This is a genomic window from Escherichia sp. E10V5 (genome assembly GCF_004212315.1).
Lineage (GTDB): Bacteria > Pseudomonadota > Gammaproteobacteria > Enterobacterales > Enterobacteriaceae > Escherichia.
Genome location: NZ_RHJM01000028.1, coordinates 1 through 114,587 on the forward strand (window position 1 = coordinate 1; position 114,587 = coordinate 114,587).

118 protein-coding genes, 2 tRNA genes and 4 pseudogenes (1 of these 124 running past the window's edge) are annotated in these 114,587 nt (G+C 48.7%); 33 read left to right on the forward strand and 91 right to left on the reverse strand.

Annotated features, from left to right (window positions below; all coding sequences use genetic code 11):
• Together D9738_RS18555 and D9738_RS18560 are read left to right on the forward strand one after the other, a co-directional pair.
• The coding region (locus tag D9738_RS18555; RefSeq protein ID WP_130260838.1) for a zinc ribbon domain-containing protein at window positions 1-288 on the forward strand (288 nt) is incomplete at its 5' end.
• Window positions 289-472: 184 nt separating this feature from the next.
• Window positions 473-1,042 (forward strand): flavin reductase family protein, encoded by a 570-nt coding sequence (locus D9738_RS18560; protein ID WP_130210861.1) that lies wholly within the window; start codon window positions 473-475, stop codon window positions 1,040-1,042.
• 3 nt (window positions 1,043-1,045) lie between these two features.
• Here the strand turns inward: D9738_RS18560 and pptA are convergent, their stop codons facing one another.
• Window positions 1,046-1,273, reverse strand: coding sequence for a tautomerase PptA (pptA, locus tag D9738_RS18565; RefSeq protein ID WP_130210863.1), 228 nt, complete (start codon window positions 1,271-1,273; stop codon window positions 1,046-1,048).
• 305 nt (window positions 1,274-1,578) lie between these two features.
• Here pptA and D9738_RS18570 point away from each other — a divergent pair, with 305 nt between their 5' ends.
• Both D9738_RS18570 and D9738_RS18575 read left to right on the forward strand, forming a co-directional pair.
• On the forward strand, window positions 1,579-3,555 hold the full coding sequence (locus tag D9738_RS18570; protein WP_130222654.1) for an alkyl sulfatase dimerization domain-containing protein: 1,977 nt from the start codon (window positions 1,579-1,581) through the stop codon (window positions 3,553-3,555).
• A 102-nt stretch (window positions 3,556-3,657) separates the two neighbouring features.
• On the forward strand, window positions 3,658-4,707 hold the full coding sequence (locus D9738_RS18575; protein WP_130260926.1) for a GGDEF domain-containing protein: 1,050 nt from the start codon (window positions 3,658-3,660) through the stop codon (window positions 4,705-4,707).
• A 7-nt stretch (window positions 4,708-4,714) separates the two neighbouring features.
• Here D9738_RS18575 and D9738_RS25225 read toward each other — a convergent pair.
• Window positions 4,715-4,838 (reverse strand): annotated as a pseudogene (locus D9738_RS25225) (glutathione S-transferase); the annotation flags it as partial.
• A gap of 214 nt (window positions 4,839-5,052) precedes the next feature.
• Between D9738_RS25225 and ansP the strand changes: the two are divergent.
• Window positions 5,053-6,552, forward strand: coding sequence for an L-asparagine permease (gene ansP / locus D9738_RS18585; RefSeq protein ID WP_130260839.1), 1,500 nt, complete (start codon window positions 5,053-5,055; stop codon window positions 6,550-6,552).
• Window positions 6,553-6,632: 80 nt separating this feature from the next.
• Here ansP and D9738_RS18590 read toward each other — a convergent pair whose 3' ends face one another.
• Window positions 6,633-7,694, reverse strand: a complete 1,062-nt coding sequence (locus tag D9738_RS18590) for a YncE family protein (protein WP_130260840.1) — start codon at window positions 7,692-7,694, stop codon at window positions 6,633-6,635.
• 240 nt (window positions 7,695-7,934) lie between these two features.
• On the opposite strand from D9738_RS18590, the gene pqqU reads away from it, so the two are divergent.
• Entirely contained in the window at window positions 7,935-10,037 is a 2,103-nt protein-coding gene (pqqU, locus tag D9738_RS18600; RefSeq protein ID WP_130260841.1) for a TonB-dependent receptor PqqU, read from the forward strand.
• A 142-nt stretch (window positions 10,038-10,179) separates the two neighbouring features.
• Here the strand turns inward: pqqU and mcbR are convergent, their stop codons facing one another.
• Together mcbR and curA are read right to left on the reverse strand one after the other, a co-directional pair.
• Complete coding sequence (mcbR, locus tag D9738_RS18605) at window positions 10,180-10,845, reverse strand: colanic acid/biofilm transcriptional regulator McbR (protein WP_130260842.1); 666 nt, start codon at window positions 10,843-10,845, stop codon at window positions 10,180-10,182.
• Window positions 10,846-11,043: 198 nt separating this feature from the next.
• Window positions 11,044-12,081 (reverse strand): NADPH-dependent curcumin/dihydrocurcumin reductase, encoded by a 1,038-nt coding sequence (gene curA, locus D9738_RS18610; protein WP_130260843.1) that lies wholly within the window; start codon window positions 12,079-12,081, stop codon window positions 11,044-11,046.
• Between the two features lie 180 nt (window positions 12,082-12,261).
• Between curA and mddA the strand changes: the two genes are divergently transcribed.
• Window positions 12,262-12,780: an L-methionine sulfoximine/L-methionine sulfone acetyltransferase gene (mddA, locus tag D9738_RS18615; protein WP_130210195.1), complete on the forward strand. Its 519-nt coding sequence runs from the start codon at window positions 12,262-12,264 to the stop codon at window positions 12,778-12,780.
• Window positions 12,777-13,226: a DMT family transporter gene (locus tag D9738_RS18620; RefSeq protein WP_001548534.1), complete on the forward strand. Its 450-nt coding sequence runs from the start codon at window positions 12,777-12,779 to the stop codon at window positions 13,224-13,226. The genes mddA and D9738_RS18620 overlap by 4 nt, the downstream gene beginning before the upstream one ends.
• Here D9738_RS18620 and ydcY read toward each other — a convergent pair whose 3' ends face one another.
• Both ydcY and D9738_RS18630 read right to left on the reverse strand, forming a co-directional pair.
• Window positions 13,227-13,460 (reverse strand): DUF2526 family protein YdcY, encoded by a 234-nt coding sequence (ydcY, locus tag D9738_RS18625; protein WP_113649882.1) that lies wholly within the window; start codon window positions 13,458-13,460, stop codon window positions 13,227-13,229.
• Window positions 13,461-13,545: 85 nt separating this feature from the next.
• Complete coding sequence (locus D9738_RS18630) at window positions 13,546-13,719, reverse strand: GhoT/OrtT family toxin (protein WP_130260844.1); 174 nt, start codon at window positions 13,717-13,719, stop codon at window positions 13,546-13,548.
• A 194-nt stretch (window positions 13,720-13,913) separates the two neighbouring features.
• On the opposite strand from D9738_RS18630, the gene yncL reads away from it, so the two are divergent.
• Window positions 13,914-14,009, forward strand: a complete 96-nt coding sequence (gene yncL / locus D9738_RS18635) for a stress response membrane protein YncL (RefSeq protein WP_074399477.1) — start codon at window positions 13,914-13,916, stop codon at window positions 14,007-14,009.
• Window positions 14,010-14,107: 98 nt separating this feature from the next.
• Here the strand turns inward: yncL and patD are convergent, their stop codons facing one another.
• The 8 genes from patD to D9738_RS18675 form a co-directional block, all read right to left on the reverse strand.
• On the reverse strand, window positions 14,108-15,532 hold the full coding sequence (patD, locus tag D9738_RS18640) for an aminobutyraldehyde dehydrogenase (protein ID WP_130260845.1): 1,425 nt from the start codon (window positions 15,530-15,532) through the stop codon (window positions 14,108-14,110).
• 21 nt (window positions 15,533-15,553) lie between these two features.
• Window positions 15,554-16,348 (reverse strand): ABC transporter permease, encoded by a 795-nt coding sequence (locus tag D9738_RS18645; protein WP_130260846.1) that lies wholly within the window; start codon window positions 16,346-16,348, stop codon window positions 15,554-15,556.
• A complete protein-coding gene (locus D9738_RS18650) occupies window positions 16,338-17,279 on the reverse strand; it encodes an ABC transporter permease (RefSeq protein WP_001251315.1) in 942 nt (313 codons plus the stop codon). The genes D9738_RS18645 and D9738_RS18650 overlap by 11 nt, the downstream gene beginning before the upstream one ends.
• On the reverse strand, window positions 17,280-18,293 hold the full coding sequence (locus D9738_RS18655; protein WP_130260847.1) for an ABC transporter ATP-binding protein: 1,014 nt from the start codon (window positions 18,291-18,293) through the stop codon (window positions 17,280-17,282).
• A gap of 17 nt (window positions 18,294-18,310) precedes the next feature.
• Window positions 18,311-19,456: a putative ABC transporter substrate-binding protein YdcS gene (gene ydcS / locus D9738_RS18660; RefSeq protein ID WP_130260848.1), complete on the reverse strand. Its 1,146-nt coding sequence runs from the start codon at window positions 19,454-19,456 to the stop codon at window positions 18,311-18,313.
• Window positions 19,457-19,697: 241 nt separating this feature from the next.
• Window positions 19,698-21,107, reverse strand: a complete 1,410-nt coding sequence (locus D9738_RS18665; protein ID WP_130260849.1) for a PLP-dependent aminotransferase family protein — start codon at window positions 21,105-21,107, stop codon at window positions 19,698-19,700.
• A gap of 79 nt (window positions 21,108-21,186) precedes the next feature.
• A complete protein-coding gene (gene hicB / locus D9738_RS18670) occupies window positions 21,187-21,603 on the reverse strand; it encodes a type II toxin-antitoxin system antitoxin HicB (RefSeq protein WP_130210249.1) in 417 nt (138 codons plus the stop codon).
• Window positions 21,604-21,646: 43 nt separating this feature from the next.
• Window positions 21,647-21,823: a type II toxin-antitoxin system HicA family toxin gene (locus D9738_RS18675; protein ID WP_130260850.1), complete on the reverse strand. Its 177-nt coding sequence runs from the start codon at window positions 21,821-21,823 to the stop codon at window positions 21,647-21,649.
• Window positions 21,824-22,044: 221 nt separating this feature from the next.
• On the opposite strand from D9738_RS18675, the gene D9738_RS18680 reads away from it, so the two are divergent.
• The gene (locus D9738_RS18680) at window positions 22,045-22,275 is read left to right on the forward strand and encodes a YncJ family protein (protein ID WP_130260851.1); all 231 of its coding nucleotides are present in this window, start codon (window positions 22,045-22,047) and stop codon (window positions 22,273-22,275) included.
• A 92-nt stretch (window positions 22,276-22,367) separates the two neighbouring features.
• Here D9738_RS18680 and rlhA read toward each other — a convergent pair whose 3' ends face one another.
• Window positions 22,368-24,329, reverse strand: a complete 1,962-nt coding sequence (gene rlhA, locus D9738_RS18685; RefSeq protein WP_130260927.1) for a 23S rRNA 5-hydroxycytidine C2501 synthase — start codon at window positions 24,327-24,329, stop codon at window positions 22,368-22,370.
• Between the two features lie 72 nt (window positions 24,330-24,401).
• The gene (locus D9738_RS18690; protein WP_130260852.1) at window positions 24,402-24,938 is read right to left on the reverse strand and encodes an XRE family transcriptional regulator; all 537 of its coding nucleotides are present in this window, start codon (window positions 24,936-24,938) and stop codon (window positions 24,402-24,404) included.
• A gap of 52 nt (window positions 24,939-24,990) precedes the next feature.
• Between D9738_RS18690 and ydcO the strand changes: the two genes are divergently transcribed.
• Window positions 24,991-26,202 (forward strand): BenE family transporter YdcO, encoded by a 1,212-nt coding sequence (gene ydcO, locus D9738_RS18695; protein ID WP_130260853.1) that lies wholly within the window; start codon window positions 24,991-24,993, stop codon window positions 26,200-26,202.
• 34 nt (window positions 26,203-26,236) lie between these two features.
• Here the strand turns inward: ydcO and D9738_RS18700 are convergent, their stop codons facing one another.
• The 3 genes from D9738_RS18700 to tehA form a co-directional block, all read right to left on the reverse strand.
• Complete coding sequence (locus D9738_RS18700) at window positions 26,237-26,905, reverse strand: DUF3313 domain-containing protein (RefSeq protein ID WP_130260854.1); 669 nt, start codon at window positions 26,903-26,905, stop codon at window positions 26,237-26,239.
• 296 nt (window positions 26,906-27,201) lie between these two features.
• Window positions 27,202-27,795 carry a tellurite resistance methyltransferase TehB gene (gene tehB / locus D9738_RS18705; protein ID WP_130260855.1) on the reverse strand — a complete coding sequence of 198 codons (594 nt, stop codon included), beginning with the start codon at window positions 27,793-27,795 and terminating at the stop codon, window positions 27,202-27,204.
• Window positions 27,792-28,784 carry a dicarboxylate transporter/tellurite-resistance protein TehA gene (gene tehA / locus D9738_RS18710; RefSeq protein WP_130210219.1) on the reverse strand — a complete coding sequence of 331 codons (993 nt, stop codon included), beginning with the start codon at window positions 28,782-28,784 and terminating at the stop codon, window positions 27,792-27,794. Before tehA ends, tehB begins: the two co-directional genes overlap by 4 nt.
• Before the next feature lie 123 nt (window positions 28,785-28,907).
• Here tehA and ydcK point away from each other — a divergent pair, with 123 nt between their 5' ends.
• Entirely contained in the window at window positions 28,908-29,888 is a 981-nt protein-coding gene (ydcK, locus tag D9738_RS18715) for a YdcK family protein (RefSeq protein WP_130260856.1), read from the forward strand.
• Here the strand turns inward: ydcK and rimL are convergent.
• The 4 genes from rimL to D9738_RS18735 form a co-directional block, all read right to left on the reverse strand.
• Window positions 29,880-30,419: a 50S ribosomal protein L7/L12-serine acetyltransferase gene (rimL, locus tag D9738_RS18720; RefSeq protein ID WP_130260857.1), complete on the reverse strand. Its 540-nt coding sequence runs from the start codon at window positions 30,417-30,419 to the stop codon at window positions 29,880-29,882. The genes ydcK and rimL overlap by 9 nt on opposite strands.
• 62 nt (window positions 30,420-30,481) lie before the next feature.
• A complete protein-coding gene (locus tag D9738_RS18725; RefSeq protein WP_001296778.1) occupies window positions 30,482-30,706 on the reverse strand; it encodes a YdcH family protein in 225 nt (74 codons plus the stop codon).
• Window positions 30,707-30,847: 141 nt separating this feature from the next.
• On the reverse strand, window positions 30,848-32,503 hold the full coding sequence (gene opgD, locus D9738_RS18730) for a glucan biosynthesis protein OpgD (protein WP_130210225.1): 1,656 nt from the start codon (window positions 32,501-32,503) through the stop codon (window positions 30,848-30,850).
• 224 nt (window positions 32,504-32,727) lie between these two features.
• Window positions 32,728-34,071, reverse strand: coding sequence for a VOC family protein (locus D9738_RS18735; RefSeq protein WP_130260858.1), 1,344 nt, complete (start codon window positions 34,069-34,071; stop codon window positions 32,728-32,730).
• Between the two features lie 216 nt (window positions 34,072-34,287).
• Between D9738_RS18735 and D9738_RS18740 the strand changes: the two genes are divergently transcribed.
• Complete coding sequence (locus D9738_RS18740) at window positions 34,288-35,211, forward strand: LysR substrate-binding domain-containing protein (protein WP_130210229.1); 924 nt, start codon at window positions 34,288-34,290, stop codon at window positions 35,209-35,211.
• 30 nt (window positions 35,212-35,241) lie between these two features.
• On the opposite strand, the gene D9738_RS18745 is transcribed toward D9738_RS18740, so the two are convergent.
• A complete protein-coding gene (locus D9738_RS18745) occupies window positions 35,242-36,882 on the reverse strand; it encodes a methyl-accepting chemotaxis protein (protein WP_130260859.1) in 1,641 nt (546 codons plus the stop codon).
• A 400-nt stretch (window positions 36,883-37,282) separates the two neighbouring features.
• Between D9738_RS18745 and hokB the strand changes: the two genes are divergently transcribed.
• The 3 genes from hokB (at window position 37,283) to D9738_RS18760 (ending at window position 38,426) form a co-directional block, all read left to right on the forward strand.
• Entirely contained in the window at window positions 37,283-37,432 is a 150-nt protein-coding gene (gene hokB / locus D9738_RS18750; RefSeq protein ID WP_130260860.1) for a type I toxin-antitoxin system toxin HokB, read from the forward strand.
• A 347-nt stretch (window positions 37,433-37,779) separates the two neighbouring features.
• Window positions 37,780-37,929, forward strand: a complete 150-nt coding sequence (locus D9738_RS18755) for a type I toxin-antitoxin system Hok family toxin (protein WP_064527420.1) — start codon at window positions 37,780-37,782, stop codon at window positions 37,927-37,929.
• 347 nt (window positions 37,930-38,276) lie between these two features.
• The gene (locus D9738_RS18760; RefSeq protein WP_130260861.1) at window positions 38,277-38,426 is read left to right on the forward strand and encodes a type I toxin-antitoxin system Hok family toxin; all 150 of its coding nucleotides are present in this window, start codon (window positions 38,277-38,279) and stop codon (window positions 38,424-38,426) included.
• 65 nt (window positions 38,427-38,491) lie between these two features.
• Here the strand turns inward: D9738_RS18760 and D9738_RS18765 are convergent, their stop codons facing one another.
• Window positions 38,492-38,665, reverse strand: coding sequence for a hypothetical protein (locus D9738_RS18765; protein ID WP_130210233.1), 174 nt, complete (start codon window positions 38,663-38,665; stop codon window positions 38,492-38,494).
• 272 nt (window positions 38,666-38,937) lie between these two features.
• Window positions 38,938-39,468: a cytochrome b561 gene (cybB, locus tag D9738_RS18770; RefSeq protein ID WP_130260862.1), complete on the reverse strand. Its 531-nt coding sequence runs from the start codon at window positions 39,466-39,468 to the stop codon at window positions 38,938-38,940.
• A gap of 188 nt (window positions 39,469-39,656) precedes the next feature.
• Between cybB and gap the strand changes: the two genes are divergently transcribed.
• Window positions 39,657-40,658 carry a type I glyceraldehyde-3-phosphate dehydrogenase gene (gap, locus tag D9738_RS18775; protein WP_130260863.1) on the forward strand — a complete coding sequence of 334 codons (1,002 nt, stop codon included), beginning with the start codon at window positions 39,657-39,659 and terminating at the stop codon, window positions 40,656-40,658.
• Window positions 40,659-40,698: 40 nt separating this feature from the next.
• On the opposite strand, the gene aldA is transcribed toward gap, so the two are convergent.
• The 3 genes from aldA to hrpA form a co-directional block, all read right to left on the reverse strand.
• The gene (aldA, locus tag D9738_RS18780; protein ID WP_130260864.1) at window positions 40,699-42,138 is read right to left on the reverse strand and encodes an aldehyde dehydrogenase; all 1,440 of its coding nucleotides are present in this window, start codon (window positions 42,136-42,138) and stop codon (window positions 40,699-40,701) included.
• 195 nt (window positions 42,139-42,333) lie between these two features.
• Window positions 42,334-43,134, reverse strand: coding sequence for a DUF218 domain-containing protein YdcF (gene ydcF, locus D9738_RS18785; protein WP_130210241.1), 801 nt, complete (start codon window positions 43,132-43,134; stop codon window positions 42,334-42,336).
• Between the two features lie 272 nt (window positions 43,135-43,406).
• Window positions 43,407-47,309, reverse strand: coding sequence for an ATP-dependent RNA helicase HrpA (hrpA, locus tag D9738_RS18790; protein WP_130260865.1), 3,903 nt, complete (start codon window positions 47,307-47,309; stop codon window positions 43,407-43,409).
• A gap of 200 nt (window positions 47,310-47,509) precedes the next feature.
• On the opposite strand from hrpA, the gene azoR reads away from it, so the two are divergent.
• Window positions 47,510-48,115, forward strand: coding sequence for an FMN-dependent NADH-azoreductase (gene azoR / locus D9738_RS18795; protein ID WP_000048948.1), 606 nt, complete (start codon window positions 47,510-47,512; stop codon window positions 48,113-48,115).
• 41 nt (window positions 48,116-48,156) lie between these two features.
• Here the strand turns inward: azoR and D9738_RS25230 are convergent.
• The 6 genes and pseudogenes from D9738_RS25230 to D9738_RS18820 all read right to left on the reverse strand — a co-directional run.
• A pseudogene (locus D9738_RS25230) lies at window positions 48,157-48,237 on the reverse strand (hypothetical protein); the annotation flags it as partial.
• A complete protein-coding gene (pdxI, locus tag D9738_RS18800) occupies window positions 48,238-49,098 on the reverse strand; it encodes a pyridoxine 4-dehydrogenase (protein WP_130260866.1) in 861 nt (286 codons plus the stop codon).
• Between the two features lie 220 nt (window positions 49,099-49,318).
• Window positions 49,319-55,504: an autotransporter domain-containing protein gene (locus tag D9738_RS18805; RefSeq protein ID WP_130260867.1), complete on the reverse strand. Its 6,186-nt coding sequence runs from the start codon at window positions 55,502-55,504 to the stop codon at window positions 49,319-49,321.
• A gap of 486 nt (window positions 55,505-55,990) precedes the next feature.
• Window positions 55,991-56,314 carry a YdbL family protein gene (locus D9738_RS18810; RefSeq protein WP_130260928.1) on the reverse strand — a complete coding sequence of 108 codons (324 nt, stop codon included), beginning with the start codon at window positions 56,312-56,314 and terminating at the stop codon, window positions 55,991-55,993.
• Between the two features lie 7 nt (window positions 56,315-56,321).
• The gene (locus tag D9738_RS18815) at window positions 56,322-56,507 is read right to left on the reverse strand and encodes a YnbE family lipoprotein (protein WP_000706310.1); all 186 of its coding nucleotides are present in this window, start codon (window positions 56,505-56,507) and stop codon (window positions 56,322-56,324) included.
• Window positions 56,504-59,143 carry a YdbH family protein gene (locus D9738_RS18820; protein WP_130260868.1) on the reverse strand — a complete coding sequence of 880 codons (2,640 nt, stop codon included), beginning with the start codon at window positions 59,141-59,143 and terminating at the stop codon, window positions 56,504-56,506. Before D9738_RS18820 ends, D9738_RS18815 begins: the two co-directional genes overlap by 4 nt.
• A gap of 207 nt (window positions 59,144-59,350) precedes the next feature.
• Here D9738_RS18820 and ldhA point away from each other — a divergent pair, with 207 nt between their 5' ends.
• Complete coding sequence (ldhA, locus tag D9738_RS18825; protein WP_064527367.1) at window positions 59,351-60,340, forward strand: D-lactate dehydrogenase; 990 nt, start codon at window positions 59,351-59,353, stop codon at window positions 60,338-60,340.
• A gap of 141 nt (window positions 60,341-60,481) precedes the next feature.
• The gene (hslJ, locus tag D9738_RS18830; RefSeq protein ID WP_130208751.1) at window positions 60,482-60,904 is read left to right on the forward strand and encodes a heat shock protein HslJ; all 423 of its coding nucleotides are present in this window, start codon (window positions 60,482-60,484) and stop codon (window positions 60,902-60,904) included.
• Here hslJ and D9738_RS18835 read toward each other — a convergent pair.
• The gene (locus D9738_RS18835; protein WP_130260869.1) at window positions 60,901-61,167 is read right to left on the reverse strand and encodes a DUF333 domain-containing protein; all 267 of its coding nucleotides are present in this window, start codon (window positions 61,165-61,167) and stop codon (window positions 60,901-60,903) included. The genes hslJ and D9738_RS18835 overlap by 4 nt on opposite strands.
• A gap of 272 nt (window positions 61,168-61,439) precedes the next feature.
• Between D9738_RS18835 and nifJ the strand changes: the two genes are divergently transcribed.
• From nifJ to D9738_RS18860, 4 genes are all read left to right on the forward strand, one after another.
• On the forward strand, window positions 61,440-64,964 hold the full coding sequence (gene nifJ / locus D9738_RS18845; RefSeq protein WP_130260871.1) for a pyruvate:ferredoxin (flavodoxin) oxidoreductase: 3,525 nt from the start codon (window positions 61,440-61,442) through the stop codon (window positions 64,962-64,964).
• A 365-nt stretch (window positions 64,965-65,329) separates the two neighbouring features.
• A complete protein-coding gene (gene ompC, locus D9738_RS18850; protein ID WP_130208757.1) occupies window positions 65,330-66,448 on the forward strand; it encodes a porin OmpC in 1,119 nt (372 codons plus the stop codon).
• Between the two features lie 139 nt (window positions 66,449-66,587).
• Window positions 66,588-67,022 (forward strand): universal stress protein UspF, encoded by a 435-nt coding sequence (gene uspF, locus D9738_RS18855; RefSeq protein ID WP_130260872.1) that lies wholly within the window; start codon window positions 66,588-66,590, stop codon window positions 67,020-67,022.
• Between the two features lie 653 nt (window positions 67,023-67,675).
• Window positions 67,676-68,425, forward strand: coding sequence for a Zygote formation protein zyg1 (locus tag D9738_RS18860; protein ID WP_130260873.1), 750 nt, complete (start codon window positions 67,676-67,678; stop codon window positions 68,423-68,425).
• Between the two features lie 263 nt (window positions 68,426-68,688).
• Here the strand turns inward: D9738_RS18860 and cdtC are convergent, their stop codons facing one another.
• From cdtC to D9738_RS18905, 9 genes are all read right to left on the reverse strand, one after another.
• A complete protein-coding gene (gene cdtC, locus D9738_RS18865) occupies window positions 68,689-69,261 on the reverse strand; it encodes a cytolethal distending toxin type IV subunit CdtC (protein WP_021564350.1) in 573 nt (190 codons plus the stop codon).
• Entirely contained in the window at window positions 69,258-70,079 is an 822-nt protein-coding gene (gene cdtB, locus D9738_RS18870) for a cytolethal distending toxin type I nuclease subunit CdtB (protein WP_130260874.1), read from the reverse strand. The genes cdtC and cdtB overlap by 4 nt, the downstream gene beginning before the upstream one ends.
• Entirely contained in the window at window positions 70,076-70,789 is a 714-nt protein-coding gene (gene cdtA / locus D9738_RS18875) for a cytolethal distending toxin type IV subunit CdtA (RefSeq protein ID WP_130260875.1), read from the reverse strand. Before cdtA ends, cdtB begins: the two co-directional genes overlap by 4 nt.
• Before the next feature lie 249 nt (window positions 70,790-71,038).
• Window positions 71,039-71,611 (reverse strand): DUF4376 domain-containing protein, encoded by a 573-nt coding sequence (locus D9738_RS18880; RefSeq protein WP_130260876.1) that lies wholly within the window; start codon window positions 71,609-71,611, stop codon window positions 71,039-71,041.
• A 14-nt stretch (window positions 71,612-71,625) separates the two neighbouring features.
• Window positions 71,626-74,184 (reverse strand): prophage tail fiber N-terminal domain-containing protein, encoded by a 2,559-nt coding sequence (locus D9738_RS18885; RefSeq protein ID WP_130260877.1) that lies wholly within the window; start codon window positions 74,182-74,184, stop codon window positions 71,626-71,628.
• 23 nt (window positions 74,185-74,207) lie between these two features.
• Entirely contained in the window at window positions 74,208-74,753 is a 546-nt protein-coding gene (locus D9738_RS18890) for a tail assembly chaperone (protein ID WP_000902892.1), read from the reverse strand.
• 2 nt (window positions 74,754-74,755) lie between these two features.
• Window positions 74,756-76,195, reverse strand: coding sequence for a phage tail protein (locus tag D9738_RS18895; protein ID WP_130260878.1), 1,440 nt, complete (start codon window positions 76,193-76,195; stop codon window positions 74,756-74,758).
• Window positions 76,192-76,818 carry a hypothetical protein gene (locus tag D9738_RS18900; RefSeq protein ID WP_001199729.1) on the reverse strand — a complete coding sequence of 209 codons (627 nt, stop codon included), beginning with the start codon at window positions 76,816-76,818 and terminating at the stop codon, window positions 76,192-76,194. The genes D9738_RS18895 and D9738_RS18900 overlap by 4 nt, the downstream gene beginning before the upstream one ends.
• The gene (locus D9738_RS18905; RefSeq protein WP_130260879.1) at window positions 76,802-78,028 is read right to left on the reverse strand and encodes a baseplate J/gp47 family protein; all 1,227 of its coding nucleotides are present in this window, start codon (window positions 78,026-78,028) and stop codon (window positions 76,802-76,804) included. The genes D9738_RS18900 and D9738_RS18905 overlap by 17 nt, the downstream gene beginning before the upstream one ends.
• A gap of 21 nt (window positions 78,029-78,049) precedes the next feature.
• Between D9738_RS18905 and D9738_RS18910 the strand changes: the two genes are divergently transcribed.
• Window positions 78,050-78,598 carry a hypothetical protein gene (locus D9738_RS18910; protein WP_130260880.1) on the forward strand — a complete coding sequence of 183 codons (549 nt, stop codon included), beginning with the start codon at window positions 78,050-78,052 and terminating at the stop codon, window positions 78,596-78,598.
• Between the two features lie 18 nt (window positions 78,599-78,616).
• Window positions 78,617-79,105, forward strand: coding sequence for an antA/AntB antirepressor family protein (locus D9738_RS18915; protein ID WP_130260881.1), 489 nt, complete (start codon window positions 78,617-78,619; stop codon window positions 79,103-79,105).
• On the opposite strand, the gene D9738_RS18920 is transcribed toward D9738_RS18915, so the two are convergent.
• The 45 genes and pseudogenes from D9738_RS18920 to D9738_RS19135 form a co-directional block, all read right to left on the reverse strand.
• The gene (locus D9738_RS18920) at window positions 79,081-79,428 is read right to left on the reverse strand and encodes a hypothetical protein (protein WP_001261328.1); all 348 of its coding nucleotides are present in this window, start codon (window positions 79,426-79,428) and stop codon (window positions 79,081-79,083) included. The two genes, D9738_RS18915 and D9738_RS18920, sit on opposite strands and share 25 nt — an antisense overlap.
• A 316-nt stretch (window positions 79,429-79,744) precedes the next feature.
• Complete coding sequence (locus tag D9738_RS18930) at window positions 79,745-80,458, reverse strand: phage baseplate protein (RefSeq protein WP_130260882.1); 714 nt, start codon at window positions 80,456-80,458, stop codon at window positions 79,745-79,747.
• Complete coding sequence (locus D9738_RS18935; protein WP_130260883.1) at window positions 80,458-81,465, reverse strand: hypothetical protein; 1,008 nt, start codon at window positions 81,463-81,465, stop codon at window positions 80,458-80,460. Before D9738_RS18935 ends, D9738_RS18930 begins: the two co-directional genes overlap by 1 nt.
• Complete coding sequence (locus D9738_RS18940; protein WP_000209262.1) at window positions 81,465-81,731, reverse strand: hypothetical protein; 267 nt, start codon at window positions 81,729-81,731, stop codon at window positions 81,465-81,467. The genes D9738_RS18935 and D9738_RS18940 overlap by 1 nt, the downstream gene beginning before the upstream one ends.
• On the reverse strand, window positions 81,728-82,396 hold the full coding sequence (locus D9738_RS18945) for a hypothetical protein (protein ID WP_130260884.1): 669 nt from the start codon (window positions 82,394-82,396) through the stop codon (window positions 81,728-81,730). Before D9738_RS18945 ends, D9738_RS18940 begins: the two co-directional genes overlap by 4 nt.
• Before the next feature lie 3 nt (window positions 82,397-82,399).
• The gene (locus tag D9738_RS18950; RefSeq protein ID WP_130260885.1) at window positions 82,400-84,388 is read right to left on the reverse strand and encodes a transglycosylase SLT domain-containing protein; all 1,989 of its coding nucleotides are present in this window, start codon (window positions 84,386-84,388) and stop codon (window positions 82,400-82,402) included.
• A gap of 64 nt (window positions 84,389-84,452) precedes the next feature.
• Entirely contained in the window at window positions 84,453-85,070 is a 618-nt protein-coding gene (locus D9738_RS18955) for a hypothetical protein (protein WP_130260886.1), read from the reverse strand.
• Window positions 85,067-85,498, reverse strand: coding sequence for a hypothetical protein (locus tag D9738_RS18960; protein ID WP_130260929.1), 432 nt, complete (start codon window positions 85,496-85,498; stop codon window positions 85,067-85,069). The genes D9738_RS18955 and D9738_RS18960 overlap by 4 nt, the downstream gene beginning before the upstream one ends.
• Before the next feature lie 23 nt (window positions 85,499-85,521).
• On the reverse strand, window positions 85,522-86,859 hold the full coding sequence (locus tag D9738_RS18965) for a hypothetical protein (RefSeq protein WP_130260887.1): 1,338 nt from the start codon (window positions 86,857-86,859) through the stop codon (window positions 85,522-85,524).
• Window positions 86,859-87,803, reverse strand: coding sequence for a hypothetical protein (locus tag D9738_RS18970; RefSeq protein WP_130260888.1), 945 nt, complete (start codon window positions 87,801-87,803; stop codon window positions 86,859-86,861). Before D9738_RS18970 ends, D9738_RS18965 begins: the two co-directional genes overlap by 1 nt.
• Window positions 87,790-88,230, reverse strand: coding sequence for a hypothetical protein (locus tag D9738_RS18975; RefSeq protein ID WP_000762307.1), 441 nt, complete (start codon window positions 88,228-88,230; stop codon window positions 87,790-87,792). Before D9738_RS18975 ends, D9738_RS18970 begins: the two co-directional genes overlap by 14 nt.
• A complete protein-coding gene (locus D9738_RS18980) occupies window positions 88,227-88,667 on the reverse strand; it encodes a hypothetical protein (RefSeq protein ID WP_000175376.1) in 441 nt (146 codons plus the stop codon). The genes D9738_RS18975 and D9738_RS18980 overlap by 4 nt, the downstream gene beginning before the upstream one ends.
• A complete protein-coding gene (locus tag D9738_RS18985; RefSeq protein ID WP_000780863.1) occupies window positions 88,667-89,137 on the reverse strand; it encodes a hypothetical protein in 471 nt (156 codons plus the stop codon). Before D9738_RS18985 ends, D9738_RS18980 begins: the two co-directional genes overlap by 1 nt.
• A 57-nt stretch (window positions 89,138-89,194) precedes the next feature.
• Complete coding sequence (locus tag D9738_RS18990; protein WP_001272372.1) at window positions 89,195-90,223, reverse strand: hypothetical protein; 1,029 nt, start codon at window positions 90,221-90,223, stop codon at window positions 89,195-89,197.
• Between the two features lie 14 nt (window positions 90,224-90,237).
• A complete protein-coding gene (locus tag D9738_RS18995) occupies window positions 90,238-90,855 on the reverse strand; it encodes a hypothetical protein (protein ID WP_130260889.1) in 618 nt (205 codons plus the stop codon).
• Entirely contained in the window at window positions 90,848-92,170 is a 1,323-nt protein-coding gene (locus D9738_RS19000) for a DUF2213 domain-containing protein (RefSeq protein ID WP_130260890.1), read from the reverse strand. Before D9738_RS19000 ends, D9738_RS18995 begins: the two co-directional genes overlap by 8 nt.
• Window positions 92,151-92,984, reverse strand: a complete 834-nt coding sequence (locus D9738_RS19005) for a hypothetical protein (protein ID WP_171021416.1) — start codon at window positions 92,982-92,984, stop codon at window positions 92,151-92,153. Before D9738_RS19005 ends, D9738_RS19000 begins: the two co-directional genes overlap by 20 nt.
• Window positions 92,929-94,365 carry a phage portal protein gene (locus D9738_RS19010; protein ID WP_130260891.1) on the reverse strand — a complete coding sequence of 479 codons (1,437 nt, stop codon included), beginning with the start codon at window positions 94,363-94,365 and terminating at the stop codon, window positions 92,929-92,931. Before D9738_RS19010 ends, D9738_RS19005 begins: the two co-directional genes overlap by 56 nt.
• 18 nt (window positions 94,366-94,383) lie before the next feature.
• Window positions 94,384-95,712 (reverse strand): terminase, encoded by a 1,329-nt coding sequence (locus D9738_RS19015; RefSeq protein ID WP_130260892.1) that lies wholly within the window; start codon window positions 95,710-95,712, stop codon window positions 94,384-94,386.
• Window positions 95,702-96,793 carry a terminase small subunit gene (locus D9738_RS19020; protein ID WP_130260893.1) on the reverse strand — a complete coding sequence of 364 codons (1,092 nt, stop codon included), beginning with the start codon at window positions 96,791-96,793 and terminating at the stop codon, window positions 95,702-95,704. The genes D9738_RS19015 and D9738_RS19020 overlap by 11 nt, the downstream gene beginning before the upstream one ends.
• A gap of 3 nt (window positions 96,794-96,796) precedes the next feature.
• Window positions 96,797-97,006, reverse strand: coding sequence for a hypothetical protein (locus D9738_RS19025; protein WP_130260931.1), 210 nt, complete (start codon window positions 97,004-97,006; stop codon window positions 96,797-96,799).
• Window positions 96,984-97,916 carry a hypothetical protein gene (locus tag D9738_RS19030; RefSeq protein ID WP_130260894.1) on the reverse strand — a complete coding sequence of 311 codons (933 nt, stop codon included), beginning with the start codon at window positions 97,914-97,916 and terminating at the stop codon, window positions 96,984-96,986. Before D9738_RS19030 ends, D9738_RS19025 begins: the two co-directional genes overlap by 23 nt.
• Window positions 97,909-98,700: a ParB/Srx family N-terminal domain-containing protein gene (locus D9738_RS25460; RefSeq protein ID WP_130260895.1), complete on the reverse strand. Its 792-nt coding sequence runs from the start codon at window positions 98,698-98,700 to the stop codon at window positions 97,909-97,911. The genes D9738_RS19030 and D9738_RS25460 overlap by 8 nt, the downstream gene beginning before the upstream one ends.
• Before the next feature lie 403 nt (window positions 98,701-99,103).
• Window positions 99,104-99,259 (reverse strand): hypothetical protein, encoded by a 156-nt coding sequence (locus tag D9738_RS24810; RefSeq protein WP_163450580.1) that lies wholly within the window; start codon window positions 99,257-99,259, stop codon window positions 99,104-99,106.
• Window positions 99,260-99,287: 28 nt separating this feature from the next.
• A complete protein-coding gene (locus tag D9738_RS19040) occupies window positions 99,288-99,401 on the reverse strand; it encodes a hypothetical protein (protein ID WP_001305859.1) in 114 nt (37 codons plus the stop codon).
• Between the two features lie 166 nt (window positions 99,402-99,567).
• Window positions 99,568-99,945 carry a M15 family metallopeptidase gene (locus D9738_RS19045; protein WP_130260896.1) on the reverse strand — a complete coding sequence of 126 codons (378 nt, stop codon included), beginning with the start codon at window positions 99,943-99,945 and terminating at the stop codon, window positions 99,568-99,570.
• Window positions 99,946-99,947: 2 nt separating this feature from the next.
• Window positions 99,948-100,223, reverse strand: a complete 276-nt coding sequence (locus D9738_RS19050; protein ID WP_130260897.1) for a phage holin family protein — start codon at window positions 100,221-100,223, stop codon at window positions 99,948-99,950.
• Window positions 100,213-100,605, reverse strand: coding sequence for a putative holin (locus D9738_RS19055; RefSeq protein ID WP_001372519.1), 393 nt, complete (start codon window positions 100,603-100,605; stop codon window positions 100,213-100,215). Before D9738_RS19055 ends, D9738_RS19050 begins: the two co-directional genes overlap by 11 nt.
• A 757-nt stretch (window positions 100,606-101,362) precedes the next feature.
• Window positions 101,363-101,437 (reverse strand) — tRNA-Gly (locus D9738_RS19060).
• A 3-nt stretch (window positions 101,438-101,440) separates the two neighbouring features.
• Window positions 101,441-101,516: transfer RNA gene (locus D9738_RS19065), tRNA-Thr, on the reverse strand.
• Window positions 101,517-101,880: 364 nt separating this feature from the next.
• Window positions 101,881-102,417, reverse strand: a complete 537-nt coding sequence (locus D9738_RS19070; RefSeq protein ID WP_021555308.1) for a DUF1133 family protein — start codon at window positions 102,415-102,417, stop codon at window positions 101,881-101,883.
• Complete coding sequence (locus D9738_RS19075; RefSeq protein ID WP_000228029.1) at window positions 102,414-102,704, reverse strand: DUF1364 domain-containing protein; 291 nt, start codon at window positions 102,702-102,704, stop codon at window positions 102,414-102,416. The genes D9738_RS19070 and D9738_RS19075 overlap by 4 nt, the downstream gene beginning before the upstream one ends.
• A complete protein-coding gene (locus D9738_RS19080; RefSeq protein WP_053893348.1) occupies window positions 102,704-103,303 on the reverse strand; it encodes a DUF1367 family protein in 600 nt (199 codons plus the stop codon). The genes D9738_RS19075 and D9738_RS19080 overlap by 1 nt, the downstream gene beginning before the upstream one ends.
• 155 nt (window positions 103,304-103,458) lie before the next feature.
• Window positions 103,459-103,536, reverse strand: a pseudogene (locus tag D9738_RS25240) (hypothetical protein); the annotation flags it as partial.
• Between the two features lie 273 nt (window positions 103,537-103,809).
• Window positions 103,810-103,965 carry a type I toxin-antitoxin system toxin HokD gene (gene hokD / locus D9738_RS19085; RefSeq protein ID WP_000813255.1) on the reverse strand — a complete coding sequence of 52 codons (156 nt, stop codon included), beginning with the start codon at window positions 103,963-103,965 and terminating at the stop codon, window positions 103,810-103,812.
• 519 nt (window positions 103,966-104,484) lie between these two features.
• Window positions 104,485-105,012 (reverse strand): DUF551 domain-containing protein, encoded by a 528-nt coding sequence (locus tag D9738_RS25245; protein WP_165383346.1) that lies wholly within the window; start codon window positions 105,010-105,012, stop codon window positions 104,485-104,487.
• A gap of 1 nt (window position 105,013) precedes the next feature.
• Window positions 105,014-105,232, reverse strand: coding sequence for a DUF4014 family protein (locus D9738_RS19095; RefSeq protein ID WP_130260898.1), 219 nt, complete (start codon window positions 105,230-105,232; stop codon window positions 105,014-105,016).
• Window positions 105,233-105,359: 127 nt separating this feature from the next.
• On the reverse strand, window positions 105,360-105,671 hold the full coding sequence (locus tag D9738_RS19100; protein ID WP_130260899.1) for a hypothetical protein: 312 nt from the start codon (window positions 105,669-105,671) through the stop codon (window positions 105,360-105,362).
• Window positions 105,658-105,966, reverse strand: a complete 309-nt coding sequence (locus D9738_RS19105; protein ID WP_240780600.1) for a hypothetical protein — start codon at window positions 105,964-105,966, stop codon at window positions 105,658-105,660. The genes D9738_RS19100 and D9738_RS19105 overlap by 14 nt, the downstream gene beginning before the upstream one ends.
• Window positions 105,932-106,708, reverse strand: a complete 777-nt coding sequence (locus D9738_RS19110; RefSeq protein WP_130260900.1) for a DUF1627 domain-containing protein — start codon at window positions 106,706-106,708, stop codon at window positions 105,932-105,934. The genes D9738_RS19105 and D9738_RS19110 overlap by 35 nt, the downstream gene beginning before the upstream one ends.
• Window positions 106,709-106,730: 22 nt before the next feature.
• Entirely contained in the window at window positions 106,731-107,477 is a 747-nt protein-coding gene (locus D9738_RS19115) for an ATP-binding protein (protein ID WP_130260901.1), read from the reverse strand.
• 6 nt (window positions 107,478-107,483) lie between these two features.
• A complete protein-coding gene (locus D9738_RS19120) occupies window positions 107,484-108,290 on the reverse strand; it encodes a YdaU family protein (protein WP_130260902.1) in 807 nt (268 codons plus the stop codon).
• A 299-nt stretch (window positions 108,291-108,589) separates the two neighbouring features.
• Window positions 108,590-109,003 (reverse strand): hypothetical protein, encoded by a 414-nt coding sequence (locus tag D9738_RS19125; protein WP_130260903.1) that lies wholly within the window; start codon window positions 109,001-109,003, stop codon window positions 108,590-108,592.
• A 19-nt stretch (window positions 109,004-109,022) separates the two neighbouring features.
• The gene (locus D9738_RS19130; RefSeq protein ID WP_105289050.1) at window positions 109,023-109,445 is read right to left on the reverse strand and encodes a toxin YdaT family protein; all 423 of its coding nucleotides are present in this window, start codon (window positions 109,443-109,445) and stop codon (window positions 109,023-109,025) included.
• A complete protein-coding gene (locus D9738_RS19135) occupies window positions 109,429-109,704 on the reverse strand; it encodes a YdaS family helix-turn-helix protein (protein ID WP_000171139.1) in 276 nt (91 codons plus the stop codon). The genes D9738_RS19130 and D9738_RS19135 overlap by 17 nt, the downstream gene beginning before the upstream one ends.
• A 104-nt stretch (window positions 109,705-109,808) precedes the next feature.
• Here D9738_RS19135 and D9738_RS19140 point away from each other — a divergent pair, with 104 nt between their 5' ends.
• From D9738_RS19140 to recE, 7 genes and pseudogenes are all read left to right on the forward strand, one after another.
• A complete protein-coding gene (locus D9738_RS19140; protein ID WP_001253184.1) occupies window positions 109,809-110,273 on the forward strand; it encodes a helix-turn-helix domain-containing protein in 465 nt (154 codons plus the stop codon).
• 236 nt (window positions 110,274-110,509) lie between these two features.
• Window positions 110,510-110,644: a hypothetical protein gene (locus tag D9738_RS25465; protein ID WP_000233807.1), complete on the forward strand. Its 135-nt coding sequence runs from the start codon at window positions 110,510-110,512 to the stop codon at window positions 110,642-110,644.
• 11 nt (window positions 110,645-110,655) lie between these two features.
• Window positions 110,656-110,808, forward strand: a complete 153-nt coding sequence (locus D9738_RS19150; protein WP_130260904.1) for a DUF1391 family protein — start codon at window positions 110,656-110,658, stop codon at window positions 110,806-110,808.
• Window positions 110,809-111,228: 420 nt separating this feature from the next.
• Window positions 111,229-111,450, forward strand: a complete 222-nt coding sequence (gene kilR / locus D9738_RS19155) for a killing protein KilR (RefSeq protein ID WP_000560220.1) — start codon at window positions 111,229-111,231, stop codon at window positions 111,448-111,450.
• Complete coding sequence (locus D9738_RS19160) at window positions 111,450-111,620, forward strand: YdaE family protein (RefSeq protein WP_130260905.1); 171 nt, start codon at window positions 111,450-111,452, stop codon at window positions 111,618-111,620. The genes kilR and D9738_RS19160 overlap by 1 nt, the downstream gene beginning before the upstream one ends.
• A 74-nt stretch (window positions 111,621-111,694) precedes the next feature.
• Window positions 111,695-111,969 (forward strand): annotated as a pseudogene (locus D9738_RS19165) (hypothetical protein).
• A 99-nt stretch (window positions 111,970-112,068) separates the two neighbouring features.
• On the forward strand, window positions 112,069-114,587 hold the 5' portion of the coding sequence (gene recE, locus D9738_RS19170; protein ID WP_130260906.1) for an exodeoxyribonuclease VIII. It continues 154 nt past the right edge of the window; 2,519 of the gene's 2,673 nt are visible here — the first part of the coding sequence; its start codon is at window positions 112,069-112,071; the stop codon falls past the right edge of the window.

Consider the following 114,587-nt stretch of genomic DNA (forward strand, 5'->3'; position numbering starts at 1 on the left):
CGCCGCCAGCTTGAGTACAAGCAGCTCTGGCGTGGCGGTCAGGTGCTTGCTGTTCCGCCAGCGTACACAAGCCAGCGTTGCGCGTGTTGTGGTCATGCAGCGAAAGAGAACCGCCTGTCACAAAGTAAATTCAGATGCCAGGTATGTGGATATACTGCGAACGCCGATGTAAACGGCGCTCGTAACATTTTAGCGGCGGGACACGCCGTTCTTGCCTGTGGAGGGATGGTGCAGTCAGGCCGCCCGTTGAAGCAGGAACCCACCGAAATGATTCAGGCGACAGCCTGAACGTAGCAGGGATCCTCGTCATTCAGGGCGTGGAGGATGTCAAAACCTGGAATAGACGCCGCACAGGCTATTTTGTGCGATCGCGGACATGCATCACGTTCGCAAATCGCCGATCCCGTTAATTTCGTTGCTTATTGCGTTACGAGCTACGCTTTTAAAACAACCTTCTTAGCGAGGCGATACCGTGAGCCGATTCATCCCCGTAGAATTACACCATGCCAGCCGTCTGTTAAATCATGGCCCTACTGTCCTGATCACCAGTTTAGATGAGCAATCCCAGCGGCGTAACATTATGGCGGCAGCCTGGTCAATGCCGGTGGAGTTTGAACCTCCACGCGTGGCGATTGTGGTAGATAAATCGACATGGACGAGGGAGTTGATTGAGCGTAACGGTAAATTTGGCATCGTTATCCCAGGCGTTGCAGCGACTAACTGGACGTGGGCAGTGGGAAGTGTATCTGGGCGTGAAGAAGATAAATTTAATTGCTATGGCATTCCGGTGGTGAAAGGTCCGGTGCTTGGTTTGCCACTTGTTGAAGAGAAATGTCTGGCGTGGATGGAGTGCCGATTGCTACCAGCGACTTCCGCGCAAGAGAAATACGACACGCTGTTTGGCGAAGTGGTATCAGCAGCGGCAGACGCACAGGTATTTGTCGAAGGCCGCTGGCAGTTTGATGATGATAAGCTCAATACGTTGCATCATTTAGGCGCTGGCACGTTTGTTACCAGCGGCAAGCGTGTTACGGCTGGTTAAGCATTACATGCTGTAACCAGGTTTCTTTATCAAGGCATCCATTTGGGGCGCAATTTCGGCGTCCCAGATAGCTTGCCATGATTCTGGTTGAATCTGCTGTAGCGCAATGCTTATCGAACTGTCTTTACTGTTCAGATGGCGAATAATAACGTCGGTAATATCTGCAGCAAGCGCTGCTTTTTGTTGTTCGTCCAGTTCACGCGGAAAACATTTAATGTCTATGTGCGGCATGATTGTGCTCCTTTTGAAAGATGTCAGTAAAATTAACACACGTTGTGAATGTCGTGTGTCCGGTAATGCGTTTTTACGGTAATAATGCCTACTTGAAATTGTACATATTTGTACTACACCCTTTTAAATAAAGCGCCAACGAAAACGTTAACTTGCAGAATATATTCTTCGCCAACATGCCATTAAGAAAACACCAAGTTCCCGGCTTGCCAATTTGTTAACGCCAATTATAGTTATTCTTGCCCTCACTAAAAATTTTCATCCGTAATTACCCTCAATAAAAATCCATTCTGGAGACACTTAAGATGCAGCTTAATCATATTGTTAAAAGTCTGCTAATAACGGGATTATTCACCACCAGTTCCTTACCTCTCCTCGCGGCGGAAGCCCCTAAAAACGCCACCGCAGCCACGCAGCAAGCAAACAATTTACTCTATAACCAGTTGCCGTTTTCCGATAACACTGACTTTACTGATGCCCATAAAGGTTTTATTGCCCCTATTCCTCAGGACGTGATTAAGGGCGAACAAGGAAATGTTATCTGGGATCCACAACAATACGCTTTTATCAAAGAAGGCGATAAAGCCCCTGATACGGTGAATCCAAGTTTATGGCGTCAGGCGCAACTGATAAATATCAGCGGATTATTTGAAGTGACTGAAGGTGTCTATCAGATTCGTAACCTCGATCTATCAAATATGACCATCATTGAAGGCAAAGAGGGTATTACCGTCGTTGATCCACTTGTTTCAGCAGAAACAGCCAAAGTTGGGATGGATCTCTATTACAAAAATCGCGGCCAGAAACCGGTAGTGGCGGTTATCTACACACACAGTCATGTCGATCACTACGGTGGTGTTCGCGGCGTAATTGATGAAGCTGACGTTAAATCAGGCAAAGTTAAAATCTATGCGCCAGCCGGATTTTTGGAGGAGGCCGTTTCCGAAAATATTATGGCTGGCAATGTGATGAGCCGACGAGCCAGTTATATGTATGGCAACTTATTGAAACCTGATGTTAAAGGCCAGGTCGGCGCGGGACTGGGAACAACCACTTCAGCAGGAACGGTCACGTTGATTGCTCCTACTAACTACATCACCAAAACCGGGCAAAAAGAAACTATTGACGGGTTGACCTATGATTTTCTGATGGCGCCAGGTTCCGAAGCGCCTTCTGAAATGCTGTGGTTTATTGAAGAAAAGAAACTGATCGAAACAGCAGAAGATGTCACGCACACCCTTCATAACACCTATTCGCTGCGCGGGGCTAAAATTCGCCAACCGCTGCCGTGGTCAAAATATATTAACGAAGCGCTCAATTTATGGGGTGATAAAGCCGAGATTATTCTCGCTCAACATCACTGGCCAACCTGGGGCAATGATAACGTGGTCAAACTGCTTAAAAGCCAGCGTGATTTGTATCGTTACATCAATGATCAAACTCTGCGTATGGCAAATCAGGGGATGACCCGTGATGAAATTGCCGCAAACTTTAAACTGCCCTCTTCACTGGCTAACACCTGGGCGAATCGCGGCTATTACGGTTCGGTGAGCCATGATGTGAAAGCAACTTATGTGCTTTATCTCGGCTGGTTTGATGGTAACCCCGCAACGCTTGATGAACTGCCGCCAGAAGAAGGCGCAAAGAAATTTGTCGAGTATATGGGCGGTGCTGATGCCATTTTACAAAAAGCCAAACAGGATTATGACCAGGGTAATTTCCGCTGGGTTGCTCAGGTTGTCAGTAAGGTGGTGTTTGCGGATCCAAACAACCAGGCAGCGAGAAATCTGGAAGCTGATGCGCTTGAGCAGTTAGGCTATCAGGCTGAATCTGGGCCGTGGCGTAATTTCTATCTCACTGGCGCACAGGAATTGCGTAACGGCGTACAAAAATTACCAACACCAAATACTGCCAGCCCTGACACCGTGCGTGCAATGACGCCAGAGATGTTCTTTGATTATCTTGCCGTCCATATTAATGGTGAGAAAGCGGCAGATGCCAAAGCCGTGTTGAATTTCGATTTTGGTGAAGATGGCGGCACCTATAAAGTGGAGCTTGAAAATGGTGTTCTCAATCATACCGCTGGTGTAGAAGCTTCGGATGCTGATGCCACTATCACTCTGTCTCGTGATGTATTGAACAAAATAGTACTGAAAGAAGAGACGCTGAAAGAAGCCACAGACAAAGGAGACGTTAAAATTACCGGCAATGCGGAAAAACTCAACGAACTGTTAGGTTATATGGATAATTTTGAATTTTGGTTCAATATAGTGACACCTTAAATTCAGTATAAATTGGGCAGGTTTCCTGCCCTTTTCTGGTTATAAGAAATGGTTCCTGATAAAAGAAAAAACGCTCATTATTCGTGGAAAAATCGCCAGGATATGGTTATTCGCGGAATGTCGATTAGCCTGCCGTGGTTTGCCTTGATTAACATCTGTTTTTCATCGATGATTTTGCTGCGTGGTATTTTGTTTAATGAGGACATGACTTCAGGGCTTAATGAGAAAAACCTTGTACATACTATTGATATATCATCTTTCGGCATTCTGCTGATTAGTGGCCTTTTATTGCTCATCTCTCGAAAAAAAGTGCTGTATATTCAGCAACTATTGGTCATTCTAAGCCTGTTATGGTCATGGTGTTGCTTTTATTTCATTGCACACTGGACGTTACCTTTTGCTTACCCTCTGTGTGTATTATTAATGCTTAGTGCCGTTGTTGCGCTGTATTTTCACACGCCATCATTACTCGCATTTATCACTCCATTATGGTTTAGCATCCCGTTAGCCAGTCTTGTTCTCAATCAGCATGTGAATGTTCATTTCGCTGTCATCTGGGGCCTTTTTTCACTGGCGCTATATGGTGGGCGACTTATTTTATTACGTTGGTTTGAAGAAGCATGGCAACAAAACAAGTACAACAACCAGTTAATTAATCGCCTTGATGCATTAGCACATCGTGATCCTTTAACTGGGATAGCAAACCGACGTGCAATGAACAGTATCTTACACGACGCGATAGATAACGGCGGGTCATTTGCTCTCATTATGTTGGATGTCGATTTTTTTAAACGCTACAACGACACCTACGGGCACCCTGCGGGCGATAAATGTTTGATACAAGTTGCCGACGCCCTGCAACGCGCAATTCGCCAGCCTGAAGATATAGTCGCTCGTTATGGTGGCGAAGAGTTTGCCATCCTACTTTTTAATGCAACATTGCCGGAAGCTGAGGCGGTAGCAGCCAGAGTGAAGCAAGAACTTAAACTGGCAGCTATCCCGCATCAGGCATCTGCTGTTAGTGCATTTGTTACGGTTAGTCAGGGGATTGCCTGTTCTGCTCCCGCAAAAACGGCTGAACAAATTGTTTCAGATGCCGACGCCGCGTTATACCGGGCGAAAGAAAATGGGCGAAATCGATGGGTGAAATAATTTCCCCCTGTAGTTTCGGCAAATGAGCAACTGCACTGATATTCAGCGCATTATCCTGAAACCATTCATGCCCCACGCCATGTCCTCATAATGCATAGACATCAGTCCACGAGGATTAGTAGCTAACCAAACACACACGATTTTGTGACCGGTTTTTCACCAGTTGTAGTAATTCCCACTGAAGATGCAAGGGCATGTTTTGCATCGTTACACGATAACGGGTAGGATTCTGCGCCGACAGTTATACCCATAAAGAATAATGGTGAATCTTGTCATCGCCAGGATGAATAAACATTGTTCATGGCAACTTATATGACTTTTTCATTAAAGCAATCAGGGAGAACAATGAGTAAACACGACACCGACACTTCAGATCAACACGCCGCGAAACGCCGCTGGCTTAATGCCCACGAAGAGGGGTATCACAAAGCGATGGGCAATCGCCAGGTGCAGATGATCGCCATCGGCGGCGCGATTGGCACCGGTTTGTTTTTAGGTGCAGGAGCCCGACTGCAAATGGCAGGTCCTGCGCTGGCACTGGTTTATTTAGTATGTGGCTTGTTTTCGTTTTTTATTCTGCGTGCATTGGGTGAGTTAGTATTACATCGCCCTTCCAGTGGCAGTTTTGTCTCTTATGCCCGAGAGTTTTTAGGAGAGAAAGCTGCTTACGTTGCTGGCTGGATGTACTTCATCAACTGGGCGATGACGGGGATTGTCGATATTACCGCCGTCGCTCTGTATATGCATTACTGGGGTGCGTTTGGCGGCGTGCCGCAGTGGGTCTTTGCGCTCGCTGCGCTGACCATCGTTGGCACCATGAATATGATCGGTGTGAAATGGTTTGCGGAGATGGAGTTCTGGTTTGCGCTTATTAAAGTGCTCGCCATTGTGACCTTTTTGGTCGTGGGTACAGTGTTCCTCGGTAGCGGTCAGCCGCTGGATGGCAACACCACTGGCTTTCATTTAATTACCGATAACGGCGGCTTCTTCCCCCACGGTTTGCTGCCTGCGCTGGTGTTGATTCAGGGCGTAGTGTTTGCTTTTGCCTCCATTGAAATGGTTGGTACAGCTGCCGGAGAATGTAAAGACCCGCAGACCATGGTGCCTAAAGCAATTAACAGTGTGATTTGGCGTATTGGCCTGTTTTACGTCGGCTCCGTGGTGTTGCTGGTTATGTTATTGCCGTGGAGCGCGTATCAGGCGGGGCAAAGTCCGTTCGTGACATTCTTCTCTAAACTGGGTGTGCCGTACATCGGAAGCATTATGAACATTGTAGTGCTGACCGCTGCCCTCTCCAGCCTGAACTCAGGTCTGTACTGCACCGGACGCATTCTGCGCTCGATGGCGATGGGCGGTTCCGCACCGAGTTTTATGGCGAAAATGAGCCGTCAGCATGTACCGTATGCCGGGATTCTGGCGACGTTGGTCGTTTATGTTGTTGGCGTATTCCTTAACTATCTGGTGCCGTCTCGCGTATTTGAGATTGTCCTGAACTTCGCGTCGCTGGGAATCATCGCCTCGTGGGCGTTTATCATCGTGTGCCAGATGCGCCTGCGTAAAGCGATTAAAGAAGGCAAAGCCGCGGATGTCAGTTTTAAACTGCCTGGCGCGCCCTTCACATCCTGGCTGACGCTACTGTTTTTGCTGTGCGTGCTGGTGCTGATGGCGTTCGATTACCCGAACGGGACTTATACCATCGCTGCGCTGCCGATTATCGGTATTTTGCTGGTTGTGGGTTGGTTTGGTGTGCGCAAACGCGTTGCCGAAATTCACAGCACTGCGCCAGTTGTCGAGGAAGATGAAGAAAAACAGGAAATTGTGTTTAAGCCTGAAACGACGAGTTAATTGCATAATTGCTCGGTTTAAAGCCGGATGCGGCGCTAGCGCCGCATCCGGCCTACGAAAGACAAACTCCCCTGTGTCGATTACAGCGCAATACGAATCACATCGTCCGGCTGGGTAGCTTCCTGCTGTTTAGTGGATTTTTGTTTAACACTGACATACAGCGTTTTGCCATCGGCAGACAGCGCCAGGCTATTCGGATGAGTCGGCGTATCGAACGTTTTCACCACCTTATAGCTTTTCGCATCAATCACACTAACTTTACCCGCCTGACGATGCGTCACGTAGGCTTCATTACGCGCTGGGTTAAACAGCACAGCCAGTGATTCCGGTGCCGCAACCTTCGCCAGAACATTGCCATTACGGGTATCGACCACTAACACTTCTGCCGCTTTTGAATCGGTGATAAATGCACGCTGATTGGCGGTATCAAGGCTTATGTTGATAAAGAAGTGCTCTTTGCCGTCATCCAGCAGCTTTTTACGGCTGAGGATTTTATTGTCGGCGGTGTCGATGGTAATCAATTCGCCGTCAGCGTTAGTGGTGTAAAGACGTTTGCCTTTACTATCCAGCGCTAAACCAGTGCTCATTTTACCGGTGTTCTGGATGGCGGTTTTCAGTTTGATATTCTCGCCATCAACGACCCAAATCACGCTCTCTTTGCCAATACCACTGATGTAAACCGTGTTCGTGGCATCGTCAGCTACCAGCTCACGCGGCTGCAACGGGCGCACCTCTTCCGTGCGCTTACGATCATCCAGCACCAGACGCCCTTTCACTTCGCCCGTTTTGGCATCTATCGCCGTGACCGCGCTGTTTACGGTGTTACCAAACCACAACGTCTGAGTCGTGTTATTGATGGTGGCACCAAACGGCTTGAGATCGTTATGGATCGCCTGAGTCACTTCCAGAGTGACCGGATCGAGACGATAAACCACGCCGCCTTTATCCAGTTTGCGGCTTTGCGAAGTAGCAAGCCACAGCGCGTTCTCCTGCTGGCTATAAGCCATTTCGTAGGCACCTTTACCTACCGCTTTACGCAGCATTTCTTCTGCGGCCTGCGTACTGAATGATGAAGCAACGAGCAATGAACCTAACAGTAATGAACCACGCAGGCGCGATGAAAACAGATGACGTAAATGCATGACGACTCCCTTTGATGAACCGATATTTTTGCTGCTTCACAATGCTTCGCTGAGCGTAATCATCGTTACACTCTTGTTATAAATGGGAATGGTAATCATTATTTTCTCAAATGTGGAGTATTTCTTGTCGTTACGACTACAATTTTCTCAATTACTTAACGTATTGTGCCGTTTCGTTTTCCATAAATTTACAATTTTATTACCATGACGGCGTATTCCCATTCTTAACCTGGCTTTTTCATGAAGATTTTTTCCGTCCGACAGACCATTTTGCCCGTACTGATTGCCCTTTCTCCTTCCGCTTTTGCAACCAATGAACAAACCATGATTGTCAGTGCCGCGCCACAAGTGATTTCCGAGCTGGATACGCCAGCAGCCGTTAGCGCGGTGGATGGCGAGGAGATGCGCCTGGCAACACCGCGCATCAATTTGTCTGAATCACTGACCAGCGTGCCCGGTTTGCAGGTACAAAACCGGCAGAACTATGCGCAAGATTTACAGCTGTCGATTCGCGGATTTGGCTCCCGTTCCACTTACGGAATTCGCGGTATTCGCCTGTATGTGGACGGTATTCCCGCTACCATGCCCGACGGACAAGGGCAAACATCCAACATCGATTTAAGCAGTGTGCAAAATGTGGAAGTGCTGCGTGGCCCCTTCTCTGCCCTGTATGGCAACGCGTCTGGCGGGGTGATGAATGTCACTACTCAAACCGGGCAACAGCCGCCAACCATTGAAGCCAGTAGTTACTATGGCAGTTTTGGCAGCTGGCGCTATGGGCTGAAAGCAACGGGCGCAACGGGCGACGGCACACAGCCGGGCGATGTCGATTACACCGTCTCAACCACACGCTTTACGACCCACGGCTATCGTGACCATAGTGGTGCACAGAAAAATTTAGCCAATGCCAAACTGGGCGTACGCATTGATGACGCCAGCAAATTAAGCCTGATTTTCAACAGAGTGGATATCAAAGCAGATGATCCAGGTGGATTAACCGAAGCAGAATGGAAGGCGAATCCGCAACAAGCGCCACGCGCTGAACAGTACGACACGCGAAAAACCATCAAGCAAACTCAGGCTGGGCTGCGCTATGAGCGTAGCCTGAGTTCGCGGGATGATATGAGTGTGATGATGTATGCCGGAGAGCGAGAAACGACCCAGTATCAGTCAATCCCAATGACACCGCAACTTAACCCGTCGCATGCGGGCGGCGTGATTACTCTGCAACGCCATTACCAGGGGATAGACAGCCGCTGGACACACCGTGGTGAACTGGGCGTTCCGGTCACGTTCACGACCGGCCTGAACTACGAAAACATGAGTGAAAACCGCAAAGGCTACAATAATTTTCGCCTGAATAGCGGCGTGCCGGAATACGGGCAAAAAGGTGAGTTGCGCCGCGACGAACGCAATCTGATGTGGAACGTCGATCCCTATTTACAGGCACAGTGGCAGCTGAGCGAAAAACTGTCGCTGGATGCTGGCGTGCGCTACAGCTCCGTATGGTTTGATTCCAACGATCATTACGTTACTCCGGGTAACGGCGATGATAGCGGTGATGCCAGTTATCACAAATGGCTACCAGCCGGATCGCTAAAATATGCAATGACCAATGCCTGGAATATATATCTGGCAGCCGGGCGTGGTTTTGAAACGCCGACGATTAATGAACTGTCTTATCGCGCTGATGGGCAAAGCGGTATGAACTTTGGTTTAAAACCTTCCACCAACGATACAATTGAGATCGGCAGTAAAACGCGTATTGGTGATGGGTTGCTTAGTCTCGCATTGTTCCAGACCGACACCGATGATGAAATTGTTGTCGATAGCAGTAGCGGTGGACGCACCACGTATAAAAATGCCGGTAAAACGCGTCGTCAGGGCGCTGAACTGGCATGGGATCAACGTTTCGCGGGAGATTTTCGCGTAAAAGCGTCCTGGACCTGGCTTGATGCCACCTATCGCAGCAATGTTTGCAGTGAACAGGATTGTAACGGTAACCGGATGCCAGGGATCGCCCGTAATATGGGTTTTGCGTCGATAGGTTATGTGCCGGAAGATGGCTGGTATGCAGGCACGGAAGCGCGTTACATGGGCGATATTATGGCAGATGATGAAAATACGGCCAAAGCGCCTTCTTATACTCTCGTCGGCTTATTCACCGGGTATAAATACAATTACCACAATCTAACTATGGATTTATTTGGTCGTGTCGAGAATTTATTCGATAAAGAATATGTCGGATCGGTGATTGTTAATGAATCAAATGGTCGATATTACGAACCAGCTCCCGGGCGTAATTATGGTGTCGGCGTGAATATCGCATGGCGATTTGAATAACTATACTCTAAATAATTCGAGTTGCAGCGGCCCCGTAAGGGGTGAGGCCCATGGATGGGCCGAATAACCCGCAGACGCAGCACATGCAACTTGAAGTATGACGAGTATACATTGATGCCCGATATTTGCCGGGCGTTTTAATTTAACAACTGTATTGCTGGCACAACATAGCAACGTTTTTTTGCATAATTTCAGCAAGACAATGTCTGCATCCCTCTTTGTCTTTTGCTTTTAACGCGGCGAATAGTACATGATAGCTTTTAATACGCTCACGTAATTCTGCTGGATTAATCGCTTCATAAAGATAATGTAAACCAGGTCCCATCCTGACCCATAATTGCTCAATCATTTCACACAGAATGGGCATTTTTGAACGATGATAAATCGCTAAGCGAAATAGTTTGTTTGCATTAATGAGTTGTTCCATATCGCCGTTTTCTTGCGCCTGCTGTAATTTCTCGAGCAATTCCTGAAGTTCCGCTATGTCTTGCGAGGAAATGTTTTCAACAGCCAGGGCAACTGCCATTAATTCCAGTTCGTAGCGGATCCGATTGATTTCGTCTAATTGACTTTGCCTTACTTCCGGTACTGTAAATGCTTGTGCAGGTGCGACAGAGAGCGCATTAACCGAAACCAGGCGTAATAGTGCTTCACGCACGGGTGTAATACTCATGCCTAATTGCTCCGCCAGATTTTTAGTGATCAAGCGTGCGCCAGGTTTCAGTGCGCCAATACTAAGCTGATGTTTCAGGTCGTTCTCAACCTGCATAGTCAAACTGATATGCGATATTTTTTCCGTTCCAGGCATGTTATTTCCTTCAGGTGTATTCGTTCCAACTCTGCCGGTATAGCAGAAGTCGTTTACCTGGTGTATGAAGCTGAATAATCATTATCCTCTCATCTTTATTGTTATTAGCTACAGAACAGTGATGTGATTAGTTAATTAAAGCTGGAAATAAGATTTTTGCCTGGATTTTTGTGGCGGCTTTACGCCGCCGCCGTATCTTTAGTCATCACCCGCGACACGAATAACAACTTTGCCGAAGTTTTTGCCGCTCAGCAGGCCGATAAACGTCTGCGGTGCGTTCTCCAAACCGTTGGTAATTTGTTCACGATAGTGAATTTTACCCTCTTTCACCCATTGTCCCATCTCCTGCTGGAACTCATGGATTCGGCGGCCATAATCCTGACTGATAATAAAGCCTTGCAGGCGAATACGTTTTTTCAGCACCGTGGCCATCAACAACGGTAAACGGTCTGGCCCCGATGGCAACTCCGTCGCATTATATCCGCTTACTAAGCCACAGACAGGAATACGCGCGGAGGTATTAAGCAACGGCAGCACGGCATCAAACACCTTCCCGCCAACGTTTTCATAATAGATATCAATCCCTTTCGGACACGCTTTCGCCAGCTGCCCGGCAAAATCATCCGCGTGGTGGTCAAGGCAAACATCGAAGCCCAGCACCTCGGTAGCATGGCGGCATTTTTCCGCGCCACCGGCCACTCCAACTACCCTACAACCTTTAAGTTTTCCGATTTGCCCCACCGTCGCACCCACTGGTCCTGTCGCTGCAGCAACCACCAACGTTTCGCCCTCTTTGGGCTGACCGATATCCAGTAGGCCCATATAAGCGGTAAAGCCGGGCATCCCCAGCACACCCAGTGACCACGAAGGATTTTGCGGATGATCGCCAAGTTTCACCAGTTCATCGCCACTGGATATGTCATAGTCCTGCCATCCACTGTAGCCAAGCACCCAGTCGCCAGGCTGGTAATCAGGATGATTCGACTCCACGACACGGCTCACCGTACCGCCGACCATCACCCCGCCAATATCAACGGGCGGTGAATAAGATGGCTCATCGCTCATTCGTCCACGCATATACGGGTCCAGTGACAAATAAACTGTGCGCAGTAACACCTGTCCTTCACCCGGTGTGGCGACATCATCTTCTTCAAGACGAAAATTCTCCGGAACCGGCGCGCCATGCGGACGCGAGGCCAGAACCCAACGGCGGTTACGCTGCTTTTGTTGCCCCATAATGCTCTCCTGTGCTTTTGGCATGAATCGATCAATGGTAGCAGGCACACGTGGTTATATTTGTCTGTATGCATCACATTCCTCCCACAACACGCAATAATTTCATTGTAGATTGCGTTGCTTCCGGCTGTTTTCGATAGTATTGATAACATCATCATCAATATTTAATCGAGGCCAGATATGTCCATCCGTTTTGCCTGCAAAGCCGATTGTGCTGCTATTGCGGAAATTTATAACCACGCCGTGTTGTATACGGCGGCTATCTGGAATGACCAAACTGTGGATGCAGATAACCGCATTGCCTGGTTTGAAGCGCGGACTTTAGCAGGTTATCCAGTGCTGGTGAGCGAGGAAAACGGCGTAGTGACTGGTTATGCCTCGTTTGGCGACTGGCGTAGTTTCGATGGTTTTCGCCATACCGTGGAACATTCGGTTTATGTCCATCCAGATCATCAGGGCAAAGGTCTTGGGCGTAAATTGTTAAGCCGATTGATCGATGAAGCGCGGGATTGCGGGAAGCATGTCATGGTCGCCGGGATCGAATCGCAAAATCTGGCCTCGCTGCATCTCCACCAGTCTCTGGGATTTGTCGTCACCGCACAAATGCCGCAGGTAGGCACTAAATTTGGTCGTTGGCTGGATCTGACATTTATGCAGTTGCAACTCGACGAGCGCACTGAACCGGACGCGATTGGATGAATCAGTCGCTCACCCTTGCCTTTTTGATTGCCGCCGGAATTGGCCTGGTGGTGCAAAACACGCTGATGGTGCGCATCACCCAGACCTCCTCTACCATTCTCATCGCCATGTTGCTGAACTCACTGGTGGGGATTGTGCTATTCGTCTCCATTTTATGGTTTAAACAAGGGATGGCAGGGTTTGGCGAACTGGTTTCCAGCGTGCGTTGGTGGACACTGATTCCTGGCTTGCTGGGATCATTTTTTGTCTTTGCCAGTATCAGCGGATATCAGAATGTGGGGGCAGCTACGACCATTGCAGTACTGGTCGCCAGTCAGTTGATTGGAGGGCTGGTGCTGGATATTTTGCGTAGCCATGGCGTGCCATTACGGGCGTTGATCGGCCCAATTTGTGGCGCAATTTTACTTGTGGTTGGCGCCTGGCTGGTGGCCAGACGCTCGTTTTAATCACAGGATAGTGCCGCCTTTGGTTAACTGTTCGTGGCGAGCTTCCATATCTTCTTTATGCTTACGCCCGTGATGAGCGATTGCTGTACGCAAACGCTGCTGCTGAGTGTAACGTTCTTCCCGGCTTAACTCTGCGTCATCGCTCAGGGCGATTAATAATTCGTTCATATGGGCAATGACGCTCTCATCAATCGCTGCATCCACGCGTGCGATGACCTCTTCCAGATGCGACATACTTTCTCCTTAGCCACTTGTGAAAATTATCGATTCTCCCAAATGATATAAGTCTGCGTTGTGCCGTCAAGCTAGTGCTCAAGATTTAAAACAGCGAAAACAGCAGCGCCACTGGAAAACTCATCGGCCAGGTCACCGCCACCAGGAAGGCGCTCAGAAAACGAATGTGCTTCTTCTCGTGGGAAAGAAACCAGGTAGTAACAAACGCGATAGCTGCCATAACAGCATAAAAAACAAGCAGGTATTGATAAAGAGACATGTACGGGCATCCAGCCGGAGGAATAAAACGCGCGCAAATATGCGTTATTTTTTGATGCACATCAAGTTTTTCAACCCGTTTGAGATATTTCCATAACCCGGGAGCTGCCCTTGTCCATCTTCAGAATGAGTATTATTGCAGATTTACTTAACCCGTACTATACACATAGGGGCTATGACAAAAGGTGGCAAAATATGAATGTTTCCAGTAGAACTGTAGTGCTTATAAATCTCTTTGCTGCTGTTGGATTGTTTGCTCTTATCTCTATGAGATTTGGTTGGTTTATTTGATGTAGCGATATTGCACGCAGTACACACTGTCAGAGAGATATCAACTCTCTGACAGTGCGTTAGATCTTCTCACACTCTCCCTGGCTACAATATTATCCTTAATGTTTAACCATTACGTGGCGGACAACGGTGTAATCCTCCAGCCCATAAAGTGACATATCCTTGCCATAACCTGAAAGTTTCTGACCACCGTGCGGCATTTCACTTACCAGCATGAAATGGGTATTGACCCATGTGCAGCCATATTGCAGACGAGCACTAACGCGATGCGCCCGCCCCACATCTTTCGTCCATACTGAAGAGGCTAAGCCATACTGGCTATCATTTGCCCAGTTCACTACCTGTTCTTCATTATCGAAGACAGTCACGCTCACCACTGGACCAAATACCTCTCTTTGAACGATAGCATCTTCTTGCAACGCGCCTGCCAGCAGCGTCGGCATATAGTAATAACCGTTACCTTTTCGTTTCTCCCCGCCGGTGATCACTTTAATGTGTCCCGTCGCTTTCGCCTCTTCCACTGCTTTGCTGACGCGGTCGAGATGAGCCTGGGAACTCAACGGCCCCAGTTCCGTTGATTCGTCATCCGGCGCGCCCGATTTCAAAGTTGCGACAGCGGCGCCGAGTTTTTCCACCAGCGCATCGTAAATGCCTTTTTGCGCATAGATTCGACAAGCTGCGGTGCAATCCTGTCCAGCGTTGTAATAACCAAACGTGCGGACACCTTCAACCACAGCTTCAATATCAGCATCATCAAAAACAATGACCGGCGCTTTGCCGCCTAACTCCATGTGGGTGCGCTTAATGGATGGCGCGGTATGGCTGATGATGTGCTCACCGGTGGCGATAGACCCCGTCAGCGAAACCATGCGCACTTTTTGATGCCCGGTCAGCGGATCGCCCACGGTCTGGCCCCGGCCAAACAGTACGTTGATCACGCCCGGCGGGAAGATATCTTTCGCCAGCTCTGCCAGTTTTAGTGCGGTCAGCGGCGTGATTTCTGATGGCTTCAGTACCACGCAGTTCCCCGCCGCCAGTGCCGGAGCCAGTTTCCATGCAGCCATCATCAATGGGTAATTCCAGGGGGCAATAGAAGCCACAACGCCCAGCGGATCGCGGCGGATCATCGAAGTATGTCCCTCGAGATATTCTCCTGCCGCCAGACCATTCAGGCAGCGAGCAGCTCCGGCGAAAAAGCGAAAAACATCGACAATCGCAGGAATTTCATCATTGAACGCACTATGCAGAGGCTTGCCACAGTTACGAGACTCCAGTTCGGCAAAAACCTGACCATTTTCTTCAATAACATCAGCCAGTTTCAGCAGGCATTCTGCGCGCACCTTCGGCGTGGTTTGCCCCCATTCGGCAAATGCCGCATCTGCCGCGCGAACAGCAGCATCAACTTGCTCTGCCGATGCCTCGGCAATCTCCAGTAAAACGTCCCCCGTTGCCGGATTATAGACAGGCTGTTTTTCCCCTTCGCCGCTAACCAGTTCTCCGTTAATCAGTAACTTATGTTGCATAGCATATTCCTGTATCAGTGGTTATTGACCATTGTCGCCTTCGCGGGTTAGCCACCAGGCCCCCAGGATCGGCAAGGTTGTTACCAACATAACCAGCAGTGCCACCACGTTGGTTACCGGTACATCACGTGGTCGTCCAAGCTGATTGAGCAACCACAACGGTAACGTCCGTTCATGGCCTGCCGTAAAGGTCGTAACGATGATTTCATCGAACGACAAGGCAAACGCCAGCATCCCTCCTGCCAGTAGCGCCGAACTGAGATTCGGCAACACCACATAACGAAAGGTTTGCCAGCCATTAGCCCCAAGATCCATTGACGCCTCAACCAGACTCCACGAGGTGCGGCGAAAACGGGCAATGACATTGTTAAACACCACCACTACGCAAAAAGTCGCATGCCCGACCACGATGGTGAAAAATCCCGGCTCCAGATTGATGGTTTTAAACGCGGTTAATAACGCCAGACCAGTGACAATGCCTGGCAGCGCAATGGGCAGCAGCAGTAACAGAGAAATGGCGTTTTTGCCGAAAAAGTCTCGTCGCCACAGCGCGGCAGCTGCCAGCGTCCCTAACACCAGCGCAATTAATGTTGCCAGCGCCGCCACTTTAAGTGACAGTGTCACGGCATCAAGAATATCACTACGCTGTGCTGCCACGCTAAACCAGCGCAGTGTCAGACCTTGCGGGGGGAAGCTAAATGCTGCTTCTTCAGTATTAAAAGCATAGGCAGCAATAATAAGGATGGGAAAATGTAGGAAAACCACGCCGCCCCAGGCCGCCAGTTTGAGGAAAAACGGTGCGCGTTCAGAGTGCATCGAACGCTCCCAGACGTTTCACGAACGCCAGATAGAGTGCGATAAGGACTATCGGCACCAGAGTAAAAGCCGCAGCCATCGGCATATTGCCAATCGCTCCCTGCTGGGAGTAGACCATATTGCCGATAAAATACCCTGGCGGGCCAACCAGCTGTGGGACGATAAAATCACCCAGTGTGAGCGAAAAGGTAAAGATAGAGCCAGCCGCGATGCCAGGGATCGCCAGCGGCAGCACCACATAACGAAAGGTTTGCCGTGGACGCGCGCCAAGATCAGCCGACGCCTGCAACAATGACGGCGGCAAACGCTCAAGCGCCGCCTGCACAGGCAGGATCATGAACGGCAACCAGATATAGAGAAACACCAGAAAGCGCCCTAGCCCAGAAGTTGACAGCGTATTACCGCCCACCGCTGGTAATGTAAGGAACGCTGTCAGCAGTGGTTCCAGCCCCAGATGTTGTAAAAACCACTGCGCCACACCGTCTTTAGCCAGCAATAAGGTCCAGGCATAGGCTTTAACAATGTAGCTTGCCCACATGGGCAACATCACCGCAATGTAAAAGAACGCTTTCATTTTGCCGCTGGTATAGCGCGCCATATACCACGCCATCGGAAAGGCCAGAATGGCACTGGCGATAGTGACTGCCACAGCCATTGTCAGTGTGCGGAGAATGATGTCGTAATTCGCCGGATTAAACAGCGCACGGATATTCGCCAGCGTCAGTTCCGGCGTTACCGACATGGTGAAATCGTCAAAGGTATAAAAGCCCTGCCATAACAACGTCAGCAGCGAGCCGAAATAGACAATACCAAACCACATTAGCGGGCCAAGCAGCAGCAAAAACAGCCCCAGCCCCGGATTACGCCAGAAGAAACCGGACACCTTACCCAGACCAGGACGTGAAGGTGATTGCAATACGTTCATCGCCATTCACCTCTCCTCAACCAGTGGCACCATCACATCACGCGCCCAGGAAACCATCACCTGTTGCCCAGCCGTGAGCGTGTTGGGTAAGTCTTCGCCCGTTACATTTGCCTGGCTAACCAGCAGTTTTTCACCGCTGTTAAGTTTCAGTTCAAAACGTGTGGCTGCCCCCTGATATTGCACCGCCTGAATCGTGCCATTGGCCTGCACTTCACCTGGTGTATTCAGGCGAATATGTTCCGGCCGCAGGGCAAAACTGCCCACCATGCCGCAAAGATTCTCGGCCATTAGCGGATCAAAAACGTTGGATGTCCCGACGAATCCCGCAACAAACGGCGTGCGCGGGCGCATATAGAGATCGCGCGGGGAATCGACCTGTTCAATGCGTCCATTATTGAAAACCGCCACACGATCGGACATCGATAACGCTTCGCCCTGATCGTGGGTAACGAAAATAAAAGTGATACCGAGCGACTGTTGCAGCTTTTTCAGCTCAAGCTGCATTTGTTCGCGCAATTTGAGATCCAGTGCGCCGAGCGGTTCATCCAGCAACAACACGCGCGGTTCGTTCACCAGTGCTCTGGCGATGGCGACTCGCTGGCGCTGACCACCAGAAAGCTGTGACGGTTTACGTTGCTGTACAAACCCCAACGCCACTTTCTCCAGCGCCTCTTGCGCCATTGCGTACCGCTGCTTTTTATCCACGCCTTTAACCATCAGCCCGTAGGCCACATTCTCGAGAATCGACATATGGGGAAACAGCGCGTAGTCCTGGAAGACGGTATTCACGTCCCGCTCCCACGGCGGTAGATTACTGGCCGGTTTGCCAAAGATAGCAATCGCCCCGCCGGAAAGCTGTTCGAAGCCAGCAATCAGGCGCAGGCAGGTGGTTTTGCCGGAACCGGACGGTCCCAGCATAGAGAAGAACTCACCATCTTTTATCGCAATACTGACGCCACCTACCGCGCGCACGTCGCCGTACAACCGCGAGACGTTATCAAACTCCACTGCGTACGTCATAAAACACCCCAGCGAAGTTAGCGACCGCCCATAATGGCAATGTAATCCTGCGTCCAGCGACTGTAGGGAACAAACTTGCCCCCTTCGGCTATAGGCGTTTTCCAGAAGGCGATTTTATCGAAATAGTTAAAGCCGTTGGTTTCACAGCCTTTATCGCCCAGCAACGGACTGGCTTTGCAGCCTTCCGGTACTACCGGCAGCGAACCAAACCAGGCCGCTACATCGCCCTGCACCTTCGGCGTTAATGACCAGTTCATCCATTTGTAGGCACAAACCGGATGTTTCGCTTCGCTATGTAACATAGTGGTGTCAGCCCAACCGGTAACGCCCTCTTTCGGGAAGACGGTGGCGATCGGTTGGCCTTCGGCTTTCAATGCGTTGGCCTGATACGGCCAGGCACTGGAAGCGACCACTCCCTCGTTTTTGAAATCGCTCATTTGCACGGTAGTGTCATGCCAGTAGCGATGGATCAAACTATGTTGATCGCGCAGCACTTTCAGTACCGCCTGATATTGTTGTTCGGTGAGTTGGTATGGATCGGAGATACCCAACTGCGGCTGAGTCGCTTTGACGAACAGCGCAGCATCTGCAATGTAGATAGGGCCGTCATAAGCCTGTACGCGGCCTTTATTACTCTGACCGTCCGGTAGATTCTGCTCAACAAAAACCACTTGCCAGCTATCTGGTGGTGTCGGGAAGGTTTTGGTGTTGTACATCAACAGGTTCGGACCCCATTGATATGGCGTGCCATAAACTTTTCCACCCACGTTAAACCAGTCGCCTTTAACCACGCGCGGATCGAGCGTTTTCCAGTTGGGAATCAACGCAGTATTAATCGGCTGCACGCGTTTACCCATAATCAAACGCAGCGAGGCATCGCCGGACGCCGTGACCAGATCGTAACCTCCTTTGGTCATCAGGCTGACCATTTCATCGGAAGTCGCTGCAGTTTTCACATTGACCGCGCAACCTGTTTCTTTTTCAAATTGCGTCACCCAGTCGTATTGTTTATCGGTTTGTCCGCGTTCGATGTATCCCGGCCAGGCGATAATATCCAGTCGTCCTTCCGGTTTATCCAAATTGGTAGGTTGTTCGGCGGCGTGGGCGGTCATTAATGTCATGGTAAGCGCACACAGGCTGCTGCGGGCAAATGTCTTGCTCATAAAGTCTTACTCCTGTCGTAATTAATTGTTCAGCCGCCGTGCCGTAAAAATATCTCCTTGTTTAACCATAGACGGCGGCTTGCAGGCGCACCCTCGCCCCCGAGAAAATTTAATCAGGATGTGAGCTAACGCGCATTATGCCGTTTGAGAAGCTATCTTCTGGAGTATAGACAAGGGGTTAGGAAATATAGCTTCTATTCGAAATTCATATTACCCAACCTGAGAGAAATTAAATGAGGATCTATTTCAGGTATTCTTTAATAAGGTGACCTAATTGTTTAACCGCCTGTTCTTCGCGCTCGCCCCACTGCCATGCAGTATTAAAACGGAAAAAACGTGACCAACTTTCGCCAGTAGAAAACATTTTACCCGGCGCAATGCTGATGTGATGCGCCAATGCCTGAACACTTAATTCGCCCGCATCTAACGGTTCGGGAAGCTCCAGCCAGAGAAAATAACCGCTGTCATTATGATGAATTTTGACTTCCGCAGGCAGATAACGCAGCAGCGCCTGCCAGGCACGTTGTTTACGTTCCGCAAGCTGGCGACGTAGACGACGAAGATGGGCATCGTAACGACGAGTAGAAAGGTAATCCACCAGTGCAAGCTGCATTGGCGAACTTGTGGAAAGCGTGCTCATCAACTGCAATCGCTGGATTTTGCGTGCATGTTTTCCGGCGGCGACCCAACCAATGCGAAAACCTGGCACCAGACATTTAGAAAATGATGAGCAAAGCAGTACACCATCGTGACGATCCCACGCTTTCGCGGGTAGCGGTTTTTCCCGACCAAAGTAAAGCTCACTGTAAACGTCATCTTCAATTAACATCACGTTGTACTGATTGAGCAACTCTACCAGCCGCGCTTTTTTCTGTGGCGTTAAGGTAAATCCGAGTGGATTCTGGCTATTAGTCATTAGCCAGCAGGCTTTGACCGGATACTCCTGTAACGCCAGTTCCAGCGCCTGAAGATCTATCCCGTCTTTAACGTCCGTCGCCACCGATAACGCTTTCAACCGTAGCCGCTCCAGCGCCTGCAACGCGCCGTAGAAACAAGGATTCTCGACAATCACCCAATCACCCGGTTCAGTGACCGCTTGCAAACTGAGGTTTAATGCCTCTAACGCCCCGGCGGTAATGACAATTTCATCAGGAGAAATAGTGATGCCTTGTAAGGCATAGCGACGAGCAATAGCCTGACGCAGTTCTGCATTCCCTGGCGGCAAGTTTTCAATCACGCTCATCGCCGTGGCGGTTTTACTCACCTGCGCCAGCGAGCGGTTCAGTTGCTGTAGCGGAAACAGGTGCGGATCGGGAAAGGCTGAAGCAAACGGTACTACCGATGGATCGCGACTGGCCTGCAACATGTCAAAAATATAGGTGTTAATATCGACCGTTTCATCACGCGTTACCGGAATAGCAGGTGCCTGCGGTGATTTCACCGTGCGCGGCGCAACGTAATAACCTGACTGCGGCCGCGCAATAATATACCCCTGACTTTCGAGCAACTGATAAGCATGACCGACAGTCATAAAGCTCATGCCAGAAAGCGCAACCTGTTCACGTAGAGAAGGCAGGCGATCGCCGGGTTGCCAGATGCCTGACGCAATTTGCTCACGTAATAGTTCTGCGAGCTGCTGGTATTTTTTCATTAATTGGATCGTTATTATCTGCAGGTGATCCGGCAGTCTATATCAGTTGTTAAAAATGACAACTTTACGTTAACTGTAATTAAACCATTACCAGCGATAACTCTTTGCCCAGGGCTTTAGCCGCAAGCTGGACGGCGTCGATTTTTGTCGCATGATGCAAATCAAACAAGCGAGTGATCTCCTGCCTGGGTTTACCAATCCGCCTCGCCAGCTCTTGCTGGGTGATATCTGACTGCAAAAAAGCATTTAACAGCAATACCTTAGAAGCGACACTTAAAGGCACCTCAACAAAGTGATCGTTGTTATTTAATGGCGAAGGCAACGGGATTAGCTCGTTATCTTCAAAATAAAAATCAAATGCGGTGAGTAAGGCATCTTTTGCTGCTTCCATCGCTTCAGCAACAGTTTCTCCCTGCGTTAACGCTTCAGGGATATCTACAAAAGAAACCACATAACCGCCTTCCGGCGCAGGTGTAAGAGTGACGGGATAACGCATAATTTTGACTGTCTCTCGCATGTCATTAACCTTCTGATGGCGATTAATTTAAACCGAGTTGTTTCAGGGTTGCTTTACGCAATGGTTCTTTGATCTCGTCACTGGGGTGACGCGGCATGACACTACGTCGCCCCTGAAACCTGAGTTTCAAATGGTTGCTGCCATTCGCCACATCTACGCCCTGAGATTCGAGCCAACGTCTGAACTCGCTTTGTTTCACATCGCCTCCCTGCCGCTGAGTATATCAACAAAGTAAACATTAATGTTTACCTCCTTTTTTAATTTGCTCGAAAATAGCACTAATTCGCCGCAACGGTGAAAAGCAGTGCCAAATCAGGAAGGCAGGTTCCAGAAATTCTTTGCGCTAATTTGCAAAACAGAAGAATAACTTAAAGAAACTATCGGCATCATAGCGGCAAAGTGTAATAAACGGGTGGCGGGATGTTTACGAAAGCGTTATCGGTAGTCTTATTAACGTGTGCGCTGTTCTCTGGTCAGCTGATGGCAGGACACAAAGGACATGAATTTTTGTGGGTGAAGAATGTGGATCATCAACTGCGTCATGAGGCGGACAGCGATGAATTGCGGGCTGTGGCGGAAGAGTCGGCGGAAGGTTTGCGCGAGCATTATTACTGGCAAAAATCACGCAAACCAGAAACGGGACAACCTTGAGTCGTTTGTTGCCGGATGCGGCATGAACGCCTTATCCGGCAACAATATCATGCAGCTTCAATGAGTTGTGAATACCCCTGAAAGCTTGCGTTTTATCCTTTCCGCTTCGGCAATGTTTTCAGCAGATCATCCGGGCTTACAGATGCGACAACGCTTCCCGGTAACGGCATTTTCAGAATATGATTTTTGATTTTACCGATGACGTGCATCTCACACGGGCGGCAATCAAACTTCAGCGTTAGTACTTCATCACCGTTAACCAGTTGCATCGGCGTTGCCTTCCAGCTTTTAATATTACCTTTCGCCTGTTTCGGACACAGATTGAAGGCAAAGCGCAGGCAGTGTTTGGTGATCATCACCGGGACTTCGCCCTTCTCTTCATGCGCTTCATACGCCGCATCAATCAGTTGTACGCCATAGCGATGATAGAACTCGCGTGCTTTATGGTTGTAGACGTTCGCGAGGAAACTCAAATGCGTTTGCGGATAAACCGGCGCAGGTTCAGCAACCGGTTTACGACTGCCGCGCTGGTAGCTGGCAAGACGTGCAGCATCCAGCATTTCGACGGCCTCACGGCGGAACTGATTTAACAGACTGTTTGGCACAAACAGCGCCCCCGGCAAATTAATTTGCACATCGCGGGCGTAATAGATGGTTTGCCCCAGTTTTGCCAGGCCATCTTTCAGGTTATTCAGCGCTTTTTCGGCGTTATTCGCTTCGTCGAACTGCCCATCCAGGGTATGAGTGATGCTAACGCCCTCTTCGCTGGTTAACGTCAGAATGAGTTGTTCTTGCCAGCCACCCAGTTCAATGTCTACCGCGATCCGACGCTCGCTGGAGGTTTTCGTCAGTGCCTGTTGCCAGTTATGGTCAAGGTTACGGTTAAGCGGATGATGTGGGCGAATTTTATGCAAATCTGCTGGCATTTCATTTGGCCAGACGCGGTAGTGATTTTCTCCGGTTTTCTCTACCGTATTGGCACGAAAGCCAACCACTTCACGTTTAATCATTACGTTCAGGCCATCGCCATTTGCCAGTGGCTCGGTGACGGCAACATCGAGATGATCTTTCGCCACTTTCAATACTTCACCCACCGGCAGGCCGATAAATTTCGGCGAATCGAACGCGCCAATGTCACCTTTACGCGCGTTAACAAAGTAGTCGGTGCTACCACGATGGAAGGTTTTTTCTGTCGAAGGCACAAAGAAATGTTCAGTACGACCTGATGAAGCACGAGCCAGATCGCCGCGCTCTTCAATAATGGCATCCAGCATCTGGCGATAATGGGCGGTGATATTCTTCACGTAGCTCATATCTTTGTAACGGCCTTCAATCTTGAAAGAACGCACGCCCGCATCGATCAACGCGCCCAGGTTGGCAGTCTGATTGTTATCTTTCATCGACAGCAGATGTTTTTCATAGGAAACCACCCGCCCCTGATCGTCTTTCAACGTGTATGGCAAACGGCACGCCTGGGAGCAATCACCACGGTTGGCGCTACGTCCCGTTTGTGCATGAGAAATGTAGCACTGACCGGAATATGCCACACACAATGCGCCATGAATAAAGAACTCAATAGTCGCGTCCGTGGCCTGATGAATCGCACGAATCTGCTCCAGGTTAAGTTCACGCGCCAGCACAATCTGGGTAAAGCCAACGTCAGAGAGGAACTTCGCTTTCTCTACAGTACGAATATCGCACTGCGTACTTGCGTGCAGTTCAATCGGCGGAATATCAAGTTCCAGAATCCCCATGTCCTGAACAATCAGCGCATCTACGCCTGTCTGGTAAAGATCGGTAATCAGTCGTTGCGCCGGTTCCAGTTCGTCGTCATGCAAAATGGTGTTAAGCGTGACGAAAATTTTTGCGCCATAACGGTGGGCAAATGGCACCAGTTCGGCGATATCTTTCAGACTATTACTGGCGTTATGACGGGCACCAAAACCAGGGCCGCCGATATAAACAGCATCGGCACCGTGCAAAATAGCTTCGCGGGCAATGGCGGCATCGCGTGCCGGGCTTAACAGTTCAAGACGATGAGAAGATACGGTCACTTTCTTATCCAGTAGCTGAAAAAAGGCGGTTATTTTAGCCACAAGCGCGACGTTACGAAATAGTTTTCCTGTTCAACTACGCGGGTAATGGATAATGGAATGAAAATGCACGGTTTGCTCGCCACGGTTGCAATAGGCATGGGCAACATCTGCGGCAAAGCGTTCACCTTCTCCACTTTTAAGGCTTCGCCACTCACCACCAACGCACAGGTCAAGCTGTCCATCAATGACGACAACATGCTCGATAACGCCCTTTTCGTGCGGCGTCGATTCGCTTATTGCACCGGGGGCCATCAGGATCGAGAAATGTTCAAAGCAGAGTTGCGGATCATAAGGAAATAAAGAAGTGATCACCATTGCCTGCTGTTGTGGATCATAAACGGATGGCGTAGCGGTCTGCGGCGGCGAAATAAACGTCGAAAACGGCACGTTCATCCCGGTAGCTATTTTCCATAATGTTGCGACCGTCGGGCTGGATTCATTACGTTCAATCTGCCCTAACATCGCTTTTGAAACGCCCGTCGCTTCAGCCAGCCGCGAAAGACTCCAGCCTCGCTGCTGACGAAGATGTTTAAGCGTAGTGGATAAAAAGCGAGCGAGATTTTCCATGCGACTCCTCCTGCAAAACGGGAGTTTATCACTTGTGCGTTATAACGGACAAATGCTACGGTGCCTGTACGCTATAACGCACGAGGTAACTATGCGTCTGTTTTCCATTCCTCCTCCCACACTGCTTGCAGGGTTTCTGGCAGTCCTGATTGGCTATGCCAGCTCTGCGGCAATAATCTGGCAAGCGGCGATCGTCGCTGGAGCCACCACAGAGCAAATTTCCGGCTGGATGACGGCGCTGGGACTGGCGATGGGCGTCAGTACTCTTGCCCTGACGTTGTGGTTTCGCGTGCCTGTTCTTACCGCATGGTCAACGCCCGGTGCTGCGTTGCTGGTTACTGGATTGCAGGGACTCACGCTTAACGAAGCCATTGGCGTGTTTATGGTCACCAACACATTAATTGTCTTATGTGGCGTAACAGGATTATTCGCCCGCTTGATGCGTATTATTCCGCACTCGCTGGCAGCGGCAATGCTGGCCGGAATTTTGTTACGCTTTGGTTTACAGGCGTTTGCCAGTCTGGATGGTCAGTTTATGTTATGCGGTAGTATGTTGCTGGCGTGGCTGGCGACAAAGGCTTTTGCGCCGCGTTATGCGGTAATTACGGCGATGATTGTTGGGATCGTGGTCGTTATCGCACAAGGTGACGTTGTCACAAAAGATATCGTTTTCAAACCAGTTCTCCCCGCTTATCTCGCCCCTGAATTTTCGTTTGCTCACAGTTTGAGCGTTGCACTCCCCCTTTTTCTGGTGACGATGGCATCGCAAAATGCGCCAGGGATTGCGGCGATGAAAGCCGCCGGGTATTCAGCTCCTGTTTCGCCATTGATTGTATTTACTGGATTACTGGCGCTTCTGTTTTCTCCTTTCGGCGTCTATTCCGTAGGTATTGCGGCTATCACTGCGGCTATTTGCCAGAGCCCGGAGGCGCACCCGGACAAAGATCAGCGTTGGCTGGCTGCCGCTGCGGCTGGCGTCTTTTATTTACTGGCGGGTCTGTTTGGCAGTGCCATTACCGGGATGATGGCTGCCCTGCCTGTAAGTTGGATCCAGATGCTGGCTGGTCTGGCGCTGTTAAGTACCATCGGAGGCAGTTTGTATCAGGCTTTGCATAATGAGCGTGAGCGCGATGCTGCTGTGGTGGCTTTTCTGGTAACGGCAAGTGGACTGACGCTGGTAGGTATTGGCTCGGCGTTTTGGGGATTAATTGCCGGTGGTGTCTGTTATGTAGTATTGAATTTGTTCGCTGACAGAAGCCGATAATCAGAAGCGCCATCTTGCGATGGCGCGACTGGCATTATTTTTTGTTAACGTCAAACATGGTCGCGTCGGTCGCCATGTCATCAATAACTTGCTTAATATTTTCGAAAGCCATTGGTGTGCTTTCGTTGTTCAGGTCCTTACCTTCGCCCTGACGAACCACCTTGATAACTGGTTTGTTGGTAGCCGCATCAATCAGCTCACCTTCAAAGTACAGGCGGGTATCCATGGTACGGTGACCCGTCGCCATTTGCGTCCCCGCTACCACTAATGCGACAGGAACAACTTCATAGAACTGTAACCCTTCTTTGCTGGTATCTACACCAGTAATAGCACCACGGAAAATCAGACTACGAGGCCCAGCGGTAGTAACCAGTGGTTTACGCTGTGAGATGGCTTCTTTCATTTCAGTATTGGTATAGCTCAAAATTCTATCCAGAACTTTTTGCCCTACCTGGGTAGAAGGTTTAGGCACCGGATAATAGGTGATTGGGTTCCAGACGATGCTGTCATATTTACTTTGATCAAAATTTGGATCAACCCAGCGTAATACCGGTTTGCCCGTTGCTGAAGTTGTTTCTTGAAGGTCGGAGTAATTGTTTAAAAAACCAGAATATTTATCTGGCTGGGTGATTTTAGAGGCACAACCTGACAGAGCCAACAAGCCGCATAAAGCCGCAACTTTCGCAATTGATGTGGTACGCATGAATAGTTTCCTGAGATGATTATATTACTTTTTAAGTTATAGCAAAAAGTACCGCTTCGTGTTGTGGCAAAAAAAGTGTTGGTGAAAATAAATTTTCCAGCCCCTTTTCTGACAATATAGTCAATGACGAAAAGGGGGCAGAGTCAATCATCAGTTGTTAAATTTCAGGCAGTTAAGCCGATAAAAAACTTCAACCACTGTGATATATTTCACATCACCTCGATAAAAAATATGCTTACCGCAAAAAACAGTTAAACATCTCACGTGGACATTTTCATGCGCCTTGCCCTGTTAGCTTATTTTTTACGTGCCAGCATCGTGGCGAAACGTAGTTTAATACGATTGCCGTTAGCGTCGGTGCGGTGGAGTTCACCCACGTCTTCATTGTATTTCAGCATCTCCCAGCCATCGTAATATTGACGTAACTCCCCTTTTTTAAAGGCAAAGGGGAACCCGACGGTACATGGAAAATCAGCTGTGTCCATTGCTGCCACAATCAAGTTATAACCACCGGGTTTGGTGCAACGCTGCATATTGGCAATCAATCCAGGAATGGTTTTCGCCTCCAGGAACATCAGCACCACGGTAGAAAGAATAAAATCGTATTGTCCATCAAACGTCAGGTTATTTAGATCAACAACCTGGGTGCGCAAATTTTCCAGTTTTTCAATGGATTTGATGCGTTCGACGTTGGCAATGCTCATGGCATTTTTATCCCATGCGTCGACATCATAACCATTGGCTGCCAGATAAAGGCTATTACGGCCATTACCACAGCCCAGATCCAGCGTTTTACCCGGCTTAACCACTTTCACCGCTTCCAGAACTTCAGAGTGTGTGCGGGTTAATTCATATTTATCAGTGAAGTAGTTTTCATCACGAATAATCATTCTTTGTCCTCAGCTTTCATTAAAACGGCGCGCTCGGTTCTGATTAACAATTTTCCCTGCATCAGAAGCGCGAAAGTACGGATGAGCAGTAATGCGATAATAAAATTGGTAAAAATAAATAGCGGCACAGCCAGGGTATGGAAAAAGCCATTGTCGTTACCGCTTCCTAAATGCAAACCGGTGGTTGCCAGTGCAGATACGCCGAACGAGAAACTCCAGAATGAGGCATTAAACGGCTGGGAGAGATACCACGGCATCAGGCGTAACATAAAAAGAAGTTGCAGTAGACCGTAACCGAAAAGCATTTTCGCCAGCGTATCGCCCTCGCCACCGTTGACGCTCAACCAGGCGCTACATGCCACCAGCGCCGGTGCAAGCTGAATACCCAACGATGTACGCAGTGCCGTGGGCAATTCTCCCGAGCTACGCAGACGCTGAAGGATCACCGGCTCAAGACTTAACCAGGAGAAAACGCCAGCCCCTAAAAATACCAGACCAGCATCGGTGTAGCCCAATGCTCCACAGGCCATTGCACTGATGAAGTTGTTGGCAACAGTCGGTAAATAAAGTCCGGGTGTCGTAGCTTCCTCAGGATGGGAACCGCGCCATAAACCGGCTGTTTGCCAGGCGGCATAAGCCAGTTGAATCACAACACCAATACTGAACAGGCCCACCGCCAGCGGACGAAACCAGGGGACAAAACCAATTGCCACCAGCATCGTTGTTGCCGGAAACAAACTCACAAAACTGCTCATCACTGGATGACGCACTTCCGCCAGCACGCTATGCGGAAAGCGTATGAGTCGGGTAATAAATGCGCTAGTCAGTAATCCCCAAATGATCATTGCCAGAATCACCAGCCCATCGCCCAACCAGTGACTGACCTGCCAAACCTGGCTGGCATAACGCCAGGCAAATCCCATCCCTATCGTCCCCAACACAATGCCAAAGTAACCTGCCGGTAAATTGAGCACTTTATCGCTCTGCATCTTCTTACTCATTTTGTTGAATTTATAAAGTATATTTGAAATACATTTTATGGAAATTTGCTAAACATAGCCAGAGTCACAGAATTTGCTACGGTTATAGTAGGTCACCTGCGGGAAAACGCTATGCGCAAATATCGTCTTAGTGAAGAACAACGAGCTTTTAGTTATCAGGAAGATAGCGATAAAAAGAGTGTTTTATTGCGGCAGATTATTGCCATCGCTGATTTTAATGACGTAATAGCCGGAACGCCTGGCGGCTGGATTGATAATGAAACCGTATTGGCCCAGGATGGAAATTGTTGGATCTATGACCAGAATGCCATCGCGTTTGCCGGAACGGTGATATCCGGTAATACACGCATCACCGGAAGCAGCGAGCTATGGGGCGATGTTTGCGCGAAGGATAACGTCTGGATCGATAATAGCAAAATCAGTCAGGGCGCTCTGATAAGTGACAACGTCACAATCCATGATTCATTAATATGCGGAAATTGCAGGATTTCTGGTCATGCCTGCATTGATCAGAACTCAATGGTAGTCGCTGCGCAAGGTTTAACGCCCGACCACCATCTTCTGTTGCAAATTTATGATCGCGCAAGAGTCAGCGCCTCGCGCATTGTTCATCAGGCGCAAATATATGGTGATGCCATTGTGAAATTTGCGTTCATTGAGCATCGCGCCGAAGTTTTTGATTTTGCAAGTATTGAAGGTAATGAAGAGAACAACGTCTGGCTGTGTGACTGCACGAAAGTCTACGGACATGCACGTGTGATCGCCGGAACAGAAGAAGATGCCATTCCCACGCTTCATTACAGTTCGCAGGTAGCGGAACATGCCTCGGTGGAAGGCAATTGTGTGTTAAAACATCATGTTCTGGTGGGTGGTCATGCACTCGTACGTGGTGGTCCGGTTTTACTCGACAATCACGTCACCATACAGGGGAACAGCCGCATTACAGGTGCGGTGATGATTGAAAACCATGTGGAGTTAACCGACCACGCCGTCGTTGCAGCCTTTGATGGCGACACGGTTCATGTCCGTGGTCCAAAAGTCATTAACGGCGAGGAACGCATTACGCGAACGCAGCTGCCAGGGTTATTGTGAATCGATAATACGCGCGTATAAGTTCACATCATCAAAGGCATCATTCAGGAACTCAGCCTGTTTAAGGCAACCTTCAAGGATAAAACCATTGCGCAAAGCTACCTGGTTGCTTTGCGGATTATCCACCCGACATTTGATCACGAAGCGTCTGAGTTCACCAGACTGAGCATAATGATGAATCAATGCCTGCAGCGCCTGAGAAATGATCCCCTGCCCCTGATGAGATTCGTCCAGCCAGTAGCCGATTTCCGCGGTTTTATTCAGTGGTTCAATACGATTAAACGAGATAACGCCGATAAGTTCATCTTCTTTGAAAATAATGAACATTTTGGCATATCCACGCTGATGCAACATCACATTACCCTGCACCGTTTTTCGCGTGTCCTCTTCACTTTGAACAAACTGCGGCCAGTTTAGCGACTGCTGTAACCAGGTTTTATTTTTACAGATTAACTGATAAAGAGGTGTGACATGACTTTCTGCAACAGCATGTAATTCAAGTGATTCGCTTACTTTTATCGTTTCAGTCATCTTATCTCCAGTCAATCCATGCAGTTGTTAAAAAAGCCGCCTGGCAGGCGGCTTAAGAAAGTTTACACCTCTTTGACGCTCTCCTGTTGCAGGATTTTGAGCATCTCATCTTTCAACTGGAGCTTCTGTTTTTTCATGCGGACCACTTCCGCATTGTATCCTCGACCGTCGGAACCTTCCTTTCTGGCAATTTCATGATCAAGTTTATTGTGTTTATCGAACAAGGACATAAAGCGAGGATTTTCGTTTTTCAGACGGGATATTAAATCTCGGTATTCTGGAAACATACGCACTCCCTGTTAGTGGCTGACAAAGTGTACATGAAATACACATCATCAGATTACTCAGATAGTTTGGGGAAAAATGCGAGCGGGATCGTGTTTTACCAGACGGCACCTTCCGTCAGAAGGTGCCGAAAAAAATGACGATCAATTCATCACGCGATCGTCAACGTATTTGCGCTTATCCGGAGCTGGTGGGAAATACTGATACAGCCATGTTTCACTGATGGCATCGCCCTGACAGCGGAGATACATCCGCATATCAACCGGATCAGTAGAGTCCGAAGTCGGATACCAGTCAAATTGAATACGGTAACCATCAATCGGTTCAATGTAGAGAATTTCGATTTGCTTCGCTTCACCGCTGGAGAGCGTAATAACAGGTTCAATCCCCTTAGGCGCAGCCGCTTTCAGGTCCCCACCAACAAAATCGACGGCAAAACGACGCGCCCATTTTTCTGGATAATGCTCACCCGGCGCCCAACCTTCCGGAAAACCTCCCATGCCGGTGCGCGTCGCCATAACACGTGCCAATGGACATTGAACAGGGGGATGTGCGCTCCAGTACAGACGATACTGGAATGCAAACTCGTCCCCTGCTTTTACTGCTTTTTCTGGCTGCCAGAAGCAGACAATGTTATCCAGCGTTTCACCCGTTGTTGGGATTTCCATCAGGCCGATGGTGCCTTTGCCCCATTTATTACGAGGCTCTACCCACAAACTTGGTCGTTTGTTGTACCAGCCCATGATGTCTTGATAATGGGAGAAATCACGATCCAGTTGCAATAAACCAAAGCCTTTCGGGTTATTGTCGGTGTAGGCATTGAACTGCAATTTCTGCGGATTATTTAGCGGACGGCAGATCCACTCACCATTGCCCCGCCACATGGAAAGACGGTCGGAATCATGGATTTGCGGATGAATAGTATCGCACATACGACGTTCATTAGTGCCGCAACTAAACATACTGGTCATCGGTGCAATACCCAATTGCTTGATCTCTTTACGCGCATACAGATGGTTTTCAACATCCATAATCACCTGACTCTTTTCACACTGGATGGTGAACTTGTAGGCACCGGTAATACTGGGGCTATCGAGTAAGGCATAAACGGTAAAGGTGGTTGCGCCTGGTTTTACGGTATCAAACCAGAAAGCGGTAAAATCGGGGAACTCTTCTTTGCTGTCGGTATAAGTATCAATCGCCAAACCACGGGCCGATAAACCGTATTGATACGTGTCATCAACGGCACGGAAATAGCTTGCACCGAGGAACGATACCACATCGCGGCGAGCCAGTTCCGGCGCTTTAAATACGCGGAAGCCTGCAAAGCCGAGATCGCTTTGCCCTTCCAGTTGTTTGGTATCTACGCCCGCATCATTGTATTTGAACAATTCTGGACGAAAGTGAATTTCACGTGCCAGATGCGTTGCAGGATCAACCGAGAACATGCGTACGCGGCGGCGGAAACCCATCCCCATATGAAAGAACTGGGCATCAAGCTGGCGGTTCTCGACGTTATGCCACAGTGATTGTTCGGCGTCGTATTGAATGCTGTTATAAGCCTGCGGGGTCATAGTCGCCAACGTGTTGGGTAACGGACGCGGCTCGCCACCCCACGGCTTTTGCGCTAAATCATGCGCCATCGACTGTAAAACCGAAAAGTCAAAACGCTGAGTTTGCCCATCGGCAATATCAGAATCTGCCGCGAACGCAGCCTGAGAAAAAAGAGAAGCAATACCGCTGGTACCGCACACGGCGGCCATAGCCATTGAACCTTTAATAAATCGTCTACGATCCATACCTGACAGTGAGTCCTTCTGGTGTTGTGAATGGTCCCGCGCTGGTCGTTTTCAGCGGCAAGAAAGTGCTTATTAATGACCGCTCACTCTAGACAATATTTATTAATAATCCAATTGTTGAGCATGGAGAATCTGCACAAATCGGCAATTTTTTTATGTCGATGGGAAGAGCCTGATTCATTTGTAAAATCAGGCAAATTTTTGCAAAGCAGGATGGCCCGATTTTAAAGCAATCCACAGCGGCGTTTACTGCGTTCTTCCGCTTCCTTGTATAACTGAAATTCATCAAAAACCTGGCAGCCTAGCGCCTGCTCGAATGCCTCACGACTGGCATTACCATGACTGTGCGTCTGCGTTTCGTTACCGAGATTGGACTGGAAGATCCCCGCCGCACTCACCGGCAAAAAATCCTCATAGGTAATAGGTTGTGCGACAACCCAGCCACGTTCAATCAAAGGTTGCGGATCATCCCCAGGATGTATCGCCTGACGATGCGCTTCACCCGATGGTGTCAGTCGATAACGGAACCATGCCAGCCCTTGCTGGCGCATCAAAAATTCGCTGTCCGGGAAAGCGCGAAAGGTTTCCTGCAAATGCAGTTGATGAGTGAGATTATCCTGTCCAGTTCCGGCATTACGCAGAAGTTCATCATACAGTCGCCGCCCTTTCGGCGTTAACGCCACTCCGCGCTGCTCTATCTCACCAAATCGCGCGGTATGCCTCCCCTGCTGTTGCCCCACAAACAGAACCGTTTCTTCCAGTGCCTTAAAGCTGGTTTGACGCAATAAAATAGGCACCTCGCGGCGCGGCGGCCCTTCGATGAGAATTTTTGGTTCGATACCGCATTCGGGCATCATCGACTGCACCCGATCAATGTCCAGCGTGCGTGGCGTCAGGTGATTGATATGGCAGCCTGGAAAACAGACTACATCAGCGATCAGCCGATGCTCGTTATGCAACGCGTGATAGGTTTCTTCATCTACCGTTGCTGACTGATGCCAACGAAATGTCTCCAGGGCTTCTCGCACAAACTCCCGCGCTTGCGCTTCGCTAAAACCGCCCTCCCGATCATATTCATCTAACAGTTGCCGACAACGTGGGGTAAAGATATCGCGCTGGCGTAAAATCTCCGCCGCCTTTTGGCGCAATGTTTTGTTTTCGATAAGCTCAAGGCGGAGCAATGAGGTAAAAACGCGGAAAGGATTACGCGCAAGCGAGGCATCATCGATGGGCCGAAATGCCGTAGAATGTACCGGCACGCCAGCCTGCGAGAGATCGTAATAACTCACCGGATACATTCCCATAATGGCGAATATCCGCCTTAATGTGGCAAGTTCCTGCGCGGTTCCTACACGTATCGCCCCATGACGTTCAACGTTAAGCCTCGCCAGTTCATCCGCATTACCCATTTTTTCATGCAGTTGGGGATTATTTTCCAGCACAGCCAGATTCACGTCAGCGACCAGTTCCAGCAACGTACCGTACTGTGGAACTTCTTGTTGATACATGGCTGACATTGCCTGCGAAAACTGTTCCCGAATCTCATCCGCTGTGATGCTGTTCGCCATAATGCCTACCCCCAGTGGTCAATTATCTCGAGTGTAGGTAACCGCATTCACTCTGGTGGGAAGAATTTACAAACTGTGATCTCGCCGCGAAATCATCAATATTATCGATTTCGATGTAACATAATTACTTTAAATGTTAATAATATTTTGCAATCAAGTTATCATAATCAAACAACATCACTTGTCAGCGGCACCGCTTCGTTTTTAACATCGCTTATGGAAAAAAATAGTCTGTTTAGTCAGCGCATCCGTTTGCGCCACCTTCATACATTCGTAGCTGTCGCACAACAAGGAACTTTAGGGCGCGCGGCTGAAACCCTTAATCTGAGTCAACCGGCACTCTCTAAGACATTGAATGAGCTGGAGCAATTGACGGGTGCTCGCCTGTTCGACCGGGGACGTCAAGGCGCGCAGCTCACCTTACCTGGCGAGCAATTTTTAACTCACGCAGTCAGAGTTCTTGACGCCATTAACACCGCTGGACAGTCACTTAATCGTAAAGAAGGCCTTAACAATGATGTCGTCAGAGTGGGCGCGCTACCTACCGCGGCACTAGGGATATTACCTTCGGTTATAGGTCAGTTTCATCAGCAACAAAAAGAAACCACACTGCAAGTTGCCACCATGAGTAACACGATGATCCTGGCGGGATTAAAAACAGGGGAAATCGATATTGGTGTTGGTCGGATGTCAGATCCTGAACTGATGACCGGACTTAATTACGAGCTGCTGTTTCTCGAATCACTTAAGTTAGTTGTTAGGCCTAATCACCCCCTGCTTCAGGAGAACGTAACGTTAAGTCGGGTACTGGAATGGCCTGTTGTCGTATCACCAGAAGGCACCGCGCCACGGCAGCATTCTGAGGCATTAGTAAAAAGCCAGGGATGTAAAATTCCTTCAGGCTGCATTGAAACGTTGTCTGCATCGCTTTCACGTCAGCTTACGGTTGAATACGACTACGTGTGGTTTGTTCCTTCTGGCGCGGTAAAAGACGACCTGCGTCATGCAACACTGGTGGCCCTGCCTGTTCCGGGGCATGGAGCAGGCGAACCTATTGGAATACTGACCCGCGTAGATGCAACACTCTCTTCCGGTTGTCAGTTGATGATTAACGCCATTCGAAAATCAATGCCGTTCTGAAAAGTAAGGGATCTTACGATCCCTTTTTTATCACACCGTTGCCAAACTCACTGAACTCCCAGTTCCTTGTTGATCCGCCTGAGCTGGTTGTTTCTTCAGACGGAACACATCCACGGCTTCAGTTAACCGCGCCGCCTGTTCTTCAAGAGATACCGCCGCAGCTGAAGCCTCTTCCACCAGAGAAGCGTTCTGTTGCGTCACTTTATCCATTTCAGAAATCGCCTGGCTAACTTGTGTGATACCTCTGCTTTGTTCATCTGAGGCGGCAGCTATTTCTTGCATGATATGTGTGACGCTCGCCACGGCATCAACAATAGCGCTCATGGTTTTCCCTGCCGTTGCCACCTCATCGGCCCCCTGGCCAATCAACCTGACGGACTCACTGATCAAGCCTTCAATCTCTTTCGCCGCCTGGGCGCTACGGCTTGCAAGTGTACGCACTTCGCTGGCGACAACGGCAAATCCCCGCCCTTGCTCACCGGCTCGTGCGGCTTCAACAGCGGCATTGAGCGCCAGGATATTGGTCTGGAAGGCAATACTGTTGATAACAGCCGTGATTTCAGAAATTTTCTTCGAGCTACTGGAGATATTACCCATTGTCCGCACTACACCGGAAACTGTTTGTCCGCCATCACCGGCTTTACTTGAGGCCTCTTGCGCCAGTTTGCTGGCATGATGTGCATTATCAGAATTTTGCTTCACTGTTGCGGTGAGTTGCTCCATGCTGGCGGCGGTTTGTTCAATTGCCGCCGCTTGTTCTTCGGTGCGTGAGGAAAGGTCAGCATTACCGGCAGAAATCTCACTGGTGCCACGATAGATCTCTTCAGCCCCCTGACGCACCGTTCCCACCGTCAGCGCCAGCGAATGCTGCATTTGCTGTAGATGGCGACTTAAGCGGCCAATTTCACTGCGGCCAGTGGGTTCGTCAACCAGAGTCAGATCGCCACTAGCAATTTTTTCAATCCGTTGGGCAGCATGTTGCAGTGGACGAATGACAATCCGGCGTAACACCATAAAGGTTATCAGCGTCATTACCAGCGCAAGTATAAATGCGCCAATCATAAACATCCCTCCCAGACGAGTACGCTGATGCGCCTGTTCCGCTAGCTGGTTAGCTCTGGCGCTACGTATCTCAATGGCTTTGCTTAACTGCTGGTTATAGGCATTATCAAGCGTTCTGATCTGCTCACTTTCATGATTGATAATGGCTTCAAACATGCCATTTTTGGCATATTTCAACATGGGTTGCAGGCCGGAAATATAAGCCAGGAAACGCTGATTTAATTCTCCGTCCAGCGCATCGTCAGCGGGAGTTTTCACCAGGCGAGTACGGTAAACGTTATAGCCTTGTTGCGATTGCTTTATTTGCAATTCCGCTTGCGCAATATTTCGCTTCATCTCTTCCATTTCAGCGATACGACTTGCTGCCCCGGCCTGAATCATATTGATCCGGGCTGAACGCAATAAATCAGAGCTGTTTGCTAAACCCGTGCGTATCTGGATCTCGTCGCTGACGTCGCGCTGATCGCGGTCTGCCTGCCAGAGAAAATACCCCGCCAGGGATGAACTCAAGGCAAACAGAAACAGGATGCCGCCAAGAATGCAGGCAAATAATGGAACCAGCCTGATGTGATGTAAAAAGCCTAAGCGGTGTGAGGATGTTGTATTCATGACCGTTGTCTCTCTTCCTGGTTTACTCCCGATAGAGAGTCATCGGCAATCGATGCTAATTGCTTACTGGCAAAAACCTGTTCATATCACATTTTTACAACAATTTTTGTGATGAGAGATTATTACCATCGGAATGAAGAGACTTACGAGTAGTTATACCTTGTAAGGCGTATTACGAAAAATTCTGGAAAATGCCACGCAATTTCGTGAAGTGATTATTTCGCTGGTAAGGGTAATTACATAGGATGTTTGCGGGCGCCTGAGACTTTCTGTTTTCAGGCTTACCGAAAATCAGAAAGACGAAGGCCCCGACCGATATTTCTATCAACCGAGGCCGACGAATGAAGCTAGCAATTCAGATGTTAGCCTCTTACCTGCCATCCGGCAAGGAGAAAAGGCTATGAAGCACAACCCCCTGGTGGTGTGTCTGCTCATTATCTGTATCACGATTCTGACATTCACACTCCTGACCCGACAAACGCTCTACGAACTGCGATTCCGGGACGGTGATAAGGAGGTAGCGGCTCTCATGGCCTGTCAGTCCAGGTAAGGGCCTGCGCGGGGAGCATTCCCCGCGCATCTGATTGACGAGTTCATTTTCTCATGGCGCCCCTTATTCATGCCTCAACTGGAAGCTCTCTCGCATTGAGTCTTGCAGCGAGTGTTCTCTGATAACGATTTACCGGAAGCCGCCACACAATTTCGTGAAGTGATTATTTCGATGGTAAGGATAATTGCATAGGATGTTTGCGGGCGCCTGAGACTTTCTGTTTTCAGGCTTACCGAAAACTAGAAAGACGAAGGCCCCGACCGATATTTCTATCAACCGAGGCCAACGAATGAACCCAACAATTCAGATGTTAGCCTCTTACCTGCCATCCGGCAAGGAGAAAGGCTATGAAGCGCAATCCCCTGGTGGTGTGTCTGCTCATTATCTGCATCACGATTCTGGCATTCACCCTCCTGACCCGACAAACGCTCTACGAACTGCGATTCCGGGACGGTGATAAGGAGGTGGCGGCTCTCATGGCCTGCCAGTCCAGGTAAGGGCCTGCGCGGGGAGCATTCCCCGCGCATCTGGTTGACGAGTTCATTTTCTCATGGCGCCCCTTATTCATACCTCAACTGGAAGCTCGCTCGCATTGAGTCTTGCAGCGAGTGTTCTCTGATAACGATTTACCGGAAGCCGTCACGCAATTTCGTGAAGTGATTATTTCGCTGGTAAGGGTAATTACATAGGATGTTTGCGGGCGCCTGAGACTTTCTGTTTTCAGGCTTACCGGGAATCAGAAAGACGAAGGCCCCGACCGATATTTCTATCAACCGAGGCCAACGAATGAACCTAGCAATTCAGATGTTAGCCTCTTACCTGCCATCCGGCAAGGAGAAAGGCTATGAAGCGCAACCCCCTGGTGGTGTGTCTGCTCATTATCTGTATCACGATTCTGGCATTCACACTCCTGACCCGACAAACGCTCTGCGAACTGCGATTCCGGGACGGTGATAAGGAGGTAGCGGCTCTCATGGCCTGTCAGTCCAGGTAAGGGCCTGCGCGGGGAGAATTCCCCGCGCATCTGGTTGACGAGTTCATTTTCTCATGGCGCCCCTTTTAGTTAGTGCATGTTTTTTTCGATGCGCTGATAGAACCATCATTACAGACAAATTTGCCGCCAGCTGTACAGTGAGAGATCCCCCCTTTCGCACCAGAACAGGGTTTGCGCCCGGCATCAACATAAAAAGACATCAGTAATCCCATCAGTAAAATAAAGAGCAACTTTTTCATACAACCTCCATGGCTTGCCGAATCTTATGTTCGGTATAAAAGTTATACGCTGTGCGGTCTTTATTTCACTTAGGGAGATCAAAGATTGGAGAAATTGAATTTCAATCTTAACAGTAGATATATTGATTAAATATCAACCCGTTGAACATATAAACTCGGATTATGGTTTTATTTGTCATACAAATAAATATAATAGGCGCTTCCGATGTAGGCCCGTATTCTTCGCCTGTACCACGGGTCTGGTTTAGTACAGGCGCTTTCTTCTAATACCCTCAGGAGCGCTTACGCGGCATCATGCGCAAAAGCGTGTTGTCTTTCCAGAAATAGTGGTGTGCCAGAGCAGCAGCCGCATGAAGCCCGATAACGTAATATCCCAGATTGGCCAACGTTTCATGCCACCACTTTAATCTATCCACCAGGTCAAAATTGGCCTCTGACGCGTAAGGCATCGTCAAACCAAACGCAAACCACGGATTACCCCGGTTATACATCATCACCAAACCAATCACTGGCAATACAATAAACAGGAGATAGATCACCAAATGTCCCAAATGAGCGAATCCCGTCATCATGGGCCTGGGTTTCGGTACAATGGGCGGCGTTGGGTATTTCAATCTGAGTAACAGACGAACCACCATCAGCACGAGAATTGAGATGCCACATGAAACGTGGATCATGTTGATCACCGGACGATCGCTACGCGGGAAAAATCCACGAAACTCCATCGCACAATAGGCTGCAATAACCAGCAAAAAGACCAGCCAGTGAATGCCAATTTGTAACCTTGAATATCTAATTCCCATAACATTTCCTGCTTTAACACAATTTGTCGTTAACATAACGAGCTTTTCTTAAAATTTCATTAAATATTGTTCACTCGTTTTCAGTACGTTACGTTTCATGGCAAAAAGGTAGATTGCCCATCCTGTCATCCTGGTCTAAGCCTGGAAAGGACTAATTTTTACCCACAAGTTCTTGACTGGAGAAAACCATGAGCAAAGTTGGCATTAACGGTTTTGGTCGTATCGGCCGGCTGGTATTACGTCGGCTACTTGAGATTAAAAGTAACATTGACGTTGTCGCCATTAATGATCTTACGTCTCCGAAAATTCTCGCCTACCTACTAAAGCACGATTCAAACTACGGTCGTTTCCCCTGGAGCGTCGATTTCACAGAGGATTCACTTATTGTTAATGGAAAAAGTATTGCGGTTTACGCCGAAAAAGACGCGAAAAATATCCCCTGGAAAGTAAAAGGTGCTGAAATTGTCATTGAATGTACCGGTTTTTATACTTCCGCAGAAAAATCCCAGGCGCATCTGGACGCTGGCGCGAAAAAGGTGTTGATTTCCGCACCGGCAGGAGAAATGAAAACCATCGTTTATAACGTCAATGATGGCACTCTGGATGGCAACGACACCATTATTTCTGTGGCGTCATGCACAACCAACTGTCTTGCGCCGATGGCCAAAGCATTGCATGACAGTTTTGGGATAGAAGTTGGCACAATGACAACGATCCATGCCTATACCGACACCCAGTCTCTGGTGGATGGTCCGCGTGGTAAAGATTTACGTGCATCGCGGGCAGCGGCGGAAAATATCATCCCCCACACTACCGGTGCGGCAAAAGCCATTGGTCTGGTGATCCCGGAACTTAGCGGCAAACTTAAAGGCCATGCGCAACGCGTGCCGGTGAAAACTGGTTCAGTGACCGAGCTGGTGTCTATCCTTGGGAAAAAAGTGACTGCTGAAGAGGTGAATAACGCACTTAAAAAAGCAACGACCAATAACGAGTCATTTGGTTATACCGACGAAGAGATTGTCTCTTCCGATATCATTGGCAGCCATTTTGGTTCGGTGTTTGATGCGACCCAAACGGAAATCACCGCAGTGGGCGATTTACAACTGGTGAAGACCGTCGCCTGGTACGATAACGAGTATGGTTTTGTCACTCAACTCATTCGTACTCTGGAAAAATTCGCCAAACTCTGACCAGCACTGGCGGAGGAAAAACCTCCGCCTCTTTCATATCTTACGACTGCAAATAGACCACCTGAGTCTGTAGATACTCATGCAAACCATGTTTGCCATCTGCGCCGCCAATACCCGACTTACGCCATCCAGCATGGAAACCTTGCATAGCTTCGAAGTTTTCTCGGTTGATGTAGGTTTCGCCAAACTTGAGTCCTTTGATGGCTTTCATCGCCACGTTAAGATTCTCGGTATATATCGATGACGTCAGGCCATAATCGCTGTCGTTGGCCATGGAGATAGCCTGTTCCAGCGTGTCAAAAGCGACTACCGGCAGCACTGGCCCAAAGGTTTCTTCGTGCATAATGGACATTTCCTGGCGGACATCCAAAAGCAACGTTGGCGGATAATAATAACCTTTCCCTTCTACAGCCTTACCACCCAACGCGATTCTCGCGCCCTCTTCTACTGCCCGCGCTACCTTTTGTTCCACCCTTTCCAGAGCCGCAGCGTTAATCAGCGGCCCCATCGCAATGTCGTTACGTTCGGCGGGGTTACCAAATTGAACCGCCTGCATTGCCTCGCCCAGTCGATTAACAAAGCGATCGTAAATACCTTTCTGCACATAGACACGTTCCGCACAGTTACACACCTGCCCGGTATTTATCACGCGTGAATCAACAATGGCTTTGACGGCCAATTCAAGATCGGCGTCATCCATCACGATAGCAGGGGCTTTGCCCCCCAGCTCCAGACACACTTTGGTGATATTTTTCGCCGCGGTCGCCATGATTTTTTCTCCGGCAGCGACGCTGCCTGTCATGCTGACCATAGCGACTTTTGGATTACCCGCCAACTCCTGACCTACCGTTTCACCGCGTCCTAACACAAGGTTAAACACGCCGCGTGGTAGGCCAATTTCGTCGACGATTTTAGCAAATGCGATCGCATTGTTTGGCGTAAATTCGCTCGGTTTGATGACGATGGTATTGCCTGTGAGAAGAGCTGGCGCCATTTTGCGAGCGATCAGGAAAAACGGGAAGTTCCACGGTAGGATACCGGTCGTTACGCCCAACGCACGTTTAAACAGCAGGATGTTTTCCCCAGGACGATCACTTTGAATAATCTCGCCCTCGTAGCGACGAGCCCATTCTGCCATGTAATCGATATAGTCAGCAGTAAAAGCGACTTCGACTTCGGCCAGCTGTTGAATTTTGCCACCTTCCTCGACGATCAATGAGCTAATTTCACTGGCCCGTTCGCGGATCCCCGCAGAGATTTTCCGTAACCAGTTCGCTCGTTCAATCGCGGGTAATGCTTCCCATTCTGGCTGCGCTCGCTCTGCCGCATCGATTGCTTTGCGAGCATCTTCAGCCTGGCCATCAGGAATGCGGGAAATCACTGCCTCTGTTGCGGGGTTAACCACATCAATCCATGCGTCGCCGCGCCAGGTGATAAACTGTCCATCGATATACATAGGATGTTGAACGGGTACAGACATGGGCTACTCCTGCGATTGATATGTTTATATTTTGTAACTCACGCGTTAATTAACATCAATCACAGTAGAGAAGGCATCGTGGATGTGCAATTTTGTGAAAGGCTTCATAAAAAGAGATACGACGGGAATAAAGAGAGGAAGAAAAAGATCAGATTATTACCCGTTTGCAATCATTTGTTCACAAACGGGCAATTATTAGCGCAGTGAGCGACTCTCCATTGCCTCAATAAGCACAGCGTCATACTGTAATAGCTGCCATGCCTGCATAACTTCTGACGGAAAATCGACGTGAACGATAAAATCGCGTCCGCGCGGTCCATAGCCATCGCTGTCATCGCGCAAGCGTGGCAGCTCGCCAGTAAGTAGAGACAAATATCGCTCAACTGGCCATAATCCTGTCAGCGGATTAGCAAACGTCACGCTGCCTGCATCATTTCCCAACTGTGGTACGAATCCCGGATAACTTAGCCAGCGAGGCGCATCAGGATTATCTCCGGTAATACGACGGAACGTCGCCATGGTTCGGCGTTGCATAGTGGGATCCTGGACGACAATCGTGGTATGGACTCGCTCTGCTAACTGATTCAATAATGCGATACTGAAACGGGCATTTTCTCCACAGTTAGTTGACTGGTCTTCAATCCAGATTTTTTCCTGCGGAATGTGCCAGAACTGATGAGCGATATCCGCCAGGATGGTAGCTTCTGCCCTGCCAGTGGTGCTGATAGTGTTGTAGTGCGGATGCTGTGCGATGGCGCTATACAAAAAAGTTGTCGAGTGACCTATACCTCCGCTAATCAGTAAAGGAATTTGCTGATCTCTTGCAATCTTACAAGCGGCATCGATAGTGGGAATGACAGCATTGCCTGCAAGTATCACGCAATCGGCCTGATACGGAGCTTCACCGGAGAAATCATCCTGCGCCAGCCATCGACCGATAACGTTTATAGCATCAATGGTTGACGCTGAAAGCGTCGGAAACGGGTTAATATTCATGGTCCCTCCTTATCGTTCCTTTAAGAATACTGCGTGAGATAATAATGAGAAGCGGAGCACTCTGAAAGGAGGAAGCCGTATTTCCTTAACCACCTCTCCGCAAGCCTGACATATCTTTTACGGAAAAGCTGTAGATAAACATTATTCATCTTGCAGCAGAGAATTGTATTTTTCTGAATTCCCCAATTTTTGCCTTTACCGTTTTTAGAATTAATAAAAAACCCGGCGCTAAATGCTTACCGGGTTTTAGATTTATCAGGCAAATAGCAGAGTTAACCGCTAATCTGCTCCATCGCCTGCAATATACGCTTATCCGAAATAGGATAAGGTGTACCGAGCTGTTGAGCGAAGTAACTAACGCGCAGCTCTTCTATCATCCAGCGGATCTCTTTCACGTCTTCATCCTCACGACGTGCAGGCGGCAGTTTGTTGATCCATTGCTGCCACGCCTGCTGGACGTTTTCGACTTTCAGCATCTGTGCACGGTCGCGATGTGGATCAATCGCCAGTTTTTCCAGTCGTTTTTCAATCGCCTGCAAATAACGCAGCGTGTCGCTCAGCCGTTTGAAGCCGTTACCAGTGACAAAACCGCGATACACCAGCCCGCCCATCTGCGCTTTGATATCCGACAGTCCCAGCGCCATCGTCATATCCACCCGACCTTTCAGGCGTTTGTTGATATTGAACACCGCAGTGAGGATTTGCTCGACCTGCTTCGCAATATCCACCACCGTGTCGTTCAGTTCAGCGCGGACTTTTTCATGCAGCGCAGCAAAGCCTTCTTCCGTCCAGACCGGTCCACCATTGGCGTCGATCAGTTGATCCACACCGCAGGAAATACAGTCGTCAATCAGCTCCAGCACTTTACCATACGGGTTAAAGTACAGCCCCAGCTTAGCTTTGTTTGGTAACTTCTCATGCAAATACTTGATCGGCGATGGAATATTTAGCAGCAGTAGACGGCGAAGACCGTTCCACATTGCCTGCTTTTGCTCCAGCGGGTTATCAAACAGTTTGATCGCCACACTGTCGCGCTCATCCACCAGCGCCGGCCACGCTTTCACTTTGTAGTTGCCACGCTTCTGTTCGTAGCTTTCCGGCAGTTGACCAAAACTCCAGATATGTAAGCCGCTCTGCTCGATACCGTCATCCGCCACCGCAGACAGCGTTTCCTGCACTTTGCCTTTCAGGGCATCTTTCAGATCTTGTAATGAGCGCCCTTCTTTTAGCTTCTTGTTTTTGTCATCCACCACGCGGAAGGTGATTTTCAGGTGATCGGGTACCTGATCCCAGTGCCAGTCTTCGCGGTCAACGGTGACGCCAGTCATCCGTCGCAGTTCGCGCTCAAGGCTGTCGAGCAACGGTAACTCCAGCGGTGTGACGCGGCCTAAAAACGCTTCGGCATAGTTTGGCGCGGGCACAAAATTACGGCGTACCGGTTTCGGCAACGATTTAATCAGAGCAATCACCAGTTCGCGGCGCAGACCGGGGATCTGCCACTCAAACCCACTCTCCTCAACCTGGTTAAGTAACGGCAGCGGAATATGTACGGTCACACCGTCAGCATCTGCGCCGGGCTCAAACTGATAGCTCAAACGCAGTTTGAGATTGCCCTGATGCCAGAAGTTCGGGTAATCCAGCTTGCTGATTTTTTCTGCCCCTTCTTTGATCAACATGCTCTTTTCAAAGTTGAGCAAATCAGGCGTTTCGCGGCTGACTTTTTTCCACCAGCTGTCGAAGTGGCGTGCAGAGATCACATCGTGGCTGATGCGCTGGTCGTAGAACTCAAACAACGTTTCGTCATCAACCAGAATATCGCGGCGACGTGATTTGTGTTCCAGCTCTTCCACTTCTGCCCGCAGTTTCAGGTTTTCACGGAAGAATGCGTGACGCGTCTGCCAGTCACCTTCCACCAGCGCGTGGCGAATAAAGAGTTCACGACATAACGCCGGATCGATCTGGCTGTAGTTGACCTTACGCGCGGCAACAATCGGCAAACCATAAACAGTGACTTTTTCCGTTGCCATCACCGCGCCCTGCGCCCGTTCCCAGTGCGGTTCGCTGTAGGTGCGTTTAATCAAATGCTGAGCAACGGGTTCCACCCATTCCGGATCGATGCGTGCCGCAATGCGCCCCCACAGGCGGCTGGTTTCTACCAGTTCCGCCACCATCACCCATTTCGGCGGCTTTTTGAATAAACCGGAACCGGGGAAGATGGAAAAACGCGCGTTACGTGCGCCGGTATATTCCTGTTTATCGGCATCTTTCATACCGATATGGGAAAGCAAACCAGTCAGCAACGCAATGTGAATTTCACGATACTCCGCCGGTTCGCTGTTCACCGGAATGCCGAGTTCTTTAACTACCTGGCGCAACTGGGTATAGATATCCTGCCATTCGCGCACGCGCAGATAGTTGAGATAATCGGTACGACACAGACGACGGAAGGCGTTTGAAGAAAGCGCCTTTTGCTGCTCGCCAAGATAATTCCACAGATTTACAAACGCGAGGAAATCGGATTCTTTGTCGTGGAAGCGACGATGTTTTTCGTCCGATGCCTGCTGTTTATCCATTGGTCGTTCGCGCGGATCCTGAATGGAGAGCGCAGACGTGATAATCATCGCCTCACGCACGCAGCCATGTTTCTGCGCTTCCAGCACCATACGTGCCAGACGTGGGTCGACAGGCAACTGCGAGAGCTGGCGACCGAGCGGCGTCAGTTTATAGGCGCTGGCCTGTTCATCCGTGGTGATCGCGCCCAGCTCTTCGAGCAGACGCACGCCATCCTGAATATTGCGTTTATCTGGCGCTTCGACAAACGGGAACGCGGCGATATCGCCCAGCCCCAGCGCGGTCATCTGCAAAATAACCGATGCCAGGTTAGTACGCAGAATCTCCGGATCGGTAAACTCCGGGCGCGAGAGGAAATCGTCTTCCGAATAGAGACGAATACAGATCCCTTCTGACACACGTCCGCAGCGGCCTTTACGCTGATTAGCTGAAGCCTGCGAAATTGGCTCAATCGGCAAACGCTGCACTTTAGTGCGATAGCTGTAACGGCTGATACGCGCCGTACCTGGATCGATAACGTACTTTATACCCGGTACGGTCAGCGAGGTTTCCGCGACGTTGGTCGCCAGCACAATGCGTCGCCCGCTGTGCGACTGGAACACGCGGTTCTGTTCGCTGTTCGAAAGCCGCGCATAAAGCGGCAAGATTTCGGTATGGCGTAAGTTCAGCTTGTTCAGCGCATCGGCGGTATCGCGAATTTCTCGCTCGCCGCTCATAAAGATCAGAATGTCGCCAGGGCTTTCCTGGCTCAGTTCATCTACGGCATCGAAAATAGCCTGCAACTGGTCGCGCTCGGTGTCATCGGCTTCTTCAACAATCGGGCGATAGCGCACTTCCACCGGATAGGTCCGACCGGAGACTTCAATAATCGGCGCATTATTAAAGTGGCGCGAAAAGCGTTCCGGGTCGATAGTCGCGGAAGTGATAATGATTTTTAGGTCAGGACGCCGCGGCAGCAACTCTTTCAAATAGCCGAGCAGAAAATCAATGTTCAGGCTACGTTCGTGCGCTTCGTCGATGATGATGGTGTCGTACTGCATCAACAGGCGATCTTGCTGGATTTCCGCCAGCAAGATACCGTCGGTCATCAGCTTGACCATCGTGTTATCACTTACGTGATCGCTGAAACGCACTTTGTAACCGATGCAACCGCCCGGCTCCGTTTTCAGCTCTTCCGCAATACGGTTCGCCACCGTTCTTGCCGCCAGGCGACGCGGCTGGGTATGGCCGATCAGCCCTTTAATCCCGCGCCCCAGCTCCATACAGATTTTCGGTAGCTGAGTCGTTTTACCAGAACCCGTTTCCCCGGCGACGATCACCACCTGGTGATCACGAATTGCTTCGAGAATGTCCTGTTTTTTCTGACTAACCGGCAAATTGTCCGGGTAAGTAATTTCCGGTCGTGCCGCTTCACGCAGCAAGACTTTCCCTGCCGCCTGGTCAATCTCTTTAGCCATCTCCTGGAAAATGGCCTGTTGTGCATCAGGATTTTTAACCTTCTTCACACCGTGCAGACGGCGAGAAAAACGCAGTCTGTCACGCAGCATCAGCGAATCCAGCCGTTGCTGTAAGGCGTTGAAGGTCAATTTTTGTTGTTCTGTCATAACGTTAGAGGGCAGCGTCGTGCCTGATTAATTTTCTTTTAAATGATAGATATAGAGTACCACATCGCAGCTTTTTATGTGTTGTTCAATAAATTCGAACATAGACTTCGATATATTGCGCTATCTCTGTGGCAGGATTGTGAATAAAGTGTCAACAAGCAACGGGGCATCGCCCATTCAAACATCTATAAGGAAACACCATGAGCAAGGTATTAGTTCTTAAATCCAGCATCCTGGCAGGGTACTCTCAGTCTAATCAGTTGTCCGATTATTTTGTTGAACAGTGGCGTGAAAAGCATTCCGCTGATGAAATCACTGTTCGTGACCTGGCTGCAAATCCGATTCCGGTCCTGGATGGTGAACTGGTTGGCGCTCTGCGTCCGAGCGATGCGCCGCTGACTCCGCGTCAGCAGGAGGCTTTAGCGCTTTCCGATGAGCTAATTGCCGAGCTGAAAGCCCACGACGTTATCGTTATTGCGGCACCGATGTACAACTTCAACATCTCGACTCAGTTGAAAAACTATTTTGACCTGGTTGCACGAGCAGGCGTTACTTTCCGCTATACCGAGAATGGTCCGGAAGGTCTGGTAACGGGTAAAAAAGCCATCGTTATTACCAGCCGCGGTGGGATCCACAAAGATGGACCAACGGACCTGGTGACGCCGTATCTGTCCACGTTCCTCGGCTTTATCGGCATTACCGATGTGAAATTTGTTTTCGCCGAAGGGATTGCCTACGGTCCGGAAATGGCAGCAAAAGCACAGTCTGACGCGAAAGCAGCCATTGACAGCATTGTTGCTGCATAACCGGATACGATCTTGATGTGGACTGTAGTTCAGTCCACATCTCAATCCGCTAACCTATTTTCCCACAATCTCAGCATCGCTTTGTGCTCTTCCTTCAGCACAATCTGCGAGCGTCTGACTCGTTATTCTCGCGAAATACTATCCAACGTAGACAACACTTCCTCAGAAAGATGCAATTTTTCAGCAGCCATATTCTCCCGTAAATGCGCGACGGAAGACGTCCCAGGGATAAGCAAAATATTCGGTGAACGCTGTAACAGCCATGCCAGCGCCACCTGCATCGGTGTCGCATTAAGGTTTGCTGCCACTTCCGAAAGCGTGGAGGATTGCAGCGGCGTGAAACCACCGAGCGGAAAGAACGGTACGTATGCAATGCCATCGCGGGCCAAAGCATCAATCATTGCGTCATCAGCACGGTGCGCGATGTTGTATTCGTTCTGTACACAGACGATTTCGGCAATCTTACGCGCCTCTGCAACCTGCGTCGGTGTGACGTTACTCAGACCAATATGTTTTACCAGCCCTTGTTGTTGCATCTCCGCCAGCACGGTCAGGCTGGCTTCAATCGATCCTTCCGCTGGGCCATGACCATCGCCAAACATAACGCGCAGGTTAACCACATCCAGTACGTCCAGGCCGAGATTACGTAGATTATCGTGCACCGCTTTTTGCAGCTCTGCCGGAGAAAAAGCGGGCAACCAGGAAGCATCCTCACCACGCCGCGCGCCAATTTTAGTGACAATTGTCAGGTCGTCAGAGTAAGGATAAAGCGCTTCACGGATAATCTGATTGGTGACATGCGGACCATAAAAATCACTGGTGTCAATGTGATTGACGCCCAATGCCAGTGCCTCACGCAGCACGGTTATAGCAACGTGGCGATCTTTCGGAGGGCCGAAAACGCCAGGCCCAGCCAGTTGCATTGCACCGTAACCAAGACGATTAACGGATTTTGTACCGAGAGTAAATGTGTTGCTGCTCATAACACCCTGCCCTGTAATAAAACGGAATACGAAAAATCAGTATAGAAATGAAAAACGAAAAAAAATGCGAAGACGTAAACAAGATTGCCGGATGTACTGCACATACCGGCGCAGGGAAAAGCAGCAAACCGTTGGCTGGATAAGACATGCCAGGCGTCGCATCTGGCAATAAAAAACCGCAACCTGAATCAGCGTTGCGGTTTTCTTCACGACCTAATCATTAGAACGTTTTCTTAAAGTTCAGCATTACGCCTTTATCGCTGATGCTGTCCTCTTTCCAGTGGTAAGCATCCAGATTCAGCGAACTTTCTTTACTGCTGTACTTCACGCCAACGCTTGCAAGATTGTTAATACCGCCGCCTTTCTGACCGTCATCAACATTAAAGTGCTGACTGCCTGCGCCGGCAAGGCTTGCAGTACGCTGGCTCTTCGCATAACTCAGGTTTGGCCCACCTTCCAGTGTCGCGTTCGCGCTCCAGCCGTCTTTGCCTGCGTAGTCCAGTTTCAACCCGACGATACTGTCTACTGCCGTTTCGCTGCCGCTGTTCATACTCAGGTTAAAGTCTCCGGCATTTCGCTCCTGATAGCCACCTTCCAGTGTGTGACGCAGTTTTACACCCGCATATGGTGTGAGCTTCAGCCCCTCGCTCGGCTCGAAGGTCTTCGCTCCTTCGCTACGGAACTCAAGGTACTGCTGTTTCACATCGGTATCTGCCGTTTTGCTCGTGTTGCTAAATGCAATTGAACGACTGCTGTCGAGGTTATGCACGTCATAACGCAATGCGTTATTCCAGCTCATGCCATTCTCGAAGGACATCTGATGTTTCAGGCCAAAGAACTGGCTGTAGCCGCCAGTCATCCCGTTATCACCCGCTTTCTGTGCACCATCGCCATCGAGACGAGCGATCCCGTACTCCAGACTCATCGTCTGGCTTTCACTCAGGTCAATGGTTTTACGCAATGCCAGCATGTCGTACTCGGTGTTGTTGCCCAACTCGGCACGCGGATCGCCTTTTGCGACTACATTGAACGCCAGACCGTTACCCACCTTCGGTGCCGCATCCGCCAGCATACTGAAGCGATTACTTAACACGCGCGCTTCACGGAACACTGTCGTGGCCTGGCTGCCGCTGATTTGCTTAAGTGCGCTATTCAATTCTGCCGTAGTACCAACGTTAAGGCTGGTGTACAGCTCGTTGTTGGTATAACTCGCATCCAGTGCTTTCGCGACGTCATTCACCGAAGCATCAGTTGCCACCTCGGTGTAGGCGTTTTTACTCATGGTGACGTCAACGTTGCCATTGACATCGGTGCTGCCTTTAGCGTTCCAGACAACTGAGGAGGAAGTAATATTCTCCACGCCGCTGATATTTTCACCTTTGAAAACATCATCAATCACTACGCTGGTATCAGCAGTACCGGCACTGAAGCCGGTATTGACCGTGACGTTGTCACTTATGACCAGATTATTGGCTCTCAACGTGCCGGAACTTCCGTCACTGTTGGTACCAATGGTGTAATTGGTGAGTTTTTGCTGGGTAACTGACTCAACAGGCGCAGCAGGTACATTGCCTTGTCCTGGTGTCGCAGAAGCATTCGGTACGGTGATATCAGTAGTACCATCATGATCATTTCTCGTCCCTGTTGTATTTGGTGCATAAATATCGCAACCAATATTACACAGCAGGTTGATAATACCGTTATTGACGATCGCTTTAGTGGAACCACCAAACGCCCATGAATTATCTGCGTAAAGATTAATAACGCCGTCTTTAGTGTTATTAATCGTCGTTGCAGAACCATTACCTTTAATGCCAATCAGGCCTTCACCGTTGCTTCCATCAGCTTTGCCCTGTTCAGTACCCACGTTAATCGTGCCACTGTTCACCAACTGGATTGTGTAACTGGTAGCTCCTCCACTAATGGCAACTGCACCATCACCCTGAATATTGATTGTTCCGGCATTTGCGAAATTATATCCACGGCCTAAATCAATCAATGGCGCAGTTGGATTAATACCATTAATAACGCCAGTTTCCGTATTCCAGATCCACTTACCATTACTATTTGAACCGGTATTAGCGGTTTTAATCGCGCTGTAACCATTAGTCGCGGTAATAGTACCGCGGTTAACCTGGGCAAGTGAATCACCAGTACGAGTCACATTAACGATAGCATTTTCCCCTACTGCAATAGCATTGCCGCTATTTGTGAGCGTCGAACCTGCTTCATTATAAAGCAAGAAACTACCGTTTATTAAAGAGCTACCTTCAGCAGTTACTGTCATATCACCAGTGTTAACAATATTTTGTTTATAACTAGTTCCATTAATAACACCGCTGAAAATACCTTCATTATAGAAGTTTATTCCACCATTCAACGTTAACATATCGGTTGTGATACTTCCCGAAGCACGGTTATAAATACTGGTACTAGAATTGATGGTGTCGGACTCCAGCACTCCTTTATTTTCCAATCCTTTTATGATATCCAACTTACCATTAACCGTCAGACTGGCATTTTCTTCATTGTACAACCAGTTTGATGCTTTTAAATCACCATTCAACGTTTCATTACCATTATTAACTAATGGCGCAGTAATGATAAATCCATCCTTAGTGGATGTCTTGGTAACTGATTCACCACTCTTGCTCAGCTCTCTTAATAGATCTTTGTTTTCTGTTGTAGCCCCCATATGTGGATCAGCTTCATCCATAGGAACACCAAACAGATTAATAGCACCATAATTAAGGATTGTACCTGTGCCATCGTTATAAAACGCCTGACCGGTATCAACATTAATATTAATAATACCTGTCTGGTCGTTGATAGCAGTACCATAGTTATAAACAGCCATCCCTACCAGGGTGTTTGCTGCCAGGTTTGCATCATAATGACTATTTTTCTCAAGATTAATCGTCCCCTGGTTTATGACGATATTGCTGGCACCATAAGCAGCCATCCCTGCACCGGCGTTATAGACGGTGATGACCCCGCCTTGCTGGTTGGTTGCAACTGCGTTTTCTTTTGGGCTACTACCTGTATCGGTACCCACAGCCATACCTACGCCAAAATCTCTGGCGTCACCGGAGCCAATGTTATTATTCAACGTAGTTGTGTCGTTTACATCAACCCACAACGAATCCAGACTGATTTTCCCCGCATTATCTGCAGTGGAATTATCAATGGCCAGCATACCGATCGTGCCGCGTCCATACAAATCAATAATTCCGTCTACAGTATTGACCACTGAGCCATTGATGAACGACTCCATCCCTGTAGTGCCAGATGCTCTATTATAGAACGCAGCAGGGGTTGTACTTCCAAGGTCAGAATAGATATTCATCACACTCTGTTGCTGCATTATTTTTGCGGTAATTGTCCCATTATTTGTTGCATTACCATCTTGTGTCGCAAAGAATCCAGCACCAGCAGTTTGTACTTGCCCATAAAAATATTGTTCCAATGTAATGGAACCATTGTTAATACCGGTAGAGTCAGCGTCTGATACTGTTGCAAATCCAATGTTTCTTAGTGTTATGCCACCATTATTTATTGCACTCGATCCCGAATTAACCCCAATAATTCTTGATTCAGGTATGTTGTAGTGGTCATAAGAAGTAATATCACCCATACTTAGCGTAGCACCTGCATCGACCTCAAGTATGGCTTTATTATTTAACTGAATGATACTTTCATAACCTAATGGAAAATCACCACTTATTGTTGAATCCCCTTTAAGATGAACAGTGGATTGTCCATCAACACTAATGACCTGAACATCGCCATATCCCTTGCGCTGCGCAGCTATAGCAGAACCATCGGTTAATTGATTAGCCTCACCTACCAGATGAATGCCACTATTTAAATTAATTGTATTGTCATCACCTGCCACTACCAAACCAGAGATATTCTCCTGACTACCATCATATTTTAAATATGACTGGGTAGTCGTTTCACTATCGGCAACAACTGTCAATTTACCATCGACATTTGTATTGTTATTATTGCCTTTAATACTAATGCCAGTAGAAGTATCGTAAAATTTTTCAGCACCATTATCCGCTAACTGATCTTTATCAACCTTGATGTTGCCAGTGATATCAACGTTATTACCATCACCATTAACATTAACCCCAGTGGCCGACTGCCCGGTTACATTCAGATCGGTCGTTGCCAATGTTAATTTGTTGTCGTCACCATTGAGCACAAGCCCCGTGGAGAAATCACCAATCTGCATATCGCCAGCCACTGAGACATCCCCATTATTAGTAGTGATGCTAAACCCGGTAGCTGAGTTCGTAACATCAACCTTGCCGGTATTCGAAAAGGTCGCGTTCTCACCTTCGATCTGAATACCGATCGAACCCTCATCTGTAACGGTTATGGTGCCCTTGTTATTCACCGTCGCACTGTCACCGGTGATATCCATTCCATGAGCCCCGCCACTTACATTCAGATCACCGTTCTGATTGACTGTCGCATTATTCCCAGCGATTTCTGTGCCGGTGGAGTCCTTGCCGTCAATGGTGGTTTTGCCGTTGTTGTTGGCGGTAGCATCGTCACCGTTAATCTGTGTGCCGGTGCCGCCGTTGGTGATAGTGCTGTCGCCTTCGTTATTGACAACCGCCTTGTCGCCGTCGATCTGAATACCGATGGACTCCGGATCGGTGACGGTCATGGTGCCGTTATTGTCCACCGTCGCGCTGTCGCCGGTGATATCAATCCCGTGACCACCGCCGCTGACGTCCAGATCGCCGTCCTGAATAACGGTGCCGTTATTGCCGTTGATTTCCGTGCCAGTGGCATCTTTGCCATCAATGGTGGTTTTGCCGCCGTTATTCGCCGTGGCGTCGTCACCGTTAATTTGCGTACCGGTGCCGCCATTGGTGATGGTGCTGTCGCCTTCGTTATTGACAACCGCCTGGTCGCCGTCAATCTGGATACCGATGGACTCCGGATCGGTGACGGTCATGTTACCCTTATTGTCCACCGTCGCGCTGTCGCCGGTGATATCAATCCCGTGACCGCCGCCGCTGACATCCAGATCGCCGTCCTGAATAACGGTGCCGTTATTGCCGTTGATTTCCGTGCCAGTGGCATCGTTGCCATCAACGGTGGTTTTGCCGCTGTTATTCGCCGTGGCGTCGTCACCGTTAATTTGTGTGCCGGTGCCGCCGTTGCTGATGGTGCTGTCACCTTCGTTATTAACAACCGCCTGGTCGCCGTCGATCTGAATGCCGATGGACTCAGGATCGGTGACGGTCATGGTGCCGTTATTGTCCACCGTCGCGCTGTCGCCGGTGATATCAATCCCGTGACCGCCGCCGCTGACATCCAGATCGCCGTCCTGAATAACGGTGCCGTTATTGCCGTTGATTTCCGTGCCAGTTGCATCGTTGCCATCAACGGTGGTTTTGCCGCTGTTATTCGCCGTGGCGTCGTCACCGTTAATTTGCGTACCGGTGCCGCCGTTGCTGATGGAGCTGTCGCCTTCGTTGTTAACAACCGCCTGGTCGCCGTCGATCTGAATGCCGATGGACTCCGGATCGGTGACGGTCATGGTGCCGTTAGTGTCCACCGTCGCGCTGTCGCCGGTGATATCAATCCCGTGACCGCCGCCGCTGACATCCAGATCGCCGTCCTGAATAACGGTGCCGTTATTGCCGTTGATTTCCGTGCCGGTAGAGTCTTTACCGTCAACGGTGGTTTTGCCGTTGTTATTTACTGTGGCATTATCACCCGTAATTATGAGTTCACCATTGTGATTATATTGCCACGTTATTGCGCCATCTGGGCTCCCCCCTTCAAGGGCTACGGTATTATTTGCTTCATCAATCTGCCAAAGATTAATCGTTGCCTTACGCCCATTGCTATCTTGCAGAGAAATAGTCCCGTCAGCATTTTCGCTGTAAGTAAAAACGGTATCGCGAATCGTTAACGTTTTTGCTGTTTTATCGAAGATAACGTCATTATTGAACGAAATGGGTTTGGGGGGCGTAGGGGGATCATCTTGACCATCGTCCGGGATTATATCATCTCCGCCAGGCGTTGGGGGCACTGGCGTATCGCCTGAATCATCATCGGGTGGTGTCGGCGGTACAGGGGCATTGTTGCGATGATGATGATTACCATCATCGTTTAGTTCGACGACCGCCAGTGCTGTGATTAACGCAAAGGCACCAGAGGCAACCCACGGCATAAGGTTTTGTTGTACTTGTGGAGAACATTCGGGAGGGATTTGTTTTAACGCTTCCGGAGTCAGCTTGTCAGGGTCTGCCGGACAAGTCACATTGGTATTTTTCTTTTCGCCTGTGGCCGTTTCTGTCTCTGTAATATCAGCCGCCCAACCCTGACCACTCAGAGCTAATGCAATACAGGCTGATAATAGGGTTTTCCTTTGCATAATAAATCCTTCTGACAAATATAAAGAATGCCAGGATTTATAAAAATTGTTGAAATCAACAACCTTTACAAATACCTGACCATGAAACATTCAAAAAACATATGCAAGGCATTCTATATTGCTATTTGAACATTATTCAATCTATTTTGTCAGTATCGACTAATTATAGTTTCAATGAATATTTAAATCATAAAAAGATAATTTTTATATATAATTAAAAACCATCTCAATGATGATAAAGATCTCGATATTAAATTCACAAAAAGAATATTATAAGCTTTCAATATTGATTGAGATGATTTATTTAATGGGAAGCAATTCACTATAGTTGCGAACGCATCTCCTTTAAGACATTCATCTTTTTCTCAGGAATGTCGGTGTAATCGATGTTCTCCTTTGCAGCGACACAGTGCACTATGCTCTTGTGAACTAATACCCTATTTTTCACCGACTACTACCAAATGGTGTTTGAACTACCGTTGTATGTTATTTCCGTATCCACATACCATTTATGCCCTGCACGTATTCACCTGGTTTTGCCTTTTCCACCAGCTTCGTCCCTGCCAGATTCGCCACTTCCTCCAATGGGATATTATGGCTTTCAGCGAGCTTCTGATAACTCTCTTTCCGTGCTTGGTTGATATTTGCTACCAGCTCGCGTGTTTCCGGATCAGTGCTTATAGCCGCAAGGTAGCCATTATGCCTTTCACCTACCCGCCCCTGACTTCTGGCTTCATTCAGGGTTAATGCCATCGCACTACTGCTCACCAGGCCAATAATCCATACCGCTATGAGTAATGTTCTTTTCATCATTACCTCAAAAAAGATCGCTACGGGTTTTGAGCAAATCTTCAACGTCTTTGTCCGCCTTGATAATGATCTCATGCTCAATTTTAACGTTCATATTAATGGTGATTGGCTCTTTCGGTGCAGCCACTTCAATGCGCGGCGTACAGCCAACCAACATAAAAGAGGACGCGAACGCGGCTATCACTATTTTCATTGTTTTTCCTCACACTCTTTTCCTGATGGGCAGCCAGTTTCCGGGAGTCGGGCATTCTGTTCCAGCCATGCCTGGAGATTATCGCCAAAGCGTAAACTGCGCCACAGCGTGAAAATATTCTCTTCATGGCTGTAATTGAGATTTACCGTACCGGTTTTACCATCGACGCGACTATTACCACTGATCGTCGCCTGCATGGTTAACACGCCGAGATTATCTAAATTAATTTTTGTCGATGAACGGCTAATTTCCATATAGCGCAACCAGTTGATGGCAGTTCCTGCGGTCATATTGTCTTTTGCCACTGCATCGGCGGTGTCTTTATCCAGGCGCAAAGTCATGGGACCTGCGTTTGCCAGCCAGCCATCTTTCACAATCCATTTTTCATTGTTAAGCCATAGCGGCAATGCACCACTAAATGCCCCTGACATCGCGAATTGCTTCGGATTGACGGCGCTAACCAGTTCACTGGAAGAGAGATTATTCAGTCGCAACAGCGCCGGATCGTGTTGCGGCATACGTAATTGTTTCATCAGCACGTTACCGCCCAAAACATCAACACTCACATCGGTCAGTAACAAGGGTTCATCTTCGGTCCACGGATAACGGCCCTGAAGATCGGCAGAGATATTTTTTGCCGTCACCAGGTTAACCACTTCAGCAATACGTAATGACACAGGCCGCCGCGTTCCCAGGTGCCACGCACCGTCGGCAAAACGAAATGGCAAAACAAAGTCGACACCGTTGACCTGGTTGTCTGGCATCCACGCGCTGCCACCTTTCAACACGCCATGCCCACCCGCACGGAAGCCCTGCTCAGGCGCAGCAGAAAATGCCACCTGGGCATACAACTCGCCATCGCGTAAGTTCATCTTCCAGTCTGGTGGCACCAGCTGCTGGAATACGGTCAGTGATTGTTTAGGCCACCAGGCGTTGCCGCGCAGGCGAATACCGTCCCAGCGACCATTCACCCGTACCGGACCAATCTCACCAGCATGTAAATCCCCTTTGAAGAGGAAATACGTCGGATCGCGCCCATCGACACTAAATTTTAACGTTGATGGCGGTAACACACTGCCGCCCGTGAAAAGTGTTTGTCCTGCATCCAGCGAAAGCGCGCCACTAAAAGACGGATTCTGGGCGTCGCGCACCCAGACAACGGGTTTATCAAGAATTAAGCGCGGTGTTTCCACGGTCATCGTGCCATATTGCAACTGATCGAACCCGGTTGAGAGATCGGTCAGCGTAATCGTGCTGTCCTGCCACTCACCTTTTCCTGCAACATCCCAGGTGGCGTGCATTGGGGTAAAACTGCCCTTGCCCCAGTAACGCCACTGCCAGCGGCCAGCGTCAGGAAGAAAATCATTCGCCAGTCCATCCATATGCAGCACAAAGTCGCCCAATTCATTTTCATGAGCCTGCAAAATAGCCTGCAAGCGCCCGTCAACGCCACGTTGAGTGACTTTTACCCCTGCTAAAGGCCAACGGATTTCATCGATGTCCAGCGAATCGATGACTCTCCCCTTTGAACGTAATAACGCTCCCGGTTCAAAGGCCAGCGTTGGGTCAGCCAGACTTCCGCTTAAGTAAGCAGGTAAGCGAGCATATAAAATGAGATCTGCCTGCTTCGCTTCACCGGTCAGTTGCAGCGGCATCTGACTGTTATCCATGCTTAATTTTCCTGGGCCGAAATTAAGCACCGCGTTACCCTTACCCGCTTGCCCCTGGGTCAGCACACTCAGTCGACCACTCACCAACGCGTTCTCAAGGCCTGCCTGCCAGTTGTCGACTTTGATACCCAGCCGCCCACTCAGGGGAAAACCTTCATACGGCCAGCTCCAGCGACCATCGCTAACGGTCAACTGTTGACGGGTAATTTCCCACGGCAAATCGAGCAACGGATCGCCGTTATCTCGAGCCATTACAATCAATTGCCCACTATTTTCCTGCCACTCCAGCTCGGCATCCACCAGTGACGGTTCCTGTGGCAGGTTCAACGTTGCTGTAGCATGACCACTTACCGGAAGCCCATCCGGCACAAGCGGCATGGTAAATTCTCCCACCAGTTTTACTGGCGGCTGATTTGCAAAGGCGGCAACATCCAGTTCACTGACCGTGAGTTGCTGCCCTTTAAGTTGGCCTTGAAATTTAACTTTTTCGCCCTGATAACGCAGTTGCTGGATATCGGAGGTCAACGATAGAGAGAGTTTTCCCTGCCATTCCTGCCAGGGTGAAAAAATCAGTTTATCAATATTGATCCAGGTGTTAGGCAGCATGGATTGCCACTGCGCAAGAGTTTTCGGTGCGGCTGGCGAGGGTTCTTCCTGTGGCAATTTCGCCAGGCAAGTGGAGTCAAGTTCTACTGTACCGACGTTCAATAACCAGCGACTGGGATGCGAAAGGCTGGCATCGGTGATATGTGCCAACTGGCAATCCGCCACCAAATAACGGAGATCGGGAATAATTAAACCTTTACGCGTAATGCGTGGGCTTTCATCCAATGCAATGCGTGTACCGAGCGGTAGCCAGATACCCGCCAGCGTGGGAACCCACAGCCCGAGCGTCATCAGCAGCGTCAACGGCACAAGAATAATCAGTAATAGCAGCGCGAGAACGGCTTTATATTTACCCAACATGGGTAGTTAATATCCTGATTTAGCGAAAAATTAAGCAGTCAATACAGGTATTGTGGCATGTTTAACCGTTCAGTTGAAGGTTGCGCCTACACTAAGCATAGATGTTCCTGGAATTTTCAATATCGCCATAACTTTCAATTAAATTTTAAATTTTGTAAAATATTTTTAGTAGCTTAAATGTGATTCAACATCACTGGAGAAAGTCTTATGAAACTCGCCGTATATAGCACAAAACAGTACGACAAAAAGTACCTGCAACAGGTGAACGAGTCCTTTGGCTTTGAGCTGGAATTTTTTGACTTTCTGCTGACGGAAAAAACGGCAAAAACCGCCAACGGTTGCGAAGCAGTATGTATTTTCGTAAACGACGACGGCAGCCGTCCGGTGCTGGAGGAGCTGAAAAAGCACGGCGTTAAGTATATCGCCCTGCGCTGTGCCGGTTTCAATAACGTCGACCTCGACGCGGCAAAAGAGCTGGGGTTCAAAGTGGTGCGTGTCCCAGCTTACGATCCGGAAGCCGTTGCTGAACATGCGATTGGTATGATGATGACGCTGAACCGTCGTATTCACCGCGCGTATCAGCGTACCCGTGACGCCAACTTCTCTCTGGAGGGGCTTACTGGTTTTACCATGTACGGTAAAACGGCGGGGGTGATTGGCACCGGTAAAATCGGTGTAGCAATGCTGCGTATACTGAAAGGTTTTGGTATGCGCCTGTTGGCATTCGATCCGTATCCAAGTGCAGCAGCACTGGAACTCGGCGTGGAATATGTCGATCTGCCGACCTTGTTCTCTGAATCAGACGTTATCTCCCTACACTGCCCGCTGACGCCGGAGAACTACCACCTGCTGAATGAGGCGGCGTTCGATCAGATGAAAAATGGCGTAATGATCATCAACACCAGCCGTGGTGCGCTGATTGATTCACAAGCCGCGATTGAAGCACTGAAAAACCAGAAAATTGGCTCGCTGGGAATGGACGTGTATGAGAATGAACGCGATCTGTTCTTTGAAGATAAATCCAACGATGTGATTCAGGATGATGTTTTCCGTCGTCTGTCAGCCTGCCATAACGTACTGTTCACCGGACACCAGGCGTTCCTGACGGCAGAAGCCCTGACCAGTATTTCCCAGACAACGCTGCAAAATTTGAGCAATCTGGAAAAAGGCGAACCCTGCCCGAACGAACTGGTTTAATTTTGCGGCTCCCCTGCAAGTCAGGGGAGCTTATTCAGATAATCCCCAAAGATCTTTCATCCACTATCCTTAAAATACGTTTGAAGGACGGATAAGGCGCGTCGCGTTGCATCCGGTATATACCTTAAGTTGAGAACCACAATGAAGAAAGTTGCCGCGCTAGTCGCGCTAAGCCTGCTGATGGCGGGATGTGTAAGTAATGACAAAATTGCTGTAACGCCAGAACAGTTACAGCATCACCGTTTCGTACTGGAAAGTGTAAATGGTCAACCTGTTGCCAGCGAGAAAAACCCGCCAGAAATCAGCTTTGGTGAAAAGATGATGATTTCTGGCAACATGTGCAACCGCTTTAGCGGCGAAGGTAAACTTTCGGACGGAGAACTAAAAGTTAAAGGACTGGCAATGACTCGTATGATGTGTGCCAATCCACAGCTTAACGAACTCGATAACACCATCCGCGAAATGCTGAAAGAAGGTGCGCAAGTGGATCTGACCGCGAATCAGTTAACGCTGGCGACCGCAAAACAGACATTAACGTATAAGCTGGCGGATTTAATGAATTAATAATTGCCACAACTTCCGGCGGCAAGCGACTGTTCGCTACAGCGTTTGCCGTTGGGCAATGCACACATCCCGATCGCTGTACCATCCAGTTGACGGGCAACGGAAAGCGAACCGCCAATCATCGCACAATTTGCCTCTCCGCTACTCGACATTGACGCTTTTAAACCTGGGGCCACATGTGCCGCGGTCGCCTGCTGAACAGGTTCACTACTACACGCCGACAACAATAAAACAGCAGCCCCTACGCACAACATTACTCGCATCTTTACTTCCTCAAATCTTTAAGTCCAACGACACCGCCGTAATAATAGGCAGCTCAGGCGGCTACGTCGAGAACTGTATTGTGAATTGCAACGTATTGTTACTATTTTGTGGCTATTTTTTTGTACCGGATTTGATCAAAACATTCATTACGCTGATACAGAGAACACAAAAGCGAAAATGCAGCAGAAAGCCATTTGCTAAAATTAAAAGATTACTACTGGGCGCGCAGCTTTTTCGTGCGCCCCTCATTTGCGCAATGTAAGGGTGTCGTATGATCACAATTGACGGAAATGGCGCGGTAGCTTCGGTGGCATTTCGCACCAGTGAAGTTATCGCCATTTACCCTATTACCCCGAGTTCCACGATGGCTGAACAGGCTGATGCCTGGGCCGGAAACGGCCTGAAGAACGTATGGGGAGATACACCTCGTGTGGTTGAAATGCAGTCAGAAGCTGGCGCTATCGCAACTGTGCATGGTGCTTTGCAAACAGGCGCTCTTTCGACATCATTTACATCGTCGCAGGGTTTACTGCTGATGATCCCGACGCTGTATAAACTGGCAGGTGAGCTGACGCCGTTTGTACTGCATGTGGCAGCGCGTACTGTGGCCACTCATGCGCTCTCTATTTTTGGCGATCATTCAGATGTGATGGCGGTGCGCCAGACTGGCTGCGCCATGTTGTGTGCAGCAAACGTGCAGGAAGCCCAAGACTTTGCTCTCATTTCACACATCGCAACGCTGAAAAGCCGCGTGCCATTTATTCATTTCTTTGATGGTTTCCGCACTTCCCACGAAATCAACAAAATTGTCCCACTGGCCGACGACACTATTCTTGAGCTAATGCCCCAGGCAGAAATTGATGCTCATCGCATTCGCGCACTTAACCCGGAACATCCGGTAATTCGCGGTACGTCGGCTAATCCGGACACTTACTTCCAGTCACGTGAGGCCACTAACCCGTGGTACAACGCGGTCTATGACCATGTTGAACAGGCGATGGCTGATTTCGCTGCCGCGACAGGTCGCCAGTATCAGCCGTTTGAGTATTATGGTCATCCGCAAGCGGAACGGGTAATTATCCTGATGGGGTCGGCCATTGGCACCTGTGAAGAAGTCGTGGACGAATTGCTGACCCGTGGCGAAAAAGTGGGCGTACTAAAAGTGCGACTTTACCGCCCTTTCTCCGCCAGACACTTACTGCAAGCATTGCCGAACTCTGTACGTACTGTGGCGGTGCTGGATCGCACCAAAGAGCCTGGTGCGCAGGCAGAACCCCTGTATCTGGATGTAATGACGGCGCTGGCTGAAGCCTTTAATAATGGCGAGCGCGAAACACTGCCACGCGTCATTGGCGGGCGCTATGGTCTTTCATCCAAAGAATTTGGCCCAGACTGTGTACTGGCGGTATTTGCCGAACTCAACGCAGCTAAACCGAAAGCTCGCTTTACCGTCGGTATTTATGACGATGTGACCAATTTGTCGCTACCATTGCCGGAAAATACTCTGCCGAACTCCGCAAAACTGGAAGCACTCTTTTACGGGCTGGGTAGCGACGGCAGCGTTTCCGCAACTAAAAACAATATCAAAATTATCGGTAACTCCACGCCGTGGTATGCCCAGGGCTATTTTGTTTACGACTCTAAAAAAGCGGGTGGCCTGACGGTTTCCCATCTGCGCGTAAGCGAGCAGCCCATCCGTTCCGCGTATTTGATTTCGCAAGCTGATTTTGTTGGCTGCCACCAGTTGCAGTTTATCGACAAATATCAAATGGCCGAGCGTTTAAAACCTGGTGGCATTTTCCTGCTTAACACACCGTACAGCGCCGATGAAGTGTGGTCGCGGCTGCCGCAAGAAGTTCAGGCTGTGTTGAATCAGAAAAAAGCGCGTTTCTATGTGATTAACGCGGCGAAAATTGCCCGCGAATGTGGGCTGGCAGCACGCATTAACACCGTCATGCAGATGGCTTTCTTCCACCTGACGCAAATTCTGCCTGGCGACAGCGCCCTGGCCGAACTTCAGGGCGCCATTGCCAAAAGTTACAGCAGCAAAGGCCAGGATCTGGTGGAACGCAACTGGCAAGCTCTGGCGCTGGCGCGCGAGTCCGTTGAAGAAGTACCACTGCAACCGGTAAATCCGCAAAGTGCCAACCGTCCACCAGTGGTATCTGATGCCGCACCTGATTTTGTCAAAACGGTTACCGCTGCGATGCTCGCCGGACTTGGCGACGCCCTCCCCGTTTCGGCGCTGCCGCCAGACGGCACCTGGCCGATGGGCACTACTCGCTGGGAAAAACGCAACATTGCCGAAGAGATCCCTATCTGGAAAGAGGAACTCTGTACTCAATGTAACCACTGCGTCGCGGCTTGCCCACACTCCGCCATTCGCGCGAAAGTCGTACCGCCCGAAGCGATGGAAAACGCTCCGACCAGCCTGCATTCACTGGATGTGAAATCTCGTGATATGCGCGGACAGAAATATGTGTTGCAGGTCGCACCGGAAGACTGCACCGGTTGTAACCTGTGCGTAGAAGTTTGCCCGGCGAAAGACCGACAAAATCCAGAGATCAAAGCCATCAATATGATGTCGCGTCTGGAACATGTGGAAGAAGAGAAAATCAATTACGACTTCTTCCTGAATTTACCAGAAATCGACCGCAGCAAACTGGAACGTATTGATATTCGTACTTCGCAGTTGATCACTCCGCTGTTTGAATATTCTGGCGCTTGCTCCGGTTGTGGTGAGACGCCGTATATCAAATTGCTCACTCAGCTCTATGGCGATCGGATGTTGATTGCCAACGCTACTGGCTGTTCTTCTATTTACGGCGGCAACCTGCCCTCCACGCCATATACCACTGATGCCAACGGTCGTGGACCGGCATGGGCGAACTCGCTATTTGAAGATAATGCCGAATTCGGCCTTGGTTTCCGCCTGACAGTCGATCAACACCGTGTCCGCGTGCTGCGTCTGCTGGATCAATTTGCTGATAAAATCCCTGCTGAGTTACTGACTGCGTTGAAATCAGACGCCACGCCAGACGTTCGTCGCGAACAAGTCGCTGCTCTGCGCCAGCAACTCAAAGATGTGGCTGAAGCGCATGAACTGCTGCGTGACGCAGATGCACTGGTGGAGAAATCAATCTGGCTGATTGGTGGTGACGGCTGGGCTTACGACATCGGCTTTGGCGGTCTGGATCATGTGTTGAGTCTGACGGAAAACGTCAACATCCTGGTGCTGGATACGCAATGCTATTCCAATACCGGCGGTCAGGCATCGAAAGCCACCCCGCTTGGCGCGGTAACTAAGTTTGGTGAACATGGCAAACGCAAAGCACGCAAAGATCTTGGTGTTAGCATAATGATGTACGGTCATGTTTATGTCGCGCAGATTTCTCTTGGCGCACAACTCAACCAGACGGTGAAAGCGATACAGGAAGCAGAAGCGTATCCGGGTCCATCGCTGATTATTGCTTACAGCCCATGTGAAGAGCACGGTTATGACCTGGCATTAAGTCACGACCAGATGCGTCAACTCACCGCAACTGGCTTCTGGCCGCTGTATCGCTTTGACCCGCGTCGAGCCGATGAAGGTAAACTGCCGCTGGCGCTGGATTCCCGCCCGCCTTCAGAAGCTCTGGAAGAAACGCTTCTTCATGAACAGCGTTTCCGCCGTCTGAACACGCAACAGCCGGAAGTGGCCGAACAGTTATGGAAAGATGCCGCCGCTGATTTGCAAAAACGTTATGACTTCCTGGCACAAATGGCCGGAAAGGCGGAAAAAAATAGCACCGAGTAACCTTTCTGGATAACTATTATCCAATTCAAAAAAAAGCCCGAACGAAAGTTCGGGCTTGTCTTTTTATTCGTTGGAAAAACATTAGTAATGCAATGGCCCAACCGAAAATAAAATCTGTGACAATAAAGGCATATAACCCGCGCAGAATAACCCATGCTTTATTAAATGTATAATTTTTATTTTGCATGATTCCCCAGAAACACATTCATCAAACCTATTACTATTTCCATAGAATTATTTGATTAAGGTTTTACTTAAGGCGTAACAAATGATATTTATCTGCTGACTGAACTTCTCCTTTAGGATGTTTTCATTCCCCAAACAGGGGAAATTAAGGCAAATAAAATAACTAAAGGATTTATTCAATGAAAAGCAAAGTACTGGCGCTCTTAATCCCTGCCCTGCTCGCCGCAGGTGCTGCACATGCAGCAGAAATTTATAATAAAGACGGCAATAAATTAGACCTGTACGGCAAAGTCGATGGCCTGCATTATTTTTCTGATAATGCGAATAGTGATGGCGATCAAACTTATGTACGTTTTGGTTTTAAAGGCGAAACTCAAATTACCGATCAACTGGTCGGTTATGGTCAGTGGGAATATAACGTTCAGGCTAATGGCTCTGAAAATGATAAAGGCGACTCCTGGACTCGTCTGGCATTTGCTGGTCTGAAATTTGGTGACTTCGGTTCATTTGACTATGGTCGTAATTATGGTGTGATGTACGACATCGAAGGCTGGACAGATATGCTGCCTGAATTCGGTGGCGATTCTTATACCAAAGCCGATAACTATATGACCGGTCGTGCAAACGGCGTCGCGACCTACCGTAACACCGATTTCTTCGGTCTGGTTGATGGCCTGAACTTTGCTGTGCAGTATCAGGGAGCGAACGAAAACCAGGTTAGTCATGAGCAAGAAGGTACGGCAAACGGCGGCAGTCGTAATATTAAGAATGCCAATGGCGACGGTTTCGGTATCTCCTCTACCTACGACTTAGGTATGGGGGTGAGCATTGGTGCTGCGTATACCAGTTCTGATCGTACCAACCAACAGGCTGAATTCTCTACTGCAAAAGGCGATAAGGCTGACGCATGGACGGCAGGGGCAAAATACGATGCTAACAATATCTACCTTGCAACCATGTACTCTGAAACCCGTAACATGACGCCTTACGGCAATTCAGCAAATACGATTGCCAACAAAACCCAGAACTTTGAAGTTACTGCCCAGTATCAGTTTGATTTTGGCCTGCGTCCGGCTGTCTCCTTCCTGATGTCTAAAGGCAACGATTTAGTCGGTACTGATGGCGATAAAGATCTGGTTAAATACGCCGACGTTGGCGCAACATATTATTTCAACAAAAACATGTCCACCTATGTTGATTATAAAATCAACCTACTTGATGATGATGACAGCTTCTACGCTGCGAACGGTATCTCTACCGATGATATCGTTGCTTTAGGTCTGGTATACCAGTTTTAATCTTGCCTGCCCGCCGTTTGGCGGGCATTTTCTTCATATTTCTCCTCCCTTGATCTAAATTAAAAATGTGAACTCCGTCATTACACAAAATGAGTCATCTGGCGTTACACTTTATGCGGATACTAAAACAGGAGGTTTTATGAACAGAACGATTCTTGTCCCTATCGATATTTCAGATTCAGAATTAACTCAACGTGTGATTAGCCACGTTGAGGCAGAGGCAAAGATTGATGATGCAGAGGTTCATTTCCTGACGGTAATACCTTCGCTACCCTACTATGCCTCTCTGGGATTAGCGTATTCCGCAGAGTTACCGGCAATGGATGACCTGAAAGCGGAAGCCAAATCGCAACTGGAAAAAGTCATTAAAAAATTCAAACTGCCGACTGACAGAGTGCATGTCCATGTTGAAGAAGGTTCGCCAAAAGACCGTATTCTGGAAATGGCGAAAAAAATCCCTGCTCACATGATAATCATTGCTTCTCATCGACCGGATATCACCACCTACCTGCTCGGCTCTAACGCCGCTGCCGTAGTACGTCACGCCGAGTGCTCAGTGCTGGTCGTGCGCTAACACTAACGCCCGCAGACCGCTGCGGGCTTTTTGATTCATTTCGCAAATGTGCTGACATTTTCCCCTCTAATCCGTACCATACACGCCACAGTTTTTATATCAGATTTCTTATGCTGGGCGTTCCGGCATGACGCATACTTTTCTGATGCCATATAACGAATTGAGTCGCTATTAAATGTCGCAAAATCAAGAAATTAGTAAGAAAGAACAATACAACCTGAACAAGTAAGGGCAAAAATCACAACTATCTGCCCCATAAGTATTTTATTTATTTTTCAATATGTTAAACATTATCGGCAACTACAATAAGCCACGATAATCCACTCTTTTTTTGCCCCATTTTTGCCCCTTTTGCGGCTTTTTGCCCCATTTTTGCCACCGAAAGAATCTAAAACTTCTCAACCAATGCCTGCAAAATGCACATATAAATACTTCTCAACTGAATCACTTCTAGTCAGAAGCCATTCAACACTCGCACTATCAACAGCTCACTGGTTGCATATATTGTTATCTTTTTTCTTATTTTTGTTACAAATAAAACTAATTGTCATTACCAAAATTTTGAGATCTATTTCACATTTTCATATTGCGTTTGATGTATTTTTATATTGACTGAAAGGTCATCTGTAATAGCTGATAATAAGGAGGTTGTTATGAACACCATAATCCTTAATGAGAAATGTCCGTCATCTCAATATATCCCCGTAACCCCTTATGCCACGGACCTAAAGCTGCTACGTGACTCAGAAGCCCCCGTCAGTTACAGACTTAATGAAACGGGAAATATATTCTATTCATCTACTGAAACAAACTTAAATGATGATGCCAGAAATCTGTTTGATAGTGTAACTGTTCTTTTTTCTGCAATGACAACTGCAATAGGACAAAAAGGGAAAGATTTATTTGATTACGATAGCTGGACAAAAATAATACGCGGCTCTGGTTTTTTTGCAGAAATACAGAAATTCACAAAGACCCTAGAGATTAAAAGTGGTTCTTTGAGTATTGATACACAAATTATTCAACAACTGATACCTGGCATCACAACAGGAAATTCGCTTGAAATAGCTAAAGGTGTGCTTGCTTCCATAAACGGTACGTTTAGTGCAGAAGACAGAAAAGAGACCGATAAAATTGGGCATGTTTTATTTTATTGCGAGGAGCTTTTCGGTGCACCAAATGTAACCGTTCGTTTATTCTTTGCCAGCAAAGATACACATAAGAACATTACTTCCTCTCCATGTCACAAATCAGCCATATCATCATTTGAGCAAGTACAAGAAGCAAATACATTTTTATTTGTGGATGCTGAGAGAATTGCAAAATATGCAAAAATGTTCGATGAAAAACCAGAAGAGTATACCAACTTAGTTAACAAACTGGCATCGCTAATAACATCTTAATTTCTACCGGGACGGCATCCGTCGTCCCAACAATTCCTTTTTAAATTCAAAATTATCAGCCTGTTGTAATCCCATTATTCTCACTGTACCCATTGACTGCTAATCGTCATCTCTCTGATTGAGCGTAAATCCTCTAGATTATTCAATTATTCTTCCTCTCATGCAAACGTTACTAAACCTTGTCATTACTACCTGACTATATAATAATAAACCGCGGCACGTTCCCGCATATAACGTGCTGCGGTTTTATTGAGAATTACAGATTAGATCGTCAATGGAGACATTATTGCCGGAGATAATGGTGGATTCAGCATCCAGAGTAATCCCGGCGACACCGTATCAAAAGGACGGCCCAGATCATTAACACATTTTGTTAACCTGAAATCTGTAACACTTTCTCCATTCCCCAAACATTGACCATTTCCAATCGACTTGATTTGCACAGCCCCAGTTTCACTGGTTATAAAAGTAAATAATGCATTGCGATTGCTTTCAGTGCACTGTTTAGCCACTGCTAATTGCCCATTTAGAATTGCAAGGCATTCATTACCATCAGGGTTTTTTATCTGAACATGCCCCCCCGGTGCCGATATCAAATCCAAATCATTAGTCTTTACTTCTGATATAACCCAATTATTTACATTGAAGTCACGACCTACAGGGTTTCTGAGTATCCCACCAGTAAGAACGTTTCTAATATTAACCAACACAGGTCTGGGTTCAGGATCTCCAGAAGCATTGTTGCCAGCAAACTGAGTGAGAAGCCCTCGTTGATTTACCACATCAGAAGAACACCCGGTCAATAATAAAACCAAAATCGTAATAATTATTCTCATCTTCTAGCTCCTCTTCCGGGAATGAAGCCAACCGGAAAGTGATCAGAGGCAATTTGCCCTCTTAACAACCCAAATAACAGCGAAGCCCTCAACAGGGGAAGCACAAAACTCACTGAGTTTCCAACTACAGCATAATCAAGCACTCCACCACTGGCCTGCGTTGGATCTGGTGGTGCAATAATATTCACGTGATTACGGATTCCCGGCTCAAGTGTTGAAAATAACATAGCAGGTGAACGGTTGAAATCTCCTGCGATCATCCAGTTAGCGGCCTGTCTTATAGGATCCGTTTGTCTGTTGAAAAATTCAAAAACACTGTTAACTATTGCTCCAGAATCCACACCCCGGTTTGCCAAAGCATGAGTCGAGAAAAAGACATCATTACCAATTCTTATTCCGATAATAGGTCGTGATACAACCGTTGGTGGAGGTAATACAATCACCTCATCAGCTCTCCTGTTTGAGACAATCGCAAGATTTACTCTGTTAGCGAATGCATCAACACGCGAGAAATATATAAATAGCTCTTGTGGGCGACTATTTGTTCCTGTATTCCAGATATACTCATTCATCGGAATACCTGGAGTATTAAATTCACGCTCAGTCAACATTGCAGAAGATGGTACTGAGCCAGCCTCCTGAACCATCAGGATATCAACAGCACCACTTCCCGTGACAAGTTGTCGAACATGTGTGTTCCATTTATTTTCCGTTGGTGCATTTGAGCCCTGTAAATTCCAGGTTGCAACTTTAAAATCGCTTAAATCTGCAAAAGAAATACCCGGCAAAATCATTAACAGGAATAATAATTTTCTCATACTCCCTCCATTCCATCAGGTTTATCATGAGGTGGAATTGGCAATGGCCTGAATGGTCTTAATTCTGGCTTAATCAGATTTGGTTTTGCCGCCCTAACAGGTGGACTTATTGCCCATAGCATTTCTTGCGTTTCTTCTTTTGCACCAGGGCATTTCTCAAGGGTGATTGTAAAAGCAAACGGTGACAGTATAGTTCTGCTTAAATAGTCTGCTCTTATACACGTCTGCAAGGCACTACTTCTTATAAGCACATTACCATTAGTAGAAGGTAGTAACTGAAACTCCTGAGATAATGAATTATCATCACAGGTATTATGTATCACCCCGTTTTTAAAGGCTTCCATGCAAGTTCCTTGGGCAACATTAATAAATTTCACTGTACCGGCATCTTTACCATCCACAACCTTCCAGTTCCTGTTCTCTCCAAAACTTACTGAATCAAACGGAGTATATCCCCAAAGCCAGTTACGTACAGGTCTGGCCCAAACTGTAAGCATCGCTCCCCCTGTGCTCATTATTGAAACTTCAGGAAAGTCAGTACTCTTGCTCCCAAGTATTGGAGATGTGTCGTTTGAGGCAACTGCAACACCTTGCCCTGGAATTCCGACTAATTCTACATTCTTTCCCGGTGGCGAAGGTGAATCCCCAATTCCATTCGAACAACCAGCTATAATAAAAGAACATAAAAATAGAATCATTTTTTTATTCACATTATTATCTCCTCTGCATTATCACTTTTTATAAACAAACCCAAAAAACAAATCAACAAAAAATTTACTTATGATGGCAATTAACAATAACAGGAAACATTAGAAACCGCGTTATTATAACCATGGTTAATATCTTGAAAATTACAAATGCGTTAAATCTGTTTCAATAGATAATTCCCAAATATCTTTTTAAGTAATCTAGAGTTAATCCTTCAGGTGTTAAATATAGACATCACAGTGAGCAGTTCATCACATAACATTAAACGCTCGTATTGAGGCCAAATCCTCCAGACTGCGCAACTCATCCTTCATCTCTCGCTGGCGTTGATAAATCTCGTCATTGCGATCGACCTGTGCTTGCGCCATTGCTGCCGCCAGTTCTTCCAGTTCAGGCATTGACAGTTTCACCTGTTGATTATCGGCATCACCCCACGCAAGGGCGGTTCGTGCCGTATCGGATTTCGCTGCCATTACTACCGGATAAAGGCGAGCAAGTGAATCGGGGCCAGCGTTCCAGGTACGACCGTTCCATTCGAACGTGAACGGCTGCGCTTCCTGTTCTGTTCGCCACGCCTCGATTTCCCGCTTTTTGGCATCCTTCGCCGCGGCGATAAGTTCGGGTGTAATAGTGAACGTGGCGATTTCACCCCATTTGCCGCTCTGTAACTCTTCCCAGATGCGCTGGCCTGTCGGGGCGCTATCGTCCTGCATGGCGGTATACGTGACGAATTCCGTTTCACCCTCAAATAACACCTCGCAGTCAACCGCGCCATTTTCAAGATAATGCGCGTTTCTGATGCCTTTTACCGCTCTGATTTTCATGTCTTATTTCCTCGTTACTCGATGCGCACAAACAGACAAATGCGACCTTCATCGCCATACGAATTACTGAATCCAGAAAGCGCCTGATAGCGACCGGGAAAGCTGAATGCCCCGGCACCTCCGGCAGAAACGCGTGGGGTGGAAACATATGAACCTGCATCATTAATTGAGCAGGTGATATTTACCGGGCCGAGTCGTGACCCCGGCACAATGTCCCCCTGACCAATTTTGATTGCCTTATCGCCTGCTGCTGTTCCCTGATAGACCGCGAGAAGAAGAGAGCCAACTGCCGGGTATTTGTAATATGAGCCTGAGCCCGCCATCCTGGACAACAGGTACGCCAGTGAATCTCCGTCGTAGACAACTACCCGCGATGACATGTTCCAGCTGTTATCGCTGTCGTTGTACCGGTACTGCATATAGTGAATACAGTGTTCACCCTGATAATACTGGTTGTAACACATCAGGGTTTTAAATTTGCGGACTGTGTCAGATTCACTGTTGGCGTACGGGGACCACATCACGTCAATAATGCCGTTAAATTGCGTGGTACCGGTAAGCAGTTGTGATGAATCTGTAATACTGACCGCATACCGCCCCGGCGTGACTTTCTTCAGCCATTCAACGAAATCAGACAGTCCCTCAAACGCCAGAGCGTCGGCACTGGCAAATGCCTGACCAAATCCATGTATACCGGACAGCGCCAGCCTGCCCGGTGTACGGTCGCGGATATCGCTCTGGGGTTCCATCGTCGCAGCCGCTTTCAGCTCAAGCTCCGTGCGCATGGCTTCAGGTGTGTCCAGTGCCAGTAATGCGCGGGCTTTTTCTGACAGCTGCGCCAGTAAAATCCGGCCCTCTTCACTGAAATAAGGCAGTGTGTTTTCTTCCGGTGTTATCTGGCTGACAGCCGTTAACATGTCATTAAGCGGCTGCTTACCTGCCAGTGCATTAGTGACCGTTGTCGCAAAGTTCGGGTCATTACCCAGCGCCGCTGCCAGCTCGTTCAGCGTGTCCAGGGCTTCTGGTGACGAGTCAACCAGTGCGGCGAGCAGTTTGCGGACAAATTCCGCATTGGCTATTTCATTACCTGCTGCATCATCTGGTGGTGTTGGCGTGGACGGCGTTCCGGTCAGCGCAGGGCTTTTCAGGGGCGCGCGTGCTTCAATCTGTGCAATGAGTGAAGCCACATCAACCTTCAGGTTTTCCCAGCCAGTCAGATACCCCTGACCGCCAACGTAGCGATTGCAATAAATCTGACCATTAACACCGTAATAAATTACTGTCTTATAGGCCCTGTCATCGGTTGAGCTTTTAGGTTGTGGCCAGATAATTTCAATAACGCCGTTTGTCTGAATGCCTGGTACCACCACATTTGTGTCCGCAAATACGGTATAACGACCGGGTTTTGCCGTTTTTACCCAGCGGAGAAAATCAGTCCCTGATTTAAATTCTGTTCTGTCACTGCTGGAGAATATTTTCCCGAACCCGAACGCGCCAGGAATCGCCAGACAGCCTTCGGCGCGGTCGTAGGTGTCGTTCTGGGGGGGCATTGTGGCAGCAACTGTCAGTCCAAGATTATCGCGGGACTCCTGCTGCGCATCCTCGCCTGCTGCAGCAATTTCTGACAAATGGTTGACCGTTTTCAGGGTACCCGACAGCGTGACATCAATGTCATTTTTTGCCTGTTCTGCTGCACGTGCATAGCCCGCGGCATCCTGTGCGCTCTGTCCGGCTGCGGCTGCATTTGCTCCTGTGCTTTTCACATCTTCCGCAGTGGCCTTTCTGTCCTCTGCAGTGGCAACTGCATCCTGTCTGGCATTCCCCGCAAAAAGCTCTGCGTCATCACGGGCCGTTTTGGTTGCTGTCACATCCTGCGCGGTCTGTTGTGCGCTTCCGGCTGCATTATCGGCGTGACTTTTCGCGTTCTGCTCGCTTTTGGCTGCCGCCTCTGCGCTGGCTTTTGCCTCGCCGGTCAGCGTTGCGGCTTCACCGAGTTTATCAACAGCCTTATCGACGATTTTGTCTGCGTCCTTAACGGCCTGCTCTGCGCGGGCCGCATCCTGAGAAGCAGATGATGCCAGTAACGCCACCTGCTTTTTGTCTTCGGCAACGGCCTCTGCATTCTGCTGTACGTTATCCGCCAGCGCCTGACAGTCATGCTTAATCTTCTGCGCATCAGTAACGTGCTGTTCTGCCAGCCGCTCGCTTTCCGCTGCCGCTTCCGCGCTCTGCTGCGCCTGCGCCACCATTTCCTCAAAGCGTTTCACAACATCCGGTTTTAAATCGTCTTCATCGAGGGCGGTCAGAAAGTCGTTCAGTGTGCCGGGCTTTGAGTCATCGTATACAGCAATATCGCCAACACAGTGCTCGTCGCACCAGTCCTGTTTCAGATATACGCAGTATTTTCCGGTCTGCGCTTCAAATGAATATTCACCGCCAGCGCCCGTTACCACGTCAGCAACTGTGCGCATCACCACTTCCGACGTATTTACACAGGATTTCAGAATAATGTGGCATCCGGACATGGGGATGCCTGCGCCATCAATCAGCGCACCTGATATCACTACAGACATAGTTTTTCTCGCGATTAATTAAATCAGGAAGAGGCTTCCGGAGAGACAGGCCATTCAATGGCTCTGTATGAGGTTTTATCGGTGATAGTGCTGAAATCCAGCGCCCGCAGCGATTTCGCGTATATCCGCCAGGCTTTCAGCTTTTCTTTATCTTCGTCGCTGATTAACCCCAGCAGCAGGTCTTTTTCCCATTCAGCAGTTAACCGACTTACATCCTTAAGCCTCTTCACTCGTTCATCTTCTGCCTTTTTACTGTAGTCAAATATGAATTTGTCATCCCGGTAAAACCAGTAACCTGAGGCATCAATTTGTCGGTTCGCTGTGTTATCGGTAATTTCAATCACGCTCCGGTTTCTGGGATTAATTGACGCAGCATCTTTTCCAACCCAGGTAACTTTCCCTGTATCCAGATATTCAACTTTTAATGTGTCAGGTGAAAAATTTTTCTGGATTTCATACCAGTTTTCACCGGATTCTGTATACAACCACTCGACGCCATACCTTTTGGTCAGTTCGTATTGTTCGGCTGTTTTCGGATTGCCCGACGTAATGTTTTTTAAATGCAACATAATTACATACTCGCGACGTTATACCAGGTTCCGTTAATCAGTTTCTGAAGCGGTCGGATAAACCACCCGTCGGCAGAGTTATCCCAGTCTCCGTAGCAGTAGCCACCCACACTGACATAACCAGAGGGAGCCAGGTTTGAGCCTGTACTGCCCATCTGTTGATAACCGCCAAGGCGCACGTCCTGCACACCTTCTGATTTGGTCTTATAACGGGCATCAAAATTGCTGTAATTACCCGGTATAACCTGACCTCCTCCGGCGGTGATATTTCCGCTGGAAACGTTTACCCCCCCGCTGACAGTCAGCCCGTTGCCCATCGTGACTGCGCCAGTGGCATTATTTATACAGAATGGCCTTAGTCCGTTATAGCTCCCCGTGCTGTCGCCAGCATTGGTCAACATAAAATATGTGTTCGACCCGTCGTTTCTGACAAAAAAACCGTAATTACCATAAGCAATACGAAAGCCGTTTGCTGATTTTGATACAACTTCACCATTGATGATGGCATTCACCAGAACATACAGCGCATCCCATTTGAGATTCATCAGGTCTTTGGTTGTGGTTCCAGACTTACTCCGCCACTTGAAATATTCGTTTCCATTATCCCCCGCTTCAAACCACAGATATGAATCGGTGTCTGAATCCGAATCATTTTTAAACCCAATCTTTGCCCAATCTGTATTTCGAATCCACGCAAGGATTGAGTCATTTTCAAACGTCAGCCCACCCGATAATGTATCACCAGATTTTTTTACATATCGCAGATCAAAATCTGAATAGATATTGCCGGGGTTTATCACACTGAAATAACTTTTCTCGCTATCAAGAAGACAAATTAAGGGAATGCCTTTAATGATATCGTTCGCTACCAGCTCGGACTGGTTCCCCTTATAAAGTGGGAACGTACCAAGAACCCTTCCGCCCAGTGTTAGTTGAAGCGTCGCAGCGTTGGTATTGTTCTGAACGGGGAAAACGATAATCGGGGTTCGTAGCGTCCAGTCCGAGCCTCCATTAACAAAAAACGTCGTGGGAAGTTCCAGCGTCAGTGCGTTTGCAGTACCACCAGCAACACCCGCAATATAATGACCGCTCTGAAGCTGCGCTATCTGTACGAAATAGTTTTCCGATCCACGCGTGGCAAAGTTAGCCACAACGTCATTAAGGGACCAACCTTTCGCGGTTGTTCCTTCCTGCCCACGAATGACTTTCAGCACATCACCGCTTACCGATACCAGGTGACAAATCTCAAACGCTGACTCTTTATTATCGGTAAGCGTAATTTTTGCATAGATGCGTTGCCCGTTTGATTTATTTTCAAAATCGGCAGAAAGCAATTTTGCAAATTTAGCCCCCGTACCAGGCATCACCGGAATATCAGTTTGAATTGTCGTAATATCACCAGCCAGTGCTGAAACAACGTTATTGCCGAATCCAAGAATCATTTTTGAATCACCGTTGTTGCATAGGAATAAATAAAAGGGAGTTTTACATATTTCTGGTCAATGGCATCTTTCAGAAAATAGCCTATACCATCGCCATACTCTGGTATCTGAATAGAAAAAACACTGTCCGATACAGTCACACTCACATCAAAAGTATGCTGTAACGGCGGGTCTATTCCGTTTTTTCCATGAATAAACCGCGCCACACGGCGCTTTAACCAGTCAATGCAGAAATGCGAACCGTCAGCCTTATAAAAATTCCACGTTAATATTCGTTTAAAATAATCATCAGGAACATACGATGCCTGCCCCGGAACGTAATTCCGCATTGCTGCATACGGGATCGTATTGTATTCAATGGTATCGTATGCGCCGCGTGCAATAGCCTCCTCGGAAACCTGTAGTAAAGGCCTTTCAACGCCATAAATACCAAGCGCAATCCAGTCCAGCAACTGTCCGGTTATTGACTCCGATGTCCAGCATGGCAACGCCAGTTTATTGAGTGAATCGAGATATTCCTGAGCGATTTCATTGTATGCATCAAAGAACGCAACAATATTCGGATCATCTCTGTACTGTACAAATGGATAAGCAGGAAGAATTTTCTCAGTCAGATATTGCATACTTGTTGACCTGAACCTGTGATGCCACCGTCGAAAAATAAGAATAGGTATCGCCATAAACCAGACTCGTATCTTTCGCAGGCGAGACAATATGGCCGTTAATACCAATACTCACACTAATTGTTGAGATCAACGTCGCATCAACCAGCAGCCTGACAGAACTGGTAAAAATATCCTGGATACGCAGAAGATTTATCGGGTGTCCGACTTCAATTGAATTGATGTAATCAGCAACGTTTTGCTGCACAGCCATAGCAATACCCGCCGGATCAACATAATCATCAGACACCGCGTTCCAGGTGATTAGCACCATGACATTTTGTGATGACGGGATAACGAAAGGCACCTGATAAACGTCCGGCGAAACGGTTATTGAAACCGTGCGTTTTTCCACTGCCGCACCGGACGGATTGCTAACATCGTTGGTCAGTTTCGAAATATCCGGTACAGATTTGTAAATCGCATAAGCCACATCATACGGATCACCGCCACCAACAACCGCAACCCATTTCCCCAGCGACGACTGCCGGAAAGAAATCAGGTTTTCGCGCACACCGCTTACTGATTTGAGCATCGCTTTAAAGCAATCCGGTGTTCCCTGCACACCAAACATGCCGGACTCCATGACTTCGGCGCGGTATGATGCCCACGTCTGCGCCTCCTGACCGGGCATACCTGCGGTAAGGTTCGTGCATTTTACAGGCTGATCTTTGGGTACCGATGTAATGACCTGCGTTACAGTTCCTTCCGGTACAGCCCATGAGCCTGACGTTGTGGCCACACAGTAGACTGGCTCAGTCTGCCCGCTTTCCGGTACCACCGTATCGCGGGAAACTGCATACTGGTAGTTGCCGTCACCGACAACAAATCCTTTAGGGATACCAAACCCCGGCAACGCCTCAAACACCACGTATACCGCCGTATTTGTACTTAATCCCTTCTGTGCTCCATAAATGTTTCCGAGTTGCATCAGTAACGGAATATTCGCGCCGTATGGGCTTACGGAGTTAATAAGATCAACCCGCGCCTGGTCTATTAATGCCAGCGCCCCGACAGCCGTGCTGGCAAGGTCTGTAATAAGTCCCGCCGGAAGGTTGGCTGTATATCCAGGTACTTTTTCAGCAACTCTGGTGATAAGATTTGCGAGTAAATCATTGGGTGGCGTAGGCTGCGCACCCGCACTGGTCATAGTAATTGGCATTTCTGACATAATTAATCTCAAGAGGATTTTATGAAATTTAACTCATTAGGGATTTTGATTAGCTCACTGCTATTTTCTGGTGTTTCTCATGCAATTGATGCCACAGAGAGAATGAATGACATTCAACAATTTGGTAAATGGTATTATGCTGAGTTTACCATGCCTACCACTATGGCTTATCGTATTGGTGTTGAATCCAAATTGCCGCAGGATAAATCAACTTTATTTATTGATATATCACCGTTAACTCAATGTGAGCCCGGTGATGTAACTGTCAATTATTTTATTGGATATAAACAAATGGATTTACCACCGTACCTTCCTGTAAGCTATAAAATCAGTGGACAACAAAAGCAGGACTCTATAACAACCCCATCTATCAATGAAAGTTACTTGTTCAGCCCTATTAGCTCATTAAAGATTAGTGATTTGTTAAAATCTAAAGGGAAAGGTAGTTTTTCTTTTTGGTACACTCCGCCAACTGAAAACAAAGAAAAACCACAAAAAATATTCTTCCCATTAGATGGCCTTCCGGAAGCATATAAGGCTGCAATCAATTCCTGTAAAGAAAACATGTAAAATCAGGCAGTGATATTTATGATGCACGCCTTTCTCGAAGTAGGTAAACGCTTTGCTACTTGGATCACCGAGCGAATCAGCGAGTATGAATTCGTAGAAAATCAGGACTTTTTGATTATTTCCCAAAATCGGGAAAAAATCGATAGAGGCATACCAGCTAAAGACTACCACCTCATCCTGGACACCGCCAAAGAACTGGCAATGGTCGAGCGCAACGAAAAAGGCTGCCAGATCCGCCGATACTTCATCGAGTGCGAGAAGAAGCTGCGCGAAGAAACCACCAGCACACAATCCCCTCTGAATGTTGACATCATCATGCGCGTCAGAAACGGCTCCGTTACCCACATTGAGCACCACAAATCAGGCTCAGTTATAACCACAGAATGGGTAATTCACTTACTACGCAAAAGTGGATGGATTGTCATGCCACGCGATGAACTTCTTAACACGCCACTGGCCCAACTGATGCCCGAAAGCTTGCCTCAAACCGGAACCTGCGTCCGGTAACTGGTTCCGTTAAAAAACACAACATCGATGTTATAGGTGGGGTTCTCTGCCCCATCTACCTTTGAAATTGCCAGCGATGCAAAATACCCGGCAAACTGTTGCTGAACCATGTTCACATAGTAGTCCGGGTAAATCTGCTGCACGATGCACTGCTGCGCAGGAATACCGTAATTCGCGTAAAACGGCGACTCCCCCAACCCCAGCTTTAACGTCTGAATGAGCGTCGTCAGCCAGCCATAGGAGAAATCACCGTTGGCGTCAGATTCTACTGCAACCCATTTTTTGTTGCCGTTCGCGTCGGTGACGCGGCCCCATGTTCTCATACGTCAACCTTTCAAGTAAATTAGGGTGCCGGTAACCAGAGCGGTGCAAATGATCCACGCTACTGGAGTCAGAATATGCCGAATACCCCGACATACTGCGATTATTCTCGCAGCCTTATCAGCCCCTTGTGGGGTTGTCTCAGCCTTAATCATCAAATCGTCTCCAAATTTATCTTTAGGTGCGCTAGAATTTGGTTGCATGAGTAATCTCCATGCCATTACAAATACTGTTCTGTTGATACAAAAAGCCCCGAACTGTTCCAGCAGCCGGGGCTTTCGCTTTATGAGATAGAATTTAAAGTGAAATGAACCGGAATTAACCCGGATTTGGTTGCTTCGACGTGATCGTGTTGCCGCCGCTTTGAACGCCAGCCACATCGTGGCTGTGGCCGCTGGCACTGACACCTTTTATCACCGCGTCATTTTGCACAGTAAGCGGGCCAATCAGCGAAGCGGTTGTATCCTTCATTTGTTCTTTGTCCTGTACGATTGGACCGTTGAGATGAATTTTCCCGTTCATGAAGATATCTTCGGCCTCGAGGTAAACAGCTTTCGACTTTAGCCTGATTTCTTCCGGTGCCACCGTTACCGAGCTACTGCCGTCCTCTGTTTTGAGGATCGCGCCATCCGGACCGTACAAAACGATTTTTTGCGGATCTTCGTCGGACCAGTCCTTGTTTGCCAGTGGCACGAAAAACAGTGGAGTGAGCGACATCGAGTAAGAGAGTGTCGCCATACCTGTTCCTAACCCGGACACACCACGCAGTGATACATCAGCGGCAATTGTTACTCCTCGATCGCCCGGCTGTATCGGGTAACGAATATACGGGAATGTGGCGACAGGGATTGTTATCTGCGGAAAGTTGATCCCCTCCGGCAGCATATCAAACTGAACTGTTACTATCTGCCCGCTGACATCGACAACATGGCAGGGCAATTCACGGCCTTTAAGCTCGGCTTGCTGGTTACCAGAACTGGTCATCATCTCCGACAGCGTTCGAATAAACGGTAATTTTTGAGCGTTTGACATTACACCCTCGCCCAGTTCTCAGCATATGCCTCGAATACCGTCACCCAGGCATCGCCATCGGCTGTCAGATACGAACCAATGTGTCTGACCGATTTCACAAGAAATTTCCCGGTGAACGTGGTCGAATTTTTTGCGATAACGCTGGGTGCCGTTGTATTAGCCATCACAATCGACGCTGCGCCAGAATATAGCCCCTCCGGGAGTTTAACCACATCACCACATCTGATATCGCCTCTCATAGGGCATTTGAAGCTGACGGTAAACGGCGCTATCCATGTCGGCTGCCCGACCAGTTCATGGGCATAAATTGTTTTTGGCTCACCCCACTTTGCCGATGCGTTATCGTAGATTCGTATTCTGTCGGAAAGAATGCTGATGGCGATTCCGCTATATCTTTCATCACGCATCATCGCAATAGAGGCGTTTTTTACGACCATAGCCAGAGAACCAATCTCCGTGTATTTGCCTGTCCACGGCTCTGGCAAAACCAGGTTGTCGCTGACTGTGCAATCAATCAATTTGTTGGGATATGTTTTTTGCAAAGCGCGGACTAAAACATCGCCCACCCTTTCGCCTGCTTCCCCCTGCCCCTCAATTGAAAAAGGTTTACCGTCATCGGTTTTGCGTATGCCTGGATTTATTACCAGGTTTAAAGTCTGGTTCGTGCCGATCCAGTTGGCATAGGCCAGATAAATTTCACCATAGATTACCTCCCCCTGTTGATCCTTATTTGCCAGTGGTAACCCCTGAACAAAGCCTGCTTTCATACGGACCAGACAACCCTGCAAGCTTACGCTTTGCTTCAGCATATCAATTGGTAATCCATAGATCGTCAGCATCGTGCCCGAACAGACTACATCCAAGCCGGTTACTTCAAAGTCAAATTCAACATGCAACCCACATCCTGGTGTTTCACTGGTATCAAAAGGTCCAATGGGTTTTCCATTGCTATCCACTGGCGGCTTGCCTGTTTTAGGATTAATAATTTCCAGTCGGTAATAACGCATTACGAAACCTCAAACTGATTCGTACTTTCGCGAAAAACAAGTTTCCCCGGTGAGCAAGGCAGCGCCAGATTGATGTCGTAACTGTCAGGTGACGCGATCAACGGCATGTACACAATCACGTCGCCAGAACTGTCTTTCAGTTCCAGGTAGTAACGATTTGCATACAGATTAAACGGAACGCGGGCGAATGTTTCATATTCTCCAATTCTGGCCGTGAACTGAAACGGGCCTCGCCCGTCAGGTTTAAAAGGAATCAACGTTGTCATAAGCCAATACCAAACTCCTGCACGACCTGGTTCTTAATACCTGACCACGATAGCGGCCCGTCTGACGGCATCCCTTTATCAAATTTATCCAGAACGCTCGCCAGCGTCTTTACTGTTTGTTCGACAGACGACAATGGTTGCTCAAACTCAATCTGCCAGGTGTGCTGAACCTGCTTGTTCTGCTCAGAGAAACCGGATGTATCGATAAACGACCGCATCAGGCAGCGCGTGTAGATAAACGAGGGAGTCAGAACGGTATAACAACCGCCATACTGGTTATGCATATCAAGCGCCATTTTCAGCGCCGTAAACGTCATCCCCTTAGTGGTGTAGCCACCGTCCTCCGTTGATGCCGGACGGATCATCTGCATGACTACCCGGTTAGGCTTCCTGACGGTCGCATTCGCTGCCGTTACCTGGTTATAGAAATTCAGGTTGCAAATATCCTGCTGGATCAGCGTTGTCCCGGCCATTGGCGTGAATGCCGCCATCGAGCGTGTATGAATCTCTCCATGCAGCAGACCGTTCGAGATACTTAGTCCTTCGGTCAGAACAGCAATCGGCATCACCCCGCCGGGAATTTTCGACGCTATGCCATCAACTAAAAGAATGGGCGAAACTTCAAACGCCAGTTTGAAAGCTTGTCCAAAGTAATTAAGTGACATCTTTTATCCCTGTATTTGTTGCGTTCCGGCGAGTTGTGCCAGTATGTCGGAACCCGGCGATTGTCGCACCTGAAGCTCAATTATTGCGCGGGCATTTTTGCCAGCACCCTGAAGGTTATCTCTGGCATTTCTTAGCTGATTCATAATACCAGGGTGTTGATCCAAAGCTCCCTGTATCTGAGGCAATAATTTAATTAAATATTTTACAGTCTCCATTCTCAAACTTAGATTTCCATCTCTATCAATACGACCTCCGTTATATGCCGTAAGCATTTTTGCCACATCGCCTTTATAACGCCGGTTCAGATCATTTAAAAAGCGGCCAGCCGCAAGAATGGATTTATTTGGGTCATAAACATCATCACCCACCAGACCATACTGTTTTGCGGTGCTATCCCAGAATTGCCACAACCCCTTAGCGAATCTACCTTTTTCATCTGGAGTTCCTCTTGCCAGAGGATTCCACGAAGATTCAACCTCCGCGATAGCTGACATCATATTTTTAGGAAGTCGATAAGTATTATTGGCTTGCTCTACAAAGTTCTGAATATTTCTCTTTAAATCATTAGGCATACGGTAATTTTTATATACATCATCCTGTTTATAAAACTCACCCGTATACTGATTTGTCATCGGGTTTGCTCCCGGCAACGCACCACCGAGATATTTATTCCCAAATGCCGCAAGAACTGGATCTGCCTGTTCAGCACCAACTCCGGTTCCGGGGAGATATTTATCTTCCCCACCGATCCATTTGATAGCTGACCATATTGCTTTTGCAATCCGGCTCACCGCCAGAGAAAAATCGTCAAGATCATTTTTAAATTGTTCACTATTCAGCCACTTGCCAAGTTTCTCCAACCCTTCGCCAGCCTCAGTGAGAATTTTTTTAAAATTTCCACCATTCAGAAAACCTTCAATATTGGATGTCAGCCCATCAGATGCACCTCTGATTAGTGGGTTATATCTGGCGAGAGCTGCATACCAGGAATTTGATATTCTGTTTCCATTTACCATCAGGTTACTCACCGTGTCCTGATAACCTGACTGCATAGCTGGCGTGAGGTAAGCGCCGAGTAACCTGGTATTTGCTGCAAATTTCTCATTCAGTTGGAGGATCTTGTCCAGATTCGCTTCCACCTGGTTAGTTGTCGCGACATCAACAAATCCAAGCCCTTGTCCGTTGAGAATCCCCTGAGTAAGTCCTGAACCTTTATATTGCTTAACGAGAGATGCAAGCGCGCTCATAAGTTTGGGCAGATTCTTTGCAGCACCATCTCGCGGATCAATTCCAAGACTGACCAAGCCAGCATAGTTTGGATCGTTCGGGTTTTTCTGTGCGTTCGCCAGATGCTGAACCAGTTCTTCTGTGCCAGAAAAATATGGCGAATAGGTGGCACGTGCAGCCTGCATTTGGGCGGTTTCCATCCCTAACCCCTGAGCAACGCTATACTGCGCCGCGACTTTGCTTGCCATATAGCCGTAGCCAAACGGCCCCACTACCCCTATTGCAGCTATTTTCGCCCCCCACGAAACCGTGGTTTTAAACAGGCTTTTTAACCGGGAATTAGTCGTTTTAAGCGTTGAATTGATCTGCTTGTAAGTTTTCAGCGTCTGTTTGGCGTTTTTCCCCAGCCCGCTGAGGTACTTATCAAACATCGTTTCGCCGCGACCTTTATAGTTGCTCACCAGCGAATCAGGTGTTTTCCCGCTGCCAACAAAGCGCCCTTTTTCATCCCTTAAACGTCCATCAGTGGACGCAGTCGGAACTGGCGCAGGTGAAGATGGTTTCCTGGGAGCCTGATTGGCTTCTCCGCCTGTAGTTGTCTGCCGGGCGCCACCTCCCTGACCTGTATTTGAAGGTATTTTAAGCGGTGTCCCGGCAGGACCAATCATCAGTCCGTTGCGATACTTTTCAAATATCGCCTCAAGCCGCCTGAGGTGTTCTTCATTAACATCCAGCGTCAGAACTGGCGTCTGGTTACCAGCCATCACAATACTCCTGCGGGATTTTTGAATTTGAGCAGCTCACGAAACTGAGCTGCTGTTTTTACATTCAAACCGGAATCTGCACAGATGTCTCTGAATCCGGTTCCGGCTGAGTAGTCGAGGATGTCGCTGATGACGTGTTCGCCGTCGCGCCAGAACTGGCGACAGGCTTCAATGTCGGCAATGAAGCAATCCATTCCGTAAGACTCAAGGATGAAGTGCGACTGTTCCACATTCCACTGACTGCCAGCATCATCTGCTCCGTCTGCTCCGGTGTGTTTATCGACGAGACGCATGTAAAAAAAACGAGTTCACCTGCCACATCATCAAATTCAACGATGCCGCGCTCCAGCGCCATATCAAGCGGGATCGTGTCGTAACCTTTCCCTTCGGCTGGGTAAACCAGATTCGCAAGGCGAATGATTTCATTCACGAGCGTATTGCGAACGCCCTTTTCGCCATCCCAGATATTCATATCTGAGGAGATCCGTTCCAGCATAAGACAGGCGATACGCGGCCCCGCAACGACGCCCAGGCCTTCTGAAAAAATGGCAGAAAAGGTTTTACTCAGGATGAAGAAGTGCTCTTTAAACACCTCTTTGCTGATCGGCGTGGCATGGATCCAGCCGTTACCCTTTTCTGTCCGGACAGGAATAATCAGATTCAGATTTCGGGAGATTTTCATACCAAATCCCACATTTCAGAGTTGATGTAATACGTACCGGTAATGGTGATAGCCACACCCGGCTCGCCCCCGGCGAAGGTCATATCCTGCACGTTGGTGATCGCCGTGTTATAGATATCGAAGTCACCGAACACCGTGCTGTCGCTATACACTTTTGCGTCGCCGATCGTGGCGTTCTTTTCCCATTGCGCCTTGAATTGTTTTCCCAGCGCCTGGCTACGCAGCAGATGAACACGCGCCTGTAAAATCATGTATGGCTGCGGCGACTGCACGGCTCCCGCCATAGCAGGTAAAAACTCCGTGATATTGCCCTGAAAGGACAATTCGACGCCTTCTTTTGCCAGAAATGAGGCGGACACATTCAGTTCGGAATGAGAGGTGAATTTAACGCTGGCGCGAACCCGGTTAAGGGTGCCAACGGGGATCATTGGATTAGGCACGGTTCAGTCCCTCACGAAAGCTGCATTGTCACATTGATGTTAAAAACGATTTCGACAAATCCACGCATCGGCGTATAGGTGGCCGACAGGCCTGCATAACGCCCGATACCGTAATCATTCGGATTGGTGTTGATATACTGGTGGAAAGGCACTGCATCGACGACAGGCTGGCCGTTGACCAGGCCGTAAGATACGCCCGTATTGAACACCGCCTGCGCGACCTGCTGCAGACGGTCGATCCCGTCCTGGTTGTAGTAAAGCGGGTTAATTGGGTTATTGCTGCCGTTGATCACCGTGTTGGCGAGCTGCATATCGACATTAATCTGCACCCAGTCCACGGAATACCAGTACGTCATATCGTTACCGTCACTGGTAACGCCTTTCACCAGAATCGTGTTGGAAATTCCACCCTCAGCCCCCGTGTCGACATAGTTAATATTCTGCTTCGTCATCGTGGCCAGAATGGAATTTTTGCCCTTGTGGGCGTTTACCGCCTGTAGATAGCGAAATGCCATCGGCGGCACCTTGTTGATTTCTGAAGGTGATGCGGAAACATAGTTCCACATTACGGCTGCTGCCGCGTTTGTCGCCGGGTACGTATCATCCGCCGTTGCAATAACCGACTTAATACCGGCATAAGGCGAAACGTAATTCGTGTCGTCCGGCGTTTTCGTCAGCACGAAGAAATACTGCATCGCTTCGTTGGCGGTGTGGAGTTTTGCCAGACTGATAAACCCTGCGTCACCATCCCACGACTGCGGCACCAGATACGCGTAAAAACGCAGGAGCGGATCTTCCATATAAGCTTTCAGTGCAGCGATTTCCTTACTGATTCCGCCTTTCTGTACTCCCAGTTCCAGCAGGTAAATCCCTACTGAATTTCCCTGGGCAAAAAACGTGTTTACTGCCGTCACCAGATTTTCACTGTCAGCAATAGAAAACTGCCCCAGCGTCACTGGAGAACCGGAAAGCTGAGAATCAGCAATCGTCCAGGTCAGTGTTTTTTCATCCGTGACAGTAGCAGTATATTCGCCATTCCACGCGTCGGGCGAACACCCGGAAACAACAATTTTCACCTCAGAACTGTTTTCGCGTCGGATGTTGCTCCCTTCCGGAAGCGTCATCGTAACGGTGACGTTTGCCGCAGATTTTCCTGCGGCAGCCGCCGACAACGCAGCAATCGGATTTTTAACCAGATCGTTAATATCCTGATTGCTGGTGAGTAATACAGGCTTCCCCGGCTCATGAGTCGTGGAACCAAACGAGAGAACCGCAGACATCTGCTGCAAATTCGAGGGGATAGCCCCGATGGTCTGGGACACATTCACCGTGACGATATTAAATCCCATTATTTAACCTCATATTTACAAATGACTTTTTCAATCAACTGCCGGGATATTTCCCGGGTGGTGCTCTGGTAGTAATTCACGTCAAAATCGACAATCTTTTTCTTCGCCAGAGCGTTGATTTCAACCTGTCCCGACTTTGCGTCCTGAACCACCGGAATATTGGTTACACCAAACTTTTCCTCCTCCAGCGCCCTGTTCACCACCGAGTCGACAAGATCCAGCGCCATTTTGTTGCTGAATCCGTAAAGCGTCAGGCGAACCGAATCCTGGACGAGATGAAACCGCTCACCACCGAAAATAACGGGAGCCACCTGCAAAGGAATACTGTTGCGAACATCCACCGCGATATACGGAGGACGAAGGTTCTGCGGTACCAGGTAAGACGGATACACGGTCGCGGCATCTTTCATTTGCAGCCAGATCGGGATGCTGTTGGAGATGATCTGCTCGTCGCTGATATCCTCCTCGCAGTCGATAATCTGAGAGCGCATGGTTGGTAAAATCGCCATACCGCGATAATGAAAAATACCCGACTGCTGATAACGGCTCTCCATTCGTGAAAAAGCGAACTGGACGCCGCCGTACTCACCGAGATAGATCGCATCGGGATTTTCTACATTAAAATCATCAACCTGCTGGACAGGCGTGAAAATAATGTTGTTCACATCCTTCGAGACAGACTCGTCCTGAATCGCAATAACCTGACGATGCAGGCTGCCTTTGATTTTCAGACGGGTTGGTGACTCAATATTCAGGCGACACAGTTCATCGCAACTGATGATTTCCGCATTAACCCAATAGACAAAGCCATCCAGCGGCAGAACCTGCCGGACATAGAGCCTGAACGTGATTTCCTGGTCTGACGAGATGGTTTCAACTGCGGATTTAAGAACGGATGAGAGCTGCGAACTGTGCTGTTCGGCTAATTCCTCAAGACTCGGCATTGTTATCTATCCACGCTATAAAGCTGCCCTTAAACAGGCCGCCGTCTATGAATGACGGACGCCGCTCACCGGTATATTTGTCCTTAAGCCTGGAGTTAACGCCCAGTAGCGCGGCCTGAGTTGGCACAGGGTTTCCGTTAATCGTCATCCCGGCCATTTCTTCAGTTTCAAGAAAAATATGGAAAATCTTCTCAGTCCCTTCCAGAAAATGCTCGCCTGGTAGCGGAGCCTTATGCTTAAGGTGATTGACCAACTGGTACGCCAGTTCAGTACCTGCCTCCTGGATAATCTCGTCCTTATGCATTTCCCAGAAGTGCGTAAAAATTTCGTAGCGCTCCTCGAGGTCACAGGCCACGTCGAACGTGGTTTTTCCCGGTTCGTCGCCGTAGTCATACGGCTGGTCAACAACACCAAAACAAAGTTTCATGGCGTGTACCCCCATACCGTGCCCATCTGCATCAGCACCGCAACAACCTGTCGCCCATACGGATCCTGTAACATCTGCAAATCCAGCAAAGACAGATTACTCAGCGCGTCGCTGATGGTGATCGAACCCGATGTTCCCTGGTCTGCTGCCGCGCTGACAAGCCCGGTAGCCAGTTTCCCAAGGTTGAGTTTTTTTCTCAGGTCGGCAAACCACGATCCGGGGGCGAAATTCAGGAGAAATGAGGCGGCAGCGTTATAAACCGTTCGCACATAGATGATGGGTAAACGCTCCAGCCCCTGATCGTGAGGGATTAGCTCCATCGCAGACTGAAAGCAACATTCCAGCGTCGGATCATCGTCAGCAATGGCGTGAACCGGTACTTTCATGTCGTCACGAACAAAGCGAATAAATCCCTCCAGTGACGGACGCAGGGTCATTATTTTTTAACCTTAATATTTCGCTTTGTGCTGGGCGGATTTTCCTGTTCGGTGTTGATCGCTTCCCCGGTGATTTCCATCTCAATACCGCCTGGTTGAGGTTTTTCGCCGCTCTGAATCACCGCCTGATCCACTGCGTTATTCAGCGATACGGCGCTGGCCGCGAGAATTTCCTCTGACATGGATTCCAGATTTTCCGTTTTCTGCTCCGCGCAATCCTCAATACGACCGACGCTCACAGGTTTATCGATGGAATAGCAGATACCGGAAAAATTCTTGTCCACCTTGTCACAACGCTGGAATCCGTAAGGCTCATGCTGTCGGATGATGTGGTCGATAATATCGGACTGATTTTCGATCATATGCTGACGTCCGGACGGAATTGTCACACCGAACGACTGCGTTTTTTCGGGGAGTTTGTAGTTGAACGTGTGCGGCTGACGTGAGCAGTTAGCGATGTAGAGCTTCATAAATTTTTCCCACAAAAAAGGGGAGCATTTAGCTCCCCGCGTTATCAGGTTGAACGTTTATGCGTATTTGGCAGACAACAGGGTGATCCCCTCCGGGCGGAAGTTCCAGCCCGGCGTCGCGCGCATGGTATACAACGTGGTCAGGCCGCCATCCGGCATAGGGGACGGGATTTCCGTCGGCGCTGCCATGTCGCAGAACATCACGTTGACGGCCTGCTGGTTCGGTACCAGCGTGGAGAAAATATTGGTGTTAATGGCGTGACGCGCTTCCGGCACCTCAATCGTCGGGTTCGTAACGATGATCAGGTCATTACCACCAGCGCCCTTACCGATCAGCGTGTCGTCCTGGCAGAAAATGATGTCATCGCCTGTTGCCTTATCGGCGACGTCTTTAACCACCGTTCCCACCGTTCCGGTACCACCACCAGGACGCTGGTAACTGGTCAGCTCAACAATTCCTGTCCACTCCAACGCCTTCATGAATCGCTGCGGACTCAGAATGACAGTCGTTAATGGCTGCCCCAGCAGCAACATGCGGGTTTTCTGGTCAGCAATCAGGCCAAGCATAAATTTAGCCATCTCGCCGGAATCCCAGGTGGTGTAAGAATCATTGCCTTTGCTGTCGTTGCCCAGATTCAGCGTCACTGCGTTCGGTGAGTTTGTGATCCCCTCGTTATTAGCTGCATTCACACCATACAGCAGCATATTACGCAGCATTTGAGCGTGTCCCTGGCGGTTAGCCAGGCGCAGGCCTTCAATCAGAGAATAGCCCCAGCGATCTGCTGCATCAGTATCGAGATAGCTGTATTGCGAGCGGGAAGAAATTCGGTAAGTCATCATCCCGTCATAGCCGCCAGAAATACTGGAAGACGGCAACTGGCCCGGCAGAGACTGGCTGACCTGCGCCTGCGAGGTCATACGCAAATATTTCTGATAGACCATCAAATCACTGGAACTGATTTTTACCGCTGGAGCACCGCCAGCCAGGACTTCAAACGCACCGGAAGCCATGCTCTGTTGCACGATCATTTCCGGCAGCACCATTGACGGCGACACAATAGTAGTCGCGGGAGTAAATGCGCTCATTAATTAATATCCCCTTAAATTAAAAACAGGCCGCACGGCTTACCGATTTCCCAGACAACGTTACCGCCGTCCTCTTTTTTCACCGTCAGGTTTCCGTCAACTGAAACCATCAACAACTTAATATCCACTTTCGGATTAGCTCCAGGTGATCCCGAATAAACATCAACCATGTTTTTCGCCAGATCCCACACAAAACCACTGGCAGCAACGGTGTTATTGCCATCAGCCAGCGCAACAACTTCTGCACTGACAGGGAGAGGAATGCGGGCACCTGAACCAACGCGGTAATAGTGAATAAAGCCACCCGCGAGATATAACGGCACCGGATTATCCGGCGTGGTAATGCCATGAAATGCCTGATTAAAGACAGTAAAGGCGTTACAGGCGTCCTTCGTGGCTTGTTTAATTACCGCGCCGTTAACGCTGTCTTTCGCGGGAGCAATGCACTCCATAACTCCAACGCCACCCCATACCGGTTCAGTGATTTTGCTGTCCAGTCGACCGGAGCAAAGTTGCAGACGAATTGCCGGATCATCCTGCGCATCCCCCTGCATCAGCCCACGGGATTCGACGTTAAAAAGGCCACCAAATGCTCCACGGTTTTTAAACGGATGAAAGTTAATATCAGCCATTGTTCAGGCTCCCTTGAGTGTTAATTTTTGCCAGACGACGCCCCGGAATTTTGAAAGCACTCAGCCAGACGTTCGGATCGCCCTGATATTCAGTAATGCGACGTCCGGCTTCATCGTTGCGGATACGTTTATGCAGTTGCCCCTGCGTACTCATCATTTCTTTTTCGATGGACTGACGGGCGGCACTGAAAATTGCGTCCTCAAGCACAGCCAGCGTTGCAGAATCCGCAATCGCGCGAATATTGACGTCCTTATGTGCCGGAGAGTGTTTCTGCATAGCGATTAGCGCACGCTTGCGGTAGTCCAGCGCATTTTCACCAGAAAACGGTGCTGGCGCGTTTTTACCGCAGGCACTGAATGCGGAGTCGGCTTTTGCCTGTGCTTCTGCCAGGGCAGAGTCATTGCGTTCTTTTTCTGCCTCCTCGTCAGCCTTACGCTGTTCTTCCGCTTCGGAATCAGCCTTTGCTTTCTCCTCAGCGTCTTTAGCTGCCGCCTCGTCAGCTTTGGCTTTTTCTTCCGCCTCCTTTGCCGCAGCTTCATCAGCTTTACGCTGTTTCTCTGCTGCTTCATCGGCTTTGGCCTTTTCTTCGGCCTCTTTTTTCGCCTGAGCTTCGGCGTCCGCCCGCGCTTTGTCCCGCTGTTCCAGTGAGTCCATGCGCGTAACGACACCATCGATTTTCTGATTAATGCCTTGCAGGGCATCGCTCACAACCCCCTGTAACAGGGCCTGGAGTTCTTCTTTTTCCATCTCGATTTCACCTGTGTTTGTCACTTCAACCCCTGCGGGGATCCGGTCTTTATCCCACACGCCCAGCGAGCCGTGGTCTTTCGTCACCAGGGCGATGTGATCAACAAGGAAAGGAACGCCTTCGATTAAAAAATTGGTGTCACCTTCCTGTACTTCCACATTTCCTGATGTGCCGTTGAACACCACCGACGGGCTTGTCGAAACATCCCCCTCAGCGATTTCTTCAACAATGCTCTGGAGGTAAACGCGGCACACCGCCCATACCTCATCACCCCGGATATACGGCAGCATGACGCTACCGACGATCCGCGATTTAAAATCCTCCTCCGTCAGAACTGCGTCGTCAGGATGGTTTGCGATAACCGGAAGGCCATTGCATCGCCTTAAAAACTCCTCGTTCAGATAGAGCTTTGGATCACGCCAGACGTGCTCTTTCAGTCCGGCGCGATAGGCAAGCCCGGTTCCGGTTATTCGCAAATTCACCAGCCACATGTTGGAGAATTTCACCGGAGACGGTACGGTTCCGTCCCTGATGCGTTCTGCCACTTCAAGCTCGGTTAAACTCACGTTTGCCCTTCTCCGTTAAAAATTCGTCGGGTAGATTCTGAGGGGCGTAGATCGGCAGTGCATCGCAACTGCAATAAACCTCCTCCCCGGCAGCAGTGATTTCGTCATAAAAACCATATACGGGCTTAATCAGTCCCTGCTCCAGCGCCCACGAATCGCGGAGGAGATAAATTTTCTCGTCGCGCTCTTTGTGGTCCTGCCGGTATTTGTAGCCCGGACGCCGCCAGTTCGAATGCCAGCGCAGAGCAATCGCACCACTCTGAACAGCCAGCAGATACTTAACGTTGCTTGCCAGCTTATGCCCCTGGTCAATTGCCACCCGGCGACTGATAAAATCCATATCCTTCACGGACTTCTGAAAACCGGACTTCACTTCCCGGCGATCAATTTCGCTCACCCCGTCAGGCGGAATGGACGTAACCCACCCCTGAAAACGCTGTATGGTTTTCTCGATGGCCTGTTCTCGGTTGAGTTTTATCAGGTTGGCACTGGCGAAAATTCGCCTGTCGAGTTCCTTGCGAAACTCAGGTTTCAGTTTTTCAACAGTGATTTTTTTAGGGCCGTCAGGAGGCTGATCCCGTAATGCCCCGCCGTCGATGACAAGACGGCTGTAGATAGCGGTGAGGTGTTTTCTGGCTACGGTATCATCAGGGGTTTCTCGCTGAGCGGCTACACGGAGTTTCCGGCACCATTCGAGCAATGATTTTTCGCTATCCCACCCGTGATTTACGTAGTAGTTAACGGCATCCGTCAGAACCTCATACAGCGTCCTGAGCCGTTTCTTCTTCCTCACCGCCCGGCTGGAAATTGCCATCAGGCGTCTCCTGCTTCGGTGGTTCATAATTCGCCAGCGCGTCCACATCAATGATGAGTGGAGCTTCGCCATAGGTTTGCGTGGCATTAACAAGGCTTGCCAGCCATTCAGCGAGGGCGGCGCGGTTTTCAGGATCAACCTGTGGCGACACAGCAGAGAAAAGTGCTATCGCCTGTTGAATCACTTTACTGTCGCTTTCCCGGCGTTTGTCCGGCGACTCCTCAACCAGTTCCTGCCACGTCGCGGTAAATTCACGTCGCCACTGGTAAAACGTGGTTTTATAGTCGTCGGTTATGATGTCCGGGTAATCATTTTTCAGCGACTGATAAAATTCCTCGTTCCAGGCGATGTACTGCACCAGGCGTTCGAAATAATCCATCACAGGTTCAATCTGCTGGCGTACACCATCGATATACTGGCTGATAGCTTTCGAGTCCTCCTTACCTTCACCGAATCCGTTACTGAACGCTTCTTCCTTGATAATAATGGCCGGAACGTCACTCCCGGCGGCAATATCAGCAATGATGTTGTCGCGGGATGTATTCAGCGCCCCGTCGATGTTTTGCAGGTTCAGTGAACTTACGTCTTCGTCTTTTCCAATACTCAACACGCCTTTATTTTTGGCGGCTTTCACGTTTTCCCTTTTACGCCCCGTGGCAGCAGCCATGATCCCGTCAATTTTCGAACCGTTCTGCACAACTTTAGCCACCAGTACGCCTGCCTTCTGGCTGACGAGATCATTCGCCTCCATCGTATTGATATAGGATTTCAGGGAATAAAGAACTCGCTGAAACACGCTTCGCCCGGTGAATCCGAACGATGAACTCTGAAACTCCAGATAAATCGGTGTGCCGTTGAAGATTTTCAGTGTGCGTGACGGATGCCAGTCTTTTCCGCCAATCTTCAGTTTTTTATTGGCTTCCTGGAAAAACGGGCTGTTGGGGTTCTGGTCAGTCACCATCGAACCGGAAGCGTTCAACGGGTCCCACGCGTTGATATACACGTCATCTTCTGTCAGTCCGAACGTCGGAAGCGGCTCACGACATGAAACACTGTCGGTGCCCACGCCGATCGCTGCGGCACCGTAGCAACGAGACAGAAAAAACAGATTTTTAATCTTCTCGTTAACCTTCATACGTTCCCATACCTCCTGGAAACGCCGCACAACCCGCTCGTCAGGGTCTGTCTCCACGTTGTACTGGCGCGGCTTACACATCGCCATCAGTATGGGTTTTTCGACAAGTTTCCCGCCCAACGGGTGGTACTGCCACAGCAGCTTACACAATTCATAGCCGATATCGGTTCCCGGCTGAATTTCTTCAGCCTCAAGAATACGCATCAGTGCCGAACCGAGGCCGCCAGTAATCTCGATCTCTGCCATCAAAAATATCCTGATTTTTTACAACGCCGCGTAATTACCGTGCGCGATGATCAACCCATAGGTGTAACAATCGAAAAGGTCATCAGCACGTTTATGCGCATCTTTGTCTGCCAGGTGGAACCCGGCGATTTGTTTTATGAGGTGGTTTGCGGTGGTGCGTTTGAATGAAACGGTCTTGTCGTAAGCCTCCCGGACGATTTTGCACATCCCCTGATAGTGGTAGCTGGATGCCATCACCGCCCGTTCGTCTTTGCCCTTGCTGGTTAGTGCCGATTTAATCGGCGTCATATCCCAGCCTTCGGTTTCCGCCTTCTGGTTGAGAATTGCCCCCATCGCGGCGTCTTCCATAAAAATTCCCTGGCTGCCCAGACGCGGACGGCATAATTTCGCGAGGCGCTCGAGGTTGTCATAAACGCCGGGGATATATTCAGGAAGCAATGACGCTTTAATTTGCGTCACATCCCAGTCAATAATCGTCAGTTTTGGCTCGTCCGAATACGTTGACTCATAAGCGAAATACACCACGCCAGTACCATCATTTTCGGTCCCGCCTTTCAGCGCCGTATCCATCACTGCGAAAATCATGTCGCAGTGCGGCGGCATCTCAATCGGCTGACCGTCCACCAGCAGCTTATCGACATCGAGTAACGCATCTTTGGACCAGTCCACGAACTCGGCAAGATATTCCTGCTGCCAGACACGCGGATCGGATTTCTTCTCCGTTTCCTCCAGTTCTTCTTTCGGAATATACGGATTCGATGAAGTTGGCGCATGGTGCATGACAAATCCCAGGGATTCATCGTGGCATATCGCGTAGAAAAAATTGCTCTCGTCGATACCGTTTGGTGTGGAAAATACCCACGCACAGCCGCGGTAATCGACAAGCGTCGGGCGTATCGCTCGGGGCCAGATTTCCTCGAGCATTTCCGGCGATTTAGTGAATGCGGCCTCATCAATCAGCACAGCGTGATATTTACGCCCACGCCCGGCCAGTTTGTTATTGTCCGTTACCCAAAAGTCGATGCGCCCCCCATTACGGAGAATGATGCGCTTTTCATTTTTTGACTGACTGAGGATCAGCGGTTGCAGAACGGCGCTAATTTCATCCCAGATTTCCTGGTACTGGCGGTATTGCGCGGTAAAAATCCCCACCCTACCCGCGATAAGTTGCCCGGTGGTAGGAACGGCAAATTTCCGCGTAGCGAAACTGGTAGCGATGTTCACCAGCATCACCGTTTTACCCCAGCGACGACCACAGCATACCGCGTGGAAGCGTTCCTCTATTGCCGCCGTCCATGCAGCTATTTGCCCCTCATGAGGTTTTGGGAGGTAGATTTCAATCGACATTATCCACTCCCGGCATCGGCAGAGAGTTGTGGATAATTATTTCGTTATTCTCACCACCCACGCCTTTTTTGAGGTTTTCAATCTCAGTGCGCAGCTTTTCGTTGCGAAGCCTCAGTCCTTCAAGCTCCAGATCATTGCGACTGTCAGTTGCACCACCAGCAGAACTTCCTTTCGTCGCCATTATCAGCTTGATAAGTTCGCGCCGGGCGGCAGCCTTATCCTCCAGCAGGATCTCAACACCAAATTTCCCGAGCTTTGCCCCTGCATATAATTGTCGCGCATCCCCATCAAGCAGAGTGGTATCAGCCATATAAAGCTGTCCCGTTCCCTCACCGCAGCACTTCGGACAATCCGGATTGGGTATGGCGTTATCAACAAAGCCAAGGCCTCCATATTCCGGCTCGGATTTGCCATCTCTGGAGGCCTGTGCCGCTGCCTTATCGAATTCTGCAATATCACGCCACTGGTAGAGGTGATTCTCGCCCCAGCAATAACGGCAGTTAACACGGCGAAATTGTGCCAACTGATTGGGGTCGGCCTGGACAATGGCCATCAACTGACTCACCAGTAAATCCAGGTCTGCGGTATAGCGTTTCTGGTACTGATTGCGGAACCATGAGATAGCCCGATAAACCTTAACATTTCTTAACAGACGTGAGGCTGCGGCACTTGCTACGTTTCCCGTTCCCTCGTAACCCGCTAGGCGGTATGCCTCGATGAGGTTTTTACCCTGCGCAACCAGCATGGCGAATTTTGCCTGCTGGTCAGAAATGCCGAATTCATCGGGACAGAATGAAATTTCCTCCACGTCGCCCTCATTCAGGCACGCATCGGATACTGACTTTTTTTTCTGAGATTTTCCGTTCCGCTTTTGCGCAGTCTGCGCAAATTTTTTCTGCGCACTTTTTTGCGCAGTTTTGCGCACTTCTGTCTGCGCATTTTTCGGAGGTTTTTTGATGTAACGACGGGCTGTTGCGTAATTCAATCCCCTTGCTTCACACCATGCCACCGGAGATATACCGGAGCGGGTGTATTCAGCAATATACTCCTGCTGCAACGCCCCCCAGTCCGGTCTGCTCATCAGTTAGTCCTGATTTTTATCCACCCTGAGTAGTTCGCGCAGGGCAAAGGCATCCCCTTTTCTGGCAAGCTTAAACAATGCCGCCCGTATCTCGGCTTCACCTTTCGCTCTGCCCTTACGGATGGACGTGTAAAAATTTGTCATTGCTTCCCGATTTTCTTTCAGTCGGTTCAGATCAACATCCAGAACGTCAGCGATTTGTTGTGCAGTCATCCGGCACGCTGCCAGAGACTCGACTTTCGAATACGGAATCATTTGTCACCCCCATTGATATGCAGGGTGTCTTCTTCCTGTATTTTTCGTGAAGGATTTTTACTGCAGCGTTGTTCCAGGTGACCTGATGGTGAATGCGTTTATGGCTGGCGCCCATCAGTGAGATTTTTACGCACGACGGCGCATGCATGACGGAGTAAAAACTTTTAACATAGGTTCCGGAATCCAGATACAGCTCGGTCATTCCGCCGCTGTTTTTCTGCGTCTGTTTCTGCCCTAACTGGACAGCACCGATCGTCATAAACAATTCACCACAGCGACCGAGATTCGTGTACGTATTCACATCCTCGTTAATGCGCCCCATGAATGAGAACGGTCGATCAACGGAACAGATAAAACTGTTCATTGCCTTGCGTTTCACCCACGAAGCATGGCCGCCATTGTCACCAAGAAAATCCCCGCCCTGCGACATAGCGATGGAAAGCGCAGGTATTGATTCGTAATACGCCAGCATCTCAGAAAGGATCGCATCCAGTTTCCTTATCGGGAAATAGGCCTGGTCATAGTTGCGATCCACCCGAAACTGGAACTCGTGATAATCATCATCGAGCTGAATGAAGTATTTACACCCGACCAGTTTTACCAGGTCGAAACAGGCATTACGGGCGTAAAAAATTGAGCGGCGATCACCGAAATTATCGGCTTCGTCAAAACGACTGGCTATATCGGCTTTGGAAAACACCAGCACCTGTTCACCAAATTCAGCTATGTACTGATGCCGTGTCTTATCTTCATCATCAACAACGATAAAAACTTTCCCGGTATAGCCAGCACGACGCAACGTCCGGTAAGTCAGAACTTTGTCCGGGCGCCCGTGAGTCAGAATAAAGGCGCAAAAATCATCACGCATATTCCTCCTCCTCCCCGCCATGCATGATCTCCACCATGCGCTGCGTCATCCGGACAAATCCATTTTCAATAGCCTGCTGATAATCAATGATCACCAGCGCCGACTCCTCAAAAAGGCTCTGAATTTCAGCGGGGGCGTGAGCGTAATAGTCCGCAATTCTGCTAAAATTAAACACCGTGTGACGTTCTGCCGCGCACAGGAGGAATTTTTCGATATCAGGCTCAAGGGACGCCGAACGTATCCGGCTGACCAGCTCCTGAGTTTTCGTATCGTCGTACAGTTCACTGATATCCGGTTTACCGCCCGACGGCTTATAAACAGGCGTATCAATTTTCGTCGTATACGGCTCCTCCTCATTTCCTGTACCGGGCAAAACATCCGTCAACAACTCATCAATTTCTGTCGGGCTGAAGCCTGTCAGGGAGACATCAAAATCAGCATTGATTAGGTCCGACAGCTCCATCCGTAACAGATCTTCATCCCAGCCAGCATTCATCGGCAGGCGATTATCTGCCAGGCGGTACGCCTTTTTCTGCTCATCCGTCAGGCCAGACAGAACAATGACCGGAACAGAATCCATTTTGAGCATTTCAGCCGCCATAACACGACCGTGACCCGCAATAATTTCGCCCTTTTCGTCAATCAGCACCGGATTAGTCCAGCCGAATTGCTTTATGCTTTCTACCAGTTGTGCCACCTGTTCAGGGCTGTGTGTCCTGGCGTTGTGTGCATACGGAGACAGTTCTTGTAAAGGGCGATAGACGATCTTCAATTTCTCGCTCATACAGACTCGCTTTATGAATAAAAAAGCCCGCTATCGGCCAGTGCGCTGGGTGCGCGGCGGGTGCTGATAACGAGCTTTGACATTATCGCAGCCCCTCACACTGAAGGGCTGCTGTAATGCCTGTTACTCACGAATCAAACGAGCATGCTGACCACTCATTTCAATGCGTAAGTATTGTGGCTTGCCGTCAATCAACGCGGTGATTAACTTGTCACCTGTAGGTTTCCACATAATTTTCTCCTGTTTTAATGCCCCTTGCCGCCGGGCAGTTGATCAAATTTCATCTTGATTCGGCAAGATTTAGAATGAATAAGATAAAATTGGCACACGCAGCAGAATTCCATGCTTTCAGGACGCTGGCGCACCCTTCATTTTCAGCAAAATATTCTGCTCTTACAGGCGATCAGTTCTGCATACACTGCCGAACACCGTCGACAATTTCACAGACCTGAGAAGCTGTATCGAAAAGCTGGCGCGCCTTATCCAGGCTGACGCACCCCACCAGGAAAAAAGGCACCAGTATCGCTACCAGTGCCCATTTCACCGCCGTTCGCGGCATTCTGTGTGTCCAGTGTTTTCGCGTCATGTCACCACCAACGCACAGCCCAAATCAGAACAGCGACCGCCACAAGGCGAATTGCAAAGGCCGCAGCCCTTGTCAAATCAAGGCTCGCGGGAGTTTCCACTTCAATACCTTTCATAATGGACAACCTCAAAAAGAATCTTTTATACTTTCCCATGAGGATTTTCTCCGTACTCACTGTTCACAATTTCCTCACCTCATGCTGTTTTGCAACTTATTGTTCCTTTTCATGGCGTGAAAACTAAAAACCCCGGACTGTTCCAGCAGCCGGGGTTTTGTTTTGCTTATCGTTTCAACTGAAAGTGAGGCCCGTCTTTCAGTGTTTTCCAGTCCCCGCCCCATTCGATGGCAGTTCCCAGCTCTGCGGCAGCCTGCTTAAATGCCTGCGCGATTTTCTCGTACAGAGGCCAGTCCCATGACACCTGGCTGCCAATGTAGGCAACAACATCCACCGCATCACCGGTCAGGTGGCGGCTGTTCATGGTCTGGCTTTTCCCTTCCGCGACCAGCTGTTTCTGGCGATACTTACTGCGCAGGCCTTCCGTAATACCGAAATCAACCTCCGTCAGCTCCAGCGCACGGCGAACTACAGCAACCAGCTGTGGTTTGACTCCATCCAGATTTTTTTCACTGCGACGGCTGAATCTGAATTTACCCGACATATTCACCTCAACAATGGAAAGATTTTTGTGACGTTCCCGCGTGCGCGTATCACCAGCACGCAGAACAGCAGATTAAAAAACACTTCAGGCCAGCCCGTTGCTAACGGGCGACCACACAGATAGCTGAGGGGCGCAAAGGCATACAGCAGCATCAGCAGCCAGGCCAGCCATGACATCAGCGGTTTATGTCTGGAATCACGGCGACGATAAAAAAAGAGCGTCAGCACGATAACCGTGCATAACGCCACATTCAGCAATCCGGGAAGGCTACTTAACATTGCCGCCTCCTCCACCCCGCAGGCGGGAGAACAGGCCGGACACCAGCGATGCAATATCCTGCTGGTGGATGAACGAGAGAATCTTCACCGACACCACTGACACCAGTACTGCACACAATGCGTCGACAGGTGCACCGTCAAACTCTGTATGCTTTACCAGCCAGGATGCCAGAACCTCTGCGCCCAGCACGCCAATAATGAACGACACCAGAAAATGCGCTGCCACACGCCAGGCTGAAAGCGCCTGCGGCATCGTTGCCACAAATAACGCCCCGGCAAACGCACCAAACACAATCCCGAAATCCGTTCCGGTAAACAGCCCGAATACCGTCGCCCCACCGAGCGCCGCAGCCGTGCCGGAACCGGACAAGGGTTCAGACATACTTTTTTCTCCTGTAAATAAAAAAGGGCCACCAGCGGCCCGTAAAAAACACCCCGTCAAAAACACCGGCATCCGCAGATGCCCTTTGCGTGGCGTTATTTGATGCGCACCAGATGTGGCGCAAAGAAATGAAATAAGACTTATCGGAAATTAAGGTTAATTTGAGGATTTAAACCACTTCTGAAGCTTAGTAGTATGAACATGTCCCCGGAAGGGGGCCAATACTTATTATTCTTCATGGACTTTGTCCCGCGGTCTTAATCCGACGACCGCGCTACTTTTCACCCTCTCGCAAATTGCTATCCAAAGGACGTTGTCCCACGAGTATTCCTGGATGCTCGTGTCTTTTTTGTCTTGAGAAAGGAATAAAAAAAACCGCCAGATATGGCGGTTGGTCAATGCAAGGGATGAATTTTTTAATTGTTATTAAACCGAGGCGTCGGGTGCCTCCCGAAGTATTCCGTGTTGTATGGATACTGTGGTTTCCCGCTAAACCGACTCTTTAAACCCCCCTCGCACTGAGGAGCGCCTCTGTGGTGCGATTTACAACACCAGAATGATGCATCACCGACCCTGCCAGGAAATACAAAATCTCCACCGATAATGCACCATTCTGCTGCCGTAAAAAAATCAGCACTGAGGCTACACCCGGCCTCAAATCATAGCCAGAGAACAGAATGCTTTTTCAAAACAACCTGCTCTCACGTAATAAAAAAATACGCCAGTGCCGCAATACAATAAGGCTTGTTTCAAATGCTGGAGCGGGTAGCGGGAATCGAACCCGCATCATCAGCTTGGAAGGCTGAGGTAATAGCCATTATACGATACCCGCATATGGTGCCGACTACCGGAATCGAACTGGTGACCTACTGATTACAAGTCAGTTGCTCTACCTACTGAGCTAAGTCGGCATTGGTTCTTCAGGGGAGCGATATCACCGAGCAAAGAAGAGTTCCCCCTCAGAACCGTTTTCGATGATACGATTTAATATTCCAATCGCAACAACACTTTGCGTCAAGTTATGTAAATTTATTTATATGTTTTTATTTTATGTGAATAATTCACTTTCACTTAAAATATACATGACAATATATAAACAAATTTATTTTGAAGGAGATTATTAAATGTCGTTTCTTATATAACACCGCAGAAACAACAAAACCCGCTCGATGGCGGGTTCTATTAAAGTTCAATTGCGCTTGATTCGCCTCGCGATACAGCTTTGCGAAGCGTACCGAAATTGAAGCAGTTTGTGGCTCATTTTGCAATGATTTTTTAAGCATAATCGAACGCTTCTCTCATAGGTGAATACAAAATGAACTCAGCAACACGCAACCACTGATCAACACGACGTCGGCATGTAATCAACGCCCACTCTGGGTACTGTTCGTTTAATAACTCTGCCATCCTTCTCTTACTCATCCCTCGCCCTACATAACGCTGACTCAGGACATTTAGTAGTCCTGGATGATCCGCCAGAACTTCACCTATAACACTATCAATTTTTAGTGCCTCTGCATCAGTGCAGTGAGTTAACCAGCTTTTTTGCTTTCCTTCGATCATCTCACGCAAAAATGCTTCCAACTCTGGTTTATCAATTCCCGCTTTTTTCAATCTGCGCAGGGCTTCATTGATGGCTGTTTTTGTCATTTTTTGGGATGCCAGCAACTGGTTAAACATATTCCCTGACCTGCCGCCGCCAATATACGACCAGCGCCCCCACATACGTAGTTTTCCCTGAATCCAGACACTTTCCAGCGTGGTGAGACGAAGGTGTTCTCCGCTTTTTCCTGTATTCGTTGGGTAAATCATAAATATCCCTCCTTTCTCCAGATTTCTTGTGTGCGAAAAACACCTTCTGCATGCATCAGGCGTAATTCTTCTTTGGTGTAATCGCTGGTTTTTACCCGCCCGTCGATTAAATCGTGGCACGAGCTACAGGCAATCGCTGCCTGCATATCGTGTGGCTTTATCGCTGTTCCGCACGTTCCCGCCAGTCGGTAATGCGCCAGCACAGACGTTTCCGGATCGTGATTGCAGTAGCCAGGAATTCTGACAGTGCACATCTGCCCCCGCGCCGCTTTACGTAAGTCCACCATTACGCAAACTCCAGCAGCTGCGCGGCCACATTTTCGACCTGTTCCGGAGAGGAAAATTTACGGAACAGGATCCAGTTCCACAGCACATTCAGTACAGATTTATAAACCTGCTGAAACTCGGTTTCGTCCATATTCGCAAACGCGATGGATTTCGCCCTGCGCCCGCGGCTACCGTCCGGATAAATATGCTCGGTGTAAAATCCGGCCTGAATGGTTACCCACTCGCGGAAAGCCTCAAACGACTTTAGCAATGCCGTATCCCGGGTTCTGCGTGTCGCAACTGTATTCAGATATTGCTCTGCGGCATCACTCAGGGCTGGCGTATGTTCCCGGCCTACCGATTCACACAGGTAATCAACGAAACCGGACACCAGTTTTCGTTCGCGAGGCGTGATCGCCCCACCGACCGGAGTCCAGTAATCGAATCCGAGCTGCAGGAGTTTGAAAAAACGCTTGTGGAATGCGTAGTTACGAACACGCTTAAAGTCTGCGTGTATCCACTCACCTATTTTGATTTGATGCAGAAAATCGCAACTCTCCGGCGTCGCCGGGAGAAGTAATCCGGAAGAGGTTTGTTTGACCAGTTGTATATGCGCCATTGCTATCTCCAATGGCGCTGTAGGTTGCCAGTTGTTCAGGCTGGCTTACGAATTATAACTCATTCCCGAACCACCTTGAAACCGAGCCTTTCCAGGTATTCAATGAATGCTTCGATAGATAAAATCACATGATCATCAGGAATTAACGTAGTGTAGATAACGTCTCCATTCTCAACGCGCACAGCATAGAGGCCATTTTCACTAAAAATTTCACGTAATTCTTCGATTTTCATCAACAGAATCCTTCCAGATAAATAGCACTCCCCTGTTCGGGGGCCATCCCTCTTCTCCCTGCGCGCTACTTAAGAATTTTTGATTCTATGTTGACCCATTATCTGTTCAATACACCCGCGATGCCTTTACAAGCAACCGTGCTGACGCAATCAAAAAGATCAAACCCACTAAAAATAAACAACAAAAAACCCGCCGAAGCGGGTTAAGTGCGGGTGCGTTGAGGATGCCTGACACATCAGAGGTGGCGAGGGATTTCTCCCCCGCCGGGTCTCTTACTCCTCAGATTCGTAAGCTGTGAAGACAGCGACCTCCGTCTGACCGGTTCGGATTCGTACCTCGCAGAGGTCTTTCCTCGTTACCAGTGCCGTCACTATGACGGTTAAACAGATGACGATCAGGGCGATTAACATCGCCTTTTGCTGCTTCATAGCCTGCTTCTCCTTGACCTTTCGGTCCGTAAGAGGCAATCTATATGTGACGAGCATATAGGGGCCTCACTTCGATTTATAGTCGGGTGGGGCTTTTCTCTATCTGCCTTTGGTAGCATGCCCGAGGCAGATAGCCTCAAGCACCCGCAGCAATTCTACTTAACTCCCATAACCTCGCCAATATGAAATCAATCAGAAAGGTGATTCATAAGAACGATAACAAGACAATAAATTGCCATTACTGCCGCAACAGCCAGCGCACATTTCAGAACCAGCACGATAACCTCCCAGATTTGACGTACACGCGCATGATTCAATATGTAGCAACCTATTTCTTGCTTCAATATAAAATCAGGTATTGTTGTATAACTATTTAACTAACTCCCTATCCCCACATCTCAGGCGCTCAACGTCTGTGTACGGGGCGTTTTTTAATACCTTACCCCCAGCGGCGAATCGAATACACCACCAGCGCCACCGCCATTGCGATTCCTACCGTGGTGAATGCCTCAGGCCAGGTCATTGATTCACCTCCTGCGGTGGTTCCGGTAGCGGCATCCAGTGAGTTGAGCTCTCTACTTCGACGCCGTCTTTGTCCACAAAAGCCATCTTATTCCCGCCACGAGTGGGGCAAAAAACCTTATCCCAGGAACCGGGGAATACATTCCCGAGATCATCGCAAAGAATCACATCGCAGTATTCCGCAGGAACTGCATCACTACAGCTTATCCAGCCATCTGGAGCTACCGGCGCTGGTTGGGCTGTATAAAGCGGTGTTATATCTGCCCGAAAGTCACATATTTCATGCAGTCGCCCCCACCGTTCGGCTTCTGCTTTGTCAGAATACATAGTGGTGAACGTATTATATTCATTGTCAATTTGCGTGAAGGTTGCCTTCCACGCCACTGGTTCTGCTTCCAGCGATGCCAGTGCAATTTTGAATAACTCACCCTCTACCTGTGCCATCCCTGAATTTGGGTGGCATTTCGCAATCGCTATTTTTAATTTAGCTTCTTCGATTAATTGTTCTTTGGTTAATTCAGTCATTTCAGTTTTCCTTATACGGATTAATTTTATTGTGTAGTGCGTTGAACGACGCCCATACCACGTCGTTATACAATTCAATAACTGGCTCAATTATTTTCCCGATTATCCAGACAAAAATTAGCGGGGATATCGGTATCATCAACACGATAAACAGAATGAGAAACAAAAATTCTGTCACTCTACTTTTTCGCGGATACTCTTTTCTGAATAATGTAGTCATTTCTTACCGCCCTTTCGGGCGGCCTCCTGATGATTTGAGGGTGCAGGAATCCCTCCGGTTAAGGATTTAATAAAAATCACTTCTGATTTAAATTTTCAGTGTTTTGTTGTCAGGTGGTTTATCGCCTTTATGTTTCAGCCTTATTTCTCAGCCATACACAAACAGGGCCGTCTTCGGTGTCATGTATTGAACCAATAAACCAACCATCGCCCTCTGGTCGTTCCGGTTCCCATGCAGAAATATCAGCATCACACGCATCAAGGTCAGCACATCCTTCGTCTCTGAAGCAGAGGACGTATTGAAGATTATTTTCCTCCATCCAGGCGTTAAACTCTTCCGTTGAAATATATTCCCTACCATCACAGAATTTTTCATATTCAGGATGCGTCCAGCAGCCATATTCATCACGTATTACTGGAATTTCTTCAATTGCGTTCATCAGTTATCACTCCTAATGCTTTGTTAATTGCAGAATGAGCCATTGCGAATTCATCAGTTTTTCTGTCAGCAACACGAACCACCGCTTGCAGGGCTTCAAGTAATTCTGGTGCTGCTGCTAAAAGCTGAAAATTAGCTTTCTGCATCTGCCAGTCATTGTTGTATTTTGTCACCTTAGCAATTGCCTTATCGCGTTCGCCATCCACTACCCAGCAATTAGCTGAACCGTGGAAACTTACATGCCATGGACCTGGTGTTCCTTTAAATTTCATGCCATGATTTTTTGTATTGCTCACTGGTTACCTCCTGGCAAAGCTGGGCGAAAATATCCCGGTGCTTGTTCAGCTCTCGCAGCGCGGCGCAGACACGCTCCCACTTCTGGACATGACTTTTCGCCCGACGCAGTTCGCGGTTTGCCATATGCAGCGATGGTAAAATCAGGTCATCCGCGCGCGTTTCAGTAAACGATGGCAACGATTGCACAATGTCCGCCACAGTTTCTGTTTTAATATCTTCCTGCGTCGCCGCTTCCAGGGCTGGTAAAATGGCCTCTGCAGGCTGAAGCTGGGATTTACCGCTGGTTTCGACCTCGGAAGTGTTTTCTGGCTGCACCAGCAAATTATCGCCCGGTATGCAGTAACGAAATTTACCGTTCTGGTTTACGCGAATCAGACGACCTTTGCTGATTGCCATTGCCAGCGTTGAAGCCACTTTGCGGGATGTGGTACCGAACAGCGTAGCCAGTTCATCCGCCGTTTGTGGTCCACGTTGCTCAATCGTCGCTTTTAAATCGCTCTCCGAAATTTTCGCTACTGTTGCCATGGTGGTTTCTTCCGGCAGCTCTGCCGGCGCTAGCTGTTCCTGCTGAACGTTGTTATCAGCCACGCGCCAGGTGTATACGCTTTTATCAACGAAGCCAGCCTTTTTCAGTTCCCACAGCTCGTTCAGCACTTCTTCTCGACTGATATCAAGTCGCGTAGCCAGTTCTACCGACGTGGCTTTTCCCATCGCTTTCAGTGCGTCAAAAACGGTCTCCATTAAAATTTCCTCCCGGTAAAAATTACTTCTCAATACCTGGCTGACCAACATTCGGGCGCCAGCTCTCCCAGTTAAAATTCACCCAGCGCCCGCCGTTCATGGTCATGCGATCCATAATCCGCTCGCCGAGCAATGTTTTCATGGCCTCATAGTTCAGGTTTGTCAGCATCCCCACGCTGCGCATCGACGCTGTCCGGCGATCAACAATCTGATGCAGTACCACCTGCTCGTTTTTCGTCTCGCGCTGAATGCCAATTTCATCAAGAACCAGCAGATCCACTTCGCACAGTTCCCGCAAAAATTTTTCGCCTGATTGCCCGTCGTCATAGCTGGCGTGTAGAGCACTCATGACATCAGCCACGGTAACCACAATCACTGTCTTGCCATCTTTCAGCAGGCGATTCCCGATAGCCGCCGCCAGATGGTTTTTTCCGGTACCAGGTTTTCCGCTGAACGCAAAATTTGTACACCCGGTCATCAGTTCATCAGCGATAGATTTCGCCTGGCTCAACGCGTATCGCTGACCGTCGTTCTGCACCTGGTAATTCGCAAACGAGCATTTACGGTGCAACGGCTGGATGCCTGAGCGATTCAGAATTTTTTCCACCCGCAATTGGCGATTCAGGCGGTTGATCTCCTCGCTACGTTTCTGGCCTTCAGCAAGTTGCCACTCGCGCCACTCCGCTACCGTTCTGAATGGCGCGGTTACATGTGGCGGGGCCAGCCTGCGGATACGTTCAAGAACGCCGCCTGTCGCAATATTTTTCATGATCAGTTACCCCCTGAAGCCTGGCGGGATCGCACTATCCGGTAACGAGACGGTGTTAACCTGTCGGAGTAACGTCTCAGGTCGAACACCTTTCGGCGCGAACAAGCCCTGGTATTCATTGGCGATGCTGTGTCGAATCACCTGCTCAGGTGAAAAACCCTGCTGGCGGAATTTTTCCAGCTCCCGTATCGCCCCGTTAGCGCCCTGCTCCGTTCGAATCGGTTTACGCAATGCCTGGCGAAATTCAACCCACTCACGCCAAAGCGAGACAGAAATCCAGTTCGGCAAAGCAATATCCAGAGGGTCAAACTTTTTGACACCTCGATTTCCCCGGGGGGGATTTAGGGGGGGATCTGTTTTTAGATCTTTATCTGTATCTTTATTAGTTGCCTTTGTGTTGACATCATGTTCAAACACCACTTCAACATCTGTTTGAACACCTGTTAAATTTCTCTCTTGTTTTGTTTGAACATCTGCTTCCTTTCTGCTTCTTCTGGCCTGAACAGATGCTTTTCCTGCGGCTGATTTTTTGGTTAATTTTTCCCTGACTGATGCCAGATCTTCCTCAATCCGAAGATGCACCCATTCCTCGCCGTTATCGCAAAAAAACTCCCGCAAGGATGGTTCAACATCAGCCCATCGCTCGTTAGTCAGACGGGCAATTTTTGCCAGCCTGTTTTTGGGTATTGGCTTTCCTGTTTGCCAGTAATTGAACATCAGCAACAAATACGCACCGTGCTCCTCTGCTGACAAATGCATGGTGTCAGCCAGGTAATCAGCTATGTACAGTTGCATATATGGTAATGCGGCCATAATTGCCTCATCTGGTGCCGAACCTTCCTCCGGATATAATCTGTGATTCCCCAATCAACAGAACCCAAGGAGGTTCGACATGTCTTTAATGGCTGTTTGCCAAAAAATTAAAAATCACATGCGCACTGTGTACAAAATTAACCAGCACGACCTCGACATGATTAACCTGGTAACATGCAGAGCTATAGTTCTCACCCGCTTCCATCTGATTCTTGCAAATCACTCACGGGATTCTCTCCTGAGCCCCAGTAGCTATGATTCGCTGGCGAGATTGCTATACCAGGCAAGTGAAAAACGTATTACTGATCCCTTATCTGTTTCCCCTGTCCTTGCTCTTCACATTCTGGAAGACGCTCTCTATGACCCCCGTCAGGAATGCGACTATCAATTTCTTGAAGCTGAGAAATCAATGAGAGAATGGTTCGTTGAATATCGAGAACGGCAGCAAAAGTTACCCTCAGAGTATTCAGAACTTCCGCAACTTCGCTGGAGTGACCTTCCGAACGAATTATTTGCTCTGACCCCAGAAAATTAATTCTTGGGGATAAATCGTCCATAACTGAGCGCAGGCTAAGTTCTGCGCTCTGAAGCTTCCGAACCGAAGTTTCTGTACCCCAACCCGCAATTTCTGCATTTTTTGCAAGTTTCAGGATCCAGTCTCGTAGTTCGCCGGGAGTAAGATTTCCAGCATTGATAAACGGTTTGATTTTCATTGTTAGTTACCCTATCCACTTAATGAACAATGACAGAATCGTCGGAAGACCCGCCGCCGCTGAAATGCGCTTTCTGGTAAACGGCCTGGACTGCATCATCATGCGCATCAATTGCCGTACTCAACGCTTCCTGCGCCGCCAGTAATGCACGGCGTTCCAAGGTATCGAAGATGCAGAGTCGGTGACGCAGCTCGCGCGGAAGGATTGCCAGAATTGCAGGGATCAGTTTCTGAATTTTTTCCCTTTGCGCTTCCGTTTCACCTTTTAACCAACGGTGATAGATGTTCTGCTGATTATTCCAGTCCTTGCCTGGTACCAGGGGCAATTCGCCGCCCCCCTGGCGCAGATATTCTTCAGTAATTGCGTTAGCGACCCACGCCTGCCCTTTTTCAGCGGCTAGGGCTAACAACACTGATTCGATGTGCTCATGCCTGATTTTCATGAATCAACTCCTGTGCATTTTGTGTGTTAGCCTTACATCCAACAGGTAAACCATCGGTCGGATTCGGGTAGATATCAGGCCGGAGTTCATGAGGTGTAACCTCGAAATTCGTAGCCTCTGCGATACGCAATACCTTTTCAGGACTTAACTGACTACGTCCAGTAGCAACGAGGCTAATCATTGATTGCGAACAACCAGCCAGCGCGGCCAAACAAGACTGTCGTACACGATTTTTTTTCAAATATTCATCTAATGTCATAAGGGTCACCTTAGTAATGTTTACCAAAATATTAACTATACTAATTTAAATGATCAATACTTATATCAGTTTGAGATTATGAGCTGTGTTCATAAGATGGTTGTATGAGAAGAAAACGCGAAGAAATCGCATCGCCAGAAGCTACGCAGCGTCTACGCGGAATCTGGGATGCAAAAAAAAGAGAGCTCAAACTGACTCAGGAGCTTGCTGCCGAGCTAATGGGCTTTGAGACGCAATCTACGGTTAGCCACTATCTCAACGGAAAGGCTCCACTTAACACTGATGCGGCATTAAAATTCGCAGTATTGCTAAGAGTTAAGCCTGAAGACTTGAGGCCTGATTTAGCTGATCTGATGAATTACGTACGTTCCTCTGGAACTTATGACGAAAGTTTCGAAGGCGAAGGGTGGCGGATGGTTAACAAGCAACAAGCTGATTTACTGGATCTTTTTGATATCCTCCCCGAATCAGAAAAAGCAAAACTAATCGAAAGGCTTAAAGGCCAGAATGAACTCTACAAAGAAGCGTTTGAAAATATGCTGGCAGCTCAGAAACGCATGAAGAAATAGCTCCCACCACCTCGTAACTAAACCGCCATCCCTGGCGGTTTTTTTGTCCCCTCCGCCCCCATCACCTTACTTTTTTATCAAAAAAAACACTAAAATTTTCATTAGGATAGTACATTTTTATCAACAAAATGCATATTTGTGTTGATCATCAATATGAACATAACTAATATTATTACAGAAGCAGCACGGCGCTGTAGGTTTTAGTTCCGCCACCCGGCGTTAAGGGGAGAGATAAGATGGTGCATTACGAAGTAGTTCAGTATTTGATGGATTGTTGCGGTATCACTTACAACCAGGCTGTGCAGGCTCTACGCAGCAACGACTGGGATCTCTGGCAGGCAGAAGCCTCTATCCGCAACAACAAGATGTGAGGGTTCCCAAAATGCAAAAAATCGACCTCGGCAACAACGATTCCCTAGTGTGTGGCGTGTTCCCCAACCAGGATGGAACGTTCACCGCCATGACTTATACCAAAAGCAAGACATTCAAAACTGAAACGGGCGCACGTCGCTGGCTTGCCAGAAATACTTGCTAATCCATTATTTGGATTAATTCAATATTCTCGCTGTAGGGGTATAGCCGAGGCCACCAAAGCCCGGAGGTGGTGAAATAAAACCGGGCACAACACGAAGGCGCACTTCCTATATTCATAAAGAGTCGGTCTTGTCTGTTAAATTTAAATGGTGGGAGTGCGCCTCCGGTTGTGAATAACAACACAGCTGTGTGTAGTCCTGGCGGCATCAGTTTTTTCTTGAAGTTCGACTGATGTCCGCCCTTTTTAAAGTGAATTTTGTGATGCGGTGAATGCGGCTAAGCGCACGCGGCACAGTTAAAAGTCATGTTAGTCCTTATTGGTTTGGGTGGGAAAGCCGACTGTAATTGTTAACTGGTTGCAGTCACCTGGAGGCACCAGGCACCGCATCAACAAAGTTCATTTGTAAAAATGGAGATAATTATGATTGCACATCACTTCGGAACTGATGAAATACCACGTCAGTGTGTGACTCCTGGTGACTATGTTCTTCATGAAGGCCGGACATATATTGCCTCGGCAAACAATATTAAAAAGCGAAAACTTTATATTCGTAACCTGACCACAAAAACATGCATTACTGACTGCATGATTAAAGTCTTCCTCGGTCGTGATGGTTTACCTGTAAAGGCGGAGTCATGGTGATGACTAAGAAAATAAAATGTGCTTACCACCTTTGCAATAAAGAAATTGAAGAAAGCAAAAGTATTAAAAGACCACTTCATTTCATGCGTGGAGTTATCCCAACGACGGAAATGAAAAAATATTGTAGTGAAAATTGTGCCGAAAAAGACCAGATGGCACACGAACTTTAATTAACTGACTATTCGAAACTGAATTTATGCCAGCAATGGCAGGGATTCGCTCAACCTTAATTAAGGAGAAAAACATGAACACCAATTATGAAGCCACTGTTGCAACTACTGATAACATTGTTCACGAGGTTTACCTGGAAGGAAAGCATATTGGCTACGTAATTAAAACAGAAAATAAAGAAACCCCATTCACTGTGGTTGATATCGACGGTCTATCAGGAAACTTTAAAACTCTTGTTGAAGGTGCCACAAAAATGTGCCTGGTTTACATCGGAAATAATCTGCCCGCAGAAAAAAAGCCGAATTTCTGGCAACTCTGATTGCAATGAAATTAAAAGGTGAAATCTGAAAAAAAGAAAGCCTGCACAGTGTGCAGGCCTGAGTGAAGAACCTGGGACATTTATTCATCACTCGCAGTAATTTTAATCTGAGTTGAGGTTAAAAAACAATGAGCACAAAACCACTCTTCCTGTTACGGAAAGCGAAAAAATCATCCGGTGAACCTGACGTCGTCCTGTGGGCAAGCGACGATTTTGAATCGACCAGCACCACTCTGGACTATCTGCTCGTTAAGTCAGGTAAAAAACTGAGCAACTATTTTAAAGCTGTTGCCACAAATTTTCCTGTCGTTAATGACCTTCCCCCTGAAGGTGAGATCGATTTTACCTGGAGTGAACGCTATCAACTCAGCAAAGACTCCATGACATGGGAACTAAAACCGGGAGCAGCGCCAGACGACGTTCACCATCAGGAGGATGCACCGGAAACCGAAGAACCGGCGGGAGGCCAGGAAGAAAACACACGGGCAGACGCTCACGGGGATTGCCAGGATTGCGAAGTCTCTGTATCTACTTTGCGGTTCACACAGCGTCTTCTGCACATTTTTACGTATGCAGCCGGGGAGCGGAAATACCTGCATCATGCCACCCGAGAACAACGCGAATACATTACTGCTCTTGAGATGGATCAGGAAAACAGCTATGTCCAGAATCTGCTGTTGGCCATACGCGGCATGGCAGAACCGACAACTCTGGATAATGCCGCCCTGCTCCGCCTGACTGATGCAATTAAGGCAGTTTTCTCTATCACGAAAAAACATCAGCCCTATGAATTTAAGAATTTCATTTTAGCCTGGCTGGATACCGAACACATTGATCGCGGTCTTCTGACAAAAGAATGGCGAAAAGGGAATCGTGTTTCACGCATCACTCGCACGGCTTCCGGTGCTAATGCTGGCGGCGGGAACCTCACCGATCGCGGCGAAGGTTTCGTCCACGATCTGACGTCACTGGCGCGCGATGTAGCCACTGGCGTACTGGCCCGTTCAATGGACGTGGACATCTATAACCTTCATCCGGCACACGCTAAACGCATTGAGGAAATTATCGCTGAAAATAAACCGCCCTTTTCTGTTTTCCGCGACAAATTCATCACCATGCCTGGCGGGCTGGATTATTCCCGCGCCATCGTGGTTGCGTCCGTAAAAGAAGCACCAATCGGTATAGAGGCTATCTCGCACCATGTCACCGAATATCTGAACAGGGTACTGACTGAAACCGATCATGCCAACCCTGATCCGGAAATCGTGGATATTGCCTGCGGTCGCTCCTCTGCCCCGATGCCGCAGCGTGTAACAGAAGAAGGAAAACAGGATGATGATGAAAAACCGCAACCATCTGGAACAACGGCAGATGAACAGGGAGAGGCTGAAACAATGGAACCGGACGCAACTGAACATCATCAGGACACGCAGCCGCTGGATGCTCAGTCACAGGTAAATTCTGTTGATGCGAAATATCAGGAACTGCGGGCAGAACTCCATGAAGCCCGGAAAAACATTCCATCAAAAAATCCTGTCGATGCCGACAAATTGCTTGCTGCATCACGTGGTGAATTTGTTGACGGAATTAGCGACCCGAACGATCCGAAATGGGTTAAGGGGATCCAGACTCGCGATTCTGTGTACCAGAACCAGCCAGAAACGAAACAAAACACGCCAGAAACTGAAAAAACCAGCCCGGATGTGAAACAACCTGAGCCAGTAGTGCAACAGGAACCGGAAAAAGTCTGCAATGCCTGTGGCAAGACTGGCGGGGATAACTGCCCTGACTGTGGTGCGGTGATGGGCGACGCAACATACCAGGAAACATTCGATGAAGAGAATCAGGTTGAAGCTAAGGAAAATGATCCGGAGGAAATGGAAGGCGCTGAACATCCGCACAATGAGAATGCTGGCAGCGATCCACATCGCGATTGCAGTGATGAAACTGGCGAAGTCGCAGATCCCGTAATCGTGGAAGACATAGAGCCAGGTATTTATTACGGAATTTCGAATGAGAATTACCACGCGGGTCCCGGTGTCAGTAAGTCTCAGCTCGACGACATTGCTGATACTCCGGCACTGTATTTGTGGCGTAAAAATGCCCCCGTGGACACCACAAAGACAAAAACGCTCGATTTAGGAACCGCTTTCCACTGCCGGGTACTTGAACCGGAAGAATTCAGTAACCGCTTTATCGTAGCACCTGAATTTAACCGCCGTACAAACGCCGGAAAAGAAGAAGAGAAAGCGTTTCTGATGGAATGCGCAAGCACAGGAAAAACGGTTATCACTGCGGAAGAAGGCCGGAAAATTGAACTCATGTATCAAAGCGTTATGGCTTTGCCGCTGGGGCAATGGCTTGTTGAAAGCGCCGGACACGCTGAATCATCAATTTACTGGGAAGATCCTGAAACAGGAATTTTGTGTCGGTGCCGTCCGGACAAAATTATCCCTGAATTTCACTGGATCATGGACGTGAAAACTACGGCGGATATTCAACGATTCAAAACCGCTTATTACGACTACCGCTATCACGTTCAGGATGCATTCTACAGTGACGGTTATGAAGCACAGTTTGGAGTGCAGCCAACTTTCGTTTTTCTGGTTGCCAGCACAACTATTGAATGCGGACGTTATCCGGTTGA

Excerpts from the sequence above, each read along its gene's own strand:
- pptA (WP_130210863.1), bottom strand. The coding sequence starts at position 1,273 with ATGCCGCACATAGACATTAAATGTTTTCCGCGTGAACTGGACGAACAA.
- D9738_RS18570 (WP_130222654.1), top strand. The coding sequence starts at position 1,579 with ATGCAGCTTAATCATATTGTTAAAAGTCTGCTAATAACGGGATTATTC.
- D9738_RS18575 (WP_130260926.1), top strand. The coding sequence starts at position 3,658 with ATGGTTATTCGCGGAATGTCGATTAGCCTGCCGTGGTTTGCCTTGATT.
- ansP (WP_130260839.1), top strand. The coding sequence starts at position 5,053 with ATGAGTAAACACGACACCGACACTTCAGATCAACACGCCGCGAAACGC.
- D9738_RS18590 (WP_130260840.1), bottom strand. The coding sequence starts at position 7,694 with ATGCATTTACGTCATCTGTTTTCATCGCGCCTGCGTGGTTCATTACTG.
- pqqU (WP_130260841.1), top strand. The coding sequence starts at position 7,935 with ATGAAGATTTTTTCCGTCCGACAGACCATTTTGCCCGTACTGATTGCC.
- mcbR (WP_130260842.1), bottom strand. The coding sequence starts at position 10,845 with ATGCCTGGAACGGAAAAAATATCGCATATCAGTTTGACTATGCAGGTT.
- curA (WP_130260843.1), bottom strand. The coding sequence starts at position 12,081 with ATGGGGCAACAAAAGCAGCGTAACCGCCGTTGGGTTCTGGCCTCGCGT.
- mddA (WP_130210195.1), top strand. The coding sequence starts at position 12,262 with ATGTCCATCCGTTTTGCCTGCAAAGCCGATTGTGCTGCTATTGCGGAA.
- D9738_RS18620 (WP_001548534.1), top strand. The coding sequence starts at position 12,777 with ATGAATCAGTCGCTCACCCTTGCCTTTTTGATTGCCGCCGGAATTGGC.
- ydcY (WP_113649882.1), bottom strand. The coding sequence starts at position 13,460 with ATGTCGCATCTGGAAGAGGTCATCGCACGCGTGGATGCAGCGATTGAT.
- D9738_RS18630 (WP_130260844.1), bottom strand. The coding sequence starts at position 13,719 with ATGTCTCTTTATCAATACCTGCTTGTTTTTTATGCTGTTATGGCAGCT.
- yncL (WP_074399477.1), top strand. The coding sequence starts at position 13,914 with ATGAATGTTTCCAGTAGAACTGTAGTGCTTATAAATCTCTTTGCTGCT.
- patD (WP_130260845.1), bottom strand. The coding sequence starts at position 15,532 with ATGCAACATAAGTTACTGATTAACGGAGAACTGGTTAGCGGCGAAGGG.
- D9738_RS18645 (WP_130260846.1), bottom strand. The coding sequence starts at position 16,348 with ATGCACTCTGAACGCGCACCGTTTTTCCTCAAACTGGCGGCCTGGGGC.
- D9738_RS18650 (WP_001251315.1), bottom strand. The coding sequence starts at position 17,279 with ATGGCGATGAACGTATTGCAATCACCTTCACGTCCTGGTCTGGGTAAG.
- D9738_RS18655 (WP_130260847.1), bottom strand. The coding sequence starts at position 18,293 with ATGACGTACGCAGTGGAGTTTGATAACGTCTCGCGGTTGTACGGCGAC.
- ydcS (WP_130260848.1), bottom strand. The coding sequence starts at position 19,456 with ATGAGCAAGACATTTGCCCGCAGCAGCCTGTGTGCGCTTACCATGACA.
- D9738_RS18665 (WP_130260849.1), bottom strand. The coding sequence starts at position 21,107 with ATGAAAAAATACCAGCAGCTCGCAGAACTATTACGTGAGCAAATTGCG.
- hicB (WP_130210249.1), bottom strand. The coding sequence starts at position 21,603 with ATGCGTTATCCCGTCACTCTTACACCTGCGCCGGAAGGCGGTTATGTG.
- D9738_RS18680 (WP_130260851.1), top strand. The coding sequence starts at position 22,045 with ATGTTTACGAAAGCGTTATCGGTAGTCTTATTAACGTGTGCGCTGTTC.
- D9738_RS18690 (WP_130260852.1), bottom strand. The coding sequence starts at position 24,938 with ATGGAAAATCTCGCTCGCTTTTTATCCACTACGCTTAAACATCTTCGT.
- ydcO (WP_130260853.1), top strand. The coding sequence starts at position 24,991 with ATGCTACGGTGCCTGTACGCTATAACGCACGAGGTAACTATGCGTCTG.
- D9738_RS18700 (WP_130260854.1), bottom strand. The coding sequence starts at position 26,905 with ATGCGTACCACATCAATTGCGAAAGTTGCGGCTTTATGCGGCTTGTTG.
- tehB (WP_130260855.1), bottom strand. The coding sequence starts at position 27,795 with ATGATTATTCGTGATGAAAACTACTTCACTGATAAATATGAATTAACC.
- tehA (WP_130210219.1), bottom strand. The coding sequence starts at position 28,784 with ATGCAGAGCGATAAAGTGCTCAATTTACCGGCAGGTTACTTTGGCATT.
- ydcK (WP_130260856.1), top strand. The coding sequence starts at position 28,908 with ATGCGCAAATATCGTCTTAGTGAAGAACAACGAGCTTTTAGTTATCAG.
- rimL (WP_130260857.1), bottom strand. The coding sequence starts at position 30,419 with ATGACTGAAACGATAAAAGTAAGCGAATCACTTGAATTACATGCTGTT.
- D9738_RS18725 (WP_001296778.1), bottom strand. The coding sequence starts at position 30,706 with ATGTTTCCAGAATACCGAGATTTAATATCCCGTCTGAAAAACGAAAAT.
- opgD (WP_130210225.1), bottom strand. The coding sequence starts at position 32,503 with ATGGATCGTAGACGATTTATTAAAGGTTCAATGGCTATGGCCGCCGTG.
- D9738_RS18735 (WP_130260858.1), bottom strand. The coding sequence starts at position 34,071 with ATGGCGAACAGCATCACAGCGGATGAGATTCGGGAACAGTTTTCGCAG.
- D9738_RS18740 (WP_130210229.1), top strand. The coding sequence starts at position 34,288 with ATGGAAAAAAATAGTCTGTTTAGTCAGCGCATCCGTTTGCGCCACCTT.
- D9738_RS18745 (WP_130260859.1), bottom strand. The coding sequence starts at position 36,882 with ATGAATACAACATCCTCACACCGCTTAGGCTTTTTACATCACATCAGG.
- hokB (WP_130260860.1), top strand. The coding sequence starts at position 37,283 with ATGAAGCACAACCCCCTGGTGGTGTGTCTGCTCATTATCTGTATCACG.
- D9738_RS18755 (WP_064527420.1), top strand. The coding sequence starts at position 37,780 with ATGAAGCGCAATCCCCTGGTGGTGTGTCTGCTCATTATCTGCATCACG.
- D9738_RS18760 (WP_130260861.1), top strand. The coding sequence starts at position 38,277 with ATGAAGCGCAACCCCCTGGTGGTGTGTCTGCTCATTATCTGTATCACG.
- D9738_RS18765 (WP_130210233.1), bottom strand. The coding sequence starts at position 38,665 with ATGAAAAAGTTGCTCTTTATTTTACTGATGGGATTACTGATGTCTTTT.
- cybB (WP_130260862.1), bottom strand. The coding sequence starts at position 39,468 with ATGGGAATTAGATATTCAAGGTTACAAATTGGCATTCACTGGCTGGTC.
- gap (WP_130260863.1), top strand. The coding sequence starts at position 39,657 with ATGAGCAAAGTTGGCATTAACGGTTTTGGTCGTATCGGCCGGCTGGTA.
- aldA (WP_130260864.1), bottom strand. The coding sequence starts at position 42,138 with ATGTCTGTACCCGTTCAACATCCTATGTATATCGATGGACAGTTTATC.
- ydcF (WP_130210241.1), bottom strand. The coding sequence starts at position 43,134 with ATGAATATTAACCCGTTTCCGACGCTTTCAGCGTCAACCATTGATGCT.
- hrpA (WP_130260865.1), bottom strand. The coding sequence starts at position 47,309 with ATGACAGAACAACAAAAATTGACCTTCAACGCCTTACAGCAACGGCTG.
- azoR (WP_000048948.1), top strand. The coding sequence starts at position 47,510 with ATGAGCAAGGTATTAGTTCTTAAATCCAGCATCCTGGCAGGGTACTCT.
- pdxI (WP_130260866.1), bottom strand. The coding sequence starts at position 49,098 with ATGAGCAGCAACACATTTACTCTCGGTACAAAATCCGTTAATCGTCTT.
- D9738_RS18805 (WP_130260867.1), bottom strand. The coding sequence starts at position 55,504 with ATGCAAAGGAAAACCCTATTATCAGCCTGTATTGCATTAGCTCTGAGT.
- D9738_RS18810 (WP_130260928.1), bottom strand. The coding sequence starts at position 56,314 with ATGAAAAGAACATTACTCATAGCGGTATGGATTATTGGCCTGGTGAGC.
- D9738_RS18815 (WP_000706310.1), bottom strand. The coding sequence starts at position 56,507 with ATGAAAATAGTGATAGCCGCGTTCGCGTCCTCTTTTATGTTGGTTGGC.
- D9738_RS18820 (WP_130260868.1), bottom strand. The coding sequence starts at position 59,143 with ATGTTGGGTAAATATAAAGCCGTTCTCGCGCTGCTATTACTGATTATT.
- ldhA (WP_064527367.1), top strand. The coding sequence starts at position 59,351 with ATGAAACTCGCCGTATATAGCACAAAACAGTACGACAAAAAGTACCTG.
- hslJ (WP_130208751.1), top strand. The coding sequence starts at position 60,482 with ATGAAGAAAGTTGCCGCGCTAGTCGCGCTAAGCCTGCTGATGGCGGGA.
- D9738_RS18835 (WP_130260869.1), bottom strand. The coding sequence starts at position 61,167 with ATGCGAGTAATGTTGTGCGTAGGGGCTGCTGTTTTATTGTTGTCGGCG.
- nifJ (WP_130260871.1), top strand. The coding sequence starts at position 61,440 with ATGATCACAATTGACGGAAATGGCGCGGTAGCTTCGGTGGCATTTCGC.
- ompC (WP_130208757.1), top strand. The coding sequence starts at position 65,330 with ATGAAAAGCAAAGTACTGGCGCTCTTAATCCCTGCCCTGCTCGCCGCA.
- uspF (WP_130260872.1), top strand. The coding sequence starts at position 66,588 with ATGAACAGAACGATTCTTGTCCCTATCGATATTTCAGATTCAGAATTA.
- D9738_RS18860 (WP_130260873.1), top strand. The coding sequence starts at position 67,676 with ATGAACACCATAATCCTTAATGAGAAATGTCCGTCATCTCAATATATC.
- cdtC (WP_021564350.1), bottom strand. The coding sequence starts at position 69,261 with ATGAGAATAATTATTACGATTTTGGTTTTATTATTGACCGGGTGTTCT.
- cdtB (WP_130260874.1), bottom strand. The coding sequence starts at position 70,079 with ATGAGAAAATTATTATTCCTGTTAATGATTTTGCCGGGTATTTCTTTT.
- D9738_RS18880 (WP_130260876.1), bottom strand. The coding sequence starts at position 71,611 with ATGAAAATCAGAGCGGTAAAAGGCATCAGAAACGCGCATTATCTTGAA.
- D9738_RS18885 (WP_130260877.1), bottom strand. The coding sequence starts at position 74,184 with ATGTCTGTAGTGATATCAGGTGCGCTGATTGATGGCGCAGGCATCCCC.
- D9738_RS18890 (WP_000902892.1), bottom strand. The coding sequence starts at position 74,753 with ATGTTGCATTTAAAAAACATTACGTCGGGCAATCCGAAAACAGCCGAA.
- D9738_RS18895 (WP_130260878.1), bottom strand. The coding sequence starts at position 76,195 with ATGATTCTTGGATTCGGCAATAACGTTGTTTCAGCACTGGCTGGTGAT.
- D9738_RS18900 (WP_001199729.1), bottom strand. The coding sequence starts at position 76,818 with ATGCAATATCTGACTGAGAAAATTCTTCCTGCTTATCCATTTGTACAG.
- D9738_RS18905 (WP_130260879.1), bottom strand. The coding sequence starts at position 78,028 with ATGTCAGAAATGCCAATTACTATGACCAGTGCGGGTGCGCAGCCTACG.
- D9738_RS18910 (WP_130260880.1), top strand. The coding sequence starts at position 78,050 with ATGAAATTTAACTCATTAGGGATTTTGATTAGCTCACTGCTATTTTCT.
- D9738_RS18915 (WP_130260881.1), top strand. The coding sequence starts at position 78,617 with ATGATGCACGCCTTTCTCGAAGTAGGTAAACGCTTTGCTACTTGGATC.
- D9738_RS18920 (WP_001261328.1), bottom strand. The coding sequence starts at position 79,428 with ATGAGAACATGGGGCCGCGTCACCGACGCGAACGGCAACAAAAAATGG.
- D9738_RS18930 (WP_130260882.1), bottom strand. The coding sequence starts at position 80,458 with ATGTCAAACGCTCAAAAATTACCGTTTATTCGAACGCTGTCGGAGATG.
- D9738_RS18935 (WP_130260883.1), bottom strand. The coding sequence starts at position 81,465 with ATGCGTTATTACCGACTGGAAATTATTAATCCTAAAACAGGCAAGCCG.
- D9738_RS18940 (WP_000209262.1), bottom strand. The coding sequence starts at position 81,731 with ATGACAACGTTGATTCCTTTTAAACCTGACGGGCGAGGCCCGTTTCAG.
- D9738_RS18945 (WP_130260884.1), bottom strand. The coding sequence starts at position 82,396 with ATGTCACTTAATTACTTTGGACAAGCTTTCAAACTGGCGTTTGAAGTT.
- D9738_RS18950 (WP_130260885.1), bottom strand. The coding sequence starts at position 84,388 with ATGGCTGGTAACCAGACGCCAGTTCTGACGCTGGATGTTAATGAAGAA.
- D9738_RS18955 (WP_130260886.1), bottom strand. The coding sequence starts at position 85,070 with ATGAAAATCTCCCGAAATCTGAATCTGATTATTCCTGTCCGGACAGAA.
- D9738_RS18960 (WP_130260929.1), bottom strand. The coding sequence starts at position 85,498 with ATGATCCCCGTTGGCACCCTTAACCGGGTTCGCGCCAGCGTTAAATTC.
- D9738_RS18965 (WP_130260887.1), bottom strand. The coding sequence starts at position 86,859 with ATGGGATTTAATATCGTCACGGTGAATGTGTCCCAGACCATCGGGGCT.
- D9738_RS18970 (WP_130260888.1), bottom strand. The coding sequence starts at position 87,803 with ATGCCGAGTCTTGAGGAATTAGCCGAACAGCACAGTTCGCAGCTCTCA.
- D9738_RS18975 (WP_000762307.1), bottom strand. The coding sequence starts at position 88,230 with ATGAAACTTTGTTTTGGTGTTGTTGACCAGCCGTATGACTACGGCGAC.
- D9738_RS18980 (WP_000175376.1), bottom strand. The coding sequence starts at position 88,667 with ATGACCCTGCGTCCGTCACTGGAGGGATTTATTCGCTTTGTTCGTGAC.
- D9738_RS18985 (WP_000780863.1), bottom strand. The coding sequence starts at position 89,137 with ATGAAGCTCTACATCGCTAACTGCTCACGTCAGCCGCACACGTTCAAC.
- D9738_RS18990 (WP_001272372.1), bottom strand. The coding sequence starts at position 90,223 with ATGAGCGCATTTACTCCCGCGACTACTATTGTGTCGCCGTCAATGGTG.
- D9738_RS18995 (WP_130260889.1), bottom strand. The coding sequence starts at position 90,855 with ATGGCTGATATTAACTTTCATCCGTTTAAAAACCGTGGAGCATTTGGT.
- D9738_RS19005 (WP_171021416.1), bottom strand. The coding sequence starts at position 92,984 with ATGGCAATTTCCAGCCGGGCGGTGAGGAAGAAGAAACGGCTCAGGACG.
- D9738_RS19010 (WP_130260891.1), bottom strand. The coding sequence starts at position 94,365 with ATGGCAGAGATCGAGATTACTGGCGGCCTCGGTTCGGCACTGATGCGT.
- D9738_RS19015 (WP_130260892.1), bottom strand. The coding sequence starts at position 95,712 with ATGTCGATTGAAATCTACCTCCCAAAACCTCATGAGGGGCAAATAGCT.
- D9738_RS19020 (WP_130260893.1), bottom strand. The coding sequence starts at position 96,793 with ATGAGCAGACCGGACTGGGGGGCGTTGCAGCAGGAGTATATTGCTGAA.
- D9738_RS19025 (WP_130260931.1), bottom strand. The coding sequence starts at position 97,006 with ATGACTGCACAACAAATCGCTGACGTTCTGGATGTTGATCTGAACCGA.
- D9738_RS19030 (WP_130260894.1), bottom strand. The coding sequence starts at position 97,916 with ATGCGTGATGATTTTTGCGCCTTTATTCTGACTCACGGGCGCCCGGAC.
- D9738_RS25460 (WP_130260895.1), bottom strand. The coding sequence starts at position 98,700 with ATGAGCGAGAAATTGAAGATCGTCTATCGCCCTTTACAAGAACTGTCT.
- D9738_RS24810 (WP_163450580.1), bottom strand. The coding sequence starts at position 99,259 with ATGCCGCGAACGGCGGTGAAATGGGCACTGGTAGCGATACTGGTGCCT.
- D9738_RS19040 (WP_001305859.1), bottom strand. The coding sequence starts at position 99,401 with ATGAAAGGTATTGAAGTGGAAACTCCCGCGAGCCTTGATTTGACAAGG.
- D9738_RS19045 (WP_130260896.1), bottom strand. The coding sequence starts at position 99,945 with ATGTCGGGTAAATTCAGATTCAGCCGTCGCAGTGAAAAAAATCTGGAT.
- D9738_RS19050 (WP_130260897.1), bottom strand. The coding sequence starts at position 100,223 with ATGTTAAGTAGCCTTCCCGGATTGCTGAATGTGGCGTTATGCACGGTT.
- D9738_RS19055 (WP_001372519.1), bottom strand. The coding sequence starts at position 100,605 with ATGTCTGAACCCTTGTCCGGTTCCGGCACGGCTGCGGCGCTCGGTGGG.
- D9738_RS19070 (WP_021555308.1), bottom strand. The coding sequence starts at position 102,417 with ATGATTTACCCAACGAATACAGGAAAAAGCGGAGAACACCTTCGTCTC.
- D9738_RS19075 (WP_000228029.1), bottom strand. The coding sequence starts at position 102,704 with ATGGTGGACTTACGTAAAGCGGCGCGGGGGCAGATGTGCACTGTCAGA.
- D9738_RS19080 (WP_053893348.1), bottom strand. The coding sequence starts at position 103,303 with ATGGCGCATATACAACTGGTCAAACAAACCTCTTCCGGATTACTTCTC.
- hokD (WP_000813255.1), bottom strand. The coding sequence starts at position 103,965 with ATGAAGCAGCAAAAGGCGATGTTAATCGCCCTGATCGTCATCTGTTTA.
- D9738_RS25245 (WP_165383346.1), bottom strand. The coding sequence starts at position 105,012 with ATGACTGAATTAACCAAAGAACAATTAATCGAAGAAGCTAAATTAAAA.
- D9738_RS19095 (WP_130260898.1), bottom strand. The coding sequence starts at position 105,232 with ATGACTACATTATTCAGAAAAGAGTATCCGCGAAAAAGTAGAGTGACA.
- D9738_RS19100 (WP_130260899.1), bottom strand. The coding sequence starts at position 105,671 with ATGAACGCAATTGAAGAAATTCCAGTAATACGTGATGAATATGGCTGC.
- D9738_RS19110 (WP_130260900.1), bottom strand. The coding sequence starts at position 106,708 with ATGGAGACCGTTTTTGACGCACTGAAAGCGATGGGAAAAGCCACGTCG.
- D9738_RS19115 (WP_130260901.1), bottom strand. The coding sequence starts at position 107,477 with ATGAAAAATATTGCGACAGGCGGCGTTCTTGAACGTATCCGCAGGCTG.
- D9738_RS19120 (WP_130260902.1), bottom strand. The coding sequence starts at position 108,290 with ATGGCCGCATTACCATATATGCAACTGTACATAGCTGATTACCTGGCT.
- D9738_RS19125 (WP_130260903.1), bottom strand. The coding sequence starts at position 109,003 with ATGAAAATCAAACCGTTTATCAATGCTGGAAATCTTACTCCCGGCGAA.
- D9738_RS19130 (WP_105289050.1), bottom strand. The coding sequence starts at position 109,445 with ATGAAAATCAGGCATGAGCACATCGAATCAGTGTTGTTAGCCCTAGCC.
- D9738_RS19135 (WP_000171139.1), bottom strand. The coding sequence starts at position 109,704 with ATGACATTAGATGAATATTTGAAAAAAAATCGTGTACGACAGTCTTGT.
- D9738_RS19140 (WP_001253184.1), top strand. The coding sequence starts at position 109,809 with ATGAGAAGAAAACGCGAAGAAATCGCATCGCCAGAAGCTACGCAGCGT.
- D9738_RS25465 (WP_000233807.1), top strand. The coding sequence starts at position 110,510 with ATGGTGCATTACGAAGTAGTTCAGTATTTGATGGATTGTTGCGGTATC.
- D9738_RS19150 (WP_130260904.1), top strand. The coding sequence starts at position 110,656 with ATGCAAAAAATCGACCTCGGCAACAACGATTCCCTAGTGTGTGGCGTG.
- kilR (WP_000560220.1), top strand. The coding sequence starts at position 111,229 with ATGATTGCACATCACTTCGGAACTGATGAAATACCACGTCAGTGTGTG.
- D9738_RS19160 (WP_130260905.1), top strand. The coding sequence starts at position 111,450 with ATGACTAAGAAAATAAAATGTGCTTACCACCTTTGCAATAAAGAAATT.